Below are 115,343 nucleotides of genomic sequence, written 5' to 3' on the forward strand. Positions count from 1 at the left end.
AGAATCTAGCCCAGATATAATCTGACAGGCACCGAGTCAAAAATGGGTAACTGTCAGATCAGGTCTGAATTAGTACACCTTATTATTATGTTCGAAGATAGACTTACTGATTATGTGTACCCAAGACCGTTACACAGAATTATACTCAGTTTCATATTAATGACACTTTACATATTCTATTGTCAGTAACTAAAAAGTTAAATGCTCACAAATCAGATTGTAACTGAGTCTAACTCAAGTATATGTTGCTTAATAAGTTGCTTATCCCTCCCCATTAAGTCCATTTCTTCTGATAGAACAGATATTTTGCTATTCAACGATGAAATCTGAGCACTCAATACAGTATCTACTATTTCCGTCACAGATGTAGATAGTTCCTGAACAACAGTACCACAAATTTGATCAACAGCTTGATATAGCTCCACAGCTTGCTGCCGTTGGGCCTGATTCTGTTTCTCTTGTTCATCATGAGCACGGTAGGTATCCCAAAGAAAAGAGACAACTTGAACGGCTATAGCTCCTTTACCTGCCCATTTACCCAAAGTTTTTTCCCAACGCCCCTTGAGACCAGGAATCTTAAACTTTCTACCTAATAACAATAAGTCTTTTATATTCGTCTCGTCTCCAATCACCTGACGCGCTTGAGTGATTATAGAATCAAAAGCAGCGTTTGAGTTATCATGATTCTCTTTCTCAAAATGGTAAGTTACATCGGCTGAAAGTTGACCATTGATATCACCAAGTTTATTCGCTAACCAGTTCTCAACATCAGTGTAGAGCGGAGTAAGCAATCGCTGGAGTTCACTATCAAGCTCAATCTGATCATCGCAACGCTGAAGAATTGAGCTAACATCTGGCTTCAACATTTTAACTTGATTTGAAATATAATTTCGAGCCATTACCTCAGTACTGCTTTTGGTTGACGTTAACATTTGTAAATCGTCACTAAATACTTTTAACCGTTCATTGCCATCACTCGTGTTCGTTGCCTCTAGCAGGGCTACAACTGGCTCGTACCATAGATGTTTTACTAAAGATTTAACATCATCGAGAAAGTTTATTTCTGAATCATAATCAGATAACCAAGTTCTAAACGCTTTTATAAAATCATAGTAACCCGAATGTTCAATTAACTTTTCATTTTTTGATAGTCGTCCTTTGAGAGCTGATTTAACATTCATTGGATATACATGAATTTTACTTACATCATCTAAACTAACACCATAACTAACTGAAAGTTCGCTCAAAATTTGTATAATTTTTCTGTGAGCGTTAGCTTTGTCTTCCAAATTAGTGAGCTGATGATTTAAAACAATAAATATATGCTTATTTTGATTAAGTAATTCGAACAAGCGCTGATATAGATCTTTAGAATCTAGATCTCCTTCTCTAATTACAAAAAGCATGACACTCGTACGTTTAATTTGCTCAGCTGTCGTTTCTTCATGCTCAATAGGAGCATTGACTCCTGGGGTATCAATAAGTCTAAAACCATCCCAATTATAACTATCAACAGAGTCAGTAGTAGGAATGTCATCTACGTTAGCTTTTTCAACTCCCAGTAATGTATTGATCAAAGTACTTTTTCCAGCATTGTAAGCTCCAAATAACATAATCTGCGGAGCTTGTTCTTGGATTCTACTTTGAATTTCTTTATTCACATCATAAATCTCACTTTCTAAACGATAACGTGAAAGAATAGGTCTAGATGATTGAATATTATCATTGATGAGGTTAATCGCATTACTCATTACTTACCCTTAATTTCATTTACTTCGGAATCAAATCTATCAATGTCATTTTTTACATTGTTCGCCAGACTCCGAATTTCAGATATAGAGCTATTCACGTCTTCAAATGCCATTGAAATATCGCTTGGTAGTATTTTTTCTATTGTTTTAGTAATCTTAACGATCATTTTATCAGTTGACACACCTACCTTTTCTTTTATGGTTTCAGTTTCAACAAAATACTCTCCTGCTGAATCACCTGCATATCCTCCAACTAAACCTCCGATTACACCACCAATCGCAGTTCCAACTCCAGGCATAATTAGCGAACCAATATAAGCGCCACCCGCTGCACCACTAATGCCTCCCGCACTAGAAACGAGACTCTTTTTAACGCTTCCCTTGGTTTGGACAATATCTATCGTCACATCTTCGAACTCTCCAATTGAGTTCCCCGAAAGTTTGCTAGTATTTTTCCTAATCTTACTTACATATTGGGATAACGATTGTTCTAGTGCTTGATTAACTTGAAACTCAATCACTGAGTTAATATCATTGCTAATCGCTGATTTATTATTGGTTGCTACGTGTTTTTCCACGATTAATGGAACTTCACATATCACATTACTTACAATTGTCGCGGTCATACTTTCCTGTTTACTCTTCAAGGAAGATATGGCTTTATTAGTTTGTTGAATTAGATCGTCGATAATAGGAACAACGTTTTCGTTAAGAGGACCCAATACAGAATGTTCTAAAAAGTTTACCACCTGCTTATTGGCCTTGTTAACTTTGTAATCTTTTGCTTCTTCTACTATTTCAACCAACCTCACTAACAACTTTTCTAATCCAGATTCTTTCATTGCATTATCAATATCACGATACTTTTCGTATGCATGAACAGAAATAGAAATTGGCTGACTTACTTCCACTTTCAAATTAAGATCATTTACCCTCTGAAAAACATCATTCTCTTGAGCCTTTCTTCGTGATTTAGACTTATTTTTAAGAATGCCTATTATATCGTCAATTTCTTCACAATAATCTTCTTCAATCTCATCGGATCTAGTGAGAACTGGTTGTAATGGTTTTAACTTTTCTAACTCTACTCGCAACTCTTCAAGCTCTTGAACTTGCCCTGGTGAACTAGAAGGAGAGAGCCATAAAACTGCATCAGCGCTATCAGTAAACCTTCGTGTAAGATCTCCATTTTCATCAACGACTGAATGTAACCCAGGAGAGTCGAGTAGTACTAAATTATTGCCAAGCTCTACACCTTGAATCTGAGCAGTGGTTTCAGTAACACCCTCAGAAAACTCACCTTCAAAATAATTAACACTTCCATTTTTAAATACAAAATATTTAATCTGGTCGTTAGAAAACTGCTTTGCTAAAAAGTTACAGAATGAGCTTTTACCAGCATTTACCTTTCCATACACCAACAAAATAATACGGTCAGTATATTCATCAGATAAGGCTTTCATTGGGAGAGATTCTTCAAGCTTGATATCCCAAGATCTGATGCTTGATTCAACAGAATTTTTAAGATCTTCAGCTAATCTATATAATAAACTCTTGTTGTTAATGTTTTTATATTTTGCATTTAGAACCTTGCTCAGATTTTTTTGCAGTTCAGATTTATACTGAATTAATAAATCTTCTTTATCAGATATATCACTATAATCTGATTCAAATCTATCTAAAGCGACAAATAGAGAATCACTCAAAATCTAATTCTCCCTTATCAAGCGCAGAATCAAATTTTTCTAATTTAATCAATTGATTTTTTAAATTTTCAATTTCAAACTGTTTATCTTTTGCAGTTTTGGAGGAAACAAAAGCAGATTTCGCCGTATGTAACAGTTCATCTTGACTCTCAATTGCTATTGAAGCCAGTTTGCTTGCAGATATCCCATTAACACGATGAGCTTCTATGATTTGAGCAGCTTTTCTGACAGCAAAATCTTTTTGATTTTTTTTCTTTTGTTGCTGCTTTCTAAGTGCTTCTTCTACTTTGGCACGCTCAAGCTTTTCTTTAGCCTCTTGGTCTAGGCGTTCTTTCTCACTTCTCGCTGCTCTCCTAGCTTCTCTCTCTCTTTCTTCACTATCATCCGACACAGCAGCAACTACTGCCGTAGCTGCCGCAGCCACTATACCACCAATAATCCATGGAATTGCCATATTTCTATCCTCTTAATGATACTTCTGTAGCGAACTTTCTGATATCTTTTTCGAAATTAGTAATATTTTTATTGTAGATATACTTTGCCTGATTTAATTCATCTTGGATTTGTTTTTTCTTTGTATCAATTTCCAAACTTAGCTTTCTTTTTAGTCTTTCTATTTCCTTAACTCTTAAGGTATTTATATTTTCTTTAATTTCGCTTATCAGACAAAAAAGTTGATCCATTCCGCTTCTTTCACAAAAGATTAATTTATTTTCTTTGATGCCTTTTAAATGACGTGCAGCAGATACAGCTATCATAGCTAGATCTTTAAGTTCAATTGACTTTAGGAGCTGGTTTTCTATTTTGTTGCGAATCTGATTTAAATCATCGGCAGACTTCTGATCTACTTGAGTAAGGACAATACACATTTTCTGTCTATAATTTTTATCTTGCTTTGCCAACTGATTAAAAATTTGTAGTTCCTTTTTATCTAGTTCACCAGCAGTGACCTGATGTACTAGAAAAATATAATCAGCCACATCAAAAGCTCCTTTCATTGCTGCTTTATCATCATTTTGATGCACATCTGCATCTAATCCAGGGGTATCAATCCATATCACACCATTATGTTCAAACTCGCTATTTTTAACAGTCTCTCTTTTATCCGCGGCTTTAAAAACTTCGTGACCAATTATGGCATTCAAAAGAGTGCTCTTTCCGTGGTTATACTTACCGAATACTGCTATTCTCGGTGTATTAGATGATTGCTTGATAAATCTCAATCTTTTAATGTTTCTTTCCGATTCAGGAACCAACTGAATTAGTGTATTAATATCCATACTTATAAATTCACTCTGTAATAAACGTCTAATTTGTTTTCTTCTTGAAGCTGATTACAAACCTCTGCATTTTTCTTATAATATTCTTTTAAAGTAATCACCTTTGAAAATAATTCTTTATATCCTTCATCAATCCTACAATAAATGGGTCTTTGCTCATAAATAGAACAACCTTCACTTTCAACATAAAATTTACATACACCGTCACCAGAGTGGTACTCGTGTAGTGCTATAACGCTCTTTATATTTTTGCAACATAGACCACATTTTGTGCAAGGATAACTCATAAGTGGATCAATGCCTCCCCTTGTACGAATAAAGACAATATGCTTTTAGCCCATTCACGATATACGATTGCTAAGTTTGGGTTTAACTCGAAGTGCTCAATCATTTGATCTATTAATGATTGTTCTTCAACTGATAGTATATTGTCAGCATAAATTAGTGCCATAATTTCTAACAAGGCGATTTTACGATTACCGTCAGACTCGAAGCAGTTCAAGGTTTCTCCAAGATCAAAGCTAGTAACATCATAAGATACATCATCCATCTGCATCTCCATACAATACTTGGTAATTACAAGATCTTCTTCTTTCGAAACCTGATTATCTGCATGCGCAACATGATGTGCGAGCCTTAAAAAGGCCTCTTTTTCTTTTAAACTTAATCTATTCAAAAACATTATCTTATCCCTTTACTCTGTTTACGGTGTTTTTACAATATTACTTACTCGACTACCAAATCCCCTTAGCCACATTTGCAACTGTAAAGAGTCAATAACGGTAGCGGTTATTTCAAAACAATCTTCTCGCTCTGTAATACACTGATCTTTTGATAAAGGCGTTTCTAATAAGTGATATCCTGCATCTTTATCTATACGGAAATTTATCTGAATTTTCTTACCCTCACCAAAACCAAAACGCCCATCAGCATCATATTGACTTAGTTTAAAGTCCTTTGGTCGATCAAAGGTGAAGGTTGATATAGAAGCTCTTTGTATTCGATGTAATGCCAAGCTACGCTCGTTGTCATATCCATCAAATCGGCAAACCAGATAAAGCCTTGGCCCCTGTTGAGCAAGACCAAGTGGCATGACCATAGCTGAACGCTGCTCCTGTTTAGCATTATGATATTTCAAATGTAGCAGTCGGTCTTGATACAACGCTTCACTGACATTTTTAAATACTTCTGAATCGATCTTCGGAGGTAACAGTGGCTGTGTTTCACTTACCACTCTGACCTTTTTCAACCAATCTCGCTCTTTATTGTGAGATCCAGAGGGATGGAGGTTGTACTTTGCTTCCTGGAAGAAGCCATTTAACGACGATACGACATTTGCAGGTAATAAATTGGATAGATAATCTTCAGATAAACTAAGTAACAATGATTCTTGCGGAGTTAAGCGGGGAAGTGAGAAACCGTTGCTCTCTTTCTTCCAAGAGTAACCATAAGGTTTAGTTCGTTCATCTCTGATAATATCAAAATGGTCACACAACATTTCTAAATTGCGTTGGATACTTCTGATATCTCTTTCAATCCCTACATTATAAAGTTGCTCATGAAGTTCACTCGCAGTCACCTGACGTGACTTAGGTATACGCTTTAGCAACTCAAATGCCAAAGCAAGTGTTTCCTGGGTACTTGCGCGTCTAGCCATGTGTATTTAACGATTCTTGAGTTAGTTATAATTTTTTATAGATCTGCATCTAGAGCAGAAGATTACAAATTTGTGTCTACGACTAAACCCATGCTCACATCACAGGCACATTTAGTAATACGGAGAGGCATTCACAACCATTCCATCATCAGCCTCTACATGCCATACTACCTAAGACAGTCATATGCATCAATTAGAATCATGATCACTTAACATTATGTTTTTTAATTATTTGATCTTAGCATAATGGAGACTGCGGCATTTTGTGTCGCATGATTATCGATGTAATAGGAATAAGGTTTAGTGGACTGGTAGCTGTAGCTTAGGAATCGATTTCAATTTATCATTAAATTCATAAATTATATTGTCTACCTTCGTTTCAGCCCCAAGGCTGAAACATTTCTACCAAGAAATGTACTAGCAAGTTAACTGCTTTAGGGCGATAGGTTAAATTTTTTGAGTATTTTTAACATATGATTCTATATATGTTAATTGAGACAACCTATTTAGAGTCGTGGGCAAAATGCATATCCTTATACCTACCGCATATAGAACTCCTTATCAATATATGATAAAACCCTCTAAAATCAAGTATCAGTATTCGCCAGACAGACGGAAGTTTTGGCTATTTCCCGTCCTACACGCTCGGTGCGATGTACGCTGCACAATTTATGGCAGCGATGAAACAAACCGTCGATGTAGATGCGGTTATTCGTTCTGGCGACTTAGCTCCGATATTCAATTGGCTCTCGGAAAACATCTGGAGTAAAGGTAGCTTATTCACCACTGATGAGTTGGTAAAACAAGCCACGGGTGAAACACTGAATGCTAAACACTTTCAAGCTCACCTAAAAGATCGCTACTTATAAAGCGAAAAGAATAGAAAGTAAAAGCCCAAGGTTCGTACGTTCCTTGGGCTTTTTTTAGGCTCTCTATGTGTTATGCCAAGCTAGGGATGAGCCTAGGCTTGTACAAACAGTCCTCACCCTCTGGTCTAGTTTTAAACCGACGATGAAGCCACATATACTGGCTCGGACTTGCCATGATTGATGTTTCAACTATTTGATTCACGAATGCGGCGGCGCGTTGATGATCCTCTTTCGGGAAACCTTCGACGGGCGCACTAATGGTTAGGGTATAGTGTCCGTCTTTTCCTCTTACCATCGTAAAAGGCACAATGGCGCAATCTGTAGAATCAACCAACAAACTTGTGCCTGTCGTAGTACAAGCATTTTTAACGGCAAATAACGGTGCAAATGTCGAGCGTCGGTTACCATAATCGTGGTCCGGTGCATACCAAACCCGCTCACCCGTTTTAAGTGCTTCAAGCATGGCTTTGACGTTTTTACGATCAATCAGTGTACGATTAGAGCGAGAGCGTCCCTTATACTGAAAATAATCAAAGCACGGATTATTGTTTGGGCGATAAACACCGGTTCCAGACTTTTTAATGCCAAAAGCTCGAGCACCTAACTCTAGATTCATTGAGTGTACGGCCAACATTAATGCACCTTTGCCTGACTTCTCTAAAGCCTCTAGATGCTCCATGCCTTTTATCGTGACGTGTTTGTTTACCCGTTTATCTGACCAAAACCATGCCATTGCGGTCTCAAAAAGTGCGATGCCAGTATTGTCGATGTTGTCTTTTAGAATTGCTTCGCGTTGGCATTCTTCCATATGAGGGAAGCAAAGCTCAAGATTGCGTCTGATCGTAACTTGACGTTTTCTCATGAGTCGCATAGCTAAACGACCAATGTTGCGTCCCAAAGCTAGTTGAACTTTAAAAGGAAGGAGGCTAAGTAAGTACATCACGCTAATGATAATTAACGTTCCCCAGTAACGAGGCAAAAGAAATTCGGCCTTGAATGCAGGCTTTTTGTATTTGTTCATGTAAGTATTGTCAGATGTGCCCATCTATAAGTGATAAAAACAATGATAATGGACTGCACTTTTATCATTGATAACGCTAATAACATAAATTAAAGCGCGCGGATTCTATGGTTCTTCGACACACTACACAATAAGAACTTTGCAGAAATATGTAGGGAATGAAAAAGCAGTAAAGATGAGTCGCCACGTTAACATCTATCGGAGTGATTTATCTACTGCCCTTTCCTAAAGTTTGAAGAAACATAACTTTGTATTTTCAATGCGCTAAATAATGCCTGTTTTTCAATCACATAATGCGACCGTGATGAATGCAACAATAAGACATCATATCAATACTCGCCATTAGCGATTGAATTTGCACTAAAAAGCCGCAGCAATTTCTCGCTGCGGCTTCTTATTCACTTAACAAGTAGAGTGGCGTTATTCGTACCCTACTGTTTTGGATAATAAATTTACGATCAACACACCAGCGATAATAAACCCAATACCAACTAGGGCTGGTAAGTCTAGACGCTGTCCGTAAACAAAGTAACCAACCGTCGCAACCAAAACGATCCCAGCACCACTCCATATGGCATAAACAACCCCGACAGGCATTGTTTGCACTGTGACGGAAAGCAAGAAGAAAGCGATGCCGTAACCAATCAAAACGACTGTGCTCGGCATTACTTTCGTAAATTGCTCTGTTTTGGGAATATAAGAAGTGGCAATCACTTCACATACAATCGCTATCGACAGCGCCAACATTGGTGGCATAGAGACAAGCATTTTGAACATAAGGCATTAACGCTCAACAGAAATGTAACCGACAACATGTCCGGATAATTAGGCCGCGCATTATACCCAACTCATCTCACGATGGAATACCACTAACGATGTTTACACACCATCACTTTCGCTTACTTTTTGATGACCAGGTGAAAGGCTGACGTTTTGGTGCTGACGAGAAATTTCAAAGTAGATATGCATATCAATCGGCTCAGGTGTATTGAGTAGCATCTTACCTACTTCACGTTGGAAATGACCATAATTACCTAGCTCATCCGTTAGTTCTAGGAGCTCGTAAGAGGCTTCATCGGCAAACATTCCATACGCATACTGATAATGACTCACATCCTTGCTCTTATCATAACCCAGCTTTTGAAGAACTTGATCAATCTCTTCCGGCGTATAAATGTCTTTATCACCAAACGAATGCAGTAGCACGCAAGGAACTTCTTGAGCGATGCTCTGAATCTTTGTCTTTCTCTTGAAAATACCGAACATAATGTCCTCCACTGACGATGTTTCCAAATATGCACATTAATGCAAAATGGTGAGCTGATTGTTTTTAGTATGGCTCATTAATTTGAGACTTCCTTACTACGAAGTCACCTTCACATATTAACGTGATCGCATAATTACCAGCAAATAGTACACACTGCGTTTCAAACCTATCTCATCAGAAACTCTGCTTTAGTCACAATTGTGTGACAACCCCGAGTACGGTTTACCATAATGTAAAGAGTAGATTGAAAAGTCGGATTTCGTATCGACATCTAAACTTAATTAAGTTAGCTTTAGAAGTATAGACGTCTAGATTGACTATACTTAGGGAGAGAAAGTCGTGCCAATTAGAATTCCAGATCAATTACCAGCTACCGATGTATTAAGGACAGAAAACATCTTCGTGATGAGTGAAACGCGTGCAGCGAGTCAGGAAATACGTCCTTTAAGAGTGCTGATCCTTAATCTGATGCCAAAAAAAATAGAGACTGAAACTCAGTTTCTGCGTCTACTCTCAAACAGCCCACTACAGGTTAACGTCGAATTACTGCGCATTGATAACCGCCCGAGTAAAAATACGCCAACTGAACATTTAGACACGTTTTATCGCCAATTTGAAATGGTGCGAGATAAAAACTTCGATGGCATGATCATTACTGGGGCTCCATTAGGTTTGGTGCAATTTGAAGATGTCATTTATTGGGATCATCTCAAAACCATCATGGAGTGGGCAAAAGATCATGTGACATCTACTCTTTATGTTTGCTGGGCTGCGCAAGCAGGGTTAAAGCTACTCTACGATCTACCTAAAAAAACGCGTAAAGAAAAACTTTCAGGCGTGTATCATCATCAAATCCATCATCAATTTCACCCTATCTTACGCGGATTTGATGACACGTTTTTGGCTCCTCACTCGCGTTACGCAGATTTTTCGCCTCACTTTCTAGAAGAGCATACTGACTTAGACATTTTAGCGACATCGGATGTCGCAGGTGTGTACTTAGCCACCACAAAAGACAAACGCAATGTCTTTGTCACAGGACACCCTGAGTATGATTCTCACACCTTACATAATGAATATATCCGAGATTTAAGCGAAGGTATGGAGCCCGCTATTCCTGTCAACTATTACCCAAACAACAACCCAGATAACCCACCAATTGCAAGCTGGAGAAGCCATGGACACCTCCTCTTTTTAAACTGGCTGAACTACTGTGTTTATCAGCAAACACCGTACGACCTCGATCACTTCAGTGAAGATGCTTTCACTAAAGACGATTAGCTTCAAAATAAGCAAACAAAGCACTCATCATTACCGAAATGTAATATGTGAACCAAGCCGCCATATGGCGGCTTTTTCATAACAGTTTGCAAACCTGATCGCATAGTGTTTTTTCCTCAATAGGCTTTTGCTAAGTAATTCATATCATGCAGAAAGATTCAGGGATGTAGGGATAAAGAATGAAAACAGCAAAGCTCGGTGCACTAATATTATTGTCTCAGTTTGCACTCGTGGGTTGCGTGACGGTGAAAGAAGATGGAAGCCCTGTCGTTAAAGCCGATCCTGTGGCAATGGCAGAATCACGTATCGCACTTGGCCTAGGTTATTTAGACGGCGGTAACATGATTCGCGCGCATGATAACTTACAACAAGCCTTAAACCACGCACCTCAATACTATCGCGCGCAATTATCTATGGCTCACTACTACGAAACGGTTGGTGAAGATATTAAGGCCGAACAGATGTATAAACGCTCTCTACGCCAACACACTAAAAACGGAAATGTGCTCAATAACTACGGTACTTTTCTTTGCAAGCGAGGTGACTTCGAAAAAGCCGATCAGATGTTTAATCGAGCCATTGAGCAGCCTTATTACTACCTTATTCCAGCGAGCTATGAGAATGCAGCTTTTTGTGCTCTAAAATCACAAGATAAAGACAAAGCGAGATACTACTTTACTAGAGCCATCGATCATGATCCCCATAGACCAAAATCGATTTTGCAACTCGCTAAAATAGAAATTGATAGCGGTGATTATACTGAAGCTAGAATTCGATTAATGAGATTCAATCAAATGTATGGCGTGAAGAAGCCCTCTTTGCAACTCATGATTCAACTTGAACGTGCAGCAGGCAATGAAGCTCTCGAGAAAAAGTATCAAAAACAATTGGAAAAATTTTCTTAGTACAAAATAGCGATACAGATGGCGCATTAGCTCACAGCCAATACAGCGCTTGACCAAGAATCCAGTGAATTCAGACTCACGGTGATACATTCATCCTGTACATAAACGTCAAATTCGGTACTATTTGAACGGAATAAGTGACCAAGTCACATTATAAAAAGTGCGCACACAACGAAATTTGTACATCATACTGTTTTTAAGATTGATTTCGGCACATTGATAAATACTAAATACTACTGACATGCACCAGAAGGAAGTTGAAGCCGGATGAAACCTGCCTGCACTCTGTTATTACTCACTTTGCTGAGTTCACCTTTTGTCGTCAGTGCACAAGAAAATATTGAGAAAACATTCACGTTTGGCATTGTGTCCAATAAAGCCCAAAGCAAAATCAAAAAAGCGACGCCCCTTACTCAGTATGTAACTGAAAATATGTCTGAATATGGTTACGCAAAAGGGGCAGTAAAGGTATTTAAAAATTATCGTCAGCTCGCGGTTGCGCTTGAAAATGGCACCGTTCAAATTGCAACGGCGACCCCCTTTAATGCGATGACCTTAGAAAAGGAGTCTAATAGCCAAGTTCTTGCTATACGATGGAAAAAAGGCCTGCAAAAATATCATACGGTGTTCTTTACTAATAAAGAGAGTGGCATTGAGTCATTTTCTGACCTGCGCGGAAAAACGCTTGTTTTCGAAAAGCGCACGTCTACCAGCAGCTATTACCTACCTGCGATTACATTGCTGAATCACGGAGAAAAACTGCAATACCTTCCCTCTCCTGATGACAAACCGGCCAAAGACAGTATTGGTTATTTATTCCTTGATGAGCAACTCGCTCAGTCAAATGAAATCAACCTATCTGTATGGGTATATAAACAGAGAGTTGCAGCAGGAGCATTCAGTAACTTCAACTGGAACAATCCCAAAGATTTGCCAGAGAACATGAAAGACAAACTAGCGATTTTTTCTCGTTCTGTTGAAATACCCAGGGATTTGATTCTCGCTTCTCCAAGCATGAGCCTAGAGCAACAGCGTAAAATCACGTCAGTACTGCTTGATATGGATACAACTCACGAAGGCTCTCTCGCACTTAAAAAGTTTCAGAACACCAAAAAATTCAGCGCGCTTACTCCAGAAATGCGAGCCTCCTTAAGTACAGTGCGCAAGTCAGTTCACTTATTACCGAAGGTGGATTGATGTTTCAAAAGCTCTCACTCGAAACCAAATACATTTGCTCGACAATGTTCGTTGTCTTGTTTGTTGTGGTGATAAATCTTGCGTTATACATGCACGGTTACGATGCGTATTCAAATAGCTTAACTCAACAAATCACGAACAACTCTCAAGAAAAAACAGAATCTTACGTTAAGCAAAAAGGGTTGGTTTATGCAGAGCTATTATCAAAACAGCTTTTTGATCCACTCTATACAGACAATATCAGTCAAGCGTATGAGCAAATTAAGGCAACATTGAGCCAGCCAGATGTCTCGAAAATACATGTTGTTGACAATGAAGGGCTAATCTTTCACGACGGCACTACTCAGCTAAGGATGTTTGCCCAACCTCATTACCGCTCTCCTTTTATTTTGAAAGCAATAGAAGAATCCAGAACTCTCGTTTCCTTTTCCAAGCATCAGTTGGAGATCGCAGCGCCGATTCAGCAATCAAACATAACTCTTGGGGCGGTATATCTTGAGCTTAACTTGATACATCTACTGGAAGAGAAAGAACAGAACATTGAACAAGTCCAAGCGATTACCTCAAACGATAAACAGAAGATGTTTAACTTGCTGCTAACGATCAGTGGGATATCCGTTCTATTCGGTAGCATCATCGCTTATGCTTTGGGGCGGTCGTTAACTAAGCCACTCAAGCAACTAAAAGATCAATTTTCAGAGTCAAATACCCAAGCGCTGCCAGTCACCGACATACAAAGCAAAGATGAAGTGGGAGAACTTATTTCGGCGTACAACAAAATGTCAAACAAAGTGAACCGATACACCAGCCGAGTTGAGTTCATGGCGTACCACGATATTCTGACTTCCCTGCCAAACCGAGAAAAGTTACTCATTGATATTCAAACGCAAATAACTGACCACAAATCCCCCTCACTCGCGGTTGTGTTTATTGACTTGGATGACTTTAAGCACATTAACGATAACTATGGACATAACATTGGGGATAAATTGCTAGGCCATCTTGCCTCAGAGCTTCAAGGCCGTTTGCCGAGTTATTTTAAGCCGCTTTACCGCCTTTCTACCATCGTAAGTCGAGTAGGTGCGGATGAATTTGTACTGGCCTTTCCGTGCTCGGACAATCATGAAGCTAGAGAAAAAGCGAACGATATTCATCGCCAACTACTCTCTCCCTTTAGTTTGGAAGAGAACGATATTCAAATTACGGCAAGCCTCGGAATTGCTGTGTATCCAGAATTTGGTTCAAACGCTGAGTCTCTTTTACAGCTTTCCTCTCTTGCGGCGCAGGAATCTAAAAGACGCGGTAAAGACATTATGACGATATACGATTCCACGTTTGATGAAACGATTAAACAACGTTTATACATAGAACGAGAACTGCGTCGTTCAGTACGTGACTTGTCTCAATTCGAGCTGTGGTATCAACCACAATTTGATCTAAAAACCTATCGCCTAATTGGGGTCGAAGCATTGGTTAGGTGGAATCATCCCGAGAAAGGCTATATCAGTCCAGAATCGTTTATCCCGATCGCAGAGCAAAGTGATTTAATATTGGAGCTTGGAGAACATATCATTGAGACGGCAATTGCTCAGCGGGCAATGTGGGCAGAACATTTCGGTACGGATTTTCACATCGCATTAAACTTGTCCCCAAGACAAATCTATCGCCAAGATTTAAGTCAATTATTTTCTAAGTATTTACGACGACATGATGTCGCCCCTCAAACCATTCATGTTGAAGTGACAGAGTCACTTTTTATTGATGATACAGAGAAAGCTCAATATGTGCTTAAAAAACTACAAAGTATCGGAGTGGAAGTTTGGCTAGATGACTTTGGTACGGGGTATTCAGCCCTTGCCTACCTACAACATATGGCTTTTGACGGGCTCAAGATTGATCGTTCATTTATCGCTCAAATCCGAAAAAGCGATCAAGACGATTCATTAGTTCGCGCGATTGTATCCATGGCTCACAACCTAAGAATGAAAGTAGTAGCCGAAGGCGTAGAAACTCAAACTCAACTCACACGAATGGAGTCTCTCCACTGTGACGTCGTACAAGGTTTTTTCTTAGGTAGACCTGTACCTGCCGAGGAATTGATTGCATTTGAATACCAACGAGGGAGTGGCGCTCAAAGCGTCAATCACTTTGCTTAGAACGCCGTTTTGTTAACTATTGCCGCTTAGCGCGTTAGTACTCGTAATGCAATATCGGTCACACTTCCCCCACCTCATTAATATGAATTTTCTCTTAAAATCTAACATCTGAGATAAATAAACTACACTTTTCATATCAACTTCTTGGATATGGAAATGCGCGTGGTAGGAATCTTTTCTTGGAACAACCTGTCGGTAAAACAAAAGCTATTTGGGTTGGTTTTGCTGCCAATTTTATTGTTGCTTGTCCTCGCGGGTAAACATGTACAAAGCCTTTCTATCCAGGCTCAGGAACTACAAAAAGCACAGTTATTCTCTGTCTACATAGACCGCGTATCTTCGCTTTATCACCTACCGAATAACCCTGATGTAATAGATAAGCAACTAAAAACTCAGCAGATATCTCAATTGTTACGCGACACTGCAGCACCAGTATTCGGTGAAAACGCTGAGATACTAAACCAGTTGACAAGCTTTGAGGAAGCAACCCTCTCGATGCTCTCTTCGCAAAATCAAGAAGAAAAGTTAGATGCGGCAGAGTGGCGCGCTGATACGTTCAAAGAAATCCTCATGAGCTTAGACAAAGTCTATTTTAGAAATGTGAGTTATGAAACAAACACTCACCTTTCTTCTTTGATGCAACTTGAATGGTTGATGTTTTGGTCCACTGAAGAGCATAGATTAAGCGAATATTTGATTCGATCTTCAGAGGAAAATAACGAGTATGACCTCACAACACAGGCTTCTATCCAATCTTTAATCCAGAACCAACAACTATTTCTAGAGCGTTTTGTGACGCTAAATGCCAATCAACAACAAGTAGATCTGCTCATTGAGACGTTTACGGGTGAAGTCTTTATCAAAAGCCAAGAGTTTCGTGCTTATTTATTGCAACCAGCTCAACTCAAATCATTAACCCCGGATGAGATTGATGCGGGGTTATCTGCACTCAACAAACGCTTATCGTTATTACAAAGTGTTGACGACAAAATGGAACAGCAGCTGAGTGATGATATATCAAAGACAATCAACACGACGACACAGCACCGCTTTACCTTTATCGCAATGATGAGCCTTTTAACGCTGTTGGTCGTAAGTTTAACGCTAAGATTGGTGCGAAAAGTTACTGGAAACTTGAATCTAGTCCTCAAATTTCTCAGTAACGAAAGCAATGAACAAAGTAACACTGAAAATTCACCTCTTGCTCAACTAATAAAGGGTAAAGACGAGCTGAGTAAGTTTGCTCGAGAGGTAAAAAAGCTTAGTGATGAGCGGATGTTGTCCAGACTAAAGCTCACACAAGCTAAAGAAGATGCAGAACAAGCAAAAGATGATGCAATTAAGGCGAGTAAAGCCAAAAGTAGCTTTTTGGCCAACATGTCCCACGAGATCCGCACGCCGCTAAATGGCGTTATTGGTATCTCTGAAGTCTTATCCGATACTTCCCTGACTGCCACACAACGCGATTACGTCGATACGATTGAAACCTCCTCCCAACTGCTTTTGAGTTTAATTAATGACGTTCTAGACTTCTCAAAAATTGAATCTGGGATGTTGCTCATTAGCCCACATTCAACTTGTGTTCGAGAGTCTATCTATGACATTGCTTCTATCATTTCACCGAAAGCAAAGGAAAAAGGCATCGATGTGCAAGTCAACATTAGCCGTAACACGCCTTACCACGTAATGTTGGATGACCATCGTATACGCCAAGTTGTCATGAACTTCATGTCTAACGCGGTAAAATTTACCGAACAAGGCAGTGTAGAGCTATCGGTCATCACCCGCGAAATAAAAAATGGTGAAGCGGTCATCGAGTTTTCCGTTAAAGATTCTGGGATTGGTATTGATGCCCAGCAGCAAAAGAAAATATTTGCTCCATTTGCCCAAGAGGATAACTCTACTACCCGACAATTTGGGGGAACTGGACTTGGGCTTGCCATTAGCACGCAATTAGTTGAGCTAATGGGTGGAGAAATTCAACTTGAATCCGAGAAAGGTAAAGGCAGTCGCTTCTTCTTTGAACTAACTGCTCCTGTTGTGACGCAAGAGTTTAACGCTTATCACGCTCTGAATCACAACGACATATGGATTGTATGCAGCAGTACTCAACTAGAACAAAAACTGCGTAACGAGTTAAGTTTTTTCAACATCAATATAACGCAGTCAGTAGATACCTTAAGTGCGTTGCCAACGTGGATTGATAACGAGCGCGTTATCGTTATTCATGTAGAAGGATCACCAAATGCAGCGGCGATGCATATCGATGAGATAGAAAGCCTTTGTAAACGAAACATTCGTGTCTGCCTCATCAAGCACCTTCATAGCCCACAATTCGACTTTAGAAGCAGTATCAGCGCCTTGGTCACTCAGCCACTACTAGGGCAGCGCTTAATTAAAGCACTTGAAAGTTGTGCGGCAAATTTCTCGCACGCACAACAAGAGAGCATTTCAGCGCAACATGTTAAATCTTTGCCGAAAATTTTGGTCGTTGATGACAATACGGTCAATCAAAAAATCGCGGGGCTACACGTCACAAAAGCTGGCTTCGACTTTGATGTCGCAGTAAACGGACAAGAAGCGGTTGAGAAATTTCAACAGAATCAATACAGCCTAATTTTAATGGACTGCATGATGCCCGTAATGGATGGATTTGAAGCCACCCAAATAATTCGTCAAATAGAAGTAAAAGAAAAACGCGCTTTCAGAATTCCGATTATTGCTCTAACGGCAAGTGTGGTCGATGACGATATACAAAAATGCTTTGACGTTGGAATGGATGACTATGTGCCCAAACCGTTTAAAGCAGGGTTGCTTAAAGAGAAGTTAGATAAGGCAATTGGGTTACGTGTTTCCAACACGACGCCTGCTGAACCACACCAAGAGAACACTACTCTCGATACAACTCATAAACTACCTGCGAGTTCAGAGCAACCAGAAGCAACGGTAACGCCTATTCGCTCCGAACGTATCTTGCTTGTCGAAGACAATAGAGTGAACCAGAAAGTGGCTTCTCTATTGCTATCTAAAGCAGGCTATCAATTCGAAGTCGCAGAAAACGGACAAATTGCAGTCGAAATGTTCCAAAAAGATGGAAAGTTTGATGTTATTTTGATGGATTGCATGATGCCCATAATGGATGGGTTTGAAGCTTCTAGGCAAATTAGAGCTTATGAAGCGAGTAAAGGATTAGCTAAGACGCCCATTATCGCATTAACAGCAAGCGTCGTTGATGATGATATTCAACGCTGCTTTGATTCAGGAATGGATGCCTACGTACCAAAGCCTGTGCGCAAAGAAAAACTGTTGTATCAAATTGAACAAGCAATGTAGGTGGATTCTATGAGTAGAAATCATTCTCGCGTTGCTTTTCCTTTGCGTTACATAAAACGCTATCTGTTTATTCTGATTGCCCTTCTTTCATTAAATTGCCAAGCTCTCGCTGCAGAGAGCTACGCCGTTTTCTCATTTAATGACGAATTCTCTCCGCTCACTGTCAATAAAGCGCGAAAGTTGTACAGAGGGAAGACGCAACTTTTACAAGGCCAGCGAATTGAACTCTCTGACTGGCCTGCGACATCAACAGAAAGAGCTGAGTTCTATCGTTATCTTCTCAACAAAAATTTAGCGCAAATGAACGCGCATTGGGCAAGCTTGTCTTTTTCAGGTAAAGCTAGACCGCCAAAAGTGATTGCACGCTCCAGCATTGATGACCTCATAGCATGGATGCAAGAGAAGCCCAATAGAATTGGTTATGCCCCAACATCGAGCGTCCCTAGTAATGCTCATGTTTTATGTGTGGTTAGCTCGGAGAATTGATATGAAAAAATATTTAACCATGTTATCGCTGAGTATCGCGACCTTTCCGAGCTCAGCCACGATTGAACTAACAGAACAACTTTCTTTAAGTGGTTTTGGCTCTACTTCGTGGGCAAAATCCGATAACCCAACTACGTTACTAGTTAACCGCTTTATTGGCGATGAATCTTGTTTCGATTGCGATACCACTTTCGGCATGCAGCTCGATTATTTTCACAAGGCATTTCGGGCATCCGCACAAGTCGTAAAGCGCCCGCAAGACCATTGGAGCTCGCCTCAGCTCGAGTGGGCGTATTTGGCTTATACCTATCAAAACATAGAAATACGAGGAGGACGCTTAAGACTGCCACTGTTTTTGATGTCTGAGTACAACTATGTCGGCCACGCTTTTACCCAAGCCCGCCCACCGAATGAGGTATATGACAGCATTCTAGGTATCACGGCTTATAACGGCCTATCTGCACGCTGGATTCATGACCTCAATGAGCAAGTCGTACTTACTGCCATGCCGTTTGTCGGGTTTAAAGACAATAGTGACGTAACCATCAATGAACGTACTGAATTGGAAATTGAGTCAAACAATACTGCAGGGATGAACTTAACGCTAAGCGGAGAGAGCTATCGTTGGAATTTTTCCTACCTCCACGGCGATTATGATCAAACAACGACGCTCTCTAACATTGAGCAGTCCACTCCCGGTGGCGGAACCACAATCATTGACCGTCTAGTTGAAACAGAAAAAAACAACACGATCGATCTGTTCTCTCTAGGGTTAAGATACGAGCTCGATAACATTGTGATTATGGTAGAAGGACAGACCAGCAATCTTTCCTCATCTTGGTACGCGACAACAAGTTATAATGTAAACAAGCTGACTCCTTATATTGTTTACGGTCAGCAGTTTAATAGTCGGGATAAAAAAAGTGGAGACAGTTTCTTACTCGGATTGAGATACGACCTAGATTACAACGTTTCCCTAAACGCAGAATGGCAAAGGTTCAACGCCTACAATAATAGCTCTGGCGCGTTTTCATCAGCCCCAAAGGATGACAGTGCGAGCCTTTATACGCTAATGCTCAACTTCGTTTTTTAATGTTTCTTACAGTACCAACTTCCACAACACTGGGGGCTGTTTGTTGTATTAAGAAGGCTTTTTGCAACACGTAACTAAACGCTAAACAACTGGAAGGGATAGAATCGATCAGATAGGTAAGTGGCAATCCAAACAGAGACAAAGGTTACTCTATTTCGGTTTATTTTGATTGCCTTTTAACCGCTTTTCTTTGCGTCGCAGTGCCCGGAAAAACTTTGACTCTTCGTGGTACCAACCAAGGACACTAATTGGAAAGCCCACGAGCATCATAATAAAAACATCCGCTGGGAGTTGTTCCCAAATGTCGCTTAAAGAATGCAGCTCTCCAAAAATGAACAAACCGATGACTTTACCAAGCAGTAATGCACAACAAATCATAAAGAAGGACTTTAATATATAGTGCCATTTGCCTTTTTTACGCTCTTCTCTCCAATAGGCATATTTATATTGTCGATCGTACATTCATCCCCCCCTAAAGTAAACTTGCCGTAAGTTTAAGCATCTCGATAGCGTAAAGTGCGTTGGCACCTCTTTAATCATAGTGCGTATCTAAAGTGAATGCTTGTCGTGGCAATAAGAAGGAGAGGTATTCTGTAGTAAGAGCTACATAATCTCTGAACGTTATATGTCTTGTGTCATTCGGATGATGCCTGATTTTGCTTATCGCTAGTGTTTTCTGAACACCCAAATCGGGCCGATGAGTAGAAACTGTAAATCCTCAAAAAACGACGGTTTTTTACCTTCAATCTTGTGACCGATAAATTGCAATATCCACAATACACCAAACAAGAGCATAGAAATATGCAGAACGGGCAACATCAATACCTCTAGAGACCAAATAAGGCCAATGCACGCTAATGTGTAGCCGATCATCATCATGAATACGCTCAGAGACAAACGAAAATAGAAAACCCAAGTGGGGATCACCGCTACCCAAACCCAATTAAGTTCGAAGCCTAATAATGAAATCTGGGGAATCGACCAAATAAGTCCAACCACAGAAAGGTAAATACCTGGAACTGCGATTGTGTGAATCTTTTGGTTGATAGGGTTTTGGTGACTCTCACCATATTCTTTTAGCCATTCAGATAATGCTCGCATATCATTCCCCTTTTCCACCTTCTTATTCTTATATAGCCCGAGGATGAAAAAGGTGCGAATTTTTCCGTAAAGGCTACGAGCAACGAGCGACAAGACAACAGAGGCCAGTGCGTTGCCGATTACTCACCAAGCAACGCTCGTTGTGCTTTCGGCAGCTTGGCAACGACAAGAGCATAAGAGCGTTCACACAAATCTTGAATCAACCCATCCTCGACATCACCGTTAAAATAAACCGTTATCCAATGACGCTTATTTAAGTGATAACCCGGGATAATATCCGTAAACTGCGACGTTAAGACTTCTCCATCTTCTGGTTTTACTTTTACGCTGACATACTCCCGACCGTTTCTCTCTGCAATGATGGCAAACATCTTGCCTTTGATTTTGTATACAAGCGCTTCAGGCCCAAATGGGAAATCACTTTCTGCACACATGAAGGTACTTAAGTATTGTTCTAGTTCTTTGCTTTTCATATCCCCTACCTCCTTCTGCGTTCTCACTCAAATTGTGGCAATAGCAATTTTAACGCCTGGTTAACCTGCTCTTTTTCATTGCCTTCTAAACCATGCAATAACGATTGCTGAACGTCTACATGCTCCAAAATTAGCTTGTCAATTAAGGTTAAGCCTTGCTCTGTTAGTTCAACGGTGACGCTACGTCGGTCTTCTTTGCTATGGGTTCTGGTAATAAACCCTTTCTTCTCTAGTTTATCTAAGCGATTGGTCATCGCACCCGAAGTGAGCATCATTGACTCTATTAACGCTGAGGGAGTAAGACAATATGGTGAACCAGCTCGACGCAGTGTCGCTAACACATCAAATTCACCCATTTTCAGATCGTACTTCTTATGTAGCTCGGCGACCCTAGATTCCATGTGTTTTGCAATTCGCATTAGTCGACCCATTATTGCCATCGGTTCAGTGTCGAGGTCTGGCTTCTCCCTAGCCCACTGCTCTACCACTCTATCAATTGCATCCATTATTTCTCTCCAAACATCATATATTTTTTATTTTAACATAAAGATACTTTACAAAAAGCCACCTTGCCGATATCGTTACATTTAATTATCTCTACATAAAGATATTTAACATGAACATTTTACTTGCGATGATTCCTGCCTTTTTTTGGGGGACGACTTATGCTGTTACTCAGTTTACTCTACCGGACTGGCCTCCCGTTTTACTTGGTGCTCTAAGGGCACTGCCTGCGGGTCTTTTGTTGCTGGCAATAAAGCCCTCGTTTCCAAAAAGAAGTGAGTGGAAAGTGCTGCTTGTTTTAGGAACCATCAACATCGCTTGCTTCTTTGGTCTCATTTTTGTCATGGCGTTGACGCTTCCTTCTGCCATCTCTGGTGTTGGTATGGTTTCGGTCCCCGTTTTTGCGATGCTGTTTGGTTGGGCGGTCTACAAACGTCAGCCTAGTGGCATTCAAGCGATAAGCGGCGCAACTTTGATTGCTTTAGCTTGGTTCTTATTTGATCCTAGCTCTATTTCTCTCGAACCCGTGGGCTTACTTGCGATGATCTCCGCCATTATGTGCATCGTGATAGGAAGTAGCGTAACAAAGTCACTAGGTACAAAAATGCACTGGTGGACAGTGCTAACATGGCAGCTCATTTTGGGTGGCGTGATTATGTCTATCGCAACAAGTGTGCTGGCGATAAACAATCCAGAGCCATATGTTACGGTCGTTCAGGACGTATCCATGACGAATATTCTAGGGTTACTGTGGGTAGTTATTCTGAACACCGCATTAGGGTATGGCATGTATGTATGGTTATTACAGCGGATGTCGGTCGTAGATTTTACCTTTGGTGGTATTGCAAACCCAGTCGCAGGCATTGTTTCGGGCCTACTGCTATTGGGGGAAACGTTCACTCCTCTGCAATACAGCTTAATGCTAGGAATGATCGTAATGTCATTACTACCTCAGCTCATTACGTCAATCAAAACGAAAAGAGCCGCACTCTCCTCCTAAGTAACGTTAATTCCTAACACTCTAGAAGTAATGAGAGTGTTAGGAATCCTCAAGTGTAACCCCATCAGCAGAAATCAGCGCTAACCTAGGCAACTGACACCTTTAAAACGGTACGTTTTGACATTATGGCTGTTAAGCGCTTGCAAGGTTAGTCAGGGGCTCTGGTTTAGCGTAAACATAACCTTGAATAAGGTAAATCGCATGCTGAGCCAGATATTCGACTTGAGCCTGGCTCTCTACACCTTCTGCAATCATCTCACATTCCGCTTTGTTCGCTGCAGACACAATTGAGTCCAGCACTTTCAACTTTTGATCGTCAGATCCTATTGGATCAATGAACATCTTATCCACTTTTACACACCGGATGCCCAAATCTTGTAGGTAAGAAAAGCCACCATATCCGGTACCAAAATCGTCAATTTTGAACTTGTAGCCTTTATTCGTTAAATACAAAATCTCTTTTTTCGCGGCCTCAGTGTCTTTTACTGGTATTCTCTCGGTCAACTCAAAATGAATTCTATTCGAGATTGGCCAATTTAACTCCGACAGCAACTTCGTTAATACGCCTGACTCTAAATGGGAGGAAACAATATTGATGCTGACCCACGTATGCTCGGGCAAGTCACTTAAGTCTTGTATGATTTTACGAATAAGCTGATTGGTCATCGGGATAATCAGGCCACTTTCTTCTGCAGCACCAATAAACATATTTGGTGGCACCATTCCATCACGTCGCGACCATCGAATCAGAGCTTCATATCCTACTGTCTTACCATCGCGACTATCGACAATCGCCTGGTAGTAAGGAATAAATTCTGTATTACTAATCCCATTTTCAATTAGACCTGTAATGGATTTTCTCAAGCTTTTACCAGATATGTATGCAAAGGCAGTCACAAGACCAGCAAGCACACTTACAAGACCGCCCCACAAAAGTACTCTTTCCTGAGCATAATTTTTAAGTTTTTCACCGCTGTATATCTTGATGAGCATGTTGGCTTGAGACTCTCCTGAAAAGAAAAACTCTTTTGACAGTGCGTTTTCTTCTCCTGCAATATTCGCTTTGCCACGGCTTATCGTTAAATCACCAAATATTGGTTCATCATACTTAAACTCTACAAATAGGCAGTCTTTGCAAGGCGTTTTTATTACCTCGTTAACCCAACTGTTATCAAGTACCCAGAAGACTTCAACGTGTTCATTATCATAAATGACCATCCACTCTATTTGGTCATTCTGTTGCGGCAAAATAAGTGATGCGAAAAAGTTTTCATCCATCTGAAATCGTTCACTACTAGATGGGCGAGACACTTCACTACCAACCGTGGAACACGTTTTTCCGCCTTCTGTGGTCATCGCAATAAAACGAATGTAACGGTTATAAAAACGTGGGTCGCGTAAAGTTCTTACATCACTATCACTACAAGTAAAATCTAACTGAGCAATCTGCTTCACTATTGCTCCGTCCAAATAGGCAGACCTTTGATTTAAATAATCTACGTAAGCATCTATTTTCGACGCTTTTACCGAGTTGACGTAAAAGTTGGTTATCGAATGAAAGGCCACTACAAATATGGCGATGGGAACTAAGCCGAGTAAAATGGCATACCTTGTATTCTTTGTTATCAAAGTTCGTCCTGCTAATCTGTCAAGCAACCTAAGTGGGATATGAATACTATCTCATTTTTATAGTCCAAAAAGTGAGGAATGACGCTCAATAAAATTATAGACTCAAGTGGCTTTCAGATGTCGGGATTTAGAATGTGAGCACCAAACCACATTCGAGGAGAACAAAGTAGCGACTAAGTGGAAAGTAAGAACGAGCCCAATTGTTAAGTCATCCGTAATAAAAGTGACGACTTGGAGCTTGAGCAATACTTTTTAGATAGGCAGCAGATACGCTAAAAAACAAAAAGGAAACGATTGATACCAACCGCTTCCTTGATTTGTTATTGCTATTTAAAAGCGCGTGAATTACGCCACTTCAAGAATCACTTTTTCCAACTTATCTAAACCTTCACTAAGCACTTCAGGCTCAATGGTTAGCGGCGGCAACAAGCGAATCACGTTCGCTTTTACCCCACAAGAAAGCAAAATCAGACCATTTTCTTGCGCTTTAGAAATCACCGCTTTGGTCATCTCTTGTAGCGGCTCACCCGTTTCAGGATCAGTAAATTCAATCGCCATCATCGCACCTGTAGTACGGATTTCACCGATAGCAGGCACTGACTGTTGCAGTTTTGTCATACGAGCATTGACCACTTCACCGATACCCATTGCTTTAGCACACAAGTCTTCTTCTTCGATAATTTTCAGTACTTCAAGACCAGCAACACAGCCAAGTGGCGAGCCCGCATAAGTGCCACCTAAACCACCAGGTAGTGCAGAATCCATCACATCCGCTTTCCCAACTACCGCTGAGATTGGGAAACCACCAGCAATGCCTTTCGCCATTGTCATTAGGTCAGGTTCAATGCCTAGGTATTCTGTTGCAAACATTTTACCGGTACGAGCAAAACCCGTTTGGATTTCATCGGCAATCAGCATAATACCGTGCTTATCACACAGCTGACGCAAGCCTTGTGCAAACGCTTCAGGTGCTTTGTAGAAGCCGCCCTCGCCTTGTACTGGCTCGAAGATGATCGCCGCAACGCGTGAAGGTTCAATATCGCACGCAAATAGGTCGTCGATCGCTTGTAAGCTTTGCTCAATGCTGATGCCGTGGAACGCATTTGGGTACGGCGCGTGGTAGATTTCATTCGGGAAAGGACCAAAACTTGCTTTGTACGGCGCTACTTTACCGGTTAACCCCATCGTCATATTTGTGCGACCGTGAAAGCCGCCTTTGAACGCTATCACGCCGCTACGACCAGTATGAGCGCGCGCTACTTTCACTGCGTTTTCGACCGCCTCGGCGCCAGTGGTTAGAAAGATCGCTTTCTTCTTAGTCTCACCCGGTGCAAGTTCTGTCAGCTTTTCAGCCAGCTCTACGAATGACGCGTATGGCGTAACCATCGCACACGTGTGTGAGAAATTGTCCAGCTGAGCTTTTACCGCTTCGCTAATGCGCTTGTGAGAATGCCCGGTGTTAGTTACCGCGATGCCCGCTGCAAAGTCGATGTATTTATTGCCTTCAATATCCCATACGTAAGCGTTTTCTGCTTTCTCGACGTAAAGTGGGTACAGTGCGCCCATACCTTGAGCGATAACTTGGCTTCTTCTTTCGTGTAGTTGTTGGTTTGTCATTGTTTTGTCCTTAATTAGTTGCCGCCAAAGCAGAGATATTTCACGTCCATGTATTCATCGATACCTTGTTTTGCACCTTCACGTCCGATACCGGACTGCTTAACACCACCGAAAGGAGCCACTTCAGTAGAGATCATACCTTCGTTAATGCCGACCATGCCGTATTCGAGCGCTTCTGCGATTTTCCAAACACGGTGAATGTTTTGGCTGTAGAAGTACGACGCGAGACCGTAGATGGTGTCGTTCGCCATTTCGACTAGCTGTTCGTCGCTGTCAAAACGAATCACTGGCGCGACAGGGCCAAAGATTTCCTCGGAAACAATCTTCATGTCGTGAGTAACGTCTTTGAGAACCACTGGCTGCATAAATAGACCATCGAGCTTTTTAAGCTCTGAAACCGGCTTCGCGCCTTGCTCGATAGCACCATCAATAAGCGTCTGAATGCCTTGCTTCGCTGACTCGCTGATCACTGGACCAATGTTGACCCCCTCTTCCAATCCGTTACCAACTTTGAGCTGCTGAACCGCAGCGTCAAACTTAGCAACGAATTCGTCATACACTTTGCTGTGTACATAGAAACGGTTCGCACAAACACACGTTTGACCTGCGTTACGGAATTTCGACGCCATCGCGCCTGCCACAGCTGCATCAATATCCGCATCATCGAATACGATAAATGGCGCGTTGCCACCGAGCTCCATTGAGGTACGTTTGATGTCAGCCGCGCTTTGCTGCATCAGCACGCTACCGACTTGAGTAGAGCCAGTGAAAGACAACTTACGAATCAACGGGTGTGAAGTGAAGATAGCACCGACCTGACGGGAGTTTTCCCCCAATACCACTTGCAGCACATCGCGTGGGATACCCGCTTGATAGGCAAGCTCTGCAACCGCAAACGCAGACAGCGGCGTAGATTCAGATGGTTTTACCACAAAGCTACAGCCTGCTGCTAAAGCTGGCCCTGCTTTGCGCGTGATCATCGCAATTGGGAAGTTCCAAGGTGTAATCGCACAGGCGACACCAATTGGCTGTTTGATGGTCACCAAACGCTTGTCCGCACTTGGCGCAGGAATCGTCTCACCGTAGGTACGCTTCGCTTCTTCAGCAAACCATTCGATAAAGCTCGCGCCGTAAAGCACTTCACCTTGAGCTTCCGCTAGCGGCTTACCTTGCTCTAACGTCATCAAACGGCCAAGGTCGGCTTTGTTTTCTAACAGGAGTTGGAACCAACGATTGAGCATGCCAGCACGCATTTTTGCTGGCAGTGCCGCCCACTCTTTCTGCGCCACACTGGCACGTTCAATGCCATTTAAAATGTCGTTTTCGGTTGAAACTGGTGCGAACCCGAGGAGTTCTCCGGTCGCCGGATTAGTCACTGCAATGCCCTGTTGTGGATTCGCTACCATAAACGAAACAAGGCTTTGGTTTTGTATCTGTTGCATGGTCATTCCTTTTGACAACTCATCATCGCCGCTAAGCCAGCGGCGAGTTCATGTTTAAGCAGGGATCTGCTGCGTAATACAGTGAATGTTCCCTCCGCCGAGTAGAACCTCTCTCGACGGTATCGCGATGATTTGGTATTCCGGCATCGCGTTTTGCAAAATATCGATCGCCATAGCGTCGGTCTCTTCGTCCAGCATCGGCAAGAACACATGCTCGTTGACGATAAGAAAGTTCGCATAAGAGGCACTTAGGCGTTCGCCAGCTTGTCGACTCATTCCCGAACTGGCGTCAATGCCATTGGCTTCGCGCTCGCTGTAATGCAACGGACCCGGTAATGGCAAACGGACAATTTCAATATTGCGCCCTTTCGCATCGTGCTGAGATTTCAGTACTTGTTCCGCTTGACGAGATAACGCGTATTGCGGATCACTTGGGTCATCGGTCCAACTCAGTACCACCTTACCCGGAGCGATAACGTGCATCAGGTTGTCAACATGGCCGTCTGTTTCGTCATTGAATAAACCATTTGGCAACCAAATGACTTTTTCGATACCGAGATACGCCTTTAACTGCTCTTCAATTTGCGCTTTGCTCAACTGTGGATTTCGCCCCGGACTAAGTAAGCACTCTTCTGTGGTGTAAAGGGTGCCTTCACCATCGGTGTGAATCGCCCCACCTTCAAGTACAAACGGTGCGCGGTAATGATCAATACCGATGATGTCGCACACCGAACCAGCGACAAGATCGTCCTGCTGCCAGTTGTCGTAAAGGCCGTTGTATTCGCCGCCCCACGCGTTGAATTGCCAACTAATCCCACGGCGCTCGCCCGCTTGGTTAACAAGCACGGTCGGCCCGATGTCTCGCATCCACGCATCGTTAAATGGGATTTCCACCAAACGTACATCTGAGTGAAGCATTTGACGGGCTCGGTCAAAGTTGTGCGAGCACACCGCCACACACACTTTGGTCACTTCCGCGATTAAGTTCGCGATTCTGGCGAAGGTTTCTTGCGCGGGTAATGCGTCATCACGCCAATTGTCTTTCCTTTCTGGCCACGCTAGCCAAACTTCACTAACCGGCTGAAACTCAGCCGGAAAATAGAAGCCATCTTGCGCTGGTGTTGTCGATAACTTCATTTTAACGCCTCTTTAAACGGCTAGTTTGCCAACGCTGGTGTAAAGGTCTGGACGACGGTCGCGGAACAAGCCCCACGCGTGACGCGCTTTCGCTGTCGTAGCTAGGTCGATTTCTGCGTAAATGATGGTTTCACCTTGACGCGGTGCTTCGGCAATTTTTGCACCAGTGTGGTCAGTGATAAAAGAAGAGCCGTAGAACGTCGTCTCGATACCATCATCGACTTCAGTGCCCACTCGGTTTGACGCAATCACTGGAACGAGGTTTGCTGCCGAGTGACCTTGCATTGTACGTTGCCAGTGGTCACGTGAATCCAGTGTCGGATCTTGAGGCTCAGAACCGATTGCAGTTGGGTAAAAAATCGCTTCCGCGCCGTGCAGAGCCAAGCTGCGTGCAAGCTCTGGAAACCATTGGTCCCAGCAAATGCCAGCACCGAACTTACCGAACTTGGTTTGCCACACTTTGAAACCGGTATCGCCAGGGCTAAAGTAGTACTTCTCGCTGTAGCCCGGGCCGTCAGGAATGTGTGACTTGCGGTAGTTATCTAGTACCGTGCCATCGGCATCTATCATTACTAGCGAGTTAAAAAACGTATTGCCCGCTTTTTCAAAGTAGCTGACAGGAATCACCACGCCGAGCTCTTTAGCCAACGCACTCATCTCTTTAATAAGACGACAATTCTCCGTTTCTTCTGCAAGCTCGAAATACTTCGCTTCTTGTTTTTTGCAGAAGTAAGGTGCGGCGAACAGCTCTTGAGGAAGAATCACGTTCGCACCGTTTTGTGCTGCTTCACGAATCGCATTTTTTGCTTTGGCTAAGTTATCTTCCAGATCCCAGCTTTTCGTCAGTTGAAGGGCTGCAAATTTCACTACTTTGCTCATTGGATATTCCTTATCTCTTAAATCGCCAGTTTGTCACGTAGGTTGTAGTAAGCCGCGCCCATTGCCGTAAACGGAATTTGGAAGTGGCGGCCACCCGGGAAGGAGTAATGTTTCAGAGCGGCAAACGCGTCAAAGCGTTCTGCGTGTCCAGTCAAGGTTTCAGCCAGCAACTTGCCTGCTAGGTGAGTACACGTTACACCGTGACCGCTGTAGCCTTGTAGGTAGTAAATGTTGTCTGCAAACGAGCCAAATTGCGGCATGCGTGAGTAAGTCAGCAAGAAGTTACCCGTCCAGGTGTAATCAATCTTGATGCCTTTCAATTGTGGGAAGACTTTCTCCATCTTCGGACGGATCAGTGCTTCAATGTTTTCTGGGTCACGTGCGCCGTAAACCACGCCACCTCCGAATAACAAACGCTTGTCGGCGGTTAAGCGGAAGTAGTCAAGCAAGTAGTTACAGTCTTCAACGCAGTAGTCACTGGTCAGCACTTGTTTTAACTGCTCATCACTCAAAGGCTGAGTCGCTACCACTTGCGTGCCACACGGAATCGCTTTGTTGCTGATGTTTGGTGCCAAACCACCAAGGTAGGCGTTACCTGCCAGTACCACGTACTTGCTCTTCACGCTGCCTTGCGCCGTTTTCACTACTGGGTTAATCCCTTTGTCAATCGACACGACCGCCGACTGCTCAAAGATTTGACCACCTAGAGAAATGAACGCAGCGGCTTCACCTAATGCCAGCTTCAGCGGATGAATATGACCACCGCGCATATCCAGCAAACCGCCAGTGTATACTTTCGTGCCTACCGCTTGTTCTACTTCTCCTGCGTCAAGCAGAGTCAGTTGGTCGTTGCCGTAACGCTCCCAGTTCTTCTTATGTTCTTCTAGCCCTTTGAGTTGTTTACTGTTCAGTGCCGTGAACAAGCCGCCTTGCTTGTAATCGCAGTTGATATCATATTTGTCGATAAGACCACGGATGATATCGCCGCCTTCAAAAATCATATCGCACAGAGCTTTGGCTTGGTTTTGGTCGTAACGGCTTTCAATCACGTCAACATCTCGGCTGTAGCTGTTAACGATTTGGCCACCGTTACGACCAGTTGCTCCAAAGCCCACTTTTGCGCTTTCTAACACAACGACTTTAAAACCTTTTTCTGCTAGGTGCAGCGCAGAAGAAAGACCAGAAAATCCCGCACCGACTACACACACATCGCACTCGATGTTGTCTTGCAGTTGTGGGTATTCCGGCATGTTTGGCACAGAGTGCGCGTAGAACGAATCCGTATGCTTGTTCATAGAACTATTCCTTTATTTATCGTAATCGTCAGCAGGCTTAAGGGTGGAGGCGAATCCAAGTGGTTTTGGTTTCGGTGAATTTTTCAATCGCGTGGAGAGACTTGTCTCGACCATTTCCACTCATTTTGAATCCACCAAATGGGACCGTCATGTCACCTTCGTTATAGTTGTTGACCCAAACCGAGCCGGCTTGCAGTCGTTTTGCTACGCGATGAACGCGGTTGATATTGCTACTCCAAAGTGCAGCACCTAAGCCGTACTTCGAATCGTTAGCGATCTCAATTGCTTGCGCTTCGTCTTTGAATGGAATGACACACAGCACCGGACCAAAAATTTCCTCTTGGGCGACACGCATCTTGTTGTCGATATTGTCTAAAATGGTTGGGGAAACAAATGCGCCCTGCCCATCGACATCGCCGCCACAACGTACGTTTGCACCTTCTGATTCACCTAACGAGATGTATTCCAACACTTTTGATTTATGATCTTGGTCGATGAGCGCACCCATTGATGAACTTGGGTCCATTGGGTCTTTTGGCGTGAACGCTTTCGACGCTTGAATAACTTTTTCTAAGAACTGATCTTTGATGCTTTCGTGAACAAGCAGGCGGGTTGCCGCGACGCACACCTCACCTTGGTTGTAGAAACACCCTGCGGCGGTTTCTGCTGCTGCGCGGTCTAAATCATCACAATCTTCAAACACGATGTTCGCGTTCTTGCCGCCCGCTTCTGCAAACACGCGCTTTAGGTTGCTCTCACCCGATCTGACCATCAGTTGGCCTGCAATGCGCGTCGAGCCTGTGAAGGCGATGCAGTCTACGTCTTGGTGTTTCGCCAGCGCGTCGCCAGCTTCATGACCAAAACCCGTCACGACTTGGAAAACGCCTGTTGGCAAGCCCGCTTGAGATGCAAGCTGGCCTAAGAAGATAGCGGTCAGTGATGACTTCTCTGAAGGTTTTAAGATCACGCTGTTACCAGCTGCTAAAGCAGGGCCAAGCTTCCAACACGCGAGCCAAAGTGGGAAGTTCCACGGTACAACCGCAGCAACCAGACCAATTGGTTGATGAGAAATAAAAGCGTGTACATCTTTTTCGGTTGGGGCAACTTCGCCGTATACTTTGTCGATTGCTTCTGCGTACCAGCGTAATGCACTCGCCGCGCCAGGAATATCGGTAGAGAAGCTGTGAGAGATAGGCTTACCGGTATCAAGCGTTTCTAGCAGAGCCAATTCTTCTTGGTTTTGATCAATCAAGTCAGCAAACTGTTTAAGCACTGCTTTGCGATGAGCTGGGCTACTCTCGCTCCACTGACCGGATTGAAATGCTTGGCGAGCGTATGAAACCGCGAGATCAACATCTTCATTTTGGCAACGGGCGATTTCGGTGAATATCTCATCTGTTGCTGGGTTAACTACCGGGATGGTTTGCCCTGTTAAAGCGGCACTGTATTCACCGTTAATGTACGCCCTGTTTTCGATGTTTAGATTGTTTTTTAGTTCAATCCATTGCTCTTGGGTTTTCATACGCTCTCCTTGTGATCACACAAGGCAAGCCCCCACTAAAATGTGGTTGGCGTATGCGCACTTATCATTCGACAAGCCTTGTCTGTGTGATTTGTAAATCGATGGGGCTTCGTCGTATCAATAATGTACGACTCGCCCGCTGTTATGACATGAGATTGCCCTTTATATTCCAGAGTGATTTCACCCTCTAATACGGTGCCAATCTCTTCGCCTTCGTGTTTGATTTCTGCCGCACCAGTGGTTCCATAAGGTGCGTATTCCTCGATCAAGAATCCGATGACTTGATCTTTGTCACCATTCGTTACCAGTTTCATGGACACCGTCTCGCTCCCGATTTCCACAAGATCTGACGGCTTGATGACTACTTTCACTTCATCGTTCGAAGGTTGTTCAAAAGTGAAAAACTCTGATAACGATAAAGAAAATACATTAACGATTTTTTGTAGTGAGCTGACCGACGGGCTCACTTTGCCATTTTCAATGGATGAGATTGCACTGTGGGTAATACCTGCGCGCTCGGCTAGTTCCCTTTGTGACAATCCATGTTTTTTTCGTAACTGAACAATATTTTTACCAATCTCTTGATTGTCCATTCATACAGCTCCAAACGTTTAACGAGAGGTAGCCATCATAAATTCATTGAACAAAATTTGAGAGAAATGATTGGTTTTTGCTTCCCATTCTGGGTGCCACTGCACGCCAACGAAAAATTTTTGATTAGGAAGACTAAATGCTTCTACCAAGCCATCCGGGGCTTTAGCTTCTACTTGTAATAGAGGAGCAAGCTGATCGACGCCTTGGTTGTGTAGTGTGTTCACTTCAAAGAAGGTGGTATTTTCCCAATGATTTTGCACCAGCCATTGTTCAAATAAGCTCTGCTTTTGAACTAGTACAGCGTGTGCTGGCGCGTATTTTTGTTCGAAATCTTCAACAGGCGCTTCACGATGGTCATTGAAGCCGGAGTCATGAACGGCTGGGTTTAACGAGCCACCAAGTGCGACATTCATCTCTTGAAAGCCGCGGCAAATACCAAGGCACGGAATGTTTTGGTCAACCGCATGACGAATTAACGTGAATGAGAGCTCATCACGAGCTTCATCTTTGTAGCTCTCTTCGTGCGTTGCATTGTATCGATGTGGCGCAACGTTAGAGTGGCTGCCAGGAAAAAGAAAACCATCACATATGTCTAGGATGGTGGTTACGTCATCGCCCGACATGTCGGGAGCCAACATAATCGGTAGTCCTCCAAAATCCTTTATGGCGCGAAGGTAAAAGTCGTTGACCGCTTGTATCTGATAGCCACCCAACTCTTTAGCGCAGCTAACCACACCAATGATGGGTTTGTGTGTATCTGCCATGATATGTCCGTGTTCAATTTATTTAACACAAACCCTACAAACCATGTACAAAATTATCAACACAGATGACCATTATTATCGTCACAACGTGATCTGACGCACTTTTTAGGCTTCAAAACTGAATATTTATGCTCATTATATTGAACAAAACAAAACCAACTGTTACAAAATAGTTAACAGAAAGACATAAAAACCAGCCGTTAAACATCAAAAACACAGTGTAAGTGCATGTTTAAATTAAAAATAACCTAAAAAACAAACAACTCGCTCAGAGTACTGTAATTTATTTGTTAATTTGGTTATTTCTAATTTCTACTCGTCAGGCTATTTGGAGAAGAAAATGGAATCGTATCTACAGGAAGTAAAAAATTTTAAACAAAAATGGCCCGATATTGAATTTATCGATCTCATCTTTACCGATATAAATGCCACCCCAAGAGGAAAACGCATCCCGATAGATGCTCTAGAAAAACTGAATAAAGGTGTTGCCCTCCCCCTTTCGACCATCACCCTAGATACCAAAGGTAACGTCGTTGAAACAGCCGGGTTGGGAGAAGATCTCGGAGAACCAGATAATCTCTGCTATCCAATCAGCGGCACCTTAATGCCGACGGCAAAAGAACAAGTTGGTCAGCTACTGCTTAGTATGATGGATGAAACCGGGCAGCACCCTAACCCACTGTTCATCCGAAACATTCTCGCTTCTATATTGCAAACACTGCATGCTAAAGACCAATATCCTTGCGTCGCGCTCGAGCTGGAGTTCTATTTAATAGACAAAACCCGCGGCGAAAATGGCGAACCATTAACGGCAATTAACCCCACGAAAAAAACTCGAGAAAAAGATACCGAGGTTTACGACCTTGATGGACTAGATGACTACGCTGATTTCTTGGCCGACCTTAATCGAATTGCATTAGAACAAGGTTTAAACACTTCCGGAGCCCTATCTGAATCGGCACCAGGGCAGTTCGAAATCAACTTCAACCATTCTAAAGATGTGCTTCGAGCATGTGATGAAATCATCATCGCAAAACGCTTGATTCGCCAGGTCGCTCATCAGCACGGATTTGACGCCACATTTATGGCGAAACCTTTTAGTGAGCAAGCGGGTAATGGCATGCACATTCACCTCAGCTTGGTTGATACAGATGGTAACAACCACTTTAGCCAACCAGACGGTCAAGCGAGCGCCTTCTTCTATCAAACCATGGCAGCGATGCTGTCACAAACATCCGATGCCATGGCCCTAATCTGTCCTAACGTTAACTCTTACCGTCGCTTTGTTCCTGGCGCTTACGTCCCAACCAAAGCCGATTGGGGAGAAAACCACCGCGGTGTTGCGTTGCGTGTGCCTATCAGCGATAGCAAAAATCGCCGTATAGAGCATCGTATAGCAGGCGCTGACGTTAACCCATACATTCTCGCTGCAGTAGTACTTTCCGCAGTATTAGCGAGTGAAAGCTACACCAAAGATCAATGTCCACCGACTCTCAGTGATGATGCAATTGAGTTACCTCTGCGTATGTCAGAAGCTCTAGAGCGACTGGAGCACAGTGAGCTGGCTCAATACATCTCAAGAGATTTTATCGATTTGTATCTAGCTTGCAAACAGAGTGAACTCGCAGAATTTGAGCGAGCGATTACTCCATTGGAAATCGACTGGATGTTGCACTCGGCATAAACAAAGGAAATGAACTTTATGACTACGCAGACCAAGGCGCTGGATGCGCCTCTTAAAATCAACTCTCAACACATTATTGTTTCTTTAATCTCGGTTGCGACGTTTGTCTTTTTTACCACAATCGGTTTGAACCATGAGGAAGGCGAAGCCTACGGATGGATGAGTCTTTTACCAACGGCGTTGGTATTGGTCTTTGCGCTGACAACACACCGAACTGTGGAAGCCCTCTTTAGCGGCGCTATTGCCGGTGTTCTTCTGCTTAACCCAACTGAAGCGGTGGAACAGATTGTTGATATTTCCATGAGTGTAATGATGGATGAAACTATTGCTTGGATCATCCTCGTTTGTGGTTTGATGGGCGGCCTAATTGCTATTTTGGAGAAAGGCGGCAGTATCTTAAGCTTCTCCGACATGCTGGTCACGAAAGTAAAAAGCCGTAAGCAATCGATGCTGATGACCTTTGCTTTAGGTATTCTGATCTTTATCGACGATTATTTGAATGCGATTGCAATTTCTTCCTCAATGAAAAAAGTTACGGACGGCTACCAAATCTCGCGTGAAAAGCTCTCATATCTTGTGGATTCAACCGCCGCGCCTATCTGTATCCTCGTACCGATTTCCACTTGGGCAATTTTCTTCAGTTCGTTGCTAGAAGCAAACGGAGTAGCAGAAGCGGGAGATGGTATCAAAGCATACATTGAAGCTATTCCATACATGGCTTACGGCTGGGTAACGCTGGTGATTGTTTTGCTGGTTGCAATGGAAAAGATCCCAGATCTAGGTGCGATGAAAAAGGCAGAAAAGCGTGCGAAGAATGGTCAAGTTCGTCCTGACGGTGCAACAGATGTCGACTTTGGTCCCGATGTATCTGTACATACCAACCCAACCATGGGCCTTGTCAACTTCTTGTTACCAATGATCGTACTTGTTGCCGCAAGTTGGTATTTTGGTATCGATCTACTTGCTGGTGTTTTCGTCGCGTTAATCTTTACTATTAGCTTTTACGGCGCACAAAAACTGATCTCGATGAACGACATGTTCGAAGCTGTTTATGATGGCATTAAGGTTATGCTACTGCCGCTTGCGACCGTTATTGGTGGTTTCATGTTGAAATCGGTCAACGACTCATTGGGCGTCACGCAGTATGTCATTGAGACCGTCAGCCCTTACCTGTCAGCGTCTTACTTCCCGGCGATTATCTTTATGATTACGGGCGCGTTGGTATTTGCAACGGCATCGTCTTGGGGAACGTTTGCAGTAGCGATGCCAATTGTTCTACCTTTGGGCGAACAGCTTGGTGTGCCTCTACACTTAACCGTTGCAGCGCTGCTTTCAGCATCAGCGGCAGGGAGCCACTCTTGTTTCTTTAGTGACTCAACCGTGTTATCTGCACAAGGTTCGGGCTGTACAGCAATGCAACACGCAACCACACAGTTTCCTTATGCGTTGATTGGTATTGTTGCAACCGCGATTTTCTTCTTCATCATCGGTTAGCCCCTTTATCTAATTGCAAAACCCTGCTCAAAAATAGCGGGGTTTTGTTCTATCAAGTCAAATGATCCTCTTAAAACTACTTTACGTTCGTTCAGTATAAAAATACTCAAAGATGTACAGCTGCACTCAATAAGGGTTTGGTAAACCTAATATTTTTGGTTTACGCTTAGCGAAGCGTTTATTGTGCAACAAGGCAGCTTTTGAGTAACTTAAATGCCGCCTTAATACAGTGTTAACGGTTGGAGAGACATGAAAAAGTTAGCCCAAGAGATATGGATATTTGACGGAGATCCCGTCCAATTCTTAGGACTCCCATACACCACTCGTATGACTATTGTTAGGCTTTCTGATGGTGGCCTTTGGGTTCATAGTCCAATTAAGTTATCAAATTCGATTAGAGAGCAAATCAACAATCTAGGCCAAGTGAAATACTTAATCGCTCCTAATCATTTACACCACTTGTTCTTATCTGAATGGGTATTTGCCTATCCTAGCGCAGAAGTTTATGGCACAGATGAAGTCATCAAGAAGTGCCGTGATATACACTTTCACGCTTCACTTAACCAAGGCGGTAATGCTTGGAACTCTGAGGTTGAACAAGAACTATTTTCTGGCTCTCCATTAATGGAAGAGTGTGTGTTTTATCATCGACTTTCAAAGACCTTAATTGTTACTGACCTCGTCGAGAATTTTTCTGGCCAGGACTTTAACTACTGGCAGCGGTTTGTGGCTAAAGGGGCCGGTATTCTTGCTCCGAATGGAACAATGCCTTTGGATTGGCGCCTAAGTTTTATGTTTAGCAAACAAGAGGCTCGAAAACACTTAAATAAACTGCTGTCTTGGAAACCTAATATATTGGTTATGGCTCACGGTGAAATCGTCCTTGATAATGCAGACAAGTTCTTACAGCGCTCTTTTAAGTGGCTAGTATGAGACAACATTGAAAACTCACACAACAGAATAGACAAGAAGCTATTTTAAAACATTAGGCCCTTTTAGCTTAGTCTTAGGGGGCAATTTACAGAACTACACGTTATGTTTAACGATAAGCTCCCCTATTCCTCTTAATTGAGCATTATGCAGCAATTTAAAATTCCGTTAGAATTGCACTTCAAAAACTTCAATGCGAAGAATTCTGAACATTGATACGGACATAAGTTCAAGAGTTAACATAACGCTATAGCAATCTCTTACTAATTATTTTGCTTCGAGACATTGGCATACTCCCGAAACAAACCCTTCGACTCTAAAGGTTTTGTTAATAACTGTTGCCATGCTTGTTAGTTATTCTCGTTGAACTCAGTATCTTGAAGTTGTTTGAATATATAAATTTAAAAAAGAGACATAAGATGCACAAAAAACTCATCATTCTAAGCTTGCCTATTCTATTAGCCGCATGTGCGGCACCAAAGTATACGGTAGAAACAATCTCGAAAGAAAATCAGAGCAAGGAAATCACCATCGTAAAAGACAACGCCACGCGAGATGTTTTCTTAGATTCGATGCAAGACTGGTGTTTGGATACCGCCCATAAATGCACAGTCGTAAGCGACGGCACTCCTCCTGTTAGCTCTGAGCTGACACTTACTTACGTATCACGCTGGAGCTGGGATTTTAGAACATTTATCGCTGATGCTCAGATCAAAGCCTACAAAAATAACGAAAAAGTAGGACAAGTTGAATTTAAAGCACCAAACAGCGCGAATCCAGATAAATGGGGTAAAGACAACAAACGAATCATTTCGATGATGGATTTGTTATTCGGTAAACAAACCGTGAGTGAGGCTCAATCCAAGATTAAGCTGGGCGAAATGTAATGAGCCGAGCAATTGCCCATTTAACCAGCATCATATATTTGTAGATAAAGATAGGAATGTTTAAGTGACTGAAGTCAAAACCATTGGGCTTTTCTTTATAACCGCCATTGCAGAAATATTAGGCTGCTACTTACCTTATCTCTGGTTAAAGGAAGATAAGTCAGTTTGGCTTTTGGTACCGGCAGCGCTATGCCTTGCTATGTTTGCTTGGCTTCTATCTTTACATCCTACCGCTACTGGCAGAGTTTATGCTGCTTACGGTGGTGTCTATATTTTTGTCGCAATTCTATGGTTGTGGTGTATCGACGGCGTTCGACCAACGCTCTGGGACATAGTGGGGGTTTCTGTCGCTATGCTTGGCATGTCAATCATCATGTTTTCACCCAGAGCATCCTAAACGTAACCGAGGGAAACCCTTACGCTTAGTATTTTGGCTATGTGCTAGATTTATTGATTAATAACATTATGACGTAATTGCTACATAGCCAAAGTACGCTTGGGCTTCACCCCAAAACAGCGCTATTTATAGGAGATACCAATGAACCATGCAGTGAAGGCAAGATTTGATGAGTATCCAAAACATGTGCGTATTCGGATAGAAGAGCTACGAAATATCGTCTTAACTATCGCTTCTGAATTAAAACTGGGGGAAGTTGAAGAATCTCTAAAATGGGGAGAGCCAAGCTACAGTGTGAAAACAGGTAGCCCGGTAAGGACGGATTGGAAACAGAAAACGCCTAGTCGTTATTATCTGTTCTTTAATTGCCAAACTAAGCTCGTCGACACATTCCGCGAACTGTATAGTGACTCACTTGAGTTTCAGGGTAATCGAGCAATAATTCTATCTTTATCAGCACCTTTGCCAGAAGCTTCAATCAAGACCTGTTTAGAATTAGCATTAACCTATCAAAAGCGAAAGAACTTACCTCTTTTAGGTATGTAAAATCGCTTAATAAAACTATTTACGGCCGATTAACCATATTCAACTACTCTACCTTTGTATCCTTTTTAATGCTTCCGCAGTAAAGTTTTAGATTAAGTGGTCACGTTAATAGCGCCGTAACCAAGCTAGTAATATCGAAATAAAGAAGAGTTTATGAAATCAAAAATCTTGTTCTTACTTATGCTTGGAGCTCATTTCAATGCTTTTTCAGCGACGAACTATCAAGTAAATGTGGTAGTAACAGAGCCTCAATCAACATTCATTTTTCCGACTTTTGAAATATCCTCTAAAGGAAAAAGCAAAACCAGTTTTGTCGACGGCTGCACGTACTTAGGAACCCTTTCAGAACCGAGCAAAAATAGCATACAGCTTGAAGCTACCATGTCATGCAACCGAGATGGCGCTACGTCAAGGATAGAAATGCCGGTATTTGTACTCAACTCCGAGGGTCAAAGCGCGAGTTATGATCTTGTAGAAAATGGGATCGTGATGTGGAAATATTCTGTAGAAGTTAAGCCGTCACTTAAAAAGTGATATATCAGAAATACTAAAGTAACAATCAGCACTATTAACCGCCGTTTAAGTGTAATAGGTATATTCTTTACGACTTAATGACGTTACTTGTTGCCGCAAGTCTCCAACTCATGTACAAAACAGCCCTAATTTTAATAGGAGCTAAGTGGCATGAATTTAATTGTACGTCAGGTAACTTTAGGTGATGCTGAAGGCATTACAAACGTCCTCAATCCCATCATTATTGAAGGTTTATACACTGTATTAGATACGCCTTTCACACCTGAAGAAGAAAAAGAGTTCATTACTCATTTCCCAGAACGGGGCGTGTTTACAGTCGCTTTATCCGAAAATAGCTCACAAGTCATTGGTTTCCAAAATATCGAGCCCTTTGCACAATATACAAAAGCTTTTGACCATGTTGGCATAATTGGTACGTTTGTTAGTGACGGTGCTCGTGGCCAAGGTGTGTCTAAACAGCTTTTCAAATCGACATTCGAAGTAGCCAAACAAAAGGGTTACGAAAAACTATTTGCGTACGTTCGCAGCGATAATGAGCGAGCGTTATCAGCCTATCTCAAACAAGGCTTCGAAATCGTAGGGATCGCGAAGAAGCATGCAAAAGTTCGTGGGAAATACGTAGACGAAGTCCTAATTGAGAAGTTTTTGTAGGTGTTAAGTCGCTAAACACTAAGCACGCATATAAGAACATTTGAACCAAGACTCAATTTCCGTCGTAGAAATCTCTTTTCTAAAATAGGTTATTTGAAATGAAACTGACCTCGGAAACTGAGTCAAGAATAATAGAAATGGCATGGGAAGACCGCACCCCATTTGAGGCTATCGAATTCCAATTTGGTTTGAATGAATCCGACGTGATTCAGTTTATGCGTAGCCGGCTCAAATCAAGTAGCTTTAAATTGTGGCGTAAAAGGGTTTCGGGGCGCAATACAAAACACAACAAGCTACGAAACTCAGACATCATTAGAGGTTATTGCCCAACTCAATATAAGCCGCGATAGCGAACTGCACTTGGCATAAATTTTTATTACGAATCGCAACATTTATCGCCCTACCTTTGAATCAACTCCATGATTGAAGGGGAATAGTCACCACTTAATTCAACCTAGGTGTTTCAGGGCGATAATAAATTCAATGGGAGTCATATTAACATCCTCAGACGCCATCAAACTAATGATTCCACAGAAAAGATTAACACCAAACACCCACTAAAAATAACTCAGATTAAGGCGTCATTTAACCCGTGTATCAATCTTCTTTTACCTTCTATTTAGGCACTAGAATCACTAACCTTCTATTTTATCTTTGAAGGCACAGATAAAAAGATGCATGATTAAAAAGGAAAAATAGCGGATAACGGTTTAACAAGCACTCGGAGCTTGGAGGCAATTTTGAACAAATTACTAATGATATTTGCGTTGGTTTCTTTACCTTGCTTGGCCTCTGATGATGTTGAAGATCCCTGCAAAGTAAAAGGCGGTGGCGTTATGGCTGGTTATCAGTGTGTAGAAAAGAAAATGGAATCTGCAGATAAAGAGCTTAACGAAAGTTACAAGGAAGCAATCGCTAGAATAGGTGAGGAAGAAAAAGCACTAAGGGAAACATGGTCTCAGACCGAACTGGTAGAGCCATTTCGAAAGGCCCAAAGAGCTTGGCTAAAATACAGAGACGCCGAATGTGAATTTACGGGCCTGTCTTCCACACCCTCACCCTGGCAAGGTGTCCAGATTGAAGAATGTAAGTTAAGAATGACGTTAGAACGCGTCGAATACTTCAATGGTGTATACGTAGGCTAAACGGATTACATCTAACAAGGCACTTCAATAAGATTCGCAACTCTTGGCAATTTCAGTTTAAATGTACTCTGTGTTTAAGATGCAAGCGTTCAGGTTGTGCGTAAAACTTATATGGGTGTGAAATAATTATGGAAAAAGACGATTTAGTTGGGCTAGTAGTTAAGTATTTCGAGAAAATAGATGCCGGTGATCCTAGCTATCTGGATCTATTCTCAGAGGATGTTGACTTTTTCTTTCCTAAATTTGGGCAGGCGAAAGGAAAGAGTGCCTTAGTGGAGTTTGGCAATAGGATTAGTAGCTCGTTGATTAGTATCTGGCACGACATAGACGGCTTTCAAATAACGACTGCTGGAAACAAGGTCATTGTTGAAGGACAGGAAGGCGGCGTAATGAGTGATGGTACCTCTTGGCCGGACAACAAAGTTTCCACAGGGCGTTTTTGTAGTGTATTTGAGTTTGAAGGAAAAATGATAAGTCGTATGTTTGTGTACGTAGACCCTGACTTCCCGAGTCGAGATTTTGAGAGAATTTCCGTGCTGTCAGGCGAGAGCAACGTGCGACAAACTGTTCAAGCCTGAATACTACCGTTACCGCATAGCATCTTTGTTATGCGGTAGTATTCGTAGTTAAGGTGTGTTAAGGGCTTTGGCATTGCTTTACTCGCACCTTATCAGTACGTTAGCTATATTCCCTTACTGATAGAAATGCTACTTTCTTCAATTGTCCTGTATTATGATAATGAAAAAGATTGCACTAATTTTAAAATTAAAATGAACCAAAATTTTTTCTAAAACTACTCTCTGTCCCTTTTCTTCTAACCGGTTGCCAGTCTACGCAAAGCCAGCTTCAGCCTATACCTGAAAACGTATTATCAAACCTATCGACTCAATGGGCAGTGGTAGAGGCCTGTATTCACTCCGATGCTTATAGCTTAGAGCAATCCGTAAACTATCGAGAGGCCATTAACTATTCTTTTTCTACTTGGCTAGTCGATCAGTCCGATATCGATCAGTCTGTAAATGAAGCTCGTGTAGCGTTATCAGAATATCAGTCTCAGAATGATGGTTTAGGAACAACATGTAAGGATTGGCACCTACCCCTAGAATCTGGATTGCGAGAAGTTAACAATCATAAGAATCAAGTGGCGATAGACCAGCAGCGAGCACATGAAATACATAAAGCAAACGCTTCTAAACCTGTAACGTATTCAACACCAGCATCTACTTCGACTAGTAATGTTGTTCACTGTTACAAATTGGAAGACGTTAGCTTGGATAAGAACATTCAAACCTTTAATGGAATGATATGCCCTATAGGCTGGCTTAAATATTATGGCTATTAATGTATTTGATTAATACAGTACTTAAGAATGAACTCTAAGTTTAATTTTTAGTTCAAGATTGGGTTTCTTGTTTACAATGTTATGTTTCCAGTTGGATTACCGTATTCGAATAGATTGACGAAGTTAATCAATATATGTGTATTGATGCTTACTTTTTATCGAGTTATCTTTGTTTGATAGCCATTAAAACGAGTGAGGAAACAAAGTGACTGTGTTAACAAAAGGCATACACCACGTAGGTTTAACCGTATCTAACCTAGAAGCAAGCGCGAAGTTTTTCACTGAACAATTAGGTTGGAGTGAAGTAAAAAGAAATCCAGACTACCCGGCAATATTTGTGAGTGATGGGCATATCATGCTTACACTATGGGCGGCTAAGGCTGATGCCGCCACTCCATTTGACAGAAAAACGAATATTGGTTTGCATCACTTAGCTTTACTCGTAGAGACTGAGAAGCAACTCTATGAGTTGCGTGATCAATTAATGGCGTCGGGAATCGAAATTGAGTTTGGTCCCGAGCTTGTTAAGACAGGACCCGCAAAACATTTAATGTGTTACGACCCAAGTGGTATTAGGGTTGAGTTTTTCTGGGCGGGCTCGTAAAACAAACATAACAAAATTTTATAATAGGGATTTGGTACACATGGCATTGTTAGTTTGCACCGCCTTTGGTATTTAAGGTGCTCAGCAGAAGCTTGCGTATTGAATGCCCCTCCCCTCCTACTACACATTTTGCGACTTACGAGTAAGTCCAAAAGGATAAATGTTATGTATAAAATCGGCGTTGTTTTATTTGATGATTTCACGGATGTCGATTTCTTTCTTATGTATGACTTGCTAGGGCGCACAACCGACAGTTGGACGGTAAGTATACTTGGAACTAAATCTGAACATCATTCCCACCTCGGTATGAAAGTTAAAACAGACGGACACCTTTCTGAGGTGACGAATCAAGATGTCGTTCTTATTACAAGCGGCAAACGGGGTATTCCAGCCGCTTTAAAAGATGCTGAATTTATGTCAGCGTTGAATCTTGATCCAAATAGGCAGCTAATAGGTTCGATTTGTGCGGGATCATTCATCCTCCATGAACTCGGTTTACTAAAAGGCAAGCGATTAACAACAAACCCAGATGCAAAGGATGTTCTACAAAGTATGGGAGGAGATGTTCAGGATCTGCCTCTCGTGATAGACGGTAATGTAGCGACGGCCGGTGGCTGCCTTTCACTGATGTATCTAATTGGTTGGTTAACAGAGCGGCTATTTGACTCAAACAAACGAAAAGCTATACAAAATCAATTGATACCTGCTGGGCAATTAGAGCTGTTTGAAGAGCTTATTGCCACAACTATTCAATCAGCAGAGTTAGCAAGCTCGGATCACAAGGCGTTAAATAATCATTCATAACATGTGGTGTTTTACATTACGTTCGTTTTAGTGTTTAGGGTAAGTCACACATCAGTCTTGTGTGACTTACCCTTGAACATAACGCCACTTGGGGAAATTAACTTACAGGGAGTAAATCAATTGGTAAAAATGTACGGTTCTGAAGAGACAAGAGCGTTTTGCTGTAATTGTAAAGAAGTAACGCTACATCGGTACGAAAGCTTCTCTAAAGCACAGGAAAAGACCGAGAAAAAAGCTAAAGGTTTCTTCTCTGGTCTATTTGCAGCAATAATTAGCTCATTAATGGAAGGCGAAGCGACTGGTGACTACAAATGTACAATATGCGGCACTAATCTTCACACGCCAGATAATTTAGATTAGTAGTCAGTGCCTCTAAAGCCACAGCAAGTGGCACGCAACATAATTTATAGACGGCTCTAGTGGGTTTGAAGCGTATGCACCTTATGCTTTGCATTTAGGGTCTTGAGGTTGTGTTGCGGATCAGGTAGTGCACTTTTATCTCTGACAAGGGGCTAACGCAGAGCAAAAACAAGGGACAAGAAAAGAAGTAGTTTTACTTGAGTATCAATGAATTACAGACACAAAAAAGCCCACCAAAAGGTGGGCTTTTTTAAAATTTGGTGGGTCCGGGCGAACTCGAATCGCCGACCCCTACCATGTCAAGGTAGTACTCTAACCAACTGAGCTACGGACCCAAATTTTTATGTTCCTAACCATTCAATTCAGAATGGTGCGTCCGAGTGGACTCGAACCACCGACCCCCGCCATGTCAAGGCGATACTCTAACCAGCTGAGCTACGGACGCATTTCTCTGGAACGACGAGGATATTAGCTATAAGCGAACGGTGGTGCAAGCACAAATTTACCAACTTTGAACCGTTTGGCGAAAATGTAAACTCAACACGCGTTTTCAGATGATTTTATCGACAAGAACTGGGCCTGTAGGGTTTAAAAGTGTGATCTATATAACTTTTATTATCTCACTTAATTGTCGTAAGGCACTTCACTGAGCATCCAAATCTGTAAGGTTTGCGATACCTTAGGGCAAGTACCAAACAAAATCTGATATTTAGGTTTAAATGGTTCGCCGATATAGGTTGTACGGATCAACTCTCCTGTTTTAACATCCACTTGAGTGCTCACCCTGCCTTTGAAGTTTTGAAATATGACAAACTGCTCACTGTGGTAAACCATTTGCTCTCGGTAAAACAAGAAATGATCTTGGGGTGTCTCTGTCAATTCACACTCTAGTGGTTTCAAATTAGGTATCGCACTAACATTAGATGCGATGAACAATGCTGACAAAATCCATCCGTATCGCATATAGCTGCCCTATTCTGCACTCTTTTTCAAAGTATAGGTCTTGCCTTGAGGACAGATACAAAAAAGGCTTTGATCATCTCTAATCAAAGCCCCTTATTTCTGCAGGTTAATTGTCGTGTTTAGTCGTCCGCCTCAAACACAACGTTATAATTTTCGGTGTATGTACAATTCGGCTGACGGCTACAAGTAAAGAAACGTCTCCCTTTGAACTCACCTTGGCTTGCGGTTTTAATGATCATCGGACTGCCGCATTTTTTGCAAAAGCGCACTTCTTTATCAGGCTCAATCAAATCAATGTGTGCCGCAAGCAAACGACGTAATCGCCCAACTTGATAACTGTGCTTTACCGAGGCGCCAATTAAAGGCAGGTTGGCCGTCTTACAAACATGAATCAATAACTTTTGTCTTTCTATCTTACCCTTGTTTAGCTCCTGCCCATTATCCAATTCAACGATAACGCGCGGCTCTAGTGTCCTTGGGTCACAAATAACGTAATCAAAATAGCTTCGAGATATACGATTGTTCGCGACAAAAAACTGCTTCTTATTTTTGATTTCTTTTGGCGTAACCAAACTGGACATGTTTACTTTCGCGAATACTACGGCATGCTCCCCGACCGCAGCTCTTAACGCATTATAGAACGCACCCTCTTGACCTCTGAGCAGAGGGCCTTTCGAGCGATAAGGATAATCACGCGTGTCATCGTGCTTAATCACGTACTTTTGAATAACAAAGAAGAATAAAACCAGAAGAACAACAATGATAAAAATGTTGGTCATAAATAAAGTGCATCCAAAACAACTCGTTGCTCAAAGCGTAAATGGAAATGTTATGCAGAGCAACAAAACCTCGCAATTTTGAGGCGCCACGACGATAGCGAGAAACAGAAAATTTTGCTCACCAATAAAAACAAGCCAATCACACACTTGGATTGGCTCGTTTAAATTTTGTTAATACATTATGTATGCTAAGAATCAACTATTAGCGTCTGGCTGATTCTCTGGCATCGCATCAATAAAAGCGGGCAGTTGATTGCATGACTGCACAACAGCGTTAATGGTTGGATAAAGAGAGGTATCTACACCAAAGCGTTGTGCGTTATAAAATTGTGGTACCAGACAAATATCGACAATAGATGGCGAGCTTGTCAGGCTAAACTTGCAATCACCATTTAGTTTACGATGCTTCTGAAGTTTCTCTTCTAATGCTGTAAAACCTTTGTGGATCCAGTGATGAATCCAAGCGACTTTGCGCTCTGGCTCGCAAGCTAACTCCCCCTCTAAATACTGTAGAACTCTCAAGTTATTCAGGGGATGAATCTCCATTGCAATATCCTGAGCCAAAGCTAGCGCTTGGTATCGAAGCGGCGTTTGCTCGGGGATCACAGTGACATCCGGGTAGTGTTCTTCTAAGTATTGAATGATCGCCAGTGACTGGGTTAACTGAACCTCCCCATCCACCAGCAAAGGAACCAGTTCAGAAGCGTTTAACTCATGGTACTCGTTACTGTGTTGTTCGCCACCATTGCGCACCAAGTGTACCGATTTTGAATCATACGGTAACTCTTTAAGATTCAAGCAAATACGCACACGATATGCCGCCGATGATCGCCAGTATCCGTATAAAATCATGCTATCGCTCATATCGTCTCCCAACCAGCACTGTTAGTGCCTGAGATATTGGCTAACTTGTTGGTCAATCGAACCGAATATGTTGTTGCCATCCGCATCGAACATTTCCAATCTGATTGAATCTCCAAACGACATGAAGTTAGTCGACGGCTTACCATCACGAATGGTTTCAATCATGCGAACTTCCGCGATACATGAATAGCCAACGCCACCTTCTTCAATAGAAGTGCCATGTTCCGTTCCCTGCTTGTTGGATACCGTACCTGAGCCTATAATCGCCCCAGCAGATAGCGGGCGCGTTTTAGTCGCGTGAATAATTAAGTCTGCGAAATCAAACGTCATATCGATACCTGCATTCGGGCGACCAAACGGCTTGTGGTTGTAGGTCGAGACCAATGGTAAATGCACTTTGTTTTCGTACCACGCATCGCCTAGTTCGTCTGGTGTTACTGCCACAGGAGAAAACGCAGAAGAAGGTTTAGATTGGAAAAAACCAAACCCTTTAGCTAATTCTGCGGGAATTAGCCCACGCAGTGAGACATCATTCACCAGCATGATCAAACGAATCGACTCCTGAGCCTCTGCAACACTCGCGCCCATTGGTACGTCACCAGTTACCACAGCCACTTCACCTTCGAAATCAATACCCCATTCATCACTCGCAAACTCGATGTTGTCACAAGGACCAATAAAGGCATCAGAGCCTCCTTGGTACATCAACGGATCGGTCCAAAAACTCTCTGGCATTTCAGCGCCGCGAGCTTTTCGAACCAACTCAACGTGGTTTACGTAAGCACTGCCATCAGCCCACTGATAAGCGCGAGGAAGCGGCGACTCGCAGTAGTGCGCTTCAAACTCTTCATACCCTGCAATCGTGCCATTGTTCAGTGCAACGTATAGCTCTTCCAGTTGTGGTGCTAGCGTATCCCAGTTATCAAGTGCCACCTGCATCGTCGGTGCTAAGTTCATGGGGTGGAAAATTTCTGTCGCTGGTACGCAGCGCGTTAAGTCTTTGCTCACGACCATCAACAAACCGTCACGAGTGCCATTTTTCTTGGTTGCTAATTTCATCCTTGCCTCTTACTTCTCTTGCCAGCTATAGACGTATTCTTTGTTTTCTACTTTTTCCAGCTCATCCGAAAACTGAAGTGCGTGACGCGTATCAATCATGACCGCGACTTCGTCGGCAAAAGTCTTCTTATGCTCTCGCCCTGCCTTGAAAGCTTTCGGGTGAGGGCCATGTGTAAAACCTGCTGGATGGAATGTCACCATACCCGCTTCAATGTTGTCACGACTAAAGAAGTCACCTGCATGGTAGAACAAGACTTCGTCATAATCGTCATTGTTGTGGTAGAACGGTACTTTGAGCGCTCCAGGATCACTTTCAATTGGACGAGGAACGAAGGTGCACACCACAAATCCTGCTCCTACAAATGTAGTATGTGCAGAAGGCGGTAAATGGTAACGATGTGACATAAGTGGACGAATATCACGCCAGTTCACTTTTACTACCGCCAAATCACCATGCCACCCAATCGCATCCAGCGGGTTGAATGGGTAAGTGATAACACTGACTTTATCGTGGCGTTTCACCTGAACCTGTGTTTGATTCTCAGAATATTGAGCACGGAACTGATCGTTGATCGACGGCGTTTCTAAAACCGCCGGATCAAACACCGCGTGGTTTCCAACCATGCCTTTTTCGGGCAATGTATAAGCCGCATCGGTGTTTTCAATCATCAGAATGAACATCGGCTCGCTTGGTTCTAAACGCCAGCTCGTTGAGCGCGGGATCATGACATAATCCCCTTCGCTCACTTTCAAATGACCATAATCACAGTAGAGATCTGCCGTACCTTGGTGGATGAATAGCAGTTCGTCGCCATCTGCATTTCTCACCAAGAAGTCCATTTTTTCATCCATACGCCAAACACGAACTTTACAATTCGCGTTGTGTAATAGATGCGGGACTGCCCAAGGGGTAATATGGCTGGCTTTTTCGACTAGATTAAAATCAAACGCTCGTGGACGTAGCTCGCCCTCCCACTCAGACCACCCCGTTGGGGCATGTTGATGATGAAAATGTGTTGCGGGGCCGAAGAAGCCACTTCGACCTGCCTCACGTTCATAAATTGCCTCTTCCGGGAAGTCAGCATGTGCTTGTTTAGAGCACACTCCCTCCCGATGAGGGAATGTGATCCATTTATGCATCGCTCAATACTCCTCGGCGAATTTGGTCTTCTTCTATCGATTCAAACAACGCTTTGAAGTTACCCTCGCCAAAGCCTTCATTGCCTTTACGTTGGATGATTTCGAAGAACACAGGGCCGATAACGGTTTGAGTAAAGATTTGTAGCAAGATGCCATCTTTCGTTGGCGCACCATCAATAAGAATCTGCAAATCACGAAGCTTGCTTACATCTTCGCCGTGGCCTTCAACACGCTGATCGACTTTCTCGTAATAAGTATCTGGCGTTGGCATAAAGTCCATGCCTCGCTCACGCAAGGTTTTGACCGTTTCGTAGATGTCGTCAGTGGTCAATGCGATGTGTTGAATACCTTCGCCATTGTATTCACGGATAAACTCTTCAATCTGTGATTTATCATCTGACGACTCATTGATAGGAATTCGGATTTTGCCGCAAGGTGCGGTCATCGCACGGCTGACAAGACCAGTCAGCTTACCTTCGATATCGAAATAACGAATTTCGCGGAAGTTACCAATGCGCTCATAGAAACCTGACCAGACATCCATGTTGCCTTGCTTAACGTTGTGCGTTAAGTGGTCGATTTCGTAAAGACCAACATTCGCTTTTGATAAACGCTCATCAGCATCATCATAAAAACGAAAATCGACATCATAAATGCTCTGCTTTCCATAACGATCGACAAAATAAAGCAAGCTTTCACCGATGCCATAAATAGCAGGAATGCTAAGCTCCATCGGCCCAATTTCCGTTTTATATTCTTTACCGCCATTCTCTAACGCATGCGCCAGAGCAACGGTGGCGTCTTTCACACGAAATGCCATGCCACAAACCGACGGACCGTGAACTTTGGCGAATCCCTCAGCTTGGCTATGCGGCTGCGCATTCACAATAAAGCTAATGTCACCTTGTCGATATAACCACGCTTCTTTTGAGCGATGCTTTGCAATCTCCGCAAAACCTAACGATATAAACAGATCTTTAAGCTGTTGAATGCCTTTGTTGTCAGCAGCGGTATATTCAACAAACTCAAATCCGTCTGTTCCTAATGGGTTATATGCATCAACCATGACTTTCTCCTTGTCTCAGTAGCTTTTGTTTGGACTTATTTTTCTAACTTGGCGCAGGTATTGAGAAATTGGAATACGTGGGGAGAAATCTTTATCTTGGCGATTTTTACGCACAATTGTAAAATATATGTTACACGAAGAGTGCGCGTCGAATCCACTTTTGTAAACATTAAATAAACTGCCTACTTTCAATATATTAGATTGATATTTTCGGCTTTACGCCACCACATAAAATGTAAACAAGTTGTTACTTTGGCATTTTATCTTGGCAACGTAACTCAAAAAGTAAAAGGGGATGGAAAATCTATTGCCCCCTATCTCTATCCGATTTATTCATTTGCTCCTGCAAAACATCAAAAGTAATGTTTCGTGACGCTTCATACAGTTCGAAAGGCTCATCGGTCAGAATCGTGTCATGGATACCCCTTTATTGATTCACCTCAGTTTTATTCAAAAGTAACTATGCCATAAGTGGTGCTCTGTTCCCTTTCGAGCCGAGCCACAAGGCTTCACGCTCGATCAGAAAAAGAGACATCTAATGACGCACATTAATCAAGAACGCTTAGTTGAACACTTTTGCCAACTAGTACGTATCGACAGCGAATCAAAAAACGAAAAACAAATTGCAGAAACACTGGCAGAACAGCTAGGCGAGCTAGGCTTTACCGTGCACAAGCTTCCAGTGCCTGAGCACATTTCTAACGGTTTTAACGTGTACGCCCGTTTAGACGGCAAAAAAGACGGCTCTATCCTAATGAGCTGTCATATGGATACGGTCACTCCAGGTATTGGCATTGAGCCACTCATCGAAGACGGCATTATCCGTTCAAAAGGCCATACGATTCTCGGTGGCGATGATAAATCTGGTATTGCTGCCATCATGGAAGCCGTTCGTTGTATTCAAGCGGAAAACCGTGAGCACAAAACGTTAGAACTTGCTTTCACCGTGTATGAAGAAGGCGGTTTATTCGGTTCACAATACTTCGATATGTCACACGTCACTTCAACGGAAGCAATCGTGTTAGATACGGGTGGCCCTATTGGCACCATTGTGACCGCAGCCCCAGGCCAGCAAAAGATCATGGCAAAAATCAAAGGTCGACCAGCACACGCAGGGCTTGCGCCAGAAGAAGGCATCAGTGCGATCATGGTGGCGGCAGATGCCATCAACCAAATGAAGCTGCTTCGCATCGACGAAGAAACGACAGCCAACATCGGTATGGTTAACGGCGGTCAGGCCACAAACATTGTTATGCCTGAATTAAAAATCGTGGCAGAAGCACGCTCCCTGAATGGCGATAAACTAGATGCTCAGGTCAATCATATGATCTCAACATTAGAGTCTGTCTGTGAAAAACACGGTGCAGAAGTCGAAATTGAATCTAGCCGAGCCTACGACGCTTTTGTTATTGAAGAAAACCACCCACACGTAAACGCTATAAAAGCAGCGTTTTCAGAGTTAGGAATTGACGCCTTCACAAAAGGCACTGGCGGCGGTAGCGATGCCAACAACTTTAACAAGAAAGGTCTCACAACGGTCAACCTTTCAACTGGCATGGCAAAAGTACACACGACAGAAGAGTTTATCGCGGTAAGTGATATGGTCAAAATCACTGAGTTCGTGAAACATTTCCTAGTCAGTTAACGTCATGCCTTTTGAAGAGCAGACTGACTATCTTCCCCTTCTAGCCTGTGCTTGAAGGGGATTTTAATTTGTATCGAAGCAAAATTACTTCCCGTCATGCCAACTTGATATCAGATCTTCAAAGAAATTCCCCTAGCTCACTTTTTGAGACTAGACAGCTCAACACCTGACACCCTGTTACAGTAATGTTAAAACTCGATTGTGTAGACAATTTATACAATATACATTTTTGGCATCTTTCAGGATGAAAAGAGTGAGACAAGGATGAAATTACCTAAGTTGCTTTTATTAGCGTCGATGATGAGTCCAATACTGGCAACATCAAGCTATGCCGCGCCGTATCCCGTAGGTGTGACCCTCGATGAGACACAAGAAATTACGCTAAACAATGGGGCTGAAGTTACTTCTATTGACCCAGCCAAGCAAGCCGCAGAGCCCGCTTTCAATCTCGGTCGAGACCTGTTTGAAGGTCTGGTCATTCAAGATAAGCAAGGTAAAACCATTCCTGGTGTTGCTGAATCTTGGTCAGTCAATGACAACAATACGGTTTATACCTTCCACTTACGTGATGCAAAATGGTCAAATGGCGAAACGGTCACTGCACAAGATTTTGTCTACAGCTGGCAACGCTTACTGAATCCAAGCACTGCTTCACCGTACGCTTGGTTTGCGGCCATTCCAAATATCGAAAACTCGCAAGCCATTATGAAGGGCGAAGCCGAGCCTGAGTCTTTGGGCGTGAAGGCGCTGGATGAAAAAACATTCCAGGTAACACTCGAAGAGCCTATTCCCTTCTTTACGAAACTATTAAGTCATCCAGTGCTTGCCCCCGTTCACAAAGCGACCGTTGAAAAACATGGCAACCGTTGGACCCAGCCTGAGCATATCGTTACAAATGGTGCGTTTACTGTCTCTGAATGGAAAGTTAACGAAAAACTGGTGATGGTTAAAAACCCACATTACTGGGACGCAAGCAATGTAGTGCTGGAAAAAGTCACCTGGCTACCAATTGGTGATGCAAACGTAGTGCTAAACCGCTACCTAGCCGGTGAGATAGACCAAGCGGTTTCCATTCCTGCCGCTCAGAAGAAAAAGTTAATTCAACAACGCCCACAAGAAGTGGCAAGCACCAGTGCGTCTCTTGGCTCCACATTCTATTACCTCAACACTCAACAAGGACCAACAAAAGACGTGCGGGTCCGTAAAGCCCTCTCATATGCCATTGACCGTCAACTGTTAACGAGTGCTATCTTGAGAAACGGTGGGGTTCCAATGTATACCCTTGTGCCACCTCAAACAGATGGTTTTAAATCTCACACTCCTGAGTTCGCAACTTGGAACCGTCATAAACGTATCGAAAAAGCGCAGCAATTACTGTCAGAAGCTGGATACGATAAAAGCAATCCGCTTAAGTTGACGTTTACCGTACCAACTTTCTCGATGGACGTAAAAATGGCAACGACCATGGCAGGTATGTGGAAAAGCCGTTTGGGTGCGCAAGTCACAATAAAACAGCTAGAACCGAAAGTGTTCTACGCACTTAAAGAGCCGACCGACATTACTCGCGGCGGCTGGACGGCCGACTACAATGAAGCCTCTACATGGTTGGATATCTTCGTTTCTAGTGGCGAGTACAACGATTCTCGTTATAACAACCCGCAATACGACGAGTTAATGGCTCGCTCAAAGACCATGAGCAACCCATCAGAACTATATCTACAAGCAGAAAGCATGCTGATTGAAGACATGGCCATTATTCCTATTTATCGTCCGGGTAACGATCAATACCTCATCAAGCCTTACGTGGGCGGCTACGAACTGACAAACCCTGAGTCGTCGTACTACCGCAAGAATGTCTATGTAAAAGCCCACTAAAAGCATGTTTTCGGTCTGAGTCGGCAAGTTCAATGTTTACTTGCCGTTCCTCATATCTCTCGGTGGAGAAGGCAACCTGAGCTCAGACCATTTTTTATTCATAACCGTTCGAAGTGATTTCGGACGACCAAAGGATGATGGATCATGATTTGGTACATTGTTAAGCGATTAGCTATCGCTATCCCCACGCTTCTATTCATCGCACTCGTATCATTTTGGCTGATGCACATTGCACCAGGGGGGCCATTTGATATGGAACGGCCTATGCCAGAGGTGGTACGTGCGAATATCGAAGCAAAATTCCATTTGGACCAGCCCTTCCTTACTCAGTTTTGGATTTACATTGGTAATTTCATACAAGGAGATCTCGGTCCGAGCTTCGTTTATCAAGACTTCAGTGTTACACAGCTCGTCGCACAATCATGGCCTGTTTCAGCAGTATTAGGCGTACTCTCTTTTTGTATTTCCGTTCCACTTGGCATGTTGCTTGGCACCATTGCGGCATTGAACCGAAATAGCCGCCTAGATTACGGCCTGATGACACTTTCGATGACTGGAGTTGTGGTTCCGGCTTTCGTGCTTGCTCCAGTTTTAGTCATGATTTTCGCTATTCAGCTCGGCTGGTTCCCTGCTGGTGGTTGGGAAGGAGGAAAGCTGGCTTTTCTTGTTCTTCCCGTGCTCAGCCTGGCGATTGGCTCCATTGCGAGTATTGCACGCGTCATGCGTGGCGCAATGATTGAAACACTCAACCAACCATACATTCGAACGGCAAAGGCCAAAGGTTTGTCCACAACCTACATTTTATTCCATCACGCTTTGCGACCATCCCTGATTCCCGTCGTTGCGATGCTCGGCCCTGCGTTTGTGTCTGTCGTGACAGGCTCGGTAATTATCGACATTTTCTTTGGTACAGGTGGCATGGGACAACACTTTGTGTCTGGGGCTCTCAACCGCGACTACGGCCTAGTAATGGGCATTACTCTGATTGTCGCTTCACTCACTATCTTCTTTAACCTTGTGGTCGACTTGCTATATACGATTATCGACCCTCGTATACGCGTTTAGGAGTCCGGCATGTTAACGATTAAAAAACTGGATACACAAGCTCTTCAAGATCAAGTCGTCGACAATATTGAAGCCGTCGAAGGTCGCAGTCTTTGGCAGGATGCATGGACTCGATTTCGTAAAAACAGAGCCGCGATGACATCAGTGTATGTTTTGGCGTTCATTACCTTATGCATCACCTTCGGCCCCTCTCTTGCCGCTTTTGGCCATGATGAAATTGACTGGGAAGTGCTCATCGATCCATACGAGCTAGGGAAACCTTCACTGAGCAGTGGCCATTACTTTGGTACCGATGATCTCGGGCAAGATGTCTTTGCTCGCACGATGCAAGGCGGCAGGCTCTCTATTTTGGTGGGTTTTGTCGGCGCCTTAGTCGCCGTTGTTATTGGTACGATTTGGGGAAGTATTTCCGGCTATCTTGGCGGCGTTGTCGATAGCGTAATGATGCGCATTATTGAGGTGCTCGATTCGGTGCCATTTATGTTTATGGTTATCCTGTTTGTTACCCTTTTTGGCAACAACATCTACCTGATTTTTATCGTGATCGGAATGGTATCTTGGCTGGGCATTGCCCGTGTTGTACGTGGTGTCACCTTCGGTCTAAAAAAGAGAGAGTTCATCGAAGCCGCACACTCTATTGGGGTTTCTAAATTGACAATTGTCCGACGCCATGTTCTGCCTAATGTGCTTGGGATCGTGATGGTTTATTCCTCATTAATGGTACCAGGATTCATTATGTTCGAATCGTTTTTGAGCTTCTTAGGGCTTGGTGTTCAACCACCCGACACGAGCTGGGGAATCCTAATTTCCGAAGGCGCAAAAACGATTGACGTTGCATTGTGGATGCTGCTTTTTCCCTCTCTGTTTTTAGTTGCCACCCTCTTTTGTTTTAACTTCATCGGCGATGGCTTGCGTGATGCTCTTGACCCGAAAGACCGATAAGGACAAACCCATGCTATCTATTGAAAACATGAACGTGCGCTTCGATACGCCAGATGGGCAAGTGCAAGCGGTCAGTAATCTCTCCTACTCGATTAAAACGGGCGAAACTCTTGGGATTGTTGGGGAATCAGGTTCGGGAAAAAGCCAATCTGTTTTCGCATTAATGGGGTTAACCGCAGACAACGGCGCCGTGTCTGGAAGCGCAATGTTCCACGGTGATGATTTACTCGCGATGTCGAAAAAGCAGCTCAACCGCATCCGTGCAGAGAAAATCGGAATGATCTTTCAAGATCCGATGACGTCACTTAATCCATTCATGAAAATTGGCAAGCAGCTTTGTGAAGTTCTCATGATTCATAAAGGAATGAGCCGAAAACAAGCAAAAATGGAATCGATTCACATGTTGGATGCGGTGCGTATTCCCTCTCCCGAAACTCGGATGAATCAATACCCTCACGAATTATCTGGCGGAATGCGTCAGCGAATCATGATAGCGATGGCGTTGTTGTGTAAGCCCGAGTTGTTAATTGCAGACGAACCAACCACCGCATTAGATGTAACCGTTCAGGCTCAAATTTTGACGCTATTACGAGACTTACAACAAGAGTTCAATACGGCCATTTTACTGATCACTCACGATATGGGCGTCGTCGCCGAGATGTGTGATCGCGTATTGGTCATGTATGGTGGTCAAAAAATGGAGCAATCAGATACCGAGACATTGTTCGCTCAACCTGCTCACCCCTATACTCAAGGCCTGCTAAAGGCTATTCCTTCTATCACTGAAGATATGCCGCGTTTACCAACCATCCCAGGTAACCCACCAAGTGCGTTGATTAACCATAAAGGGTGTCCGTTTAGAGAGCGGTGCGAGCATCGAGAGACGCGTTGCCAATACGAAACCCCACGGTTTTCTCCATTAAACACGAGCCAGTCCATTGCCTGTCACGTTAACGCACCCAGTGTTATCACTCCTATTCAAATAAAAGCTTAAGGAGGCGTTATGAATAAAAAAGAAGTCCTCATGTCTGCTCGTGATTTAAACGTCCACTTTCCTGTGTCGCGTCACCTTATTCCAAGTCGACGTAAAATCGTGAAAGCGGTCAATGGTATCGACTTAGATGTTTATAGAGGCGAAACACTTGGCATTGTGGGGGAATCAGGCTGCGGAAAATCAACGCTTGCACGCGCCTTACTTCGCTTAATTGAACCTACACAAGGCGAGTTGACTTGGAAAGGTCAAGACATGCTCGGGTTTAGTAAAAAAGAGCTTTCCTCTCGACGCAGAGAATTTCAGATGGTGTTTCAAGACCCATCCGCTTGTTTGAATCCGAGGTTAACCATCTCAGAATGCATCGCCGAACCACTGCTCACCCACGAGCCGCAACTTAAACGGGCAGAGGTAGAAAAGCGTGTCATCGCTATGATGGATAAAGTGGGTCTCTTGGCTAGCCAGCGAAACCGCTATCCACATGAATTTTCCGGAGGTCAATGCCAGCGTGTGGGCATTGCTAGAGCGTTAATTCTCAATCCAGATTTGGTCGTGTGTGATGAACCCGTTAGTGCGCTAGATGTCTCCATACAAGCTCAGGTCATCAATCTTCTAGATGATCTTAAACAAGAAATGGGGTTAACACTGGTAATGATTGCGCACGACTTAAGCGTGGTGCGCCACATCAGCGACCGCGTTATGGTGATGTATCTTGGTAAACCTATGGAAGTAGGACGTTACGATAAAGTATTTGATGATGCACAACACCCCTACACCAAAGCACTGTTATCTGCTGTCCCGATAGCTAATCCGCAATTAGCACGTGACCGTGAAATACAACTATTGCCCGGCGACCTTCCTTCTCCACTTAATCCACCGAGCGGTTGCGTTTTTCGTACTCGATGCCCAGAAGCAACAGAAGTATGCGGGCAACAGAACCCAATAAGAACAGGCTCGGAGCAGCATCATATCTATTGCTCAAATATGACTTTAGGAACCATTTAATGAACAATACTAACTCAGTAAACCAACGCCTTACGTTATTGCGTGAGGCAATGTCCTTTCACAACGTGTCTGCATATATCGTGACCAACAATGACCCACATAACAGTGAATACTCAGCGGATCATTGGTTAGCGCGAAGCTGGATTTCAGGTTTTACCGGCTCAGCAGGCGATGTCGTCATTACCCAACAAGGTGGTGGCCTGTGGACTGATGGTCGTTACTATATTCAAGCTGAAGAACAGTTACACGGCACAGGACTTGAACTGTTTAAAGCCAAACAACCAGAAACGCCGACAGTTGCCAAATGGCTGGCTACCACGCTACCAGAAAACAGTATTATCGCGGTTGACGGGCGCGCCATCAGTTACGCTTTTTATCAAGGCCTCAAACAAACCTTTGAAGCGAAAAACATTAAGATCATTCTCGACCTGGATTTACTCACACCGATTTGGCTTGAAAGGCCACCTCGCCCAAGTGCACCCGTATTCGAGCACCCCACCGCTTTTGCTGGCGTTGACACTGAAAATAAGTTAGCGAGAATCCGTTCTTGGTTAACCGAGAACCAAGTAGATAGCTTATTAGTGTCAACGCTAGATGATGTCATGTGGACAATGAATATTCGAGGTGGTGATACGAATTACTGCCCAGTTTCTGAAGCCTATCTAGTCGTAGAGCAATCACTTGCGACACTGTTTATTGATAAAGCCAAACTGCCTCAAGACGTTGAAAGAGCGCTGACCGATCAGAGTGTACACATTCGCCATTACAACTACGTAAGTCAGTATTTGAATCAGCAATGTGAGGGATTATCGCTCGCTTTTAACCCGACCCACACAGACAGCTTATTGGTGAGTTCGATTGAAGGGAATGTGAATCTAAAGCCAATGGCTTGCCCTGTAACGGCAATGAAGGCCATAAAAAATGCGACCGAGCTAACTAGCCTAGAACAGGCATTAACAGATGATGGTGTGGCAATCGTAAGGTTTATGAACTGGCTCGAAGAGCAAGTTCCAAGCGGACTCGTTACAGAATTGTCTGCTGAGGCACAACTGAATCACTATCGCCGTCAAACCCGACATTATGTGAGTGACAGTTTCCGCACTATCGCAGGCTTCGCAGCTCACGGGGCAAAAATGCATTATGCCGCCGATGAAGAAAGCAATGCGGCAGTCAATGAAAGCAACTTCTTTCTCGTCGATTCTGGTGGCCAATACCTTGGCGGGACAACAGACATCACCCGTACTTTCCACTTCGGGTCACCGACCATTAAGCAGCGCAAAGATTATACCTTGGTGCTCAAAGCGGTCATCCGACTGACTCAGACTCGATTCATGAAAGGCTCTACGGGTGCCAATCTTGATATCATGGCGCGTGGCGTCTTATGGCAACATGGTATTGATTACAAGTGCGGCACTGGACACGGCGTGGGCATTTGCTTGAATGTTCACGAAGGCCCACAAAATTTCTCGCAAAGCCACCACGAGGTTGAACTAAAACCGGGTATGGTCATTACTAATGAGCCAGGCGTTTATCGCGAAGGTGAGTACGGGGTAAGAATAGAGAACATTCTTAAAGTTGTAGAAGTAGAACAAAATGAGTTCGGCACGTTTTACGGTTTTGAGACCATCACTCTTGCTCCAATTGCGACCAACGCCCTTGATTTATCAATGCTAGATCAAGCAGAGCTAGACTGGCTCAATCATTACCATTCACGAGTCTATCAAGCACTTAGCCCTTTTCTTGATACGCAAGATAAAAACTGGCTTCAACGCACAACCCAACTTATTGAGAAATAGGATATCAGCAAGCTTTATAACGTTTTCATTTTCATCTCAAACTCCTTGTTTGCCAGCCTTCGGGCTGGTTTTTTTATAGAGATAACGGCGTGAAAAACAAAAACGCCCCGCAATGTTAGCGAGGCGATCAATTAAATTAAAATGATGCAGTTAAAATGCCCTACTGACGACACTTCTGAGCATCAAAATCAACGACGATGGCGGCATTCTCAAAGTCACCAGAGACTTTAACGTAGCCCCAGTAGTTACTCTGATTTGACAACGTAATACACTCTCCATTACCAATATTATCTGACCACCCGTGAAGATTAGCACCATCCGGCCAACCAGAGTTACTGTATTCAAGCTTTAGGTTGCCCATACCGTTCCCCGTCGTTATCGCCAGATTTGAGCTCTCATTCACCGCTGGCACGCTCAGCCAAATGGTTTGTTGATTTGCCAAGCAAACAGGCTCTCCTGCTGTTAGGCGCCCACCGCTTACTTTACTTTGCACCGCGCAGTCTTGTGGCAATGTGTCATTACCGCCCAACGTTGAGATAACAACACTATGAGTGGCGGTTGCCGTCAAGCCTTCACTGTCTGTCACACTTAGACTGACCGAATACTCCCCTTCACTCCCATATTGGTGCGTCGGCTTGGTTTGTGTACTTGTCGAGCCATCACCGAAGTCCCATAAGACGCTGACGATCTTCCCGTTTGGGTCTGTACTGTTTTCACTGCTAAATGTAATGCTTTCACCGACTTTCCCCTTGTTGTTTGCGGTTATGACTGCATTAGGTGCACCATTTGAGACAAGGGCTTGCTGCCACTGCTCAAACTCACTTTGATATAAATTCGCCCATTGGGTGATCGTTGCTTTGTAATTGCTCCAATTCCCTTGGCGTGTTTCCACCAGCATTTGGTTTACGTCATCTTTATGATTTTCAAACATAAAACGTACAGCTAAGTACCCCCAACGATAAATTCGATCGACATCAAACCCATCATAAGTAGTCTCGAAAATCTCACTTAAGGTATATGTCGAGCCGTCTAAAATCGTCTCAAGTGCTGCTTGGTTGTCATTTTCTTGAGCGACATACTCTGCAATGCCTTCACTCCACCACACTATTTTTTCAGTTGGATGACTAAACCCTCCATAGAGATCAAATCGACCATCTAAGTAATGCACGTATTCGTGCTCTAGGTTCCAGACAAAGTGATCCGCGTTCGCATAAGAGGCTTCATAAGCAATAAAGTTGGGAATATTCCCCGGCTGGGAAGGATCGCCCTCCAAGTACATACCGCCATTGTCAGTACTAATATCGAAAATTGGCCCTGCGTACTTACCATAATCGGTGCTTGAATCGAAGATATTGACTTGGAGCTGAGTATTGTGGTCATCTTTTACTGGCTGTTCACCAGTTTCTAATGACTGATGAAAGTAACCCTCTTCGTAGCCCATTTTAGAACATGCGGCCGCGTGTTGCTCTTGCGTCATATTCTGAGACAAAATTCGGATTGTCGAGCTACAAGTATAAGTTTGCGATAGCACCAAGCCTTTTAGCTCAGTTTCGAAATTACAAATTCCGAACTCACTACAATCTGCGTAATATGAGGCGGTGTCCGCCGCCGCAAGCCAAACCGCGTCACCCCGACCATACATTTCATACTGTTCAAAGATTCGACTCAGCTGACTCTTCACAACAGAACTCGCGTTACCCGTATACTTGGTCAGACGCCCGAGCTCTCGCCCCGCATTCGCGGCCATAAACTCATCTTCAGCACCGATTGATGACGCCCTTAGAGCGAAATCGCCTAAAGCTTTGGCAAGGGCTGTTTGGTTACCAATTACTTGCACAAATTGCTCGTTCCACTGCCCACCAAACAAAATAGTGAAAACACCATTAACCGCATTGCGCATATACCAGTGCTGGGCGTATTGATCATTCCAACGAGTAAGCCACTGGGTCACTTGTGGTAAGTACGCGTGCTGCAAGCCCGCACTATCCATAGTGATGATGACTTCACTAAGCACTTTGCCGTGACGATCGCTGTTCTCGTAGAAGTTTGCGTTGTTAACAAACGCATCCACTGATTCTTTCACCGCTGGAGTAACCCATTCAATAAATGAGATGTTGTTATTGTAAAACTCGGCGTAATAACCCGCGCGCAAGTATAAGAACAACGTTTCTAGTTCATCGCTCCCGCCACCTGTATACCCCTCCGCCAATGTCGTAGTACGCTTCGCAATGTTGTACATATGATCGGAACTAAATACCGACTCTTGAATCCGACTTTCAGCAGAGAATAGCTGGTTCACACACGTCGCGCCCTGACTTAAAATTTCGCCGATCAATTGGTTGCTGCTTTCGGTAACCAATGCTTCCAAATCACAAGCAGTGCTCGACTCATCAAGGCTTTCAAGTGACTGTACTCGAGTTGCCTTGGAGGGCTGAATAGGGAGAGTTGCGGTTGGTTGGTATTCAACTTGATTGGATTCAACACCGTGTGTATGAGCCGAATGTGCATGTTGCTCTGTAACTTGAGAAACTGGCTCGCTTAACGCAAATACGCCAGTGCTGGTTAATGTTGTCGCAATCGCGACACTCAAAGTCTTCAGTTCCATCTAATTTCTTCTATATTGAGTTTTCCTTAGATGCATTACGTCTTTTGCATCGCCACTGCCCTTATTACTGCAAGAGCATCTCCATATAATCTACTCGCAAGACAAGATGAAACATTTTGTTAACAACTAAACGTAGCGGTGTCAGTTTTTGGTACTAGAAGGAACACGGAGTGAGCTTCTAAAATTCGTATTTGTTAAAAAATAGAGATGAGCTAGAGAAGAAACGTGTAGTTAAACGGGTATACCCAGCACGTTAAATGGCTAGGTATACTCCAAAGCGGGTCGGTAAAAATTCGCGAATCAAAGCCCCTTCAGAAGGAATCGGGCAATGGGGGAATACTTTGTAGGTTCTAGGCTGCTTTGTGGTCGAAGAGTGCGGTAATTTGCTCTTTTAACGCGTGCAAAAATTCGGTATTTGGTGTGTTTTCAAGGTACATTTCATACTCTTTAGAGTTATAAAAGTACTCATGTGCAGATGCGTTAAGGATCTTACTAAAAGATAGTGTTTCCAACTCGTCTTCAAGGGAACGACTGCTCAGTTCACCATATCCTAAACCGCTATCCTCAGCGAATTGGGACTCAATGTTGCTGACATATAAAGCACAATCCTTAATACAGAACTCGACATTACTTATACGTTGCTCGATGTCTTTGAGCTGATCACTGTTCCATTTAGACTTCTCTTGCTCAAGCTTATCAATAAGCCCACTTTCACGAAGCCTTGAATTGTTATCTTTAATTCTTAGTAGCTCATCAAGCACTTTATTAAACTCAGTTTCAGCTCTAAGTCTTAAGATTTCCAAATCCTTGGAGAACAGCTTTGCTTTAAGTTCACTCGCTTGGTACAAGCCAGAGATAGCAGCATTTCTTTTAACTCCAAACATAAAAACCCACCCAAAAGATACTTATTAAAAAGTAGCACACAAAAAGCCAGATAGAAGACGCAAGGTTTTCGTCATTAGGCTACATTCTACGAACGACACTCGATTGTAGCGCAATAAACAGAATTTTCATCACCATGAAACACATACTATTTGAATGAAAATCACACAGTTACTTTGATAAAAGTATTTATTTCAGAAAGAGTAAGACGTAAGTATGTGATGATGTATATTGACGCTTCAAAACAAAAACGCCCACACTCTACTACCCAAGTCAAACACTAATGTCAGAAACTGGACAAATCACTCACTATTTACAGTAATAAGAAGTCACTGTTTCATTGAAAATCAAAGTGTCAACATAAAGATGGGAAGTAACCGAATCATAGACGGCATCGCTGATGAAACGTTAGAATGCCACTACTTTAATAATCTTCCATAATATTTATGACCGACGCTGATATTGAGCTACAACACCTTTGGTTAGAAGTCCAAGCCGAACGCTGGCAAAACCTGCCACGCTTTTTATTCAGTTACTACTGCTACAAGCACAACCTTGTCAGTAAAACCAACAAAGTTTGCTGGGAGACGGCACGTGCAAGACTGCCCGCTTCAACATCAATAAAAGAGCGAAAAAACGCGGTGGTTGAACCGTTAGTCTCTGAGGAAACCGTGGTTGGGTTATTGAAAGCCATCAGCAAAGATGGGGAAATGACATTTGACGTGATGGGAACCACACTTGATACGTTTTTGCATTATGTTGTGATTAGCAAGGAAGAAAAAGCGCGACTTAAATCAAACATGCCAGCTAGTTGGTATCAGCAATCAAACAAGTCGTCTTTGGCACGTTTCGAGCAAGCTGGCATTAAGCTACAAGAGTGATATGTCAGTCATCGCTGACGACAAACACAAAAGAAAAGCGCCTACAATGAGGCGCATTTGATCAAAAATTGAGGTGCCCCTAAACAAAAGTGCAAAGTGACCAACAAAGCAAAAGTTTGGTTATTCTTGAATGCCTCGAATGCGTACATTACGTCTACGTAAAACTTCTAATGTCACGAGCAAACACACCGACATAAAAATCAACAACGTAGCGACCGCCAATATGGTCGGACTAATTTGCTCTCGAATTCCTGACCACATCTGCCTCGGAACGGTTTTTTGTTCTGCCCCAGTCAGGAATAACGCCACCACAACCTCGTCGAACGAAGTGCCAAAAGCAAACAAGCCGCCAGAAATCATCCCCGGACGAATCAGCGGAAAGGTAATGTGTCTGAAAGTATAAACAGGGTTTGCTCCTAAGCTAGCCGCCGCTTTTACCAAGCTATGGTCAAAGCCGCTTAACGTCGCAGTAACGGTAATGACGACAAAAGGCGTACCTAAAGCAGCGTGTGCCAAAATGACGCCTAGATAAGTTTGTGACAAGCCAAGGCGCGTGTAGAAAAAGTACATCGCAGCAGCAGAGATAATGACTGGTACGATCATGGGTGAGATCAACAGCGCCATAATCGTATTGCGAAAAGGCAAATTACTACTGGCTAAACCCAACGCCGCCAGAGTTCCCAGCCCTGTTGCAACGAGTGTCGCCATAAAAGCAATGAACGTGCTATTTTTCAGCGCCAACAGCCACTGATCACTAGTAAACATTTCTTGATACCAGCGAGTAGAATACGCTTCCGAATCAAGGTTTAACATCCCCTCGGTAAAAGTAAAGTAAGGCGTTGCATTAAACGATAACGGGATGATGGTCAGAATTGGAGCGATTAAAAAGAACAGCACCAACCCACAAAAAGCTAAGTAACCTGCGTAAGCAACTCGCTCTACTTTTGATGCATAGTTTGGTAATGCCATGGTTATCCTCCTACCTTAAGGTTATTAATACCAACCACACGGTTGAATATATAAAACAGAACCAGTACAACGAACAAAAGCAGTCCACCCAATGCGCCAGCCATCCCCCAGTTCAGTGATGTCTGCATATGATAGGCAATCATATTGGAGATCATCTGTCCGCTTCTTCCACCAACCAAAGCGGGCGTAATGTAGAAGCCAATAGAAAGAATGAAAGTAAGCAAGGCCCCCGCACCTATCCCCGGTAACGTAAGCGGCATATAAACTTTGATGAACGCAATGAAAGGCGTCGCGCCTAGAGAACGAGCGGCACGGAAATAAGTTGGGCTAATTCCTTTCATTACGCTATACAGAGGCAGGATCATAAACGGCAACAGAATGTGCACCATAGACACCACCGTTCCGAAGGTATTGTGAATCATCTGAATTCGCTCAGAAGTAAAACCCGACCAAATAAGGAGATCATTAATGACCCCTTGGTTTTGCAGCAGAACAATCCAAGACGTGGTTCTGACTAACAATGATGTCCAAAATGGCAGCAGCACAATAATTAAAAGTAAGTTCGCGCGCTTATCAGGTAAATTGGCAAGCAGGTAAGCAACGGGGTACGCCATCACCAAACAAATTAAGGTGATTGAGATAGACATCCAAAAAGTTTTAAAGAAAAGGTCGACGTATATTTGGCGTTTTTCTGGTTGGGGCTCAATGTCTCCAAACTCATTCACTTGCAAGTCTAGCGCTGCAAGATAATGACTGAATGTTAATGCGCCACTAAGATTCTTAAACGCCGCCCAATATTTAGGATTAGCCCAACGCTTATCCAGCTTAGCTAGCTGTGTCACCGAGATCGGCAGCGACGTCAACCGAGACAACTTTCTGCCGGTTTTCATGAGTAAACTGCGCATACCAGACTCTTCAATATTCATCCGGTTGGCTATTTTCGGTAGCTCTTTGCTTTGATAAAGCGCAAGTACCTCAACAGAGAATGCCTCAATGACTTCTTGATGAGGCTGACCTTGATAATCCCAACTTTCTAAAGCTTGAATAGTTTGTGGGAGTGACTGGGATATTTCTCGGTTATCCACGCTTCGAAAAAGCATGTCGAGGATAGGAAAAGCAAACGTAAGCAGAATAAAACACACCAATGGCGTTGTGAGCATAATGGAGCGAAGCTTTTTTCGGCGCTCTGCCTTTTGCAGCTGCGCTTTCAGATTGGTTTCTTGCTCATGAACTTGGCGTTCGATTTCCAATACAGAATCTAATGTGGTTAGCTCTCGACTCATGCTGCTACCTCGCTACTTTGAGTTTGTGTCCCATCAAGAGCATGGCAATCGTCACTTTGCCAACCAATACGACAAATTGAGCCAGGCGTTAACTGCAAGTGTTTACGATTATCGTTAGGTACTTTAACGATGAAGTGACCAACGCTCTCTACTTCGACGACCAGACGATAATGATCACCGTGATAAATCAATTCTCGTAGGACGCCCGAGACTTGGTTCTCACAAGACGCTTTCTCTGGTTGAATAACAATCTTTTCTGGTCGAATGGAAAGTGTTGTTCTCTGCCCTTGCTCAGAGACTCTGACAGGTTTCGCAGTAAATAACTCTTTCCCAACGAGCACTTGGCAATACTTTCCGTTCCACTCTTTGACTAAACCTGAGAGTTGGTTGTTTTCTCCGATAAACTGCGCAACAAACGTATTACTCGGAGATTCATAAAGCTCGGTTGGTGTCGCGAGTTGTTGCACTTCGCCGTGATTAAAAACCGCAATACGGTCGGACATAGTGAGAGCTTCGTCTTGATCGTGCGTCACATACAAAATGGTAATGCCAAGCTTTTCATGCAAATGTTTAATTTCCATCTGCATTTGCTCACGCAGCTGCTTATCTAACGCGCCTAGTGGTTCATCCATCAACACGAGTTTAGGCTCAAACACTAATGCTCGCGCTAACGCAACACGCTGTTGTTGACCACCTGATAACTGCTTCGGGTATCGAGTCGCAACATGCTCAAGCTCGACCATTTCTAATACACTCTGAACTTTGCTTTGAATCGTGTCACTGTCGAGTTTTCGCACCTTTAAAGGAAACGCAAGATTCTCAGCAATGGTCATATGTGGAAACAACGCATAGTTTTGAAACACCATACCAATATCGCGCTTGTGCGGCGCGAGATGATTGACAGGAACGCCATCGATATAAATGTCTCCACCGGTCGCAGTTTCAAAGCCTGCTAGCATCATCAAGCAAGTGGTCTTGCCCGATCCTGACGGCCCCAACATAGTAACGAACTCTCCAGGAGTAATATCTAAGTTGAAGTCTTTCACCACCAAATTCGTGCCATCGTAGGTTTTCTTAACGTGTTGAAAGCTGACATAGTCCTTGTTTTCCGTGCTCATGACTTCCCTCTTCTCATTTTTTGAATATTACGAATGAGTAGAGCGTCAGTTAACGCTCTACTAAACAGCACAATTACAGATTGTATTTGGATAGGTCTAAGCGGGTTTCTAACGCATGTTCAACCATTTGAATGACTTGTTGACGCTCTTCACCTTGTAAGAGTTGGCGTGGCGCACGAACTTGTTCAGAGCCACGTCCGCAGACTTGCTCGGCCAATTTTATGCACTGAACCAGCGTAGGAATGGTGTCTAAACGCAGTAGGGGTAAGAACCAACGGTAGATCTCTAACGCTTCAGCATAACGACCTTGGCTTGCCAGTTTATAAATCGCAACGGACTCTTCTGGGAATGCGTTGGTTAAACCAGAAATCCAGCCGGTCGCACCTAGCATCAATGATTCAAGAGCGATGTCATCAACACCACTGAACACGGTAAAGCGGTCATCAAATTTATTGTAAAGCTCGGTGATACGACGAGTATCAGTGGTCGACTCTTTGATAGCTACAATACTTTCAAACTCAGCCAGTTTCGCCATGATATCGAGGTTTACATCGACACCATAAGCAACCGGGTTGTTGTAAATCATGATTGGCATTTCTGGCGTTGCTTCTGCTAGCGTGCGGTAATATTCGAACGTTTCGCTCTCAGACGTGCGGTAAACCATGGCAGGCATCACCATACAACCATCGATACCAATTTTGTACGCATCCTGCATGTAATCAACAGCTGCTGTGGTAATAGACTCTGCTGTACCAGCAATCAAAGGCACACGGCCATTTACGACTTCTTTTGCCGCTTGCAAAACCTGGCGTTTCTCCTCCGGGTACAACGCGCAGTTCTCACCGACAGTACCCAAGCAGATAATGCCATTCACACCATCTTTAATCTGGTTGTCTATAACGGTTTGCGTTGCGTCTAAGTCAATTGACTGATCTTGACGAAATTGCGTACTGACCGCCGGATAAACACCTTTCCAATCAATTTTCATGAACTACTTTCCCTATATGTATATTGTATGCAATTTAAATGAACGAGCGAAAATGCTCAGACATGGCTATCTATGCCATTTTCTAACAACACCGCCTTTACAGCGGCCAAATCAGCCAAAGCACTGCCAACTGATTTGTATAAAGTAATGACCTCATCGTTTTGACGTCCTGAGATTTGTTGGGCGCAAAGCTGCGGTAATTCCCCTTTGATATCGTCTGACGTGAATACGCCCTCTTGAATTGGAATGAGAAGATCGCCCGCTTCGGCTAATACATTAATACGGCTATCAACATACACCTGTGCTCGTTGCACTGCTTCGGAGTCACATTCACGCTTGTCCAAGTCATGATTACCGACCAAATCAATATGGGTGCCCGGCTGCACGTCTGCGCCATTAAACAAAGGCTCTGCTGATGCAGTAATACAGCTGATGATGTCAACGTGTTTGATAACGTGGTCCACTTTTTCTACGACTGAAACGCGAAACCGACGCTCATCAGGAAGCGACTGATACTCTGAAGATGACACAATGGCATCTACCGTCGCCTCGGCTTTATCTGAGTTACGCCCCCAAATATAAACCTGCTTAAGTGGGCGAACCGCAGCGTATGCCCACGCAAAATAAGGCGCAAGATTGCCCGTTCCGCAGATCAACAGACGATCAGCATCGGGACGCGCCAAATAGTCCGCTGCCAACGCAGAAGCTGCGGCGGTGCGCCAAAACGTTAAAACTTTACCGTCCACGAGTGCGAGCGGCTCACCATCGTTTCGTCTAAAAACAAGCAGCTTAGATGCAAGCGTATCTTTGCCTTGCTCAGGGTTATGCGGGAAATACGTAAAGGCTTTCACCGCAATCAACTCCTGGTTCCAAGCTGGAAGTAGCGCAAACGCCTCGTATTCTCCCTCTTCTAAGGGCATGACTCGGCGTTGAGGTATTGTTGCTGGCCGCGAGTACATTTCACGCATCGTTTCAATAAGAGACTTCATTGTTAAACATTGCGCGACTTGCTGTGCTTCGATGACTTTCATCATTTCTCCGAAAACATAAATACAGTTGAGGAAAGTACGGAACCTCGCTTATGGATGAAAACTCGACCCCATACACAAATTAACGCCTAGTTAAGCAGCCAGGTATTGAACTCTTCATTGAGTTCATCCGCGTAGTCTGACCACCATTCATCGTTAATCAGGAAGGCGGTTTGGAAGTTTTGAGGTGCGGTAGGAAGGTTCGCTAAAATGTCTGGGTTCACCTCCGCCGAAGACGACTTACGCGTAGGCCCATAGGCAACGTACTTAGCTTGATCAGCTAATGGTTTTGTTCCTGAAGAAAAAGCAATGAAGTCCAATGCAAGCTTTGTGTTCTCACTCCCTTTAGGTATCGCCCATCCATTCATGTAACCCATTTGACGGTCCCATATAATCCGAAATGGTTGACCTTCATCCTTACGGGCATTGTGGATTCGGCCGTTAAACGCCGAGGCGATCACCACTTCTTTGTCTGCAAGCATTTGAGGTGGCTGGGCACCTGTTGTCCACCACAGTACTTCTGATTTGATCGTATCCAACTTAGCAAAAGCACGCTCACGCCCCGCTTCGGTTTCGAGCAGGCTGTAGACCTCTTCTGGCTTTACACCATCAGCCAATAGTGCCCACTCAAGATTGCCCTGAGGTTGTTTTTGCAATGCACGTCGACCTGGAAAAGTTTTTAGGTCAAAAAGATCGGTCAACTTGCTTGGCAAAGCCTTACCTTTAAACGCGTCTTCGTTCACCGCTAATACAGTGGACACTACGATGGTATTGATTGCGCACTCGTGAATCGCACCATCAATAAAATCCTCTTGTGCTGGTGTTCCATCTGCGCCCGGAGGCAAAATACTTGGGTTCACTGGTTCTAGTAACCCTTCGGCGCAACCACGAACAATGTCTGGCTTGTCGAGAGAAACCAAATCCCAGCGCACGTTGTTCGCTTCCACCTGTGCTTTAATTTCAGCTAATCCGCCGCTGAAATCCTCGGATACGATCTCAACACCTGTTTTTTTAATGAAAGGCTTATGATATGCCTCCACTTGGCTCTTGGTGAATGCACCACCCCAAGATACGACCGTCAATTTGTCTTCAGCATAAGCAGAGGCCCCCAACAGCATTCCTGAAATCAACAGCGCCAATGGTGCTTTGGTCATTCGTGACATGTTTTACTCCTTTTGGTTGTTTTTCTGGAGGCATCCGAGTACGGCTGTTGGACACCATTTTTGTTAAAATTAAGTTAACATTAGCATTTAATATATTTTATACAATATTTAATATTAAATTTTTCAGGCGAATCGTTGTAATGAAAAAGGTGATAGATCAATCGATGTCGGCTTTCCTTCGATAAGCTCTAAAAGGAGATCTGCCGTAATCGCCGCTTGAGTTAATCCAAGGTGTTGGTGGCCAAATGCCAGTAATACATTTCCATCCCAAATGCTATCAATAACCGGTAACGAGTCGACTGTTGAAGGCCGATTACCCATCCACTTTTCTCCTTGCTTGAGTGGATTTAACTCCGATTCAAACATCTCATCACCTAACTGAAAAAGCATTTCTGAACGTTTCATATTGGGTGGTGATTCTACATCGGCATACTCAACAGTGCCTGCCAAGCGTAGCCCGCCAGACATCGGAGTCATGATGAATTTTCTATCGGCAGAGCTAATAGGAAATGGCAGTACATCACGCTTGTCATCCACCATTAGGTGATAACCACGCTCGGCTTGCATAGGCACTTTGACTCCGGTTAGCTGCCATATCAAAGGCTTAGAATGTACACCAGCGGCAACAATGATTCGGTCAAATGAATGTGTTTGAGACTCAACCAACACATCACCATTTTTCTCCAACGCAGATACACCTTTTTGTAAAATCTTACCGCCAAGAGCTTCAAAAGCTTCACTTAGCTCAACACAGATCTGATAAGGGTCTAGCGTATGTCCTGTATCGGGAAAAAAGACGCCGACACGAACCTTATGGCTGAGATCAGGTATCCGCTTTCGAATCGCCTCTTGCGTCCAAACTTGATACGCCACACCGTTTTTGGCCAGTGAGTTAAGCGTACTTTGGTAGTCTTTAAACAGTTTCTCGTTTTCAAAAGTGAGCAATGAACCATTCATTTTTATTAGATGCGCTTTTCCGATTGAATCAAGCACGCCACGCCAACTTGCCACTGACCGCTCGTTAAGAGTTTTAATCGCGTTTTTTGCCTGCTCCGCGGCTGATGGCTTTGTTTGTAATAGAAAACGAATCATCCACCCGATAGTGCTTGGAATATCTTGCCAACGGATCGAAACCGGACTTTTGGGATCTAGCAGCATTTTAGGTAATTGTGGAAGCAGCGCTGGCGTTGCAAGAGGGAAGATTTGCTCAGTCGCGATATGACCTGCATTTCCCTTAGAGCATCCATTCCCCACGCCATTGGGATCAAAAATTGTGACTTGATAACCTTGCTGCTGCAACTTCAATCCAATTGATAAGCCAATAATCCCCGCACCTATCACGGCGATCCTTTCCTTTTTTGTTTCATCCTTGACCAACATAAATATGCTCCGAGTCACACTTGAAAACGTAGATTGTATACAATATATTTTACATTACGTTAACATCACTATTGTTTAATTCAACCATTTTTTCAGCAAGGAGCGAAAAATGAGACAAGGAACTTTTTTCTGTATTGATGCCCACACCTGCGGCAACCCAGTTAGGCTGGTCGCAGGCGGTGTGCCTCCACTCGAAGGCAATACCATGAGCGAAAAGCGCCAATACTTTCTTGAGCATTATGATTGGATTCGTCAGGCACTCATGTTTGAGCCTCGCGGACACTCAATGATGTCGGGGTCCGTTGTCTTGCCTCCTTGCAGCGATAACGCAGACGCTTCAATTCTGTTTATTGAAACCAGTGGCTGCTTACCAATGTGTGGCCACGGCACCATTGGAACCGTCACCACCGCTATCGAAAATCGCCTTATCACTCCCCAAAAAGAAGGTCGTTTGATACTTGATGTCCCAGCAGGACAAATCGAAGTGCACTACCAAACAAAAGGTGACAAGGTCACGTCGGTAAAGATATTTAACGTACCGGCTTACCTTGCCCACCAAGACGTAACCGTGGACATAGAGGGCTTAGGTGAGCTCACTGTCGATGTTGCTTATGGCGGAAACTATTACGTAATCGTCGACCCTCAAGAAAACTACGCCGGACTTGAACACTACTCTCCAGATGAAATTTTGATGCTTTCTCCAAAAGTTCGCGAAGCGGTATCTCGAGCGGTTGAGTGCGTACATCCAGAAGATCCGACAGTGTGCGGTGTTTCTCACGTGCTATGGACCGGAGAGCCCACTCAAGAAAACGCCACCGCTCGAAATGCTGTGTTTTACGGCGACAAAGCGTTGGATCGCTCGCCATGTGGTACGGGTACTAGTGCACGCATGGCGCAATGGCATGCAAGAGGCAAACTCAATCAAGGAGAAGACTTTGTTCACGAAAGTATCATCGGCAGCCTATTTCAAGGACGTATAGAAGGCATTACCGAAGTGAATGGCAAAGCCGCTATTTTGCCAAGTATTGAAGGATGGGCACAAGTATACGGTCACAACACAATATGGGTAGACGATGAAGATCCATATGCGTACGGATTTGAAGTGAAGTAATAAGGATAGTAAGGAAGAATGATGAACCCACAAGAACCAACCACTTTTTACGCAGTCAACGCCTTTACTGGTGAGCCTCTACCTATTGCGTTTCCGGTACATGGAGAGCAAGAAGTTAATCAAGCCGCCTCAGCCGCCCAAAACGTTGCGCGTGAGTTTCGCCAACTAAGTAATGCAAAGCGATCGAGCTTACTTTGCTCTATCGCCTCTGAATTGGAAGTGAAGAGTGAAGAAATCGTTGCTCGTGCTCATTTAGAAACTGCCCTTCCCGAAGCACGTTTAAGCGGCGAAATAGGACGTACCGCGAACCAATTAAGACTATTTGCCGAGGTTGTGAGATCGGGTAATCACCATCAAGCAATTTTCGATACGCCAAACCCAAACCGTCAACCACTGCCAAAACCAGATATTCGCCGTCAACAAATCGCAATTGGCCCTGTCGCCGTGTTTGGTGCGTCTAATTTTCCGCTCGCATTTTCTACTGCAGGTGGCGATACGGCTTCGGCACTGGCTGCTGGCTGCCCTGTGATTGTAAAAGGCCATACCGCCCACCCTGGCACCAGTCAACTTGTTGCTGAGTGTATTGAGGCTGCACTTGAGAAAGAGTGCTTACCGCAAGCCATCTTCACGCTATTGCAAGGTAACAAACGTGCACTTGGCCAAGCACTCGTTACCCATCCAAAAATTAAAGGGGTTGGGTTTACAGGTTCAGTCGGTGGTGGCCGTGCGCTGTTCAATCTAGCCCAGCAAAGACCAGAGCCAATCCCCTTCTATGGCGAACTAGGGGCGATTAATCCAACATTTATTCTCCCTTCAGCCATACGGGCAAACGCATCATTGGCTGAAGAATTTGTGGCTTCTATGACTTTGGGCTGTGGACAATTTTGTACAAAACCAGGCATTGTATTTGTCTTGAATAGCCCAGAAACGCAAGCCTTTATCGAAATCGCTCAAGGGTTAATTCGACAACAATCAACGGCCACTTTGCTAACGCAAGGAATCCGAGAAACGTATGAATCCGAAGTGGATAAGCGAGCTTCCGAAACAGGCATTAACGTCACTCGTTCTGAACAAGCAGAAGCGACCAATGTCTCACCAGCACTGTTCGTGACGGACAGTAAAAACTGGCGTGAAAACCCGCAATGGGAGGAAGAAATATTTGGTCCTCAATCGTTAATCGTAATCTGTGAAGATTTCGATGACATGTTGAAACTGAGTGATTCACTGACTGGATCGCTCACCGCAACCCTTCACGCTACCGCTGAAGACGAAGAACAAGCCAAGCAACTGCTTCCAAGTTTGGAAGAAATCGCCGGACGCCTTGTATTCAACGGTTGGCCAACTGGCGTCGAGGTTGGTTACGCTATGGTTCATGGTGGACCATATCCGGCTTCAACCAATTCTGCCTCAACATCTGTCGGTGCGGAGGCTATTCATCGTTGGTTGCGTCCGGTCTCTTATCAAGCTTTGCCAGAATCTTTATTGCCGGATTCATTAAAAGCGTCGAACCCACTGGGTATCCAACGCGCCATAGATGGCAGTGTGTCCCAATAAGCCCACCAAATGGCTCAAAAAGGCATCAACTGATGCCTTTTATTTCACTCTACTTCTCAAAACCTTCTTTCCTAGTTGGTTTGTGCCAGAAAAACAATAAACTACTAAAGTAAAATGGATTGGATACAATATTAATTTCACGGGAGACTTCAATGTCACAGAAACCTGTTTTTAAAACGCGCACTCAGCTCGTTGAGGAAGCAATTCGAACTCAGATCTTGAAGGGCGAGTTAAAAACTGGTCAACCTTTACGTCAAGATGCGTTAGCAAAAGAGTTTAATGTTAGCCGAATTCCTGTGCGTGAAGCGTTAGTTCAATTGGAAGCACAAGGACTCGTTAGCTTTGAACCTCACAAAGGTGCGACGGTCACTGAGCTATCTCCAGAGAAAATCAATGAGCTATTTGAACTGCGCGCTGTCGTGGAATGCCACATTTTAGAGCGCGCGATTCAAAATATGACAGACGCTGACCTTGAACGCGCGCGCGAAGTTCGCGAACGTTTCGAGTCAGTAGTGAATAGTGGCGACGAAGTAGAAGAATGGAGCAACTACAACTACGAGTTCCACAAAGCCCTATATGCGCCAGCCAACATGCCTGAAACTATGGACGTCATTTACAACCTGAACACAAAGTGTGACCGATACATACGCATGCAGCTATTGTTTACTACAGGCATTAAAAAGGCAGAAGAAGAGCACTTAAGCTTGTTTGAAATGTGCCAAAATCGCGATATCGAAGGCGCCAAGTACCTACTGAAAAAGCACATTCTAGAAGCAGGCACAGCGATTCGAAACCTGCTGCTTGAAAGGCAAAATATCAGCCAGTAAACGGAATAACGAATAAGGTGATATTCAAGGATGAATGTTGGACCAAAGTTTTTACTTGCAGCGCTACGACAAAAGATTAAAGAAGAAGGGCTTTGCTACAATTCCTTGTCAGAGAAAAGTGGCATCCCTTTATCTAGTATTAAACGCCACCTACATAATCCAGCTTTAGGTTTGGATAAAGTACTTATTTATCTGAACTACCTGAATACCGATCTCATCGAACTCGCAACCTTAGCCAACGAGCTTCAGCACCAAAACGAGCAAATGCTAACAGATGAAGAGAGCGCCCTTTTCGTTGAGCATCCTTATTTACTTGATTTTATTTATATGCTGACTTCTCGTGATATTAAACCGCAAGAGATAGCCCAAACTTACGGACTTTCTGATACAAGCTTACGATTCTATTTGCGTATCGCGGAAATTCTAGGATATGTCGAAAACTTCGGAGACGGCTTGTTTTACCGTTCTGGTCGTCGATTTATTATGGAAGAAGGTACGGCATTAGACACCTTATTCAAAGAGCGATTTCAACAAGATTCGCTTTCTCATGATATCAACCCAGGCGTATGTATAGGTCGCATTAGGCTCACCGAAGAGCAGAAAGTGCAAATAGAGGACGAGCTTTGTAATAAATTAGCGAAACTTAACGCAGTTAACACTTCCAACAATGAAGGTGAACTAACAAATATATTAATGCGCTGCACTCCCGGTGCTCAGATATTTTTCGCTGATGATTTACCTAACATTGACGGAAGCTTATTAAAGCACGTCGCTCAACTCACTAAATTAAGTTAAAGCATCAGATAAATAAATCAAACACCCCCGAGATAACATCATATATCCCTACCAAACTATTGATTCAAAGCGTTTCCTGAATCTAATTCTGATTTTTTATTTAGCAAGCGTCGCTTAGTCAACTAAGAACTTGTCTTAATTTCACACTTATTAATTGTCTTGTTAGCTCTTTTGAAATAGACAGAAAACTTAAGTAATGACTAATTTAGCTTAAGTATAAAAGACAACTTTTTTACGTTATTTACCTCACACTATTTAACTATAAATTTGCAGACGAACAAATTAAATTAATACATTCACCTAGCTAATAAAAACAAAAGCAAAACACATAATTATAATTCTATTATTTATAAGGACATAGAAAAGTGAAATTTAAGTATTCTTTAGCAACGGCAGTCACTCTCGCATTATTACAAGGCTGTGGCGGTGGTGGCGGTGATAGCTCATCACCTACTCCGTCCACTAGCAGTGCAAACGGTCCAACGTGGAAAGTTCATGATTTTAGCCAACCGTCGAAAACGTTTATCAACCAATGTGAAACGCCCCGCGTCGGACTGGACCCATATGACAACTATGCCGCCTATCCAGATAAATTGGGCTCTGCATTACACGAAAAACTCTTTTTAAGAGCTTTTACTAACGAAACGTATCTATGGTATGACGAGGTTCCTGATAATAATCCAGCAAACTACAAAACTGTTACTGATTACTTCAATACGCTGGTCACCTCTGCTACTACCGCGACGGGTAAACCAAAAGATCGCTTCCATTTTACCGTCTCTTATGAAGATGATATGAAATCATCGCAATCCGGTTTAGTTGCTGGATTTGGTTTCAACTGGGCATTCCTACGTGGCGTACAACCTCGAGACGTTCGTATTTCCTACACTGAAGAAGCCTCGCCAGCTGATAGAAGCGGCATTGCTCGTGGTGATAAGCTTCTGAAAATCAATAATATTGATGTGGTTAACACCGGTAGTCAGTCCGACATTGATTTTATTAACAAAACGCTCTTTAACCCTGACATCAATCAAGATTACACCTTCACATTTGAGAGTGTCGACGGTCTAGTGAAAACCGTGACGCTTACCGCCTCTGATGTCATGACCTCTCCAGTTAAAAATGCCAAAGTGATTACACACAAAGGTATGCGGATCGGCTATCTGCAATACAACTCCTTTGAACCAAGCGCTCAAGCCCCGCTTATTGAGGCGTTCAGTACGCTCTCAGCAGAGAATGTTGACGAGATCGTCGTTGATTTACGTTACAACGGCGGTGGCTTAGTCCTTCAGTCCTCGCAAGTAGGCTACATGCTAAGCGGTGCTGGTCAGAACCGAGTCTTCAGTGAGTTGATTCACAATGACAAAGTGATGCGTACCATTAAAGATGGGGATAACATCTATCGCTTTACAAATCTAGCAATAGACTGGGCAGCACAGAAATATTCGGACCAAGTGCTTCCGACACTGAACAAAAAGCGCGTATATGTGCTGACTTCAGGAGGCACGGCTTCCTCAAGTGAACTGCTAATCAACGCTTTGCGCGGCATTGATGTGGAGGTTATCCAAATAGGCTCAACAACCACAGGTAAACCGTATGGGTTCTCACCAGAACAAAACTGCGGCACTATGTACTACACTATTCAGTTCAAGTCGGCGAACGAGAAAAAATTTGGCGACTTCGCTGATGGTTTTATTCCTACTCCAAAGAGCCAAATCAATACCGAGCTAGGCTTAAACAATAGAGTGGAAGGTTGCTGGGTCAATGACGACCTAACAAAACCATTAGGCGATCCGTCTGAAGGTATGCTTTCTGCGGCGCTAAACTACATGGAAACAGGAACCTGTCCGCCAGTATCCCCTTCAAGTTTCAACGCCATGCCGCGTAACATTTCATCTCCGGAGTTAAGCGATCTTCGCTCTCCGCTACGAACAGAGGCAATTCATGTTGAGATCAACTAACTTTTTACGAATGCTGATTCGGGTTGCGCTTTTCTTAGGCACTTCGATTTCTTTGATAGGATGCCAAGCTATGTCACAAGAACCCGTTGAAGCATTGAGTAAAAAGAACTCTCCGGAAACAGTCATAGAGATTCAAAACGCGATCGCAGAAATCCAAGGGACACCAGCACCTAGAATCGCAAATAACGTATTTGAATCTTCACCGCATTTGTTGATTGAAAAAGGACGAGTAAAAGGGAACAACAATCAACTGTTGGATGGCAGCTATACGGATCTTCCAGACCAATATACGTTGCAGATAAGAGGTGAAACCTGTGGCTTGTACTATGCCAAAACAGATACTTTTGTCTCTCTCAGTTCACTAGATTGTGAGCCCAACATTAAGTTTTAGATCTCCCAAAATAGAAGCCCGCTGATATCAGCGGGCTTCCTACTTTATTGTTCAGTGTGAAACGGTCAACGTTACTTTAGTTCAATCCATGCTTTGCGCTGTTGCTTATCCATGTATGACCAAGCTACAAAGCGGCTCACTTTCTGCCCTTGACTCATTTCAACCACACGAATGGCTTTCACACCCAATTTTTCAAGCTGCTTGCGCATCGGACGAACGTTGTCTTTTTTGGATATAAGGGTTGTAAACCACAAGACCTGCGCGGCAAAAGCTTGGCTTTCATTCGCCATTTTTCGGATAAACGCCGCTTCTCCACCTTCACACCACAATTCAGCGTTTTGACCGCCAAAATTCAACGCGGGCTTACTTGTCTTTACTTGTGCGGTTTGAGGTTTTAGCCCTTTCTTACGCTGGTTTGCTTTTAGATTATCGATTTTACGCTGGCTGCCCATAGCGGCATCTTCCGCCGAACGGTGGAATGGCGGATTACATGTCGTCACATCATAACGATCATTCGGTTGAATGATACCTCGATAAATATTGGCATCATTGTGTTGCTGTATTAGTGCAATTTTTCCCGTCAAAACACGATTGTGCTCTACGATCGTTTGAGCCGATTGGATGGATTTTGGATCGACATCGCTGCCCGTATAGTGCCAACCGTATTTTGTTACACCAACAATCGGATAAATACAGTTTGCTCCCACGCCAATGTCCAACGCTTTCACTTTTTGGTGCGTGTACTGACCTTTTACTTCACCATCAAGTAAATCTGCCACTCGGTGAATGTAATCAGCGCGGCCCGGAATCGGTGGGCAAAGGTAGGTGTCGGGAATGTCCCAGAACTCGATACCATAATACGCAGCAAGCAATGCTTTATTGAGCATTTTAACAGCGTTAGGATCAGAGAAGTTTATGGAGTCTTCCCCTTTCGGATTTTTGATAACGAATGGCTTTAACTGTGGTTCACTTTCCACGAGTTTTTTAAAATCGTAACGACCTCGATGAACATTACGCTCATGCAAACCATTCTTCGCTATTTTTATGAACTCGACTTCGCTCTTTCCTGCAGGCTGCGGAGATTTGCGCGCAACTTTGTCTTTAACACGCTTCGGCTTGGCTTTATTCGCGTCTGTATTCTGAGCCGCCTTTGAAGCCTTTGGCTTTGCTTGCTTCGCGTTGTGATTATTGTTCTTCATTCAAATTCGCTTTTAAATCGAGGTAAATCATAAACAAACGAGCATCAAATTCGAGTTGGTGATACTCAGGCTCCATGTAGCAACATAGCTGATAGAACGCCTTGTCGTGGTTTTTCTCACGAGTATGCGCCAACTCATGTACCACCAGCATTCTTAATAGTGGCTCGGGCGCATCCTTAAATACATTGGCAATGCGAATCTCGTTTTTCGACTTCAGCTTACCGCCATGGTTTCTACTGATAACACTGTGCAAACCAAGCGCATTGTTTACCGCATGAATTTTCTTATCGTAGACAACTTTACTGATTGGCGCGGCTTTCTTCATGTAGCAGTTTTTGATTGCCATGGCGTACTCATAGAGCGCCCTTTCGCTTTTGATTTGGTGCCTATCGGGATAACGCTTTTCGAACCAAGGAACAAACTTGCCATTCGTTATCAATGAGCTCACCTGCTCTACGATGTTTTGTGGGTAGCCTTGAATGTATCGAAGTGACGGATGCATAGAATTAACGTCTGTTATGACAAAATAAAGGCGCTCAATATACCTGAGATAAAGGACAGTTTCACCTTAGCTTTCGCCTTTCATTTATGGTGAAAGGCCGTTAAACTTCGCCTCCCAATGATAATGGAGAGAAACTCAATGAAACGTGTCGTCCTTTACGTCAAAGACAAATGCCCTCACTGCAAAGATGCTCAACGTTATCTGGATTCGAAAAATATTAACTATCGTTTGTGCAATGCTAAGATGCAACGCGGTCGCAAAGAACTTGATGCGCTTGGTGCTCGTTCAGTGCCAGTTTTAAAAATTGGTGATCGGGTAATGATTGGCTGGAACCCAAAGAACTTCGAGAAGATGTACAAAGGCGACTAGTGCTCGAACAATGAATCTGCGCTGCGTTTAAACGTAGCGCTTGATAAAGTCGATAAACGTTCGATCTGCTATTGATAAATACCCCTGCTTGCGCCAAGCAAGTGCCAGATCCAGCGTAACGGGTGGTTCAAACGGTAGGCCAACAACGCCCGACTCATGTTGAGTCACCAATTCCAGTAACGCGGTAATCGCAAACTCTTGTTTCACAATACTCAAAATCAAAGGCAGTAAGTTGGTCTCGAATGATGACTTCATGGTAAACCCATGCTCCTCACTCACCTGATCCAAAAATTCGCGGTGAAAATAGCCATGCTGAAACATAACCAAATCGTGTTCAAAAAACTCATCAAAAGTAAGAGAGTCTCGCTGGGCTAACTCATGCTCAGGTGAAACAACTGCGACCATTTGGCTAGTAAATAAATGATCAGTTTCTAGGTCATCAGGCACGTTATCACAACTGATCACACCGATATCGAGTTGACCATTAAGCAGCATACGACGAATCGATTGAGTCCCAGCTTCGACCAAGGTCAATTTTAATTCCGGGAACTGGCTTTTAAACGCCATCACAATTCGTGGAAAGAAATAACTGCCCATCATTGATGGCGTCCCGAGTCGTACTTCGCCTTTCGCTAAACCTTTCAACTCATCAATCGCGAGCTGCGCGTCGTGCAACTGTTGAATCACCCGCTTGGCATGTATAAGTAGCGTTTCGCCCTCTTTCGTTAAGCTGATTTTTTTATCATCACGGCGAAATAGGGTAACGCCCAAAGACTGCTCAAACTTTTTGATAGAAATGCTTAATGCGGGCTGGGCAATATGCAGGGCTTTCGCCGCATGGGTAATGTTTCCGTGTTCAGCGACCGCCAGAAAATGTTTAAGTTGTTTCGATTCCATTAGATCAAAAATATATGGTGTCCATATTTTTAATATATTTTTTTAATTTATAACGAACTGATAGATTGATCACAGTCTCTCCATTTGCTCACATTAGGCAGGATTCATGGTCAGTTTTGGCACACCGGAATACAAACGCATTACGCTCTCGCTAGCGCTTGGTTCCTTCTTGGTTTTTTCAAATTTATACCTACTACAGCCAATGCTGCCCACTTTTGCTCAAATTTTCACGATCTCAGAAACGCAAGTGAACTGGTTATTTGCGGCCTCAACACTCGCTCTCTCTTTTAGCCTCGTTCCAATGGCTGTGTTGTCAGAATCAGTGGGAAGAAAGCCAGTCATGATGGCTGGTCTGTTTTCGATTCCTACCCTTTCCGCTTTGATGCTATTTGGTGACTCATTTCTGTTTTTGGTGGTATGTCGAGCACTGATCGGTGTCGCGCTCGCAGCTTTTGCTGCAGTCGCCGTGGCTTACATGGCAGAAGAGCTCGACAAGCACGCTTTCTCGATGGCAATTGGAACGTACATTGCGGCTAACTCATTAGGCGGTATTGCAGGACGTATTAGCGGCGGCTTATTGGCGGACAATTTCAATGTTGATGTCGCCATTGAAGTTATGATGGTGTTCACTCTTCTTGGTGTCATTGGCGTTCACTATTTATTGCCAACACAGCGCAACTTCACCCCGTCATCAAGCAGCTTGCGCCATCAAAATCGTGCGCTTATTGGTCATTTTAAAAACCAACGCGTATGGTTCGCGATGCTGATAGGAGGACTCAACTTTGCTTTGTTCGTCAACCTTTACTCCGTAATGGGGTTCCGTCTGGTGAGTGAACCTCACAATGTGCCCGTCGGGTTGGCCTCACTGATCTTTATTTGTTACTTGGGAGGAACTTTCTCCTCTCGTTGCGCAGGCCACTGGAGTAAACGTTATTCATCAATCCTCGGCATGTTCTTGGGCGCGATAGTGAGCATGACGGGGATGTGGATTGCGGCGGTTGAAAGCTTGACTGCAATGCTATTTGGGTTGTTGCTGATAAGTTTTGGTGCCTTCTTTACTCATACCCTCGCCTACGGTTGGGTCGGTCAGAATGCCACTCGCGCCAAAGCCACCGCGACAGCGCTCTACTTAGTACACTACTATGTAGGCGGTAGTTTGGGAGGATTCTTACTTCTTTATTGTTGGCAACATAGTGGTTGGTCGAGTGTTCTTATGGGGGGAAGCGCAGTCTACCTAGCAATGTTTGCTGCAATTGCGTATTTGAAACACATTGCCGAAAGAAAGCACACTGACCAAACACCTGACGCGGCGAGTTTAAAGAGTAGCTAAGGTACGCTCATTTACGTAATACCTCTCTGGTTACTTGGATAACCAACTCTGTTATGCTTGCGCTACTTTAATAAAGCCAGAAAGTCGTATGTCAACGCGTTCAACACAAAACACAGATATCGAAGCGATCACTCAACAGGTCGATCAATGGCTCAACGATGTGGTAATCGGACTCAACCTTTGTCCGTTTGCTGCCAAGCCGCAACGTAATAAACAAATCAAAATCTTTGTTAGTGAGGCGACTCAAGAAGAAGCGCTTCTTGAAGATATTTTATTGCAACTGATTGAGCTGAGTAACACAGAGCCCGAACAACTTGAGACCACGTTGGTTGTGGTTCCCAACATGCTACAAGATTTCTGGGACTACAACTTTTGCATAGATTGGGTTGAAGGATTAATTAAGCAGCAAAACTGGGAAGGTGTTTTCCAAGTAGCGACTTTCCATCCGGATTACTGTTTTGGCGGCGCAAGGCCTGAAGACGACGAAAACCTGACCAATCGTTCTCCTTACCCGATCTTCCATTTGATTCGCGAAGAGAGTATGGAAAAGGTACTAAAACACTATCCTGATCCTGAATCAATTCCCGATACGAACATCGCTCGTGTTTCCGCCCTTTCAGAGGAAGAACGTAAAAAGCTGTTCCCTTACCTATTTCGTTAAGCACCACTATTCCCCAAAGGCAGATTTATCACCAGTTAGATGCAATGCCCTTGGGGTTCAAAGTGCGGTTTGGTATCATTGCCGCTTCAATCGATTCAATGGAAATTAGAATGCAACTGTCAAAGCTAACCCAAGAGATTTTTGATCACTTATACCGTGATATCACCGAGTTCCGTAGTACGTTCGACTTACCAGTCGCAGACGCTGCAAGCCTTGATACGCAAGCAGACACACTACACACCTCTTTGGCGATCGAAGAGCTAACAGAGCTAGCAGAAGCAGATTGTAAAACTGAGCAAGCAGATGCCATCGTAGACAGCGTGTATGTATTAATGGGCCGTCTCGTTCATCTTGGCCACAGCAAAGTAGAAGACAACCTGGCGATCAGCTACTTAATTGATCTTCTATTAAACGTTGCGGTAAACCGTGGTATCGAGTTTATTCCTTGCTGGGATGAAGTACATTCAAGCAACATGAGCAAAGTATGCCGTAACGAGCAAGAGTACTCAGAAACAGAAGCATTCTACGCAGAACAAGGCATCAAGTTGATGGCGGTGCAGAAAGGTGAATACATCATCGCGAAATGCGCCGAAGATTTCGTATCGGAAGGTAAAACCATTCGTAAAGGCAAAGTACTCAAATCTGTTTACTACCGCCCAGCAGATCTAAAACCGCTAACTCAGTAAGCGTTGAGTTTGGCTTTCTCGATTAAAAAAACGACCTCAAGTAGGTCGTTTTTTTATTGTCCCTAAATACTAATCAAAGATTAAATAAGGTTGCTCATCTACGATGACCTTTTTGACTTGAGTATTGAACACTTCCCCGAGAGCTTCTTCCGTTAGCACAGTATCGGCACTTCCTGATGAGTGCAGCACACCGTTGTTAAGCAGCAATACTTTATCTGCGTGCTTTAATGTGCGATTGAGATCGTGATTAGCAACCAATACTCCAATTCCCTGCGCCGCCATAGCGTTAATCAATTGATAGAGCAGACCCTCTTGCGCAATATCTAACGGTGCTGCTGGCTCATCCAAAATTAAAAACTGCGAAAAAGGATTAATGGTACGCCACACCTGCAAACATACACCTGCTAATCGGACACGCTGCCACTCACCACCGGATAATGTTTGAATACTGCGATGAAGCTTATCTTGCAGTTGTACCAGCTCCACCACCATATTGACGGCATCACGCACTTTGATATCCGCAATCTCAGCACCACTTGGCAGAGATAAAGCGAGATACTGAAACACATCAACATTAAACGCTGGGCGCGATTGCTGACACAAATAACCTCGAACATGAGCTTGCTCTGACAACGGTAAAGTAAGCAAGTTTTTGTTGCCAACGTACACTTCACCACTCATACCGTCTCGGTGACTTAACGTACCAGAAATCGCAGCCAATAAAGTACTCTTACCGGAACCATTAGGCCCAACGATATGTACGATTTCGCCAGCTTTGCATTCAAAAGAAAGAGGCAATAATCGACTACCAACCGACATATGTTTAACGTGCATCATGACTCTTCACCAGCATCCAGATGAAAATAGGTGCGCCAATCGATGTTGTCATGACACCTAAAGGTAACTCTGCGGAGTCCAATAACAGTCTTGCGCCGATGTCAGCAAATACAAGCAACGCAGCACCAGATATTGCAGAAAGTGGCAATAAATAACGGTTTTCCGTACCAAAAGCCAAACGCAACAAGTGCGGCACCACCAAACCAACAAAACTGATGATGCCACCCAAAGCGACTGAACTACCCACCAAAACAGAAATGGCGAGGATCAATTTCCAACGCATTTGATGCACATCGACACCCAATTGGGTCGCATGAATCTCACCCAGCATCAATTTATCAAGCGACTTGCCTTTACAACATAACCAGGTAAGCACCGGTAACATCACCAAAGTAACGGTATGTTGATACCAACTTGCACCGCCAATACTGCCCATTAACCAATACATCAGTTGGCGTAAACTGAGATCATCACTAAAGTAAAATGCCCAGGTCACAATCGCGCTCGATAAAATACCCAATGCGACCCCAACCAAAAGCAATCGAGCCGTCGTCAGGTGCATTGCCCTTGCTATCGCCACCAAAACAAACGTGAATACCATCGAGCCTGCAATCGCTGCCAACATAAAAACAATCGGGGTAGGAAGAACAGGTGACGCGAACATGATTAAGACCATTGCTAAGCTTGCGCCACCAGAGATACCAAGCACGCCAGGTTCAGCCAACACGTTCCCAAGCAACACTTGTAACGTCGCGCCAGATACCGCTAACGCAGCACCAATAATTGCCGCAGACACTAACCTCGGTAAACGCAAGTCCACCAATAACTTCTGTTCAAATGCAGATAAGGATTGAAAAGGAGAAAGGAAAATTTCTCCGACCATCAAGTGAATGGCAGAGAGTACAGCGAGCACGATCGACATAACCATCAGGTTACGTTGCCAGCGTCGTTCCTTGTTCAGGATAAGTTGTTGAAAATCCATAGCGGCCGATAAAAACAAACGAGGCTTAACCTTACAGTTAAGCCTCGGTAAATTGCAATTAACTTCTCAAAGCAATGTTGGATTAATCGTAAACCAACTCACCCTCTTCAAAACGGGTTTTCACTTCACAAACCATCAGAGCTGCACGTTGACCTATTGCGACGTGGCGGTTCGGGAAGACAATCGCTTCGTTTTCATTCTTCGCCATTAATGGTTTGTCGCCATCATGACCAAACACTTCGCCGTGAACAAATGAGGTGAAGTTTTCAACATTGTCGTCGAACATAAAGTCAAAGTCTTCGTTCAAACGAACGATTGTGCGACTTACGCGATACTTAATGCATGGTTTTGGTAAGTGTTCTGGCTTCGTTTCCGCAATCAAATTACGTAAAGACAAATCAAACGCGGTCAGTTTATCGAGGTCATTTTCACCGATACGAGCCACACGGCCAAGCTCCATTGTGAGAGCCTGCGCACCAAAATTCTCGGCACTGTACCAGCTAAACGTGCTCGATGGTGAGTTTGACAGGAGCACTGCTTCAATGTGTGCACTGTCCAAGAAATCGATCAATGCCTTGCTGCGCACAGGATGACGAGTCTTAGGACTTACTGCAAACGTATAGTGCTTCGAGCCTCTAATCGCGCAGTGTAAATCAAGGTGCCAGCGTGTTGTCGGGTCGGTATCCTGATAAAAATCTCGAACAAGCAGCTTAAGCGTATCGGCGATAACAAGCTCTTTTGTCTGTTTGTGTTCTTTTTCGTCAAACAGACGGTTGAGATTTTCTTCGAGGAATCGCGTGTGCGCCAGAGTGGATTCTGGGTGAGCGATAATGAACAGACAACGGGTATCGACCGTCTGGAACCCAGATTCTATGTCTTGAATAATGGAATCCACCAGCTCCATCGGTGCGGTTTCATCTCCGTGAACCCCACAAGAGATGATGATGTTCTTCGTATCCTGAGTATAATTCGCAGGGATTACTTCTAATACACCACGCTGATAGAGTTTAAGTTTTACACCGTTAGAAAGCACCTGCTCCGCTGGTGCAACATCAATATGAACATCTAACGTGTCAGTTAAAAACGATTGGCGAAAGAGAGACTTCGTCATGCGTTACTCCTTAATAGCACGGCGGATATGTTAATAAATTGTACAAAGGATTTTTGTTGCTGCGATCTCACTTATGAGTAGAAATCACTATTTCCCTCGAAAATCCGATGCCTTTTCGCGCCAGGCACTCAAATCAAGCATTGAGGCGTTTAATTTTCAAACAATTACAAAGTGTTAGGGCTGTGAACTTTACCACAGCCCTGATTAAGATCATTATGATTTGATCAAATTTTTGTAGCTATAAAGCAGATTATGCATCAACACTGCGAAAAACTTAGCCGCGCTGTGCGAGCAAACGCTCAAACTCATCGACTTTTTCACGCACTAGCTCAACACTCTGCTGCCAAAACGTTGGCTGGGTTAAATCCATCGACAGATGCTTTTCGACGACATCTTCCGCCATCATGCAGCCTGTATCGCGCAGCAAATTGATGTAATCGGTGTAAAACGCTTCGCCTTTGGTTTCTCGCTGTGCATAGATACCCTTGCTAAACAAGAAACCAAATAGGTATGGGTAGTTATAAAAGCTCACGCTATCAATAGAAAAGTGCAGCTTGCTTGCCCAGAAGTACGGATCCGGTTCGCTCATTACGTCGCCATACCATTCTTTCCAAGTTTCTGACATCAACTCACAGAATTCATCTGCGGTTAACTCTCCATCCTGGCGGCGTTCATAAAACGATTTTTCAAACTCGTAGCGAACCGGAATGTTGATCATTAAAGCTAGCGCAGATGACAACTCTTCCCACAACATCTCGAGCTTTTCATCAACGCTCTCAGCTTTCGAAATCAAATGATCACGAACGATGTTTTCTGCAAAGATAGAGGCGGTTTCTGCTAACGTCATTGGGTAGTAAGTTTGGCAAAGTGGCAAATCACGAATAACCCAGTTATGGAACGCATGGCCAAGTTCATGTGCCAGAGTCATAAGGTCTGAACGGCTGCCACTCCAAGTCATAAACACAAGTGGTGTTCGCGTTGCTGGCAGTTTGGTGCAGTATGCGCCAAGACGCTTGTTAGCATTTGGCGCGGCATCAATCCAACCATTTTGTACCATCAAACGGACAAACTCCGACATCTCAGGGTTTACTGTTTCAAATGCTTCACAAATAACATCAATCGCTTCATCAAAGTCGTAAACCTTCGCTTCACCGCTCAAAGCAGGCATAGCCGCCAGATGATTCCAAGGTTTCATCTCATCCAGACCATGTACTTGCGCCATCAATAAACCCGCTTTCTGACCAATAGCTCGACTGTCTTTGGCTACGGTCATCATCGCATTTAAAGTTTCAGCTTGGATTCGGCTACCATGCAAACTCGGCTCTAGGAAGTGAACTTCACGCTTCGTAGAACGCTTTTTGTTTTCAGTTAAGCGCCATCCTGCTAACGCATTCAAAATCGCAGCGAATGATTCTTGGTGCGTTTGCATTGCATCTTGTACGCCTCGCCACGCGGCTTCTTGACGCTCGAATTCAGAACCATAAAGAATGCTTGCCGCTTGAGAAAACCCAAGCTCTTCACTATTACCATCTGTGTACTCAAGCTTCACTTTCAATGAGCCAGTCAGGTTATCGTATAGGTTACCCCAAGCCGATTTGCCATCCACACTCATCGCAGCCAGTAACTGTTCTTCTGCGTTGCTAAGACGAGTATCCGCCAACTTTCTAGAATTCAAGATAGAAAAAGCTTGCCCACTGATATCAGGATTCTCATGGTCTAACACGCGCAAGATAAACTCTTCGTCGGCATGCGTTAGTGTCAAATCAAAGGGACTGAACGCTTGGGAAAGCTCCGAAAAGATGCGGGTCATTTTACCAAGTAACGATTTCGCTTCGGCGTTTGTTGCATCAACAGAAGCATAACAACTCGCAAAATTTGCAACTGTACCCGCTAAACGACTCGCGGCTTCATTGGTCAAAATCGCATTTTGCATGATCTCTACGTTGCCACAATCTGCTGATTGTTTATTCAAAAGATCAATACATTGTTCCACAAGAGCAATATCGTCTTGAATTCGTGGGTCAGAAAGGTCGTTATAAACGATGGACAAATCCCAACTCGGCGTTGTCATTTCTATATTTCCTTTTTATGTAACTGAGTCAATTTTCGCTTCCTGCACCTAGCAGATGGGCTTCCACTGACATCTTCCGTGACTATGCCCGTAAGCAATATCGTTCTGGGCATTTTAATATTTATAAATTAACGAGTTAAAAGAGGTACGCCAATCGAACGCACCGAGGCGTAAATTTGCTCATCTATGGTAATTGTTACATGCGTGACAGAAGCGTTTCCTATCGACAACGTCGAATACCACTTTGGGTTACGCCAATCTAACTCCAATACATGAGCAAGAATCATACGAATGACGCCACCATGCGTGACGATAAGTAGATTGTCATTGATATCGTTGATGATTTGAGACCAAACGCGACATATGCGCTCAGAAAATGTGCTTAAGCTCTCAGCATTCGGCAACGTATGTTGTGCTGGCGATTGCCAAAAAGCATCTAGCTTTTTCCACTGCTCAGTGAGCAGATCAAAAGGCATACCATCAAAATCACCAAATGCCATCTCTTGTAAAGATTCATCCGTCATTACTGGTAATAATTGCTGTTCAGCAATGATGTTTGCCAGTTCTTGACAGCGTGAAAGTGGAGAAGAAATTATTCCACCCACACCTCGTCCACTCTCAGCCCAAGCCCGAGCAATACTCTCTTGATCAGCAGGCGTAACTTTTACATCTGTTTGGCCATGGAGTCCTGGTGGAGCGTCTACTTTTCCATGACGCACAAGATAGATATTGAGTGTTTTCATTTTGTTTCATCCTACTCTTTAAGAACCAACGGCAAACCAGCAGCAACAAAGGTAACGCGATGGCAAACACTGGCTAGTTTTTGATTCATCCGTCCTGCATTATCCACAAAATAACGACTAACCGCCCCCAAAGGCACAATGCCCATTCCAACCTCATTAGAGACGAATATTAACGTCGCATCTGAGCCACGTACCATCTTTATAAGCTTTTCAATTTCTGCTTCTAGCTTCTCATGGGAACATTCATCACCTAACTCAAATATCCAATTGTTGAGCCACAAGGTTAAACAGTCGACCAATACAACATCGGTGGTAGCGAAATTTGTCAGTAACTCAGATAAATGAAGGGGGCATTCATGCTCTTGCCACTCGCCCCCGCGTTGCTTTTGATGATGCGCTATTCGCTCTCGCATTTCTTGGTCAAATGGCAGCGCGGTTGCAACATAGTGTAATGATCGATGAGAAGCGACCGATAATTGCTTAGCTGTTTTTTCTGCCAAATGCGACTTCCCAGAGCGCGCGCCACCGAGTATCAATTGCTTCATGAGGAGTGATACAACCCAATCATAGTGAGATAAATAAGCAGTTCCGACAACTGTTGCGCTGCGCCAAGGCAATCCCCCGTAAAGCCGCCAATTCTCTTGGTTAACCAACGTTTGAACATCAAACGAAATACCACGAGAACAAGCGATATCAAGATCGCATCCGCGAAACCAAGCACAAGCAATGTTACGCCACCAGTAAACAACAAAATGGAGACTTCTAGAGAAGACTGGCGACTTGCTAGCGGTTTACTTTTCGACGTATCACTGTCACTGACATAAGGCATGTCATAAATAAGCGTCGCTGCTAGTGCTCGGCTTGCGGTGTAAGCGACGACAATGACCAACCAAAAGTGCGGCAAGTTAGCCAGTTCACTCCAAAAAACATACTTAGCCAATAACGCCATAATGAGAGTGGCGGCACCATAAGTGCCAATACGACTGTCTTTCATAATAGAGAGGCGTCGCTCTACGGTCATGCCACCGCCAATGCCATCCGCCATATCGGTCAAGCCGTCTTCGTGAAAAGCCCCAGTTAACAATAAGCTAAACACCATCGTTAATACTATGGCAACCGACTCTGGGAAAAAAATTGAGGTGAGCGAGAATACCAAAGCGCAAAGTGCTCCAAGCACGAGACCAACTAACGCGAAGTAACGGCCTGCCTGATTCATGCGTTCTTCACTGTAAGGCAACGCTTGGGGCACGGGTAAGCGGCTAAAAAAACTGGTAGCTAATAGAAATAACTCCCACTGGTATCTTAACGATGACGGCGTGACTTTCTCAGAATTATCAGGGACTGACACTATACTGTAACTCCTGCACTCTCGAAGCTCGCCATTTTGTTGTAAAACTGAGCGGCAGCTTTTAACAAGGGTAAGGCAAGAGCGGCTCCTGTTCCCTCCCCTAGCCGTAAACCAAGGTCGAGCAGAGGTTCTGCTTTAAGATGTTCCAATACAAATTTATGTCCATTTTCTTCAGAGCGATGGGCAAACAACATGTATTCACGCGTTTCTTCATCTTGCAACGTCGCAATATAAGCCGCTACCGATACGATAAACCCATCCACTAAAACTGGAGTTTTAAGCCGCTTGGCTTCTAAAAAAGCGCCCACCATTTGTACGATTTCAAAACCTCCAACCTGTGCAAGAATCGCTTTGGTATCAAGACCTCGACATCGGTTTACCCCCTGTGCTACCAGTTTATATTTGCTGCTCAACTGCTGTTGATTGATTCCAGTGCCAACGCCAACACAATAATCAATATCTAATGAGCTCAGTGCCGATAACAGTGCTGAGGCCGAACTGGTATTACCGATGCCCATCTCACCGACCATCAAGAGGTTTGAACCATGCAAAATGGTTTGCTCAGCAATCTTCGCACCATATTCTAAACCTAACGCCACTTGTTCTGGGGACATCGCTGATTGTTTAGAAAAATTAGCCGTACCGTTACCCAACCGTTGTTCAACCAAGTTGGGATGGGATTTAAATTCTGGAACCAGCACATCAATAGGAGCCAACATGCCGCAATCTATTACTTTGAGTTGAATGCCATTAATATCGCAAAAACAGTTGATGGCTGCGCCGCCAGCGAGAAAGTTAGCCACCATTTGCTGAGTGACTTCGCTTGGCGCAATGCTCACACCCTCCTCTGCAACGCCGTGATCTCCAGCAAATACCAGCATGCTTGGTTTGCAGATAGCGATGGAATCAACTGGCTGAGGTTTATTCTGACTTTGAATAAGAGCTAACTGCAGTGCCACCTTTTCCAATAAGCCTAAAGAACCGACGGGTTTGGTTTTGTTATCTATGCGTGCTTGGATCTCCGCAGCAAAAGAGTCATCCATTTTTTACGTTCCTTTGATGTTGTCTGGGTGAGAGGTGTTCTGTTGTTCAAGAGGTCTTGTTCAGCGACAGTTTTTGCGCGCCCACTATTGTATACACTTGCATCCAATTGGGGCAGCGCTAATCAAGTTTATCTCAGGATAGTCTGCCGAGTTCGCAGAGCGTCTCACCTTTCTTGCACGAGATTATAAGTAACTCGTTGAAATCCGCTACAATAGCTTAGACTATGTTCCCATATAGGAGAAAAGATATGGATAACAACACCTGCGCAATCATCGCCGGTGCAACTGGCTTAGTAGGCTCAAAAGTCATTGCAAACCTCATAAATCAATCAGGTGTTGGAACCCTATATTATCTTTCTCGCCGCCCACTCGATGGCGTCCTAGATGTGGAAAACAAGCTTATTCCTCTCATTGATGCAGACCTTTCTATCCACCAATGGGATGAGAACCAACCAACACCAACCATCGGCTTTATCTGTTTAGGCACGACCCTTAAGCAAGCAGGCAGTAAGGATAATTTGCGTAGAGTAGATGTTGATCTGGTGTGCAAAGTCGCGCAACAAATGAAAACAATCGGAGTCAAACGCCTTGCGGTTGTTTCTAGCCTCGGTGCAAATAGTAAATCGCCATCCCATTACTTAGCTTGTAAAGGACAAATGGAACAACGAATCGAAGCTATGGATTTTGAGGAAATCGTATTTGTTCGCCCAGGCCCGCTTGTTGGTCAACGTCAAAACCCAAGAATGGACGAGAAGTTAGTACAAACTCTGTTTAAGGTAATTCGCCCACTTATGCTTGGCAAACTGTCCAACTTTTTACCTATTCGAGCAGAAGATGTCGCCAAAGCGATGATTTATCAACTTTTCAGTTATCAAGAAGACTCGGTGGTTTACTTACAAAGGAAAGAAATGCGTGACTTACTGCATCACTACGAATAACCATTTTGTACAATTAACGTGCTAATTCACACTCTCACGCGACTTAGATCTCGTTTTTATATTCATTTTAGATCTAGCTAATACCCGTTTGTCATTTTTAAAGTTATATCACGAGCGTTATCTTACGGTCCATAAATAAATCCGTATAAAACCCCGTATAAAAAACAACCGCCACTTCGGCTGGTTGATAAGGTCAAATTATGAATTTTGCAGTGATAGCCTCTCTAGCCGTCTTTGTTGGAATATTGTTCTTTCTATTTAATCAGCAACAAAAGAAACACACTCTTTCACGTCTCGTTTTGATCGGTCTTGTTACCGGTTCTCTTTTTGGTCTTGCTTTGCAACTCATTCACGGTGAAGGCAACAGCGCAATTGCTCAAACACTTGAATGGGTAGGCATTGTAGGCAGTGGCTACGTTGGTCTACTGAAAATGGTCATCATGCCACTAGTATTGGTATCGATGATCTCTGCAGTTGTTAAGTTGGAGAAAGGTGGATCTTTAGGTAAAATTTCTGGCCTGACCATCTCTGTTCTTCTAGTAACGACTGCAATTGCTGCACTTATCGGTATTTTGGTGACAACGACATTTGGCCTGTCAGCAGAAGGTTTAACTGAAGGAGCTCGTGAAACCGCTCGTATCGCCGTTTTAGAAAGCCGTGCCGGTACAGTAAGTGACTTAACTATTCCTCAAATGCTAGTTAGCTTCATTCCAACCAACCCATTTGCTGATCTAACAGGTGCTCGCTCGACATCAATTATCGCTGTTGTGATTTTCGGCGTGTTAACTGGTATCGCCGCTCGTAAAGTGATGATGGAAAAAGCAGAGTTGGAATCACCGATTCGTACTTTCGTAGAAGCTGCTCAATCTATCGTTATGCGACTAGTGAAGATGATCATGGCCCTAACGCCATACGGCATCGCAGCACTGATGGCAAAAGTGGTAGCGACATCAAGCGCAGGCGACATCCTAAACCTACTTGGCTTTATTGTGGCGTCTTATGTTGCTATCGCACTGATGTTTGTTGTTCATGGCGTATTAGTCTCTTTTGTCGGCGTTAGCCCTGCGGAATACTTTAAGAAAATCTGGCCTGTACTGACCTTCGCGTTTACATCTCGTAGCTCAGCAGCAACAATTCCACTAAACGTAGAAGCGCAAATCACGAAGCTTAACGTACCACCAGCGATTGCAAACCTATCAGCATCGTTTGGTGCCACTATCGGCCAAAACGGCTGTGCGGGTATCTATCCTGCAATGCTTGCAGTGATGGTAGCTCCGACAATGGGCATCAACCCACTTGATCTACACTTTATCCTGTCATTGATTGCGATTATCACCATCAGCTCATTTGGTATTGCAGGTGTCGGCGGCGGTGCGACGTTTGCAGCCTTGATTGTTCTTCCTGCAATGGGCTTACCTGTGACCATCGCGGCACTGCTTATCTCTATTGAACCACTGATTGACATGGCACGTACCGCACTAAACGTTTCAGGCTCAATGACTGCGGGTACAATTGCTAGCCGAGTGCTGAAGTCACCAGAAAGTGAAGCAACATTGGAAGAAACACGAGCATAGAACTCAAATTCCTTCCAAAGCGATAAAACATAAAATATCAAGCCGATGGTTCGCCATCGGCTTTTTTCATTTTCAAAAATTCAACTTGCATCTTTCGTTGCTAGTCAAGGCGTTGAATGGTCTAATACTGTCATCGGTTTTGTAAACGGTAAGCAGAATGCACCAAGATAATCAGCCCACTTTTTTCTTCTTTGATTATGAGACATGGGGAACCAACCCCGCGAAAGATCGCCCAAGCCAGTTCGCTGGTGTTCGTACAGATGAAAACTTTAATATCATCGGCGAGCCTTTAGTCATGTACTGCCAGCCACCTGCTGATTATCTTCCGTCTCCTGAAGCTGCACTTATTACTGGTATTACTCCGCAAAAAACGGTTCAAGAAGGCCTTTCTGAGCCAGAGTTTATCGCTAAGATTCACGCTGAACTCGCGAAACCAAATACTACCAGTTTAGGCTACAACAGCATTCGCTTTGATGACGAAGTGACCCGTTATACTTGTTATCGCAACTTTATCGATCCATACGCATGGAGTTGGCAAAACGGTAACTCACGTTGGGATTTACTCGATGTACTACGCGCGTGCCATGCCCTTCGCCCAGAAGGCGTAGAATGGCCAGAAAACGAAGATGGCTTCACTAGCTTTAAATTAGAACACTTGTCTGTGGCTAACGGCATAGAGCATAGTAACGCGCACGATGCCATGGCAGATGTGGTTGCGACTATCGAAATGGCAAAGAAAGTAAAAGCAGCGCAACCAAAATTGTTTGATTACTTTTTTTCTATGCGCCAAAAGCGCAAGCTCAATGATTTAGTCGACATCGTCAACATGACACCGTTGATGCACGTTTCAGGCATGCTAGGGCGCGAATGCCAGTACACTAGCTGGATTGTGCCTGTTGCTTGGCATCCAACCAATAATAACGCCGTTATCACCATCGATTTAGCGAAAGACCCTCAACCTATTCTTGAGCTATCCGAAGAAGAGCTGCACGAAAGACTCTACACTAAGCGCGAAGATCTTGGTGAATTGCTACCAGTGCCAGTTAAACTAGTTCATTTGAACAAATGCCCTATTCTCGCCCCTGCAAAAACGTTAACGGCTGAAAATGCGGAGTCTATTGGCATTGATCGCCAGCAATGTCTCGCTAATCTCGCTTTGTTGCGCCAACATCCTGAAATTAGAGAAAAGCTGATTAGCCTCTTTTCAGTCGAGCGTAAATTCGATAAAAGTGATGACGTCGATACACAGCTTTACGACGGGTTCTTTTCTCCGGCTGATCGCGCAGCTATGGATATCATTCGAGAAACCGACCCGAATAATCTTGCTGCATTAGACATTGAATTTGATGACAAGCGTATTAAACCTCTATTGTTCCGCTATCGTGCGCGTAACTTCCCAGGCACATTAGACGAGCAAGAACAAAGACGCTGGGCACTACACTGTCGAGAAGTGTTTGAAAGCCAAATTGAAGAGTACATGCTGAATTTAGAAAACTTAGTTCACGAACATGAAAGTGACGAAAAGAAGATTGCGATATTAAAATCCGTGTACCGTTATGTAGAGAGCTTAGCTTCCTAACTCCTCCTAATACAAGCGCACCTTATGGTGTGCTTGTTGTTTATATACTGTCAAAATGATTAAAGAACGATTCTTACAACTGATCCAACTGCTCATTTCAATCTTCCTCATCATGGGAGCACTTGGCATCGGAATTACCATTCAAAAGTTCACTGGCGTTTCCGTTCCAGGAAGTGTCATCGGTATGCTCGTACTGTTTTTCTCCATGACTCTTGGGCTTGTAAAAGTCGACTGGGTCAAACCGGGCGCCACGCTATTTATCCGCTATATGATCTTATTGTTCGTTCCTATTAGCGTGGGATTAATGCAACATTTCGATATGCTACTCGCTAATGCCCTCCCTATCATTGCTAGCGCAGTTGGAGGCTCACTCATTGTACTAGTCAGCCTCGCTTGGCTGCTGGACTACTTGTTAAAGGAGAAGCACTGATATGTGGTTAGTTGTTACCATTGCGGTTTTTCTTGTCGCGCGCCAAATTGCAATCAAAGTGAATAATCCTCTAGCAAATCCTTTGCTGATCAGTATTGCAGTGCTCATTCCTTTGCTTACTTACTTAAATGTACCGTTTGAAACGTATTATGCGGATAACGAAGGGATCAGTTTTTTACTTCAACCAGCCGTAGTTGCTCTGGCTTATCCACTATATGAACAACTACCACAAATTAAAGCAAACTGGCGAATCATCACTTTTGCTTGCACAGTAGGCAGTGTGATGTCGATGATGACAACCACCTTGATCGCAGTCGCTTTCAAAGCGGATATCAGTTTAATCGCGAGTCTAGTGGGTAAGTCCGTCACTACACCAATAGCGATGGAAATATCGAGTCACCTCGGTGGTGAAGCCGCCGTTGCAGCGATCTTGGTTCTGATTGTCGGTTTATTGGGCGCAATTTTGGCATACCCAATTTACAATTTGATTGGAATTAAACACCCGATTGCACGTGGTCTGACAATGGGTACAGTCTCTCATGCCTTAGGCACCGCTACTTGTGCAGAGAAACAGCCCATAGATGCCGCGTTCTCATCACTCGCATTGGTTTTATGTGGGATCATAACTTCTATTTTGGCTCCAAGCTTTTTTGCTTTGGCTGTCTGGCTATATCAATAGTTAAGCGCTCTCGGTCTGCCCTCCTTCCGGCAGGCCGTAGCCTTTCCGCTTCTTCCTTACCCTTTTCAAAACCCTATCTTATCTATCAACCTCACCCAGTAATATCGTGAAGGGACTTGATCGAGATATACATTCATAGCGTTAGCATTCTAGGTGCTACCACTCGCTCTAGATTACGTAGGTATAAAATAGCATAGCGGTAAAAGTCGCGTTAGTAACATACTCCTGCTCCTTGGTCATATGAATATATACTGATATGGTTAATTGTGAGACGGAGATAACGCTTCACACCTGTGCAATCGAATACATGTGTGAGCTCACTCTAATTATGTAACAGAATTATCAATTGCATTATTTATCGTGATCTAACGCACGGAACATTTCTATCTTTCACATAGAATAACTGTCCATGCAATAACAAGGATTCAACATGAAAAGTCGCATTGAACAGGCGCTAGCAGGCGCTCCAGAAGCACTTTCCAAACAACTTGCTCCTATCATCCAAGCTGATGATTTTGATGCTACGCTTTCAGTTCAACAATTTGAGCAGTTGCTTTCAGCTACCGGTCTATCAGACAAAGAGCTTCGTGTTGCGCTACTTCCTTTTGCCGCAGCGTACTCCTATGCTCCCCTTTCTGACTTTTATGTCGGCGCTATCGTTCGTGGTCTTTCAGGTCGCCTTTACTTCGGTGCCAACATGGAATTCTTTGGTGTACAGTTGGGTCAAACGGTTCACGCAGAGCAGTCTGCGATTAGCCATGCTTGGATGAAAGGCGAACGTGGTGTTAAGGATATCACTATCAACTTCAGCCCATGTGGTCACTGCCGCCAGTTCATGAATGAGTTATCTACCGCAAACGAGCTTAAAATCCAGCTCCCAGAACGCGAAGAAAAGTCACTTCATGAATACCTGCCTGAAGCCTTTGGACCAAACGATCTCGGTATCGAGTCCGGCTTAATGGCAGAAGTTAAACACCAGTTCTCATGTGATGATGAAGGCGCACTCATCCAAAGTGCAGTTGAAGCGATGAACATGAGCCACTCACCATACACCAACAACTTGAGTGGTTTAGCATTAGAGATGACTAGCGGCCGTGTATTCCAAGGCGCTTATGCAGAAAATGCAGCGTTCAATCCTAGCTTGCCGCCGTTACAAGTTGCGCTAATCCAAGTTTTACTTGCGGGTGAAACCTTTGACAGCATCAAAGCCGCTGCATTGGTAGAGAACTCAGAAGGTAAGATCAGTCATTTAGCCGATACGCAATCAACGTTGGAAGCGTTGAATCCAGATATTCCGCTTAGTTTTGTCAACGTATAAACGACAAATTCAACAAAAAGCTCTACAACATGTAGAGCTTTTTTATTACCTAAAAACCAAAAGCAAACGTTTGCTTTGTCATAAAACTTCAGTATGATCTCCTGCAATTTCTGTCTCATCACTCTATTTTGTAAGGGAACACTATGTTTGGCACTGCAACTAGCGCAAATGCTACCCGTGTATTACTTTTAGGCTCTGGCGAACTCGGTAAAGAAGTCGCCATTGAATGCCAGAGACTTGGTTTAGAAGTGATTGCTTGTGATCGCTATGCCAATGCTCCAGCGATGCAAGTCGCTCACCGTAGTTATGTTATCGACATGTTAGATGGGAACGCCTTAGAAGAAGTTATTACGAAGGAACAACCTACTTACGTCGTACCAGAAATTGAAGCCATCGCAACCGGCAAACTGGTAGAGCTTGAAGAGAAAGGACTGAATGTTGTTCCAACCGCTAAGGCAACCAGGCTAACAATGAATCGTGAAGGTATCCGACGTTTGGCAGCAGAAGAACTGGAATTGACGACTTCACCTTATCGTTTTGCAGATAACTTTGAAGACTTCAAAGCCGCGGTTGAGCATGTGGGTATTCCGTGCGTGGTGAAGCCTGTGATGAGCTCTTCAGGTAAAGGGCAAAGTGTTATCAAGACCGAAGACGACGTTACAAAAGCATGGGATTACGCTCAGGAAGGCGGACGTACGGGTGCAGGTCGCGTTATCGTGGAAGGTTTTATCGACTTCGATTACGAAATCACTTTATTGACCATCAGAGCCGTTGACGGTGTGCATTTCTGTGCTCCAATTGGTCATCGTCAGGAAGATGGCGACTACCGCGAATCATGGCAACCGCAAGCTATGTCAGAAAACGCAGTAAAAGCAGCTGAATACACGGCTGAGAAAGTGGTAAACGCGCTCGGTGGCTACGGCATCTTTGGTGTAGAGCTGTTTGTCAAAGGCGATAAAGTCATTTTCAATGAGGTCTCTCCTCGCCCTCACGATACGGGTATGGTTACAATGATTTCGCAGGAAATGTCTGAGTTTGCTCTCCACGTGCGCGCGTTTACCGGAATGCCAATTAATAATATTGTGCAACATGGCCCATCTGCGTCTGCTGTTATTCTTGGACAAGGGACTTCCACAAACATTCGCTTTGAAAACCTAAGCAAAGCTTTAGCTCAACCTCAAACACAAGTTCGTCTATTCGGTAAGCCAGAAATCGATGGTCGCCGCCGTTTAGGTGTTGTCCTTACGCGACGAAAAACCACCGAAGAAGCTGTTCAAGATGCTGTTGAAAGTGCTTCAAAAGTGAATATCATTTATTAAATACGAACCACTCATACAAAAATAGCGCAGCTCAAATTGCTGCGCTATTTCGTGTTCCAAACCGAAGAGAGCCTATTCACTCTCGATTAAGTACACTTCTTCAGAGAAGCGACTTAAGCCTTTTTTCGCAATTTTAGGATGATTCTCGTCAGCTTCATCTACGTTCAAACAAGTAACTTTGTAACCTGAAAATAACTGCTCAATCTCTTCGACCGGCACGCTAAATGGAGGCCCCGCCATCTCTTCTTGAGGATAGTTGAGTGTAACAAGCAAAATACGACCGCCTGGGTTCAAAAGTTGCTTGAGACGCTCTACATACTCCTCTCGCATATCTTGCGGTAAAGCAACCAACGCGGCGCGATCATAAATGATATCGGCTTGAGATACTGGTGCAGTGAAAAAGTCCCCAGTATAAATAGAGAGCTCATCAAATTGATAAAGCTCGTGCATGCCATTAAGAGGCGTTACCGTTGGCGTGTAAAAATGTTCAGCAAAAAAGGCACGCACAGCAATATGGCTTAGCTCAACGCCTTCAACCGAATCATGCTTCATCGCTAGCCAAATCAAGTCTTCTGACTTTCCACATAAAGGAACTAACACTTTATCTTCACGCTTTGGATTAGTGTGTTTCCAATATACTGGTAATAGCTGGTTTACATCTTCCAAGTGAAATCCGATTTGATTGCTGGCCCATTTGTTATGCCAAAATTCTTGGTCTCTCATTTTACTTTCTACTTGTCGGCTGTTTTCATTTTGAGAGGTAAGACTAACGTTTTTTTTCAATTTGTCTATGCCGTTCATCTTTGGTTAATACTGCGGTGATAGGATGTAATCGGTCTCATAGGAGACGCGCCTTTATCTGATAATCAGAATAAAGAAAAGAGAAATGGTGATCTAACGCATGATTCTACTTCAAGATAAAACTGAAACCTTGGAATCTTTCGTAATGGCCCCATTTATAAGTTAGTACCTGATTTGCCGAACTTAGCGACCTTTATGTTCCCTATTTTCTAAGTACAAGCAAGTTAAGGAGAGTGAATGAGCTTATTTCTTCGTACTACAGCATTGATGCTTTTGGTACTTAGCCGTGCACCGGCATTTGCCGCACTTCCAATTACCCCTGCGCCTAATGGCGAACAAAATCGTTCAACCAGCCAAAACGAAGTTTGTGCGAAACTTTTTAAACACAGCCTTAGCGGTTTATATGGCATTCAGTCAATCGACACCACACCAACTCAGCCATATTCTGACTTCGACATTCTTTACAGCAAAGCTCACCAAGCGCAATTTGAACTTGAAACTATCTGTAAAAGTACCGCACTTCTTAATGACGCTCAGCCATACTTCGCAGGCGTGAAATCCAAACAACGAGCAGAAGAAAAGATAGCTTTAGAGTTAGATGGGAAAGTTGAACGTATTACTGACCTAGCACGTGCAACGATTGTAGCTGAAGACGTCGCGAGTTTAGTCTCCATTTATGAAACGTTAGAGCGTGAAACAACGATTGTGAAAGTAAAAAATCGATTCAAAAAACCTGGCCCTTCAGGATATAGAGACTTGAACTTGCTCGTTCGTTTACCAAAAACAAACCTAGTAGCCGAAGTTCAACTGCACTTGAAAGCAATCGCAGATGTAAAAAGCGGTCCCGAACACGACCTATACGAAAAAATCCAGAAACTAGAACGTCAAGCGATGTTGGAAAAACGTGAGCTAAGCGAAATAGAGCTTGCCTCTATTCGCAACATGCGTACACAGTCTAAGAACTTGTACCAACAAGCATGGCAACCATACTTAACAACGCATCTAGAAGCGGCGTAACCGATATCATTAAGCGTCTCTCATAAACAGAAAAACCACCGCATTGCGGTGGTTTTCATTTGTATGCACACGAATTTTACGCAAAAAAAGACCACGCCTTAGCGTGATCCATTTATTCGGCTTACTGTACTTTCTTCAGGTTTTCTACACGAGCTTTTAACTTCTGACCCGGGCGAAAAGTCACTACACGTCGAGCAGTAATTGGAATATCTTCACCAGTTTTCGGGTTACGACCAGGTCGTTCATTCTTGTCACGAAGATCAAAGTTACCAAAACCTGACAGTTTTACCTGTTCGCCACTTTCCAGTGCCTTACGAATCTCTTCAAAGAACACTTCCACCGTTTCCTTGGCGTCCCGCTTACTAAATCCTAATTTATCAAACAGGTTTTCTGCCAGTTCGGCTTTTGTGAGCGCCATAAAACTTTCCTCAAAGCTATGTTAAACAATGCTACGTTAGTGTAGCGCCAGAGCAGTTTTACCCTACCAATTCAACAACATATCGGGGTTACATCAGGAAGTGTATGACAAGCTTATGATTTTCGCCAACTTTTTTCTTGGCGAACAAAAGGAATAGCACTACGTAAATTATTGTTAAACGCCAGAAATTTGATATTTTTGTTTTTGTTTCATCTTCATCAGGAAAAACATCCAGATTATAAAACTAAAAATAGTTTAAATGTCAACATTAAACACTATTTAATAAAAATATCAGATATTGGTTATTTAACAGACACTTGACATAGAACTTGTCGTAAATTCAGTGATTTGTATGTAACTCGATACGTAACAATTAGATTAAAAGGTATGACCACCTGTACTTTGCAACTGTGCTTAGAAAGCTTGATTAAACCCACGCTTCTCGCTGTTTAACGATGACGCCATATACAAAGATTGATAATGTGGAAGTTCGTGTATTTCCTCATTGGCTTCTTACACTGCTTCTAGGCGACCATGATTAATCAAATCATAAATATTCTTTTCCCTGTTTTTGCTCTTGTCGGAGTTGGCTATTTGGTCGGTCGTTACATCAAGCCTGACTTTCGCCCAATAAACCGCATTAATATTGAGGTTTTTACGCCAGCACTGGTATTTTCGTCACTCGTTAGCATGCCGCTCGATTCAAATCAGGGGCCACTTCTTTTGGCGGCAATTGTTGCGGTTTTAATTCCCGCACTACTCATGATCCCGGTATGTCGATGGACGTCACTCTCGTTTAAAACCTGGGCGCCACCACATATGTTTCGCAATAGCGGAAATCTAGCTATTCCTTTGTTTACCTATACGTTTGGAGAAATTGCGCTGTCGTCAGCAGTGCTTTTATTTGTCGTGTCAGCATGCTTGCATATCAGCTTAGGCGTAATGCTGCTTAGTCATGGCAACCCTTTTAAGCAAATAGTCAAGATGCCAATCTTTTTAGCAGCGTCGTTGGCTCTGTTTCTCAACGTGTCAAATGTGGGTGCATGGGCGCCTTTATACGAAGCCACGGCTCTACTTGGGCAAGCGGCCGTACCCGTGATGCTTTTATCTCTGGGGGCACAAATGTGTCATTTAAGGTTGGACGGTTTAAAGATTGGTGTGTTGTGTACCGTGCAGTCACTGGCAACTGGTGCTGTCGCTTTTGCACTTATTTATTGGTTAATTCCCCTTCCAACGATGCAATTGCAAATGATGGTGCTCTTCACAATGCTGCCGCCAGCCGTCATGAATTACCTATTTGCGGAAAGGCTGAATATAGAACCCATGAAAGTGGCGTCAATGGTACTATTTGGCAACTTTTTCAGCATTCTTACGCTGCCTCTTCTGCTTAGCTATACCCTCTCACTCGCTGCCTAACCGCCAATAAGCTATCGTTAGCGTGTATTAGCTGAAAAACAATACGTTCCTAATCTCGGGTAAGGGCCATCCCTAGTTTGGTCTAGTATTTTAAAGTAATGAGGGGTGGTGCGAGCAGTAAGGAACTTGAACAACGATAAGGTAATCCTAAAAATAAAAAACCCTGCCGAGCTGGCAGGGTTTTCATTTCTTAAGAAGATGCGTTACGCGAGATTAGTCACGTAGAGACGCACCAAACTTCTCAGAAACGTGAGCAACGATAGCGTCAACCGCACCCGCGATATCTGCATCTTCAAGCGTACGCTCAAGTGACTGTAGAGTCAGAGCGATTGCTAGGCTCTTCTTACCATCTTCAACGCCTTTACCTACGTAAACGTCGAACAGTTTCGCATCTTTAAGGAACTCGCCACCTTGCTCTAGACAAGCGTTAACGATGTCACCAGATGCAACAGCTTCATCCACTACTACCGCGATATCACGACGGTTTGAAGGGAATTTAGAAAGTGCTACCGCTTCTGGGATCACTTTGCTGTTAATTGCAGACCATTCGATTTCGAATACGATAGTACGACCATTTAGACCGAACTTACGCTCAAGCTCAGGGTGAACGGTACCGATCACGCCCACTTCTTTGCCATCTACGATGATTGCCGCAGATTGACCTGGGTGAAGTGCTGGGTTAGCTTTTTTGCTTTCAGGTGACAGTGCAGCGAAAGAGTACGCTTTTTCGTTCGCAGATAGCTCTAGAATCGCTTCTAGATCGCCCTTAAGGTCGAAGAAATCAACCGTGTTAGTTTCGATATCCCAATGTTCTTCACCGCGAGTACCAGCAATAACACCTGCAAGCATAGGCTCTTGGCGCATGCCGTTTTCTGCAGTTTCACATGGGATGAAACGTAGGCCGTATTCGAATAGACGAACGCGTGGCTGTTGACGCTTCTGGTTGTGAACAACCGTGTTCAGCAGACCTTGGATAAGACCAAGACGCATTGCTGACATGTCTGCAGAAATTGGGTTTGGAAGCACTAGAGGCTCAACACCAGGTACAACTAGCTTTTGTTGCTCAGGCTCAACGAAGCTGTATGTAATTGCTTCGTGGTAACCACGATCAACAAGAAGATCACGAACGCGTTTCAGTGGAAGATCCGCTTCAACGTGGTTGTGCATCTTAAGTGCTGCTGCTGGGTGTTGGTTAGGAATGTTGTCATAACCGTAGATACGGCCAACTTCTTCAATCAGGTCTTGCTCGATAGCGATATCGAAACGCCATGTTGGCGCTACTGCCATCCAACCTTCTTCTGAAGCTTCAACCGTCAAACCTAGACGCTCTAGGATTTCTACTACGTCGCTATCTGCAATGTGGTGACCTAGCAGGTTGTCTAGCTTAGTACGACGTAGAGCAACTTTGTTTGGCTTAGGTAAGTCTGCTTCAGACTCTACTGCAACAACAGGTGCTACTTCACCGCCACAAATTTCAACAAGAAGCTGTGTTGCACGCTCCATTGCGCTCACTTGTAGTGCGTAATCCACACCACGCTCAAAACGCATTGAAGAGTCAGTGTGCAGACCGTAGCTGCGTGCGCGACCACGGATGTGGTCAGGTGCAAAGAATGCACACTCTAGTAGAACGTCTTTAGTCTCAGTTGTTACACCAGACTCTTCACCACCAAAGATACCTGCGATTGCAAGTGCTTTGTTATGGTCAGCAACTACTAGTGTATCTGCGTTTAGTTCTGCTTCGTTGCCGTCAAGAAGCGTTAGCTTCTCACCTTGCTCAGCCATACGAACTACGATGCCACCTTCGATCTTCGCTAGATCGAATGCGTGCATTGGTTGGCCTTGCTCTAGAAGAACGTAGTTAGTGATGTCTACTACAGGGTCGATAGAGCGAATACCACAACGACGCAGTTTCTCTTGCATCCATAGTGGTGTTTCAGCTTGAACGTTTACGTTCTTAATAACACGACCTAGGTAACGAGGACACGCAGCAGGAGCTTTCACTTCGATAGACACTTTATCGTCGATTGAAGGGGCAACTGCTTCTACTGATGGCTCAGTCACGTCAGCACGGTTTAGTACGCCAACTTCACGAGCTAGACCACGAATGCTGAAACAGTCAGCGCGGTTTGCTGTTAGGTCTACGTCTACTGTTACGTCGTCTAGACCTAGGAATTCACGGAAATCAGTACCGATTACTGCGTCTTCTGCTAGTTCCATGATGCCGTCTGACTCAACGTCGATACCTAGTTCAGTGAACGAACAAAGCATGCCGTGAGATGGCTGGCCACGTAGTTTCGCTTTTTTGATTTTAAAATCACCTGGAAGAACAGCACCAACTGTTGCTACTGCTACTTTCAAACCTTGGCGACAGTTAGGTGCGCCACAAACAATGTCTAGAAGCTCTTCTTCACCCACGTCAACTTTAGTTACGCGCAGTTTGTCTGCATCTGGATGTTGACCACATTCAACAACGTGACCGACTTTAACGCCAGTAAAAGAACCAGCAACAGGAAGAACGTCGTCTACCTCTAGACCGGCCATTGTAATTTGGTGAGTTAGCTCGTCAGTAGTAACCGCAGGGTTTACCCACTCACGAAGCCATGATTCGCTGAATTTCATGTTGATGAACCCTCTGGATTACTTGAACTGTTTTAGGAAACGAAGATCGTTCTCGAAGAACGCACGTAGGTCGTTCACGCCGTAACGAAGCATTGTTAGACGCTCAACACCCATACCGAATGCGAAACCAGAGTATTTTTCAGGATCGATACCTACGCTACGTAGCACGTTCGGGTGAACCATACCGCAGCCTAGCACTTCTAACCATTTACCGTTTTTGCCTTTCACGTCTACTTCAGCTGAAGGCTCAGTGAATGGGAAGTAAGATGGACGGAAACGTACTTCTACTTCTTCTTCGAAGAAGTTACATAGGAAATCGTGCAGGATGCCTTTCAGCTGAGCAAAGTTTACGTTCTCATCAACCAGCATGCCTTCCACTTGGTGGAACATTGGCGTGTGCGTTTGGTCGTAGTCGTTACGGTATACACGGCCTGGTGCGATGAAACGGAATGGTGGTTTACCATTTTCCATCGTACGGATCTGTACGCCTGACGTATGAGTACGAAGCATCAAGTCTGGGTTGAAGAAGAAAGTATCGTGGTCAGTACGCGCTGGGTGATCAGCTGCGATGTTTAGCGCATCGAAGTTGTGGAATGCATCTTCGATCTCTGGGCCAGCCTCGGTGTTAAAACCAAGTTCGCCAAAGAACTTCTCAATACGCTCTACAGTACGAGTTACTGGGTGTAAACCACCGTTTTCAATACGACGACCTGGTAGTGTTACGTCGATTGTTTCTGCTGCTAGTTTCGCTTCAAGCTCAGCACGTTGTAGTGCATCTTTACGAGCTGCGATAGCTTGCTGAACTACGCCTTTCGCTTTGTTGATCTCTTGACCAGCTTCACGGCGTTCTTCTGGTGGTAGTTTGCCTAGGCTTTGAAGTTGAGCAGTTAGCTCACCTTTTTTACCCAGATACTGAACACGCACTTCATCAAGTGCGACTAGCGATTCGGCAGCTTCAATTGCAGTGCTCGCGCTAGCAATGATCTCTTCTAGATGTTGCATCGTTTCCTCATCTACCTGTAGGTAGTGTCCATAAGGGAGTGATTGGTTTTTTGATAGCTGTACATAGTAGCCAAACCGGGCACCAATGCCAAATTGAATTACGAAAAGAAGAGGTTATTGAATAAAAAGAGCACAAAAACGTCAAAAATGTCATCTTTAGTTAATCTGCCGTTTAGTTGTGCCCTTTTGTTTTAGAAATAGTATTGAATAGATAGCTCGATAAAATCGTCATCTCTAGCGAAGTAGAGCAAATCATTTGGTGTTTCATTTTTAAACAACCAAGCATCAATTTGCCACTTAACGTGATTCGATATTCGGCTCGATGCTTCTAACTTAGCATTGTAAACATCATCGTTATCTAAATCCTTCGTAATTCCCGTCAATACTTCCGTTCCGTCCTCATCATTGAGCGCCCAACGAATACCTGCAAACACATCATTTTGACCGATAGTTTGTGCGTTGTTCCCACGACTGTCATAGAGGTACTCACCAATAACCCCCACATCCCAAACCGTGTCAAATGCACCGACGAAGGTATACTCAAAGCCCGTCACAAGACCGACATGATTATCAGCACTATCTCGATAAATACTTTCCAGTTTCCATAACCAATCGCCAACGATTCCTTGCACATCCAGACCGACATGACTCATCAGAGCGTAGTAAGGCTTTAATTCTCCGTACTCAAAACGAAAGTAAGGATCCCGGTTTGTTCCATATAAATAGCTCAGGCCTACGTCCCAATCGCCAAGCATTTTCGAATATCGAAAAGCCACATCTACGTGCTTCTCTTCTCTGCTTGACTCATAGATAGCATCATCAGAGACAACGGGGTCGGTTCTAAAGCGGCCATCTGTACCCGCAAACGTTCGTTCCCTAAAGTAAGGTAACAACATTGCGTGGACGGTGCCCCAGTCTTTGAAAGAGGTAAAATGTAACATCGGCTGACCGAGTTTATCTTCACCATCGACGGCTTCAATGGCATCTTTTTGGTTTACTACATCAACTAAATGGGCTGATTCAGTCACTCCCCAAAAGACCTTACTAATCCCAACTCGAAGCTCATAATCATCCCAATAAGTCAGATAAAGTGCCTCTCGTATGTCACCATGACTTCGCTCATCGTCTAGACCATCCAGACGATAGAAAGGTGTGAAAGTAAAGTTTGCATCACCATTTTGCATCTCCCAGTAAAATTCTGGCTGCAAAACCAATGACGTTTGCGCTTTGCTCTGACCCTGAGAGCCCGTTTCAAAAAACTGACGATGCTCAATATTGACTTGTCCTGCGAGCTCGACGGCAGTCAGAGGCATCGAGTAAAAAAAAGCTGCTGCACTAAGCAACAACCCAGCATTTAATCGCTTCATTTTTCCTCCACTACCTCACTCGCTTCAACACATTCTTATGAAAGTCATTGTCTTGTAATCCAGTGTTAAAACGCATTTCGCTAGTCGTTAGCTCAGTACTTTTTCCTGTTTGATGGTTTGTCATCGCCATAGTGTGCGCTCGCCAATATTGGTTGAGATATTGCTTGTAATCGGAAAAAGAAAGCGTTTTTAACAAAGAGCCTTTGCGGTCGTAAAACTCAACTTTAAGTGGACGATAATGCGCTTTATCTAACCATACCGTTTGCTTGGTATAACCTGAGTTCTTATCGGTCGGAATTTGCTCTACGACGAAAACATCTTGCCCGTTTATGCTGTCATCTTTTAGGTAGTTGAAACGGTATTTTTCAATCTCAAAGGAACTGAGATCCTCATACGCGAATTCACTGCCCATAAAAGGACCTGATTTGTTACGCGAGGAAATACGTTTCACACGTTTCAGTGCAGGAAGGTAAAGCCATTGGTCATCGGCACCCACCGTATGAGAATGGTTAAGAAACGCCGTGCCTTTTACATCTCTCGGTTCATCAAATATCGTGAGCCCTTTGTCACCATCGCCATCAACTTCGAGTGATTGTAAGCGCATTAAACGTGTGCTGCTTTCTCCTTGCGCGTTTCGCAGAATCATTTGCATCGTAGCAACAGAATCCCCCCACCCTTCATCACGGGCTTTGCGCTCTTGGGCAATTTCTAGTCCTTTGGCTTCATCCGCCAACACCGCATGACTCATAATAAGCGAGACAGAAAGTACTGATACTTTTAAGGCATTTTTTACTAAATTCATGTTCAATCCTTTAATTCGTTATGACTGAGTAACAGTCTTGGTTTGAGAGTCAGTTGATTTAAGCTTATTTCGGCGCTCCACCTCGTCGTAAACGCCTTTGTCAAACAACATCAGTAGAGTCGGTAGAAAGATGAAATCCACAACAAGAGCAATGAAGATAACAATGGCACTCAACTGTCCCATATCGGCATTTAAGCGGAAGCTCGACATCGCCAGAACAGAGAAACCAGCAACAAGCACGACCGTCGTAATCCAAAGTGCGCGCCCCACGGTACGAAAGGCGTAGCGAACCGCTTGCTCCGCACTGTGGCCATCTTTACGAGCGTGTTGATATTTAGAAAGAAAGTGAACGGCGTCATCAACAACAACACCAAGCGTTAATGTCACAACGACAGACAATCCCAAGTTAATCTCGCCAGAAACCAGCGCCCAAATACCAAAACCAATAAGCGCAGGAGCAATATTCGGGACAAGACTAATTAAGCCAAGCTTGAACGAACGCAAGGCAAAGATCAGTAATGCAGAGATTAAGACAAGAGTAATGGGCAAGGTTGACAGCATGCTAGCCATATTCGTTTCACCAATATGCGCAAACATCAGTGAAGGACTAGACGCAACAACATCATATTGAGGCGCGTTTTCGTTAAACCATTGGTAAATACGATTTTCCAAATCAACAAGCTCGACGCTGCCCAAGTTCTCCACGGTGAGAACCATCTTGTTCGACGACTTATCTACATTGATTTGGTTGTTCAAATCTAAACCATACGGTAGTGACATTTCATAAAGCAGCAGATATTGAGCCGCTAATTCTCTGTCTTGAGGGAGCGAGTAATAAGCCTGATCATCTCCATGCATGTTCTTGTTTAGGCGCTTATAAACATCGCTCAAGGTCGCAACATGGTCCGTTTCTGGCTGCAACCTTAGCCAGTCAGTAAATTTACCCACGGAATTGAGAAAATTAGGATCGGCAATGCCCTGCGATTCGTTAGTTTTTATCGCGATACTGATGTTCGCCATGCCACTGATTCGCTCTTCCATAAAATCAGCCGCTCGGCGAAATTCATTGCTATGGCCAAAGTACTCGACGGATTCATCATTGACTTTGTTCAGCGGAATCAAGCTCGCACTCGCGACAATAACAAGCACCGACAACGGCAATAACGCATGTCGCTTTGACACCACGAAATCTCCTAAATGATCCATAAAGTGCTTTCTTTCATCAGAAGTATCCGACTTCACCGTAACCGGAAGGATATTAAGCAAGGCGGGAAGTAACGTGATGGAAAGGAAACAAGCAACCATGACGCCAAGGGCTGATAGGTTGCCGAAATCTCTCAGGATTGGAGAATCCGACATATTCATCATTAAAAAGCCGATCGCGGTGGTAATGGAGGTAATCAAGATAGGCATGAAATTGAGCCCAATACTTCGCTCAATAGAGTGGGCTTTACTAAAGCCGTTTTGCATAGACTGACGCATTGTCGCGATGATGTGTACACAGTCTGCGACGGCAAGCGTCATCACCAAGGTAGGCACATTAACGGTCGCCGTGCTTAAGAACATACCAGCCCATCCTGACAAGCCCATTGTAACCATAACCGAGCCGATAATAACGATGAGTGTCGCGATGACGCTAAGCAATGAGCGCAACATGATGGTCAGAAACACCAATATCACTAGTAACATAGTTGGCACTAATGTTGCGCTATCATCTTGGGCTGCGGTCATAAACGCGTAGTTCATTGCAATAATACCAGCCTTGTGGAATTCCGTGTCTGGGTGCACTTGCTGATAACGCTCAATCATTCCGTTTATGTAAGCAACCACCTCTTGTACTTCAGCAGTTTTATCTATTTCAGGGAGTTGGACCGTAATGTTTACGACCGTGACATCTCCTTTTTCAGAAATCAGTGAACTTTTCAAAACCGGCTCACTCAACGCAATACTTTTGACTTTCTCTATTCGTTGAGGTGTCAATTCATATTCGCTATACAGTAAATCTTCGACAAGAAGATCATCTTCAAACGCTTCGGTATGCTGGTAGTTGGCGAGGGAATCAACGCGGGTCGAGTATGGAACTTGCCACGCCTCGTCAGTGATCTGCTGAATAAGAGATAATGTGCTAGGAGTAAAAACAGTGCCGCTCTTTGGCGCTATAACCAAAGCAAGACTGTCAGATTTTGCAAAGGTGGTTTGAATTTCATCAAACGCAAGTAACTGCTCATTTGTTCCATCAAAGAAGATGTCGTAATCTCCTCTAAAGTAAAGATTTTTTCCTCCAATAGTTGCTATGACAATCAATAAAACGGTAGCAAGCATCACCAATACACTGTAATTCGTTGGTAGCTTACCCCACCCTGAACGGGCGTATTGTTGAACGTTGTGATGTGGCATCACACTCTCCTTTTGTGACGTTTCGTCAAATTTAAAAACTAAAAAAACAGCAAATGCTGTAAATAACCAGACAAACTCGACATGCAAACTTTAGATCGAATGAATTTGGCTACATAAGTTAGTTTTTAGTAACTTCCTATGCTTCTCGTGATCATTGGCTGAACGCCAACCTTCGAGATTTAATGACGATTCGTCACAATAGTGCGATAAAAAAGCCAACCATAACGTCAGATTGGCCTTTCCAGTTTATTAGCGATTCACTGACTCTAAATAAGCAAGCTCTTCACTAAATAACTCCTGCTCCACTCGACGCCAGGTTTTACGGTAGTCCCATTCTGTAGATAAAGGCGACCAACCTAAACCATCAAGTAACATATTCGCGTTGTGCAGTACTGAGAATGGGTCTTGAATTCGCTGAATACATCGACTGTTCGATGCATTTTGCGCCAAAGCGTTTGAACCGAATGCAATAGACCAGTTGGCGAATACAATAGCATCAGAACCAATTGCGGGAGAAAACTTAAGATCACCACATTCTACCGCATTGTTCACCAGCGCATCAGCACCATCTATTACTTGTTCTTCCAAGTTATTCAGTTCATTCACACGTTTAGGCGAAGCCTTCTCTAAAACCCAAGGCGTCTTTGCAACAATCGCACAAGTTGATAGTACTGGCTCCATACGAGCGTAAATACGATAACCTACATGCATCGCAATGATTTTTTCTCTGGTATTGCCATTAAATTTGGCGGTACGTTCGAAAAATATTGCTTCGCTTTTCAGCGAATGAATACAAAGCGCAAGAATCACATCTTCTTTGCTGCAAAAATGATTGTAGATCGTCCCTTTAGAATAAGGGCTTGACGCTGTAAGCTTGTCCATCGTTAAGTTGGCAAAGCCTTGCTCTTGAACTAAAGACTTAGCCAATTGAATAAGCTCTATCTCACGATCAGCAATCGCCTGTTGCTTTTTTGTTAGCCCTGAAGACACACGACATCCGTCTTGCTTGCTATATTTTTTACAGCGAAAGTTAAACATAATCCTTTGATCCGTATACCAACACACTCCCAATAATTGTAACACGATTCTTTAATACAGGAACGCAACTAAAGTTGACGAACCGTCATAAATGACACTTCGTCATAATAGATCAAAAAACAAACATTTCAAGTATGAATTTATAATTAGAAGATAAATAGCTACCAATTATGCATACCCAAGTAGCTACAGGATGCTTGGTTCAACGAGAATGGTTTCTTTGTAGAGGAAGCGAGAGAGGCTTTGGGAGGAACAACGAAGGAAATCAGCATGTTAAAAATAACGAAAGTAGATGCTGAACAGGTATTATTCGAAATAAGCCCAACACACTTTAAGTCTGAATTAAGAGCAAACACCGCTGAATGCCCTACTTACAAAGTATTTGCTGTCTTAGGCTTTTTCTTTTGCAACGCCCTTTCAGAAACTCTCTTCAAAAAAGGCTCAAAATCTATATAGATAGGCTTGGCTTATCACCTGCAGCTGCGATGGCATAACGAATATCATCAATAAATCGCCCCTCTGTCTCAATAATTCCGTCAGAGAATGTGACTGGCTGATGTGGCCCAGCAAGTAGAACAATATTAGTAAAATCAGAGACATTAAAGTTCTCTGCTACAACATTTTTGGAATGAAAATCAATGACGGTCTTTGCAACTTGATCTTCCAGTAACAAAAGCTGTTCTTCAGTAATTTTCATACGCGCCAAAGCAACGCGAACACACTTATCGTGGGTAGTCGTCTGCTCTTTTATGATTTCGGTATATTTGTCGTTGAGCTTGGAGTTCTCTGCATAGCTATAATATAAAGGCCCGTGCAGCGTTATATTTTTATCTTCATCAACGTAAACGAGATCCAACAACTCTAATGCTTTTAAGTAATCAGACATGCTCTGCTCAGACAAGTCATACTTTTTCTTTAAAATAGAATAACCGTCTTTACCTCGAAGCATTCTCAATTCACGATAAAAGTCGTAAAGGTGAGGGAATTGAAAGAATACCTCATCCTGCGTACGACTAAAGTAATCCTCGTCTTCACCTTGCAATTGATTTGCGAGCTTTTGTAGTTCATCTAACGTGCAATCAACCGCTCTACAATATTCCAGCAACTTATCTAAAGCGAGATTCGTGCTTGTAAGATGTCTCTTAAAGGTAGATAGTGGCATACCCATTTTCTCAGATAGCTCTCGATATGTTAGCCCTTTTGTTTTAATCGCTTGGCGTAATGCGGCTAGCAAGTATTCGGGAGTCAGATCTCTCATCTACAATTCCTTTTGGCAATGTTACAGCTGTATAGTATTTGTAACAATTTAGAACCGCTTGGCAAGGTATAAGTTCATATTTTTATAAGAAAAACATGAATTGATATACTGAAAGGAGAATTCACACAA

108 protein-coding genes, 2 tRNA genes and 1 pseudogene are annotated in these 115,343 nt (G+C 43.7%); 51 read left to right on the top strand and 60 right to left on the bottom strand.

Going from position 1 to position 115,343, the window contains the following annotated elements; all coding sequences use genetic code 11:
• Positions 1 to 212: 212 nt before the first annotated feature.
• The 7 genes from R7Z10_RS14370 to R7Z10_RS14400 are packed head-to-tail and all read right to left on the bottom strand — an operon-like array spanning position 213 to position 6,394.
• Positions 213 to 1,751: a GTPase gene (locus R7Z10_RS14370; protein ID WP_318105123.1), complete on the bottom strand. Its 1,539-nt coding sequence runs from the start codon at positions 1,749 to 1,751 to the stop codon at positions 213 to 215.
• Positions 1,751 to 3,457 (bottom strand): GTPase, encoded by a 1,707-nt coding sequence (locus tag R7Z10_RS14375; protein ID WP_318105125.1) that lies wholly within the window; start codon positions 3,455 to 3,457, stop codon positions 1,751 to 1,753. Before R7Z10_RS14375 ends, R7Z10_RS14370 begins: the two co-directional genes overlap by 1 nt.
• On the bottom strand, positions 3,450 to 3,911 hold the full coding sequence (locus tag R7Z10_RS14380; protein WP_318105127.1) for a hypothetical protein: 462 nt from the start codon (positions 3,909 to 3,911) through the stop codon (positions 3,450 to 3,452). The genes R7Z10_RS14375 and R7Z10_RS14380 overlap by 8 nt, the downstream gene beginning before the upstream one ends.
• Positions 3,912 to 3,915: 4 nt before the next feature.
• On the bottom strand, positions 3,916 to 4,737 hold the full coding sequence (locus tag R7Z10_RS14385) for a GTPase (RefSeq protein ID WP_318105129.1): 822 nt from the start codon (positions 4,735 to 4,737) through the stop codon (positions 3,916 to 3,918).
• Between the two features lie 2 nt (positions 4,738 to 4,739).
• Positions 4,740 to 5,024 (bottom strand): YkgJ family cysteine cluster protein, encoded by a 285-nt coding sequence (locus R7Z10_RS14390; protein WP_318105131.1) that lies wholly within the window; start codon positions 5,022 to 5,024, stop codon positions 4,740 to 4,742.
• Entirely contained in the window at positions 5,021 to 5,419 is a 399-nt protein-coding gene (locus R7Z10_RS14395) for a TerB family tellurite resistance protein (RefSeq protein WP_318105134.1), read from the bottom strand. The genes R7Z10_RS14390 and R7Z10_RS14395 overlap by 4 nt, the downstream gene beginning before the upstream one ends.
• A gap of 21 nt (positions 5,420 to 5,440) precedes the next feature.
• On the bottom strand, positions 5,441 to 6,394 hold the full coding sequence (locus tag R7Z10_RS14400; protein ID WP_318105136.1) for a WYL domain-containing protein: 954 nt from the start codon (positions 6,392 to 6,394) through the stop codon (positions 5,441 to 5,443).
• Positions 6,395 to 7,002: 608 nt separating this feature from the next.
• On the opposite strand from R7Z10_RS14400, the pseudogene R7Z10_RS14405 reads away from it, so the two are divergent.
• Positions 7,003 to 7,263: pseudogene (locus R7Z10_RS14405) on the top strand (carboxypeptidase M32); the annotation flags it as partial.
• A 70-nt stretch (positions 7,264 to 7,333) separates the two neighbouring features.
• Here the strand turns inward: R7Z10_RS14405 and R7Z10_RS14410 are convergent.
• From R7Z10_RS14410 to R7Z10_RS14420, 3 genes are all read right to left on the bottom strand, one after another.
• Positions 7,334 to 8,284, bottom strand: coding sequence for an LpxL/LpxP family Kdo(2)-lipid IV(A) lauroyl/palmitoleoyl acyltransferase (locus R7Z10_RS14410; RefSeq protein ID WP_064369089.1), 951 nt, complete (start codon positions 8,282 to 8,284; stop codon positions 7,334 to 7,336).
• A 420-nt stretch (positions 8,285 to 8,704) separates the two neighbouring features.
• On the bottom strand, positions 8,705 to 9,061 hold the full coding sequence (locus R7Z10_RS14415) for a multidrug efflux SMR transporter (protein WP_033905208.1): 357 nt from the start codon (positions 9,059 to 9,061) through the stop codon (positions 8,705 to 8,707).
• A 102-nt stretch (positions 9,062 to 9,163) separates the two neighbouring features.
• Positions 9,164 to 9,550: a DUF6559 family protein gene (locus R7Z10_RS14420; protein ID WP_042522536.1), complete on the bottom strand. Its 387-nt coding sequence runs from the start codon at positions 9,548 to 9,550 to the stop codon at positions 9,164 to 9,166.
• A 340-nt stretch (positions 9,551 to 9,890) separates the two neighbouring features.
• On the opposite strand from R7Z10_RS14420, the gene metA reads away from it, so the two are divergent.
• From metA to R7Z10_RS14455, 7 genes are all read left to right on the top strand, one after another.
• Entirely contained in the window at positions 9,891 to 10,832 is a 942-nt protein-coding gene (gene metA / locus R7Z10_RS14425) for a homoserine O-succinyltransferase (RefSeq protein ID WP_005377792.1), read from the top strand.
• 179 nt (positions 10,833 to 11,011) lie between these two features.
• The gene (pilW, locus tag R7Z10_RS14430) at positions 11,012 to 11,737 is read left to right on the top strand and encodes a type IV pilus biogenesis/stability protein PilW (RefSeq protein WP_017820928.1); all 726 of its coding nucleotides are present in this window, start codon (positions 11,012 to 11,014) and stop codon (positions 11,735 to 11,737) included.
• Between the two features lie 267 nt (positions 11,738 to 12,004).
• The gene (locus R7Z10_RS14435) at positions 12,005 to 12,934 is read left to right on the top strand and encodes a phosphate/phosphite/phosphonate ABC transporter substrate-binding protein (RefSeq protein ID WP_205460932.1); all 930 of its coding nucleotides are present in this window, start codon (positions 12,005 to 12,007) and stop codon (positions 12,932 to 12,934) included.
• Complete coding sequence (locus R7Z10_RS14440; protein ID WP_025766724.1) at positions 12,934 to 15,090, top strand: GGDEF domain-containing phosphodiesterase; 2,157 nt, start codon at positions 12,934 to 12,936, stop codon at positions 15,088 to 15,090. The genes R7Z10_RS14435 and R7Z10_RS14440 overlap by 1 nt, the downstream gene beginning before the upstream one ends.
• Before the next feature lie 156 nt (positions 15,091 to 15,246).
• Positions 15,247 to 18,423: a response regulator gene (locus tag R7Z10_RS14445; RefSeq protein WP_080773706.1), complete on the top strand. Its 3,177-nt coding sequence runs from the start codon at positions 15,247 to 15,249 to the stop codon at positions 18,421 to 18,423.
• 9 nt (positions 18,424 to 18,432) lie between these two features.
• The gene (locus tag R7Z10_RS14450; RefSeq protein ID WP_017633987.1) at positions 18,433 to 18,909 is read left to right on the top strand and encodes a hypothetical protein; all 477 of its coding nucleotides are present in this window, start codon (positions 18,433 to 18,435) and stop codon (positions 18,907 to 18,909) included.
• A gap of 1 nt (position 18,910) precedes the next feature.
• Positions 18,911 to 20,002 carry a hypothetical protein gene (locus R7Z10_RS14455; RefSeq protein ID WP_047100672.1) on the top strand — a complete coding sequence of 364 codons (1,092 nt, stop codon included), beginning with the start codon at positions 18,911 to 18,913 and terminating at the stop codon, positions 20,000 to 20,002.
• 150 nt (positions 20,003 to 20,152) lie between these two features.
• Here the strand turns inward: R7Z10_RS14455 and R7Z10_RS14460 are convergent, their stop codons facing one another.
• The 4 genes from R7Z10_RS14460 to R7Z10_RS14475 form a co-directional block, all read right to left on the bottom strand.
• Positions 20,153 to 20,464 (bottom strand): hypothetical protein, encoded by a 312-nt coding sequence (locus tag R7Z10_RS14460; protein ID WP_005377799.1) that lies wholly within the window; start codon positions 20,462 to 20,464, stop codon positions 20,153 to 20,155.
• A gap of 204 nt (positions 20,465 to 20,668) precedes the next feature.
• Positions 20,669 to 21,103 carry a DUF962 domain-containing protein gene (locus tag R7Z10_RS14465; RefSeq protein ID WP_005377800.1) on the bottom strand — a complete coding sequence of 145 codons (435 nt, stop codon included), beginning with the start codon at positions 21,101 to 21,103 and terminating at the stop codon, positions 20,669 to 20,671.
• Positions 21,104 to 21,222: 119 nt separating this feature from the next.
• On the bottom strand, positions 21,223 to 21,576 hold the full coding sequence (locus R7Z10_RS14470) for an MmcQ/YjbR family DNA-binding protein (protein ID WP_017633985.1): 354 nt from the start codon (positions 21,574 to 21,576) through the stop codon (positions 21,223 to 21,225).
• Between the two features lie 23 nt (positions 21,577 to 21,599).
• Positions 21,600 to 22,082 (bottom strand): MarR family winged helix-turn-helix transcriptional regulator, encoded by a 483-nt coding sequence (locus tag R7Z10_RS14475; protein ID WP_017633984.1) that lies wholly within the window; start codon positions 22,080 to 22,082, stop codon positions 21,600 to 21,602.
• 110 nt (positions 22,083 to 22,192) lie between these two features.
• On the opposite strand from R7Z10_RS14475, the gene R7Z10_RS14480 reads away from it, so the two are divergent.
• On the top strand, positions 22,193 to 23,080 hold the full coding sequence (locus tag R7Z10_RS14480) for a DMT family transporter (RefSeq protein WP_017820923.1): 888 nt from the start codon (positions 22,193 to 22,195) through the stop codon (positions 23,078 to 23,080).
• Between the two features lie 132 nt (positions 23,081 to 23,212).
• On the opposite strand, the gene R7Z10_RS14485 is transcribed toward R7Z10_RS14480, so the two are convergent.
• The 9 genes from R7Z10_RS14485 to R7Z10_RS14525 form a co-directional block, all read right to left on the bottom strand.
• Positions 23,213 to 24,709, bottom strand: a complete 1,497-nt coding sequence (locus R7Z10_RS14485) for an EAL domain-containing protein (protein ID WP_031777195.1) — start codon at positions 24,707 to 24,709, stop codon at positions 23,213 to 23,215.
• Between the two features lie 345 nt (positions 24,710 to 25,054).
• On the bottom strand, positions 25,055 to 26,326 hold the full coding sequence (gene gabT, locus R7Z10_RS14490) for a 4-aminobutyrate--2-oxoglutarate transaminase (protein WP_318105140.1): 1,272 nt from the start codon (positions 26,324 to 26,326) through the stop codon (positions 25,055 to 25,057).
• Positions 26,327 to 26,340: 14 nt separating this feature from the next.
• The gene (locus R7Z10_RS14495; protein WP_318105142.1) at positions 26,341 to 27,768 is read right to left on the bottom strand and encodes an NAD-dependent succinate-semialdehyde dehydrogenase; all 1,428 of its coding nucleotides are present in this window, start codon (positions 27,766 to 27,768) and stop codon (positions 26,341 to 26,343) included.
• A gap of 54 nt (positions 27,769 to 27,822) precedes the next feature.
• A complete protein-coding gene (gene aguA / locus R7Z10_RS14500) occupies positions 27,823 to 28,905 on the bottom strand; it encodes an agmatine deiminase (protein ID WP_017633979.1) in 1,083 nt (360 codons plus the stop codon).
• A gap of 12 nt (positions 28,906 to 28,917) precedes the next feature.
• On the bottom strand, positions 28,918 to 29,784 hold the full coding sequence (gene aguB, locus R7Z10_RS14505) for an N-carbamoylputrescine amidase (protein ID WP_017820918.1): 867 nt from the start codon (positions 29,782 to 29,784) through the stop codon (positions 28,918 to 28,920).
• A gap of 17 nt (positions 29,785 to 29,801) precedes the next feature.
• Positions 29,802 to 31,079, bottom strand: coding sequence for an FAD-binding oxidoreductase (locus R7Z10_RS14510; RefSeq protein WP_017448883.1), 1,278 nt, complete (start codon positions 31,077 to 31,079; stop codon positions 29,802 to 29,804).
• Positions 31,080 to 31,116: 37 nt separating this feature from the next.
• The gene (locus R7Z10_RS14515) at positions 31,117 to 32,601 is read right to left on the bottom strand and encodes an aldehyde dehydrogenase (protein ID WP_318105149.1); all 1,485 of its coding nucleotides are present in this window, start codon (positions 32,599 to 32,601) and stop codon (positions 31,117 to 31,119) included.
• A gap of 35 nt (positions 32,602 to 32,636) precedes the next feature.
• A complete protein-coding gene (puuR, locus tag R7Z10_RS14520; protein WP_005377813.1) occupies positions 32,637 to 33,194 on the bottom strand; it encodes an HTH-type transcriptional regulator PuuR in 558 nt (185 codons plus the stop codon).
• 18 nt (positions 33,195 to 33,212) lie between these two features.
• A complete protein-coding gene (locus R7Z10_RS14525; protein WP_005377814.1) occupies positions 33,213 to 33,959 on the bottom strand; it encodes a gamma-glutamyl-gamma-aminobutyrate hydrolase family protein in 747 nt (248 codons plus the stop codon).
• A gap of 340 nt (positions 33,960 to 34,299) precedes the next feature.
• On the opposite strand from R7Z10_RS14525, the gene R7Z10_RS14530 reads away from it, so the two are divergent.
• From R7Z10_RS14530 to R7Z10_RS14595, 14 genes are all read left to right on the top strand, one after another.
• Entirely contained in the window at positions 34,300 to 35,643 is a 1,344-nt protein-coding gene (locus R7Z10_RS14530; RefSeq protein ID WP_053306915.1) for a glutamine synthetase family protein, read from the top strand.
• An 18-nt stretch (positions 35,644 to 35,661) separates the two neighbouring features.
• Positions 35,662 to 37,137, top strand: a complete 1,476-nt coding sequence (locus R7Z10_RS14535; protein ID WP_318105150.1) for a Na+/H+ antiporter NhaC family protein — start codon at positions 35,662 to 35,664, stop codon at positions 37,135 to 37,137.
• A gap of 249 nt (positions 37,138 to 37,386) precedes the next feature.
• Entirely contained in the window at positions 37,387 to 38,070 is a 684-nt protein-coding gene (locus tag R7Z10_RS14540; protein ID WP_318105152.1) for a DUF4336 domain-containing protein, read from the top strand.
• A gap of 416 nt (positions 38,071 to 38,486) precedes the next feature.
• Positions 38,487 to 38,954 (top strand): Sbal_3080 family lipoprotein, encoded by a 468-nt coding sequence (locus tag R7Z10_RS14545; RefSeq protein ID WP_005385757.1) that lies wholly within the window; start codon positions 38,487 to 38,489, stop codon positions 38,952 to 38,954.
• Between the two features lie 64 nt (positions 38,955 to 39,018).
• Positions 39,019 to 39,351: a YnfA family protein gene (locus R7Z10_RS14550; RefSeq protein ID WP_005377819.1), complete on the top strand. Its 333-nt coding sequence runs from the start codon at positions 39,019 to 39,021 to the stop codon at positions 39,349 to 39,351.
• Between the two features lie 141 nt (positions 39,352 to 39,492).
• Positions 39,493 to 39,897 (top strand): DUF1801 domain-containing protein, encoded by a 405-nt coding sequence (locus R7Z10_RS14555; protein WP_318105155.1) that lies wholly within the window; start codon positions 39,493 to 39,495, stop codon positions 39,895 to 39,897.
• 153 nt (positions 39,898 to 40,050) lie between these two features.
• Entirely contained in the window at positions 40,051 to 40,431 is a 381-nt protein-coding gene (locus tag R7Z10_RS14560) for a hypothetical protein (RefSeq protein ID WP_170893833.1), read from the top strand.
• A 150-nt stretch (positions 40,432 to 40,581) separates the two neighbouring features.
• Positions 40,582 to 41,082: a GNAT family N-acetyltransferase gene (locus tag R7Z10_RS14565; RefSeq protein ID WP_213961173.1), complete on the top strand. Its 501-nt coding sequence runs from the start codon at positions 40,582 to 40,584 to the stop codon at positions 41,080 to 41,082.
• Positions 41,083 to 41,180: 98 nt separating this feature from the next.
• Positions 41,181 to 41,432 (top strand): TIGR03643 family protein, encoded by a 252-nt coding sequence (locus R7Z10_RS14570; protein WP_005377824.1) that lies wholly within the window; start codon positions 41,181 to 41,183, stop codon positions 41,430 to 41,432.
• A gap of 390 nt (positions 41,433 to 41,822) precedes the next feature.
• Positions 41,823 to 42,227 carry a lysozyme inhibitor LprI family protein gene (locus tag R7Z10_RS14575; protein WP_021033854.1) on the top strand — a complete coding sequence of 135 codons (405 nt, stop codon included), beginning with the start codon at positions 41,823 to 41,825 and terminating at the stop codon, positions 42,225 to 42,227.
• Positions 42,228 to 42,355: 128 nt separating this feature from the next.
• Entirely contained in the window at positions 42,356 to 42,805 is a 450-nt protein-coding gene (locus R7Z10_RS14580) for a nuclear transport factor 2 family protein (RefSeq protein ID WP_182016189.1), read from the top strand.
• Positions 42,806 to 43,774: 969 nt separating this feature from the next.
• Complete coding sequence (locus tag R7Z10_RS14585) at positions 43,775 to 44,173, top strand: VOC family protein (RefSeq protein ID WP_318105158.1); 399 nt, start codon at positions 43,775 to 43,777, stop codon at positions 44,171 to 44,173.
• 165 nt (positions 44,174 to 44,338) lie between these two features.
• The gene (locus R7Z10_RS14590; RefSeq protein WP_206959177.1) at positions 44,339 to 44,977 is read left to right on the top strand and encodes a DJ-1/PfpI family protein; all 639 of its coding nucleotides are present in this window, start codon (positions 44,339 to 44,341) and stop codon (positions 44,975 to 44,977) included.
• 129 nt (positions 44,978 to 45,106) lie between these two features.
• Positions 45,107 to 45,337 (top strand): hypothetical protein, encoded by a 231-nt coding sequence (locus tag R7Z10_RS14595; protein WP_017820907.1) that lies wholly within the window; start codon positions 45,107 to 45,109, stop codon positions 45,335 to 45,337.
• Between the two features lie 258 nt (positions 45,338 to 45,595).
• Here R7Z10_RS14595 and R7Z10_RS14600 read toward each other — a convergent pair.
• The 8 genes from R7Z10_RS14600 to hppD form a co-directional block, all read right to left on the bottom strand.
• A tRNA-Val gene (locus tag R7Z10_RS14600) sits at positions 45,596 to 45,672 on the bottom strand.
• A gap of 33 nt (positions 45,673 to 45,705) precedes the next feature.
• Positions 45,706 to 45,782 (bottom strand) — tRNA-Val (locus R7Z10_RS14605).
• Between the two features lie 179 nt (positions 45,783 to 45,961).
• Positions 45,962 to 46,300, bottom strand: coding sequence for a hypothetical protein (locus R7Z10_RS14610; RefSeq protein ID WP_005377830.1), 339 nt, complete (start codon positions 46,298 to 46,300; stop codon positions 45,962 to 45,964).
• A 119-nt stretch (positions 46,301 to 46,419) separates the two neighbouring features.
• Positions 46,420 to 47,079 carry a DUF2726 domain-containing protein gene (locus R7Z10_RS14615; protein WP_047100684.1) on the bottom strand — a complete coding sequence of 220 codons (660 nt, stop codon included), beginning with the start codon at positions 47,077 to 47,079 and terminating at the stop codon, positions 46,420 to 46,422.
• Positions 47,080 to 47,274: 195 nt separating this feature from the next.
• Positions 47,275 to 47,943: a maleylacetoacetate isomerase gene (gene maiA, locus R7Z10_RS14620; RefSeq protein ID WP_054574090.1), complete on the bottom strand. Its 669-nt coding sequence runs from the start codon at positions 47,941 to 47,943 to the stop codon at positions 47,275 to 47,277.
• Positions 47,944 to 47,964: 21 nt separating this feature from the next.
• Positions 47,965 to 49,002 carry a fumarylacetoacetate hydrolase family protein gene (locus tag R7Z10_RS14625; protein ID WP_318105161.1) on the bottom strand — a complete coding sequence of 346 codons (1,038 nt, stop codon included), beginning with the start codon at positions 49,000 to 49,002 and terminating at the stop codon, positions 47,965 to 47,967.
• 9 nt (positions 49,003 to 49,011) lie between these two features.
• Entirely contained in the window at positions 49,012 to 50,142 is a 1,131-nt protein-coding gene (locus tag R7Z10_RS14630; protein WP_042521907.1) for a homogentisate 1,2-dioxygenase, read from the bottom strand.
• Positions 50,135 to 51,208: a 4-hydroxyphenylpyruvate dioxygenase gene (gene hppD, locus R7Z10_RS14635; RefSeq protein WP_005377835.1), complete on the bottom strand. Its 1,074-nt coding sequence runs from the start codon at positions 51,206 to 51,208 to the stop codon at positions 50,135 to 50,137. Before hppD ends, R7Z10_RS14630 begins: the two co-directional genes overlap by 8 nt.
• 538 nt (positions 51,209 to 51,746) lie before the next feature.
• On the opposite strand from hppD, the gene R7Z10_RS14640 reads away from it, so the two are divergent.
• From R7Z10_RS14640 to R7Z10_RS14670, 7 genes are all read left to right on the top strand, one after another.
• The gene (locus R7Z10_RS14640) at positions 51,747 to 52,853 is read left to right on the top strand and encodes a M20/M25/M40 family metallo-hydrolase (RefSeq protein WP_250654228.1); all 1,107 of its coding nucleotides are present in this window, start codon (positions 51,747 to 51,749) and stop codon (positions 52,851 to 52,853) included.
• A gap of 264 nt (positions 52,854 to 53,117) precedes the next feature.
• Positions 53,118 to 54,728: a peptide ABC transporter substrate-binding protein gene (locus tag R7Z10_RS14645; RefSeq protein ID WP_239932037.1), complete on the top strand. Its 1,611-nt coding sequence runs from the start codon at positions 53,118 to 53,120 to the stop codon at positions 54,726 to 54,728.
• A gap of 144 nt (positions 54,729 to 54,872) precedes the next feature.
• The gene (gene oppB / locus R7Z10_RS14650; protein ID WP_005377838.1) at positions 54,873 to 55,793 is read left to right on the top strand and encodes an oligopeptide ABC transporter permease OppB; all 921 of its coding nucleotides are present in this window, start codon (positions 54,873 to 54,875) and stop codon (positions 55,791 to 55,793) included.
• A gap of 9 nt (positions 55,794 to 55,802) precedes the next feature.
• Complete coding sequence (locus tag R7Z10_RS14655; RefSeq protein WP_005377839.1) at positions 55,803 to 56,735, top strand: ABC transporter permease subunit; 933 nt, start codon at positions 55,803 to 55,805, stop codon at positions 56,733 to 56,735.
• A 10-nt stretch (positions 56,736 to 56,745) separates the two neighbouring features.
• On the top strand, positions 56,746 to 57,729 hold the full coding sequence (locus R7Z10_RS14660) for an ABC transporter ATP-binding protein (RefSeq protein WP_258456855.1): 984 nt from the start codon (positions 56,746 to 56,748) through the stop codon (positions 57,727 to 57,729).
• A 9-nt stretch (positions 57,730 to 57,738) separates the two neighbouring features.
• Positions 57,739 to 58,731: an ABC transporter ATP-binding protein gene (locus R7Z10_RS14665; protein ID WP_005377841.1), complete on the top strand. Its 993-nt coding sequence runs from the start codon at positions 57,739 to 57,741 to the stop codon at positions 58,729 to 58,731.
• The gene (locus R7Z10_RS14670) at positions 58,731 to 60,527 is read left to right on the top strand and encodes an aminopeptidase P family protein (RefSeq protein ID WP_017633962.1); all 1,797 of its coding nucleotides are present in this window, start codon (positions 58,731 to 58,733) and stop codon (positions 60,525 to 60,527) included. Before R7Z10_RS14665 ends, R7Z10_RS14670 begins: the two co-directional genes overlap by 1 nt.
• Positions 60,528 to 60,687: 160 nt before the next feature.
• Here R7Z10_RS14670 and R7Z10_RS14675 read toward each other — a convergent pair whose 3' ends face one another.
• Entirely contained in the window at positions 60,688 to 63,132 is a 2,445-nt protein-coding gene (locus R7Z10_RS14675; RefSeq protein WP_318071494.1) for a collagenase, read from the bottom strand.
• Between the two features lie 350 nt (positions 63,133 to 63,482).
• On the bottom strand, positions 63,483 to 64,016 hold the full coding sequence (locus tag R7Z10_RS14680) for a hypothetical protein (RefSeq protein ID WP_054574080.1): 534 nt from the start codon (positions 64,014 to 64,016) through the stop codon (positions 63,483 to 63,485).
• Between the two features lie 444 nt (positions 64,017 to 64,460).
• Here R7Z10_RS14680 and R7Z10_RS14685 point away from each other — a divergent pair, with 444 nt between their 5' ends.
• On the top strand, positions 64,461 to 64,895 hold the full coding sequence (locus tag R7Z10_RS14685) for a hypothetical protein (protein ID WP_318105170.1): 435 nt from the start codon (positions 64,461 to 64,463) through the stop codon (positions 64,893 to 64,895).
• Positions 64,896 to 65,015: 120 nt separating this feature from the next.
• On the opposite strand, the gene R7Z10_RS14690 is transcribed toward R7Z10_RS14685, so the two are convergent.
• From R7Z10_RS14690 to R7Z10_RS14720, 7 genes are all read right to left on the bottom strand, one after another.
• Positions 65,016 to 65,864, bottom strand: coding sequence for an ABC transporter permease (locus R7Z10_RS14690; protein ID WP_025766753.1), 849 nt, complete (start codon positions 65,862 to 65,864; stop codon positions 65,016 to 65,018).
• A gap of 2 nt (positions 65,865 to 65,866) precedes the next feature.
• Positions 65,867 to 67,147, bottom strand: coding sequence for an ABC transporter permease (locus R7Z10_RS14695; protein ID WP_318105172.1), 1,281 nt, complete (start codon positions 67,145 to 67,147; stop codon positions 65,867 to 65,869).
• Positions 67,144 to 68,265: an ABC transporter ATP-binding protein gene (locus tag R7Z10_RS14700; protein WP_005377849.1), complete on the bottom strand. Its 1,122-nt coding sequence runs from the start codon at positions 68,263 to 68,265 to the stop codon at positions 67,144 to 67,146. Before R7Z10_RS14700 ends, R7Z10_RS14695 begins: the two co-directional genes overlap by 4 nt.
• 73 nt (positions 68,266 to 68,338) lie before the next feature.
• A complete protein-coding gene (locus tag R7Z10_RS14705) occupies positions 68,339 to 69,253 on the bottom strand; it encodes a dihydrodipicolinate synthase family protein (RefSeq protein ID WP_005377851.1) in 915 nt (304 codons plus the stop codon).
• A gap of 56 nt (positions 69,254 to 69,309) precedes the next feature.
• Positions 69,310 to 70,284 (bottom strand): ornithine cyclodeaminase family protein, encoded by a 975-nt coding sequence (locus R7Z10_RS14710; protein ID WP_005377853.1) that lies wholly within the window; start codon positions 70,282 to 70,284, stop codon positions 69,310 to 69,312.
• An 86-nt stretch (positions 70,285 to 70,370) separates the two neighbouring features.
• Positions 70,371 to 71,444 (bottom strand): polyamine ABC transporter substrate-binding protein, encoded by a 1,074-nt coding sequence (locus R7Z10_RS14715; protein WP_017820893.1) that lies wholly within the window; start codon positions 71,442 to 71,444, stop codon positions 70,371 to 70,373.
• A gap of 123 nt (positions 71,445 to 71,567) precedes the next feature.
• Entirely contained in the window at positions 71,568 to 72,824 is a 1,257-nt protein-coding gene (locus tag R7Z10_RS14720) for an FAD-binding oxidoreductase (RefSeq protein ID WP_104975267.1), read from the bottom strand.
• Positions 72,825 to 72,933: 109 nt separating this feature from the next.
• On the opposite strand from R7Z10_RS14720, the gene R7Z10_RS14725 reads away from it, so the two are divergent.
• The 6 genes from R7Z10_RS14725 to R7Z10_RS14750 all read left to right on the top strand — a co-directional run bounded on the left by R7Z10_RS14725 (position 72,934) and on the right by R7Z10_RS14750 (position 79,463).
• Positions 72,934 to 73,935 (top strand): 4-hydroxyproline epimerase, encoded by a 1,002-nt coding sequence (locus R7Z10_RS14725; RefSeq protein WP_047008677.1) that lies wholly within the window; start codon positions 72,934 to 72,936, stop codon positions 73,933 to 73,935.
• Positions 73,936 to 73,956: 21 nt separating this feature from the next.
• Positions 73,957 to 75,489, top strand: a complete 1,533-nt coding sequence (locus R7Z10_RS14730; RefSeq protein ID WP_318105200.1) for an aldehyde dehydrogenase (NADP(+)) — start codon at positions 73,957 to 73,959, stop codon at positions 75,487 to 75,489.
• A gap of 152 nt (positions 75,490 to 75,641) precedes the next feature.
• Entirely contained in the window at positions 75,642 to 76,316 is a 675-nt protein-coding gene (locus R7Z10_RS14735) for a GntR family transcriptional regulator (protein WP_005377862.1), read from the top strand.
• A 30-nt stretch (positions 76,317 to 76,346) separates the two neighbouring features.
• Positions 76,347 to 77,111: a hypothetical protein gene (locus R7Z10_RS14740; protein ID WP_005377865.1), complete on the top strand. Its 765-nt coding sequence runs from the start codon at positions 76,347 to 76,349 to the stop codon at positions 77,109 to 77,111.
• A gap of 365 nt (positions 77,112 to 77,476) precedes the next feature.
• The gene (locus R7Z10_RS14745) at positions 77,477 to 79,072 is read left to right on the top strand and encodes a S41 family peptidase (protein ID WP_318105175.1); all 1,596 of its coding nucleotides are present in this window, start codon (positions 77,477 to 77,479) and stop codon (positions 79,070 to 79,072) included.
• Positions 79,073 to 79,142: 70 nt separating this feature from the next.
• Positions 79,143 to 79,463, top strand: a complete 321-nt coding sequence (locus R7Z10_RS14750; protein ID WP_213871599.1) for a hypothetical protein — start codon at positions 79,143 to 79,145, stop codon at positions 79,461 to 79,463.
• 71 nt (positions 79,464 to 79,534) lie between these two features.
• Here R7Z10_RS14750 and rlmF read toward each other — a convergent pair whose 3' ends face one another.
• Together rlmF and R7Z10_RS14760 are read right to left on the bottom strand one after the other, a co-directional pair.
• Positions 79,535 to 80,662 carry a 23S rRNA (adenine(1618)-N(6))-methyltransferase RlmF gene (rlmF, locus tag R7Z10_RS14755; RefSeq protein WP_318105177.1) on the bottom strand — a complete coding sequence of 376 codons (1,128 nt, stop codon included), beginning with the start codon at positions 80,660 to 80,662 and terminating at the stop codon, positions 79,535 to 79,537.
• Complete coding sequence (locus R7Z10_RS14760; RefSeq protein ID WP_318105179.1) at positions 80,649 to 81,164, bottom strand: M48 family metallopeptidase; 516 nt, start codon at positions 81,162 to 81,164, stop codon at positions 80,649 to 80,651. The genes rlmF and R7Z10_RS14760 overlap by 14 nt, the downstream gene beginning before the upstream one ends.
• A 138-nt stretch (positions 81,165 to 81,302) precedes the next feature.
• Here R7Z10_RS14760 and R7Z10_RS14765 point away from each other — a divergent pair, with 138 nt between their 5' ends.
• Positions 81,303 to 81,533, top strand: a complete 231-nt coding sequence (locus R7Z10_RS14765; protein ID WP_005377871.1) for a glutaredoxin family protein — start codon at positions 81,303 to 81,305, stop codon at positions 81,531 to 81,533.
• Between the two features lie 27 nt (positions 81,534 to 81,560).
• Here the strand turns inward: R7Z10_RS14765 and R7Z10_RS14770 are convergent, their stop codons facing one another.
• Positions 81,561 to 82,430 (bottom strand): LysR family transcriptional regulator, encoded by an 870-nt coding sequence (locus R7Z10_RS14770; RefSeq protein ID WP_213868416.1) that lies wholly within the window; start codon positions 82,428 to 82,430, stop codon positions 81,561 to 81,563.
• Positions 82,431 to 82,536: 106 nt separating this feature from the next.
• Between R7Z10_RS14770 and R7Z10_RS14775 the strand changes: the two genes are divergently transcribed.
• From R7Z10_RS14775 to R7Z10_RS14785, 3 genes are all read left to right on the top strand, one after another.
• A complete protein-coding gene (locus tag R7Z10_RS14775) occupies positions 82,537 to 83,760 on the top strand; it encodes an MFS transporter (RefSeq protein WP_318105183.1) in 1,224 nt (407 codons plus the stop codon).
• An 88-nt stretch (positions 83,761 to 83,848) separates the two neighbouring features.
• On the top strand, positions 83,849 to 84,421 hold the full coding sequence (locus R7Z10_RS14780; RefSeq protein ID WP_025766766.1) for a DUF1415 domain-containing protein: 573 nt from the start codon (positions 83,849 to 83,851) through the stop codon (positions 84,419 to 84,421).
• Positions 84,422 to 84,531: 110 nt separating this feature from the next.
• Positions 84,532 to 85,107 carry a nucleoside triphosphate pyrophosphohydrolase family protein gene (locus R7Z10_RS14785; protein WP_005377875.1) on the top strand — a complete coding sequence of 192 codons (576 nt, stop codon included), beginning with the start codon at positions 84,532 to 84,534 and terminating at the stop codon, positions 85,105 to 85,107.
• 69 nt (positions 85,108 to 85,176) lie between these two features.
• Here the strand turns inward: R7Z10_RS14785 and btuD are convergent, their stop codons facing one another.
• The 8 genes from btuD to cobT all read right to left on the bottom strand — a co-directional run bounded on the left by btuD (position 85,177) and on the right by cobT (position 93,242).
• On the bottom strand, positions 85,177 to 85,944 hold the full coding sequence (gene btuD, locus R7Z10_RS14790) for a vitamin B12 ABC transporter ATP-binding protein BtuD (RefSeq protein WP_017820884.1): 768 nt from the start codon (positions 85,942 to 85,944) through the stop codon (positions 85,177 to 85,179).
• Positions 85,931 to 86,926, bottom strand: a complete 996-nt coding sequence (gene btuC / locus R7Z10_RS14795) for a vitamin B12 ABC transporter permease BtuC (protein WP_053306934.1) — start codon at positions 86,924 to 86,926, stop codon at positions 85,931 to 85,933. The genes btuD and btuC overlap by 14 nt, the downstream gene beginning before the upstream one ends.
• A gap of 82 nt (positions 86,927 to 87,008) precedes the next feature.
• The gene (locus R7Z10_RS14800) at positions 87,009 to 88,037 is read right to left on the bottom strand and encodes a succinylglutamate desuccinylase (protein ID WP_005377878.1); all 1,029 of its coding nucleotides are present in this window, start codon (positions 88,035 to 88,037) and stop codon (positions 87,009 to 87,011) included.
• 274 nt (positions 88,038 to 88,311) lie between these two features.
• Positions 88,312 to 90,108: a M3 family oligoendopeptidase gene (locus R7Z10_RS14805; RefSeq protein WP_130546029.1), complete on the bottom strand. Its 1,797-nt coding sequence runs from the start codon at positions 90,106 to 90,108 to the stop codon at positions 88,312 to 88,314.
• Positions 90,109 to 90,236: 128 nt separating this feature from the next.
• A complete protein-coding gene (gene cobC / locus R7Z10_RS14810) occupies positions 90,237 to 90,851 on the bottom strand; it encodes an alpha-ribazole phosphatase (RefSeq protein WP_115385893.1) in 615 nt (204 codons plus the stop codon).
• 11 nt (positions 90,852 to 90,862) lie between these two features.
• Entirely contained in the window at positions 90,863 to 91,396 is a 534-nt protein-coding gene (gene cobU, locus R7Z10_RS14815) for a bifunctional adenosylcobinamide kinase/adenosylcobinamide-phosphate guanylyltransferase (RefSeq protein ID WP_025766771.1), read from the bottom strand.
• The gene (locus tag R7Z10_RS14820; RefSeq protein WP_115385892.1) at positions 91,393 to 92,199 is read right to left on the bottom strand and encodes an adenosylcobinamide-GDP ribazoletransferase; all 807 of its coding nucleotides are present in this window, start codon (positions 92,197 to 92,199) and stop codon (positions 91,393 to 91,395) included. The genes cobU and R7Z10_RS14820 overlap by 4 nt, the downstream gene beginning before the upstream one ends.
• The gene (gene cobT / locus R7Z10_RS14825; RefSeq protein ID WP_318105185.1) at positions 92,199 to 93,242 is read right to left on the bottom strand and encodes a nicotinate-nucleotide--dimethylbenzimidazole phosphoribosyltransferase; all 1,044 of its coding nucleotides are present in this window, start codon (positions 93,240 to 93,242) and stop codon (positions 92,199 to 92,201) included. Before cobT ends, R7Z10_RS14820 begins: the two co-directional genes overlap by 1 nt.
• A gap of 248 nt (positions 93,243 to 93,490) precedes the next feature.
• Here cobT and R7Z10_RS14830 point away from each other — a divergent pair, with 248 nt between their 5' ends.
• The 7 genes from R7Z10_RS14830 (at position 93,491) to purT (ending at position 101,079) form a co-directional block, all read left to right on the top strand.
• Positions 93,491 to 94,180, top strand: a complete 690-nt coding sequence (locus R7Z10_RS14830) for an NAD(P)H-binding protein (RefSeq protein WP_213970470.1) — start codon at positions 93,491 to 93,493, stop codon at positions 94,178 to 94,180.
• Positions 94,181 to 94,380: 200 nt separating this feature from the next.
• Positions 94,381 to 95,754: an L-cystine transporter gene (locus R7Z10_RS14835; protein WP_005377885.1), complete on the top strand. Its 1,374-nt coding sequence runs from the start codon at positions 94,381 to 94,383 to the stop codon at positions 95,752 to 95,754.
• A 157-nt stretch (positions 95,755 to 95,911) separates the two neighbouring features.
• Positions 95,912 to 97,333 carry an exodeoxyribonuclease I gene (gene sbcB, locus R7Z10_RS14840; RefSeq protein WP_318105188.1) on the top strand — a complete coding sequence of 474 codons (1,422 nt, stop codon included), beginning with the start codon at positions 95,912 to 95,914 and terminating at the stop codon, positions 97,331 to 97,333.
• Positions 97,334 to 97,388: 55 nt separating this feature from the next.
• Positions 97,389 to 97,763, top strand: a complete 375-nt coding sequence (locus R7Z10_RS14845; protein WP_005397786.1) for a CidA/LrgA family protein — start codon at positions 97,389 to 97,391, stop codon at positions 97,761 to 97,763.
• Position 97,764: 1 nt separating this feature from the next.
• The gene (locus tag R7Z10_RS14850; RefSeq protein ID WP_005377888.1) at positions 97,765 to 98,442 is read left to right on the top strand and encodes an LrgB family protein; all 678 of its coding nucleotides are present in this window, start codon (positions 97,765 to 97,767) and stop codon (positions 98,440 to 98,442) included.
• A gap of 430 nt (positions 98,443 to 98,872) precedes the next feature.
• Positions 98,873 to 99,760, top strand: a complete 888-nt coding sequence (gene cdd, locus R7Z10_RS14855) for a cytidine deaminase (RefSeq protein WP_017633940.1) — start codon at positions 98,873 to 98,875, stop codon at positions 99,758 to 99,760.
• A 143-nt stretch (positions 99,761 to 99,903) separates the two neighbouring features.
• Positions 99,904 to 101,079 (top strand): formate-dependent phosphoribosylglycinamide formyltransferase, encoded by a 1,176-nt coding sequence (purT, locus tag R7Z10_RS14860; RefSeq protein WP_085569562.1) that lies wholly within the window; start codon positions 99,904 to 99,906, stop codon positions 101,077 to 101,079.
• A gap of 72 nt (positions 101,080 to 101,151) precedes the next feature.
• Here purT and R7Z10_RS14865 read toward each other — a convergent pair whose 3' ends face one another.
• On the bottom strand, positions 101,152 to 101,802 hold the full coding sequence (locus R7Z10_RS14865) for a thiopurine S-methyltransferase (RefSeq protein WP_085569631.1): 651 nt from the start codon (positions 101,800 to 101,802) through the stop codon (positions 101,152 to 101,154).
• 315 nt (positions 101,803 to 102,117) lie between these two features.
• Between R7Z10_RS14865 and R7Z10_RS14870 the strand changes: the two genes are divergently transcribed.
• On the top strand, positions 102,118 to 102,897 hold the full coding sequence (locus R7Z10_RS14870) for a hypothetical protein (RefSeq protein ID WP_054728703.1): 780 nt from the start codon (positions 102,118 to 102,120) through the stop codon (positions 102,895 to 102,897).
• 121 nt (positions 102,898 to 103,018) lie between these two features.
• Here R7Z10_RS14870 and ihfA read toward each other — a convergent pair whose 3' ends face one another.
• A complete protein-coding gene (gene ihfA, locus R7Z10_RS14875; protein WP_005377899.1) occupies positions 103,019 to 103,315 on the bottom strand; it encodes an integration host factor subunit alpha in 297 nt (98 codons plus the stop codon).
• A gap of 534 nt (positions 103,316 to 103,849) precedes the next feature.
• Between ihfA and R7Z10_RS14880 the strand changes: the two genes are divergently transcribed.
• Complete coding sequence (locus R7Z10_RS14880) at positions 103,850 to 104,731, top strand: AEC family transporter (RefSeq protein ID WP_005377901.1); 882 nt, start codon at positions 103,850 to 103,852, stop codon at positions 104,729 to 104,731.
• Between the two features lie 213 nt (positions 104,732 to 104,944).
• Here the strand turns inward: R7Z10_RS14880 and pheT are convergent, their stop codons facing one another.
• From pheT to R7Z10_RS14910, 6 genes are all read right to left on the bottom strand, one after another.
• Positions 104,945 to 107,350, bottom strand: coding sequence for a phenylalanine--tRNA ligase subunit beta (pheT, locus tag R7Z10_RS14885; RefSeq protein ID WP_149191888.1), 2,406 nt, complete (start codon positions 107,348 to 107,350; stop codon positions 104,945 to 104,947).
• 18 nt (positions 107,351 to 107,368) lie between these two features.
• Entirely contained in the window at positions 107,369 to 108,352 is a 984-nt protein-coding gene (gene pheS / locus R7Z10_RS14890; RefSeq protein WP_005385470.1) for a phenylalanine--tRNA ligase subunit alpha, read from the bottom strand.
• 191 nt (positions 108,353 to 108,543) lie between these two features.
• Positions 108,544 to 109,665 carry a hypothetical protein gene (locus tag R7Z10_RS14895; protein WP_318105202.1) on the bottom strand — a complete coding sequence of 374 codons (1,122 nt, stop codon included), beginning with the start codon at positions 109,663 to 109,665 and terminating at the stop codon, positions 108,544 to 108,546.
• Between the two features lie 64 nt (positions 109,666 to 109,729).
• Positions 109,730 to 110,521: an outer membrane lipoprotein-sorting protein gene (locus tag R7Z10_RS14900; RefSeq protein ID WP_025766823.1), complete on the bottom strand. Its 792-nt coding sequence runs from the start codon at positions 110,519 to 110,521 to the stop codon at positions 109,730 to 109,732.
• Positions 110,522 to 110,539: 18 nt separating this feature from the next.
• Positions 110,540 to 112,918 (bottom strand): MMPL family transporter, encoded by a 2,379-nt coding sequence (locus tag R7Z10_RS14905; RefSeq protein WP_318105191.1) that lies wholly within the window; start codon positions 112,916 to 112,918, stop codon positions 110,540 to 110,542.
• Between the two features lie 249 nt (positions 112,919 to 113,167).
• A complete protein-coding gene (locus R7Z10_RS14910; protein ID WP_005377913.1) occupies positions 113,168 to 113,956 on the bottom strand; it encodes a TetR/AcrR family transcriptional regulator in 789 nt (262 codons plus the stop codon).
• Positions 113,957 to 114,226: 270 nt separating this feature from the next.
• Here R7Z10_RS14910 and R7Z10_RS14915 point away from each other — a divergent pair, with 270 nt between their 5' ends.
• Complete coding sequence (locus R7Z10_RS14915) at positions 114,227 to 114,412, top strand: hypothetical protein (RefSeq protein ID WP_031780965.1); 186 nt, start codon at positions 114,227 to 114,229, stop codon at positions 114,410 to 114,412.
• Here R7Z10_RS14915 and R7Z10_RS14920 read toward each other — a convergent pair.
• Positions 114,405 to 115,214, bottom strand: coding sequence for a helix-turn-helix domain-containing protein (locus R7Z10_RS14920; protein WP_005385480.1), 810 nt, complete (start codon positions 115,212 to 115,214; stop codon positions 114,405 to 114,407). The two genes, R7Z10_RS14915 and R7Z10_RS14920, sit on opposite strands and share 8 nt — an antisense overlap.
• Positions 115,215 to 115,343 lie beyond the last annotated feature (129 nt).

The organism is Vibrio sp. Vb1018 (genome assembly GCF_033338775.1).
GTDB classification, from domain to species: Bacteria; Pseudomonadota; Gammaproteobacteria; order Enterobacterales; family Vibrionaceae; genus Vibrio; species Vibrio alginolyticus.

What these genes read in the sequence shown, in the direction of transcription:
- R7Z10_RS14370 (WP_318105123.1), bottom strand. Translation starts at nt 1,751, where the DNA reads ATGAGTAATGCGATTAACCTCATCAATGATAATATTCAATCATCTAGA.
- R7Z10_RS14380 (WP_318105127.1), bottom strand. Translation starts at nt 3,911, where the DNA reads ATGGCAATTCCATGGATTATTGGTGGTATAGTGGCTGCGGCAGCTACG.
- R7Z10_RS14385 (WP_318105129.1), bottom strand. Translation starts at nt 4,737, where the DNA reads ATGGATATTAATACACTAATTCAGTTGGTTCCTGAATCGGAAAGAAAC.
- R7Z10_RS14390 (WP_318105131.1), bottom strand. Translation starts at nt 5,024, where the DNA reads ATGAGTTATCCTTGCACAAAATGTGGTCTATGTTGCAAAAATATAAAG.
- R7Z10_RS14395 (WP_318105134.1), bottom strand. Translation starts at nt 5,419, where the DNA reads ATGTTTTTGAATAGATTAAGTTTAAAAGAAAAAGAGGCCTTTTTAAGG.
- R7Z10_RS14400 (WP_318105136.1), bottom strand. Translation starts at nt 6,394, where the DNA reads ATGGCTAGACGCGCAAGTACCCAGGAAACACTTGCTTTGGCATTTGAG.
- R7Z10_RS14410 (WP_064369089.1), bottom strand. Translation starts at nt 8,284, where the DNA reads ATGAACAAATACAAAAAGCCTGCATTCAAGGCCGAATTTCTTTTGCCT.
- R7Z10_RS14415 (WP_033905208.1), bottom strand. Translation starts at nt 9,061, where the DNA reads ATGTTCAAAATGCTTGTCTCTATGCCACCAATGTTGGCGCTGTCGATA.
- R7Z10_RS14420 (WP_042522536.1), bottom strand. Translation starts at nt 9,550, where the DNA reads ATGTTCGGTATTTTCAAGAGAAAGACAAAGATTCAGAGCATCGCTCAA.
- pilW (WP_017820928.1), top strand. Translation starts at nt 11,012, where the DNA reads ATGAAAACAGCAAAGCTCGGTGCACTAATATTATTGTCTCAGTTTGCA.
- R7Z10_RS14435 (WP_205460932.1), top strand. Translation starts at nt 12,005, where the DNA reads ATGAAACCTGCCTGCACTCTGTTATTACTCACTTTGCTGAGTTCACCT.
- R7Z10_RS14440 (WP_025766724.1), top strand. Translation starts at nt 12,934, where the DNA reads ATGTTTCAAAAGCTCTCACTCGAAACCAAATACATTTGCTCGACAATG.
- R7Z10_RS14445 (WP_080773706.1), top strand. Translation starts at nt 15,247, where the DNA reads ATGCGCGTGGTAGGAATCTTTTCTTGGAACAACCTGTCGGTAAAACAA.
- R7Z10_RS14450 (WP_017633987.1), top strand. Translation starts at nt 18,433, where the DNA reads ATGAGTAGAAATCATTCTCGCGTTGCTTTTCCTTTGCGTTACATAAAA.
- R7Z10_RS14455 (WP_047100672.1), top strand. Translation starts at nt 18,911, where the DNA reads ATGAAAAAATATTTAACCATGTTATCGCTGAGTATCGCGACCTTTCCG.
- R7Z10_RS14460 (WP_005377799.1), bottom strand. Translation starts at nt 20,464, where the DNA reads ATGTACGATCGACAATATAAATATGCCTATTGGAGAGAAGAGCGTAAA.
- R7Z10_RS14465 (WP_005377800.1), bottom strand. Translation starts at nt 21,103, where the DNA reads ATGCGAGCATTATCTGAATGGCTAAAAGAATATGGTGAGAGTCACCAA.
- R7Z10_RS14470 (WP_017633985.1), bottom strand. Translation starts at nt 21,576, where the DNA reads ATGAAAAGCAAAGAACTAGAACAATACTTAAGTACCTTCATGTGTGCA.
- R7Z10_RS14475 (WP_017633984.1), bottom strand. Translation starts at nt 22,082, where the DNA reads ATGGATGCAATTGATAGAGTGGTAGAGCAGTGGGCTAGGGAGAAGCCA.
- R7Z10_RS14480 (WP_017820923.1), top strand. Translation starts at nt 22,193, where the DNA reads ATGAACATTTTACTTGCGATGATTCCTGCCTTTTTTTGGGGGACGACT.
- gabT (WP_318105140.1), bottom strand. Translation starts at nt 26,326, where the DNA reads ATGACAAACCAACAACTACACGAAAGAAGAAGCCAAGTTATCGCTCAA.
- R7Z10_RS14495 (WP_318105142.1), bottom strand. Translation starts at nt 27,768, where the DNA reads ATGCAACAGATACAAAACCAAAGCCTTGTTTCGTTTATGGTAGCGAAT.
- aguA (WP_017633979.1), bottom strand. Translation starts at nt 28,905, where the DNA reads ATGAAGTTATCGACAACACCAGCGCAAGATGGCTTCTATTTTCCGGCT.
- aguB (WP_017820918.1), bottom strand. Translation starts at nt 29,784, where the DNA reads ATGAGCAAAGTAGTGAAATTTGCAGCCCTTCAACTGACGAAAAGCTGG.
- R7Z10_RS14510 (WP_017448883.1), bottom strand. Translation starts at nt 31,079, where the DNA reads ATGAACAAGCATACGGATTCGTTCTACGCGCACTCTGTGCCAAACATG.
- R7Z10_RS14515 (WP_318105149.1), bottom strand. Translation starts at nt 32,601, where the DNA reads ATGAAAACCCAAGAGCAATGGATTGAACTAAAAAACAATCTAAACATC.
- puuR (WP_005377813.1), bottom strand. Translation starts at nt 33,194, where the DNA reads ATGGACAATCAAGAGATTGGTAAAAATATTGTTCAGTTACGAAAAAAA.
- R7Z10_RS14525 (WP_005377814.1), bottom strand. Translation starts at nt 33,959, where the DNA reads ATGGCAGATACACACAAACCCATCATTGGTGTGGTTAGCTGCGCTAAA.
- R7Z10_RS14530 (WP_053306915.1), top strand. Translation starts at nt 34,300, where the DNA reads ATGGAATCGTATCTACAGGAAGTAAAAAATTTTAAACAAAAATGGCCC.
- R7Z10_RS14535 (WP_318105150.1), top strand. Translation starts at nt 35,662, where the DNA reads ATGACTACGCAGACCAAGGCGCTGGATGCGCCTCTTAAAATCAACTCT.
- R7Z10_RS14540 (WP_318105152.1), top strand. Translation starts at nt 37,387, where the DNA reads ATGAAAAAGTTAGCCCAAGAGATATGGATATTTGACGGAGATCCCGTC.
- R7Z10_RS14545 (WP_005385757.1), top strand. Translation starts at nt 38,487, where the DNA reads ATGCACAAAAAACTCATCATTCTAAGCTTGCCTATTCTATTAGCCGCA.
- R7Z10_RS14555 (WP_318105155.1), top strand. Translation starts at nt 39,493, where the DNA reads ATGAACCATGCAGTGAAGGCAAGATTTGATGAGTATCCAAAACATGTG.
- R7Z10_RS14560 (WP_170893833.1), top strand. Translation starts at nt 40,051, where the DNA reads ATGAAATCAAAAATCTTGTTCTTACTTATGCTTGGAGCTCATTTCAAT.
- R7Z10_RS14565 (WP_213961173.1), top strand. Translation starts at nt 40,582, where the DNA reads ATGAATTTAATTGTACGTCAGGTAACTTTAGGTGATGCTGAAGGCATT.
- R7Z10_RS14570 (WP_005377824.1), top strand. Translation starts at nt 41,181, where the DNA reads ATGAAACTGACCTCGGAAACTGAGTCAAGAATAATAGAAATGGCATGG.
- R7Z10_RS14580 (WP_182016189.1), top strand. Translation starts at nt 42,356, where the DNA reads ATGGAAAAAGACGATTTAGTTGGGCTAGTAGTTAAGTATTTCGAGAAA.
- R7Z10_RS14590 (WP_206959177.1), top strand. Translation starts at nt 44,339, where the DNA reads ATGTATAAAATCGGCGTTGTTTTATTTGATGATTTCACGGATGTCGAT.
- R7Z10_RS14595 (WP_017820907.1), top strand. Translation starts at nt 45,107, where the DNA reads ATGTACGGTTCTGAAGAGACAAGAGCGTTTTGCTGTAATTGTAAAGAA.
- R7Z10_RS14610 (WP_005377830.1), bottom strand. Translation starts at nt 46,300, where the DNA reads ATGCGATACGGATGGATTTTGTCAGCATTGTTCATCGCATCTAATGTT.
- R7Z10_RS14615 (WP_047100684.1), bottom strand. Translation starts at nt 47,079, where the DNA reads ATGACCAACATTTTTATCATTGTTGTTCTTCTGGTTTTATTCTTCTTT.
- maiA (WP_054574090.1), bottom strand. Translation starts at nt 47,943, where the DNA reads ATGAGCGATAGCATGATTTTATACGGATACTGGCGATCATCGGCGGCA.
- R7Z10_RS14625 (WP_318105161.1), bottom strand. Translation starts at nt 49,002, where the DNA reads ATGAAATTAGCAACCAAGAAAAATGGCACTCGTGACGGTTTGTTGATG.
- R7Z10_RS14630 (WP_042521907.1), bottom strand. Translation starts at nt 50,142, where the DNA reads ATGCATAAATGGATCACATTCCCTCATCGGGAGGGAGTGTGCTCTAAA.
- hppD (WP_005377835.1), bottom strand. Translation starts at nt 51,208, where the DNA reads ATGGTTGATGCATATAACCCATTAGGAACAGACGGATTTGAGTTTGTT.
- R7Z10_RS14640 (WP_250654228.1), top strand. Translation starts at nt 51,747, where the DNA reads ATGACGCACATTAATCAAGAACGCTTAGTTGAACACTTTTGCCAACTA.
- R7Z10_RS14645 (WP_239932037.1), top strand. Translation starts at nt 53,118, where the DNA reads ATGAAATTACCTAAGTTGCTTTTATTAGCGTCGATGATGAGTCCAATA.
- oppB (WP_005377838.1), top strand. Translation starts at nt 54,873, where the DNA reads ATGATTTGGTACATTGTTAAGCGATTAGCTATCGCTATCCCCACGCTT.
- R7Z10_RS14655 (WP_005377839.1), top strand. Translation starts at nt 55,803, where the DNA reads ATGTTAACGATTAAAAAACTGGATACACAAGCTCTTCAAGATCAAGTC.
- R7Z10_RS14660 (WP_258456855.1), top strand. Translation starts at nt 56,746, where the DNA reads ATGCTATCTATTGAAAACATGAACGTGCGCTTCGATACGCCAGATGGG.
- R7Z10_RS14665 (WP_005377841.1), top strand. Translation starts at nt 57,739, where the DNA reads ATGAATAAAAAAGAAGTCCTCATGTCTGCTCGTGATTTAAACGTCCAC.
- R7Z10_RS14670 (WP_017633962.1), top strand. Translation starts at nt 58,731, where the DNA reads ATGAACAATACTAACTCAGTAAACCAACGCCTTACGTTATTGCGTGAG.
- R7Z10_RS14675 (WP_318071494.1), bottom strand. Translation starts at nt 63,132, where the DNA reads ATGGAACTGAAGACTTTGAGTGTCGCGATTGCGACAACATTAACCAGC.
- R7Z10_RS14680 (WP_054574080.1), bottom strand. Translation starts at nt 64,016, where the DNA reads ATGTTTGGAGTTAAAAGAAATGCTGCTATCTCTGGCTTGTACCAAGCG.
- R7Z10_RS14685 (WP_318105170.1), top strand. Translation starts at nt 64,461, where the DNA reads ATGACCGACGCTGATATTGAGCTACAACACCTTTGGTTAGAAGTCCAA.
- R7Z10_RS14690 (WP_025766753.1), bottom strand. Translation starts at nt 65,864, where the DNA reads ATGGCATTACCAAACTATGCATCAAAAGTAGAGCGAGTTGCTTACGCA.
- R7Z10_RS14695 (WP_318105172.1), bottom strand. Translation starts at nt 67,147, where the DNA reads ATGAGTCGAGAGCTAACCACATTAGATTCTGTATTGGAAATCGAACGC.
- R7Z10_RS14700 (WP_005377849.1), bottom strand. Translation starts at nt 68,265, where the DNA reads ATGAGCACGGAAAACAAGGACTATGTCAGCTTTCAACACGTTAAGAAA.
- R7Z10_RS14705 (WP_005377851.1), bottom strand. Translation starts at nt 69,253, where the DNA reads ATGAAAATTGATTGGAAAGGTGTTTATCCGGCGGTCAGTACGCAATTT.
- R7Z10_RS14710 (WP_005377853.1), bottom strand. Translation starts at nt 70,284, where the DNA reads ATGAAAGTCATCGAAGCACAGCAAGTCGCGCAATGTTTAACAATGAAG.
- R7Z10_RS14715 (WP_017820893.1), bottom strand. Translation starts at nt 71,444, where the DNA reads ATGTCACGAATGACCAAAGCACCATTGGCGCTGTTGATTTCAGGAATG.
- R7Z10_RS14720 (WP_104975267.1), bottom strand. Translation starts at nt 72,824, where the DNA reads ATGTTGGTCAAGGATGAAACAAAAAAGGAAAGGATCGCCGTGATAGGT.
- R7Z10_RS14725 (WP_047008677.1), top strand. Translation starts at nt 72,934, where the DNA reads ATGAGACAAGGAACTTTTTTCTGTATTGATGCCCACACCTGCGGCAAC.
- R7Z10_RS14730 (WP_318105200.1), top strand. Translation starts at nt 73,957, where the DNA reads ATGAACCCACAAGAACCAACCACTTTTTACGCAGTCAACGCCTTTACT.
- R7Z10_RS14735 (WP_005377862.1), top strand. Translation starts at nt 75,642, where the DNA reads ATGTCACAGAAACCTGTTTTTAAAACGCGCACTCAGCTCGTTGAGGAA.
- R7Z10_RS14740 (WP_005377865.1), top strand. Translation starts at nt 76,347, where the DNA reads ATGAATGTTGGACCAAAGTTTTTACTTGCAGCGCTACGACAAAAGATT.
- R7Z10_RS14750 (WP_213871599.1), top strand. Translation starts at nt 79,143, where the DNA reads ATGTCACAAGAACCCGTTGAAGCATTGAGTAAAAAGAACTCTCCGGAA.
- rlmF (WP_318105177.1), bottom strand. Translation starts at nt 80,662, where the DNA reads ATGAAGAACAATAATCACAACGCGAAGCAAGCAAAGCCAAAGGCTTCA.
- R7Z10_RS14760 (WP_318105179.1), bottom strand. Translation starts at nt 81,164, where the DNA reads ATGCATCCGTCACTTCGATACATTCAAGGCTACCCACAAAACATCGTA.
- R7Z10_RS14765 (WP_005377871.1), top strand. Translation starts at nt 81,303, where the DNA reads ATGAAACGTGTCGTCCTTTACGTCAAAGACAAATGCCCTCACTGCAAA.
- R7Z10_RS14770 (WP_213868416.1), bottom strand. Translation starts at nt 82,430, where the DNA reads ATGGAATCGAAACAACTTAAACATTTTCTGGCGGTCGCTGAACACGGA.
- R7Z10_RS14775 (WP_318105183.1), top strand. Translation starts at nt 82,537, where the DNA reads ATGGTCAGTTTTGGCACACCGGAATACAAACGCATTACGCTCTCGCTA.
- R7Z10_RS14780 (WP_025766766.1), top strand. Translation starts at nt 83,849, where the DNA reads ATGTCAACGCGTTCAACACAAAACACAGATATCGAAGCGATCACTCAA.
- R7Z10_RS14785 (WP_005377875.1), top strand. Translation starts at nt 84,532, where the DNA reads ATGCAACTGTCAAAGCTAACCCAAGAGATTTTTGATCACTTATACCGT.
- btuD (WP_017820884.1), bottom strand. Translation starts at nt 85,944, where the DNA reads ATGATGCACGTTAAACATATGTCGGTTGGTAGTCGATTATTGCCTCTT.
- btuC (WP_053306934.1), bottom strand. Translation starts at nt 86,926, where the DNA reads ATGGATTTTCAACAACTTATCCTGAACAAGGAACGACGCTGGCAACGT.
- R7Z10_RS14800 (WP_005377878.1), bottom strand. Translation starts at nt 88,037, where the DNA reads ATGACGAAGTCTCTCTTTCGCCAATCGTTTTTAACTGACACGTTAGAT.
- R7Z10_RS14805 (WP_130546029.1), bottom strand. Translation starts at nt 90,108, where the DNA reads ATGACAACGCCGAGTTGGGATTTGTCCATCGTTTATAACGACCTTTCT.
- cobC (WP_115385893.1), bottom strand. Translation starts at nt 90,851, where the DNA reads ATGAAAACACTCAATATCTATCTTGTGCGTCATGGAAAAGTAGACGCT.
- cobU (WP_025766771.1), bottom strand. Translation starts at nt 91,396, where the DNA reads ATGAAGCAATTGATACTCGGTGGCGCGCGCTCTGGGAAGTCGCATTTG.
- cobT (WP_318105185.1), bottom strand. Translation starts at nt 93,242, where the DNA reads ATGGATGACTCTTTTGCTGCGGAGATCCAAGCACGCATAGATAACAAA.
- R7Z10_RS14830 (WP_213970470.1), top strand. Translation starts at nt 93,491, where the DNA reads ATGGATAACAACACCTGCGCAATCATCGCCGGTGCAACTGGCTTAGTA.
- R7Z10_RS14835 (WP_005377885.1), top strand. Translation starts at nt 94,381, where the DNA reads ATGAATTTTGCAGTGATAGCCTCTCTAGCCGTCTTTGTTGGAATATTG.
- sbcB (WP_318105188.1), top strand. Translation starts at nt 95,912, where the DNA reads ATGCACCAAGATAATCAGCCCACTTTTTTCTTCTTTGATTATGAGACA.
- R7Z10_RS14845 (WP_005397786.1), top strand. Translation starts at nt 97,389, where the DNA reads ATGATTAAAGAACGATTCTTACAACTGATCCAACTGCTCATTTCAATC.
- R7Z10_RS14850 (WP_005377888.1), top strand. Translation starts at nt 97,765, where the DNA reads ATGTGGTTAGTTGTTACCATTGCGGTTTTTCTTGTCGCGCGCCAAATT.
- cdd (WP_017633940.1), top strand. Translation starts at nt 98,873, where the DNA reads ATGAAAAGTCGCATTGAACAGGCGCTAGCAGGCGCTCCAGAAGCACTT.
- purT (WP_085569562.1), top strand. Translation starts at nt 99,904, where the DNA reads ATGTTTGGCACTGCAACTAGCGCAAATGCTACCCGTGTATTACTTTTA.
- R7Z10_RS14865 (WP_085569631.1), bottom strand. Translation starts at nt 101,802, where the DNA reads ATGAGAGACCAAGAATTTTGGCATAACAAATGGGCCAGCAATCAAATC.
- R7Z10_RS14870 (WP_054728703.1), top strand. Translation starts at nt 102,118, where the DNA reads ATGAGCTTATTTCTTCGTACTACAGCATTGATGCTTTTGGTACTTAGC.
- ihfA (WP_005377899.1), bottom strand. Translation starts at nt 103,315, where the DNA reads ATGGCGCTCACAAAAGCCGAACTGGCAGAAAACCTGTTTGATAAATTA.
- R7Z10_RS14880 (WP_005377901.1), top strand. Translation starts at nt 103,850, where the DNA reads ATGATTAATCAAATCATAAATATTCTTTTCCCTGTTTTTGCTCTTGTC.
- pheT (WP_149191888.1), bottom strand. Translation starts at nt 107,350, where the DNA reads ATGAAATTCAGCGAATCATGGCTTCGTGAGTGGGTAAACCCTGCGGTT.
- pheS (WP_005385470.1), bottom strand. Translation starts at nt 108,352, where the DNA reads ATGCAACATCTAGAAGAGATCATTGCTAGCGCGAGCACTGCAATTGAA.
- R7Z10_RS14895 (WP_318105202.1), bottom strand. Translation starts at nt 109,665, where the DNA reads ATGCCTCTGACTGCCGTCGAGCTCGCAGGACAAGTCAATATTGAGCAT.
- R7Z10_RS14900 (WP_025766823.1), bottom strand. Translation starts at nt 110,521, where the DNA reads ATGAATTTAGTAAAAAATGCCTTAAAAGTATCAGTACTTTCTGTCTCG.
- R7Z10_RS14905 (WP_318105191.1), bottom strand. Translation starts at nt 112,918, where the DNA reads ATGCCACATCACAACGTTCAACAATACGCCCGTTCAGGGTGGGGTAAG.
- R7Z10_RS14910 (WP_005377913.1), bottom strand. Translation starts at nt 113,956, where the DNA reads ATGTTTAACTTTCGCTGTAAAAAATATAGCAAGCAAGACGGATGTCGT.
- R7Z10_RS14915 (WP_031780965.1), top strand. Translation starts at nt 114,227, where the DNA reads ATGTTAAAAATAACGAAAGTAGATGCTGAACAGGTATTATTCGAAATA.
- R7Z10_RS14920 (WP_005385480.1), bottom strand. Translation starts at nt 115,214, where the DNA reads ATGAGAGATCTGACTCCCGAATACTTGCTAGCCGCATTACGCCAAGCG.